Origin of the sequence: Shimia isoporae (assembly GCF_004346865.1) — a bacterium.
Lineage (GTDB): Bacteria > Pseudomonadota > Alphaproteobacteria > Rhodobacterales > Rhodobacteraceae > Shimia > Shimia isoporae.
Map to the genome: position 1 here is coordinate 228530 of NZ_SMGR01000003.1, position 114067 is coordinate 342596.

General features: G+C 56.9%; 112 protein-coding genes, 2 tRNA genes and 1 riboswitch (2 of these 115 cut by a window edge). Of the genes, 50 read left to right on the plus strand and 64 right to left on the minus strand.

Translation table 11 applies throughout. The features are described 5' to 3' along the window. Positions 1-2308, minus strand: partial view of a chromosome segregation protein SMC gene (smc, locus tag BXY66_RS15455; protein WP_132861290.1) — the 5' portion only. The gene continues 1148 nt to the left of window position 1, outside the view; the window shows 2308 of its 3456 coding nt (coding positions 1-2308); its start codon is at positions 2306-2308; its stop codon lies beyond the left edge, outside the window. A 237-nt stretch (positions 2309-2545) separates the two neighbouring features. Then, positions 2546-2744: riboswitch (cobalamin riboswitch) on the plus strand. A gap of 43 nt (positions 2745-2787) precedes the next feature. Between smc and BXY66_RS15460 the strand changes: the two genes are divergently transcribed. Further along, positions 2788-2958 carry a CbtB domain-containing protein gene (locus tag BXY66_RS15460; protein ID WP_132861291.1) on the plus strand — a complete coding sequence of 57 codons (171 nt, stop codon included), beginning with the start codon at positions 2788-2790 and terminating at the stop codon, positions 2956-2958. A gap of 19 nt (positions 2959-2977) precedes the next feature. Continuing rightward, entirely contained in the window at positions 2978-3667 is a 690-nt protein-coding gene (locus BXY66_RS15465; protein ID WP_132861292.1) for a CbtA family protein, read from the plus strand. A 76-nt stretch (positions 3668-3743) separates the two neighbouring features. On the opposite strand, the gene BXY66_RS15470 is transcribed toward BXY66_RS15465, so the two are convergent. Beyond that, positions 3744-4094 carry a DUF1636 family protein gene (locus tag BXY66_RS15470; protein ID WP_165929205.1) on the minus strand — a complete coding sequence of 117 codons (351 nt, stop codon included), beginning with the start codon at positions 4092-4094 and terminating at the stop codon, positions 3744-3746. A gap of 82 nt (positions 4095-4176) precedes the next feature. On the opposite strand from BXY66_RS15470, the gene BXY66_RS15475 reads away from it, so the two are divergent. Further along, positions 4177-4635 carry a GNAT family N-acetyltransferase gene (locus BXY66_RS15475; RefSeq protein ID WP_132861294.1) on the plus strand — a complete coding sequence of 153 codons (459 nt, stop codon included), beginning with the start codon at positions 4177-4179 and terminating at the stop codon, positions 4633-4635. Here BXY66_RS15475 and BXY66_RS15480 read toward each other — a convergent pair. Beyond that, the gene (locus BXY66_RS15480; RefSeq protein WP_207911338.1) at positions 4632-4985 is read right to left on the minus strand and encodes a hypothetical protein; all 354 of its coding nucleotides are present in this window, start codon (positions 4983-4985) and stop codon (positions 4632-4634) included. The genes BXY66_RS15475 and BXY66_RS15480 overlap by 4 nt on opposite strands. Before the next feature lie 155 nt (positions 4986-5140). On the opposite strand from BXY66_RS15480, the gene BXY66_RS15485 reads away from it, so the two are divergent. Beyond that, positions 5141-5908, plus strand: coding sequence for a FadR/GntR family transcriptional regulator (locus BXY66_RS15485; RefSeq protein ID WP_132861295.1), 768 nt, complete (start codon positions 5141-5143; stop codon positions 5906-5908). A gap of 57 nt (positions 5909-5965) precedes the next feature. Here BXY66_RS15485 and BXY66_RS15490 read toward each other — a convergent pair whose 3' ends face one another. Both BXY66_RS15490 and BXY66_RS15495 read right to left on the minus strand, forming a co-directional pair. Continuing rightward, positions 5966-6949, minus strand: a complete 984-nt coding sequence (locus tag BXY66_RS15490) for an NAD(P)H-quinone oxidoreductase (protein WP_132861296.1) — start codon at positions 6947-6949, stop codon at positions 5966-5968. Between the two features lie 100 nt (positions 6950-7049). Next, positions 7050-7742 carry a COQ9 family protein gene (locus BXY66_RS15495; protein ID WP_132861297.1) on the minus strand — a complete coding sequence of 231 codons (693 nt, stop codon included), beginning with the start codon at positions 7740-7742 and terminating at the stop codon, positions 7050-7052. 121 nt (positions 7743-7863) lie between these two features. Between BXY66_RS15495 and rpsU the strand changes: the two genes are divergently transcribed. From rpsU to yghU, 3 genes are all read left to right on the plus strand, one after another. Beyond that, positions 7864-8070, plus strand: coding sequence for a 30S ribosomal protein S21 (gene rpsU, locus BXY66_RS15500; protein ID WP_005614280.1), 207 nt, complete (start codon positions 7864-7866; stop codon positions 8068-8070). Between the two features lie 143 nt (positions 8071-8213). Then, entirely contained in the window at positions 8214-9299 is a 1086-nt protein-coding gene (locus BXY66_RS15505; RefSeq protein WP_132861298.1) for an adenylate/guanylate cyclase domain-containing protein, read from the plus strand. Between the two features lie 69 nt (positions 9300-9368). Next, positions 9369-10238 (plus strand): glutathione-dependent disulfide-bond oxidoreductase, encoded by an 870-nt coding sequence (gene yghU, locus BXY66_RS15510; protein WP_132861299.1) that lies wholly within the window; start codon positions 9369-9371, stop codon positions 10236-10238. Here the strand turns inward: yghU and BXY66_RS15515 are convergent. Further along, the gene (locus BXY66_RS15515; RefSeq protein ID WP_132861300.1) at positions 10235-11437 is read right to left on the minus strand and encodes an MFS transporter; all 1203 of its coding nucleotides are present in this window, start codon (positions 11435-11437) and stop codon (positions 10235-10237) included. The genes yghU and BXY66_RS15515 overlap by 4 nt on opposite strands. Positions 11438-11630: 193 nt before the next feature. Here BXY66_RS15515 and BXY66_RS15520 point away from each other — a divergent pair, with 193 nt between their 5' ends. Then, positions 11631-12536, plus strand: coding sequence for a haloalkane dehalogenase (locus BXY66_RS15520; protein WP_132861301.1), 906 nt, complete (start codon positions 11631-11633; stop codon positions 12534-12536). A gap of 86 nt (positions 12537-12622) precedes the next feature. Continuing rightward, positions 12623-13258, plus strand: a complete 636-nt coding sequence (locus BXY66_RS15525) for a LysE family translocator (RefSeq protein ID WP_132861302.1) — start codon at positions 12623-12625, stop codon at positions 13256-13258. 1 nt (position 13259) lies between these two features. On the opposite strand, the gene BXY66_RS15530 is transcribed toward BXY66_RS15525, so the two are convergent. From BXY66_RS15530 to BXY66_RS15555, 6 genes are all read right to left on the minus strand, one after another. Continuing rightward, entirely contained in the window at positions 13260-14111 is an 852-nt protein-coding gene (locus BXY66_RS15530) for an ornithine carbamoyltransferase (RefSeq protein WP_132861303.1), read from the minus strand. After that, entirely contained in the window at positions 14111-15694 is a 1584-nt protein-coding gene (locus BXY66_RS15535) for a GMC family oxidoreductase (protein WP_132861304.1), read from the minus strand. The genes BXY66_RS15530 and BXY66_RS15535 overlap by 1 nt, the downstream gene beginning before the upstream one ends. Positions 15695-15811: 117 nt before the next feature. Then, positions 15812-16684, minus strand: a complete 873-nt coding sequence (locus BXY66_RS15540; RefSeq protein WP_132861305.1) for a sigma-70 family RNA polymerase sigma factor — start codon at positions 16682-16684, stop codon at positions 15812-15814. After that, positions 16685-17218, minus strand: a complete 534-nt coding sequence (locus BXY66_RS15545) for a hypothetical protein (protein WP_165929206.1) — start codon at positions 17216-17218, stop codon at positions 16685-16687. Next, positions 17215-17604, minus strand: coding sequence for a hypothetical protein (locus tag BXY66_RS15550; protein WP_132861306.1), 390 nt, complete (start codon positions 17602-17604; stop codon positions 17215-17217). The genes BXY66_RS15545 and BXY66_RS15550 overlap by 4 nt, the downstream gene beginning before the upstream one ends. 56 nt (positions 17605-17660) lie before the next feature. Beyond that, positions 17661-18119, minus strand: coding sequence for an Lrp/AsnC family transcriptional regulator (locus tag BXY66_RS15555; RefSeq protein ID WP_132861307.1), 459 nt, complete (start codon positions 18117-18119; stop codon positions 17661-17663). A 136-nt stretch (positions 18120-18255) separates the two neighbouring features. Here BXY66_RS15555 and ald point away from each other — a divergent pair, with 136 nt between their 5' ends. Continuing rightward, positions 18256-19374, plus strand: coding sequence for an alanine dehydrogenase (gene ald / locus BXY66_RS15560; RefSeq protein WP_132861308.1), 1119 nt, complete (start codon positions 18256-18258; stop codon positions 19372-19374). A gap of 1 nt (position 19375) precedes the next feature. Here ald and BXY66_RS15565 read toward each other — a convergent pair whose 3' ends face one another. After that, entirely contained in the window at positions 19376-20287 is a 912-nt protein-coding gene (locus BXY66_RS15565; protein ID WP_132861558.1) for a LysR family transcriptional regulator, read from the minus strand. A gap of 118 nt (positions 20288-20405) precedes the next feature. Between BXY66_RS15565 and BXY66_RS15570 the strand changes: the two genes are divergently transcribed. Together BXY66_RS15570 and BXY66_RS15575 are read left to right on the plus strand one after the other, a co-directional pair. Continuing rightward, positions 20406-20708, plus strand: coding sequence for a DUF1330 domain-containing protein (locus tag BXY66_RS15570; RefSeq protein WP_132861309.1), 303 nt, complete (start codon positions 20406-20408; stop codon positions 20706-20708). 139 nt (positions 20709-20847) lie between these two features. Then, positions 20848-21447 carry a protein-methionine-sulfoxide reductase heme-binding subunit MsrQ gene (locus tag BXY66_RS15575; RefSeq protein ID WP_132861310.1) on the plus strand — a complete coding sequence of 200 codons (600 nt, stop codon included), beginning with the start codon at positions 20848-20850 and terminating at the stop codon, positions 21445-21447. A 197-nt stretch (positions 21448-21644) separates the two neighbouring features. Here the strand turns inward: BXY66_RS15575 and BXY66_RS15580 are convergent, their stop codons facing one another. Next, complete coding sequence (locus BXY66_RS15580; protein ID WP_425057077.1) at positions 21645-22439, minus strand: mechanosensitive ion channel family protein; 795 nt, start codon at positions 22437-22439, stop codon at positions 21645-21647. A 111-nt stretch (positions 22440-22550) separates the two neighbouring features. After that, complete coding sequence (gene mscL / locus BXY66_RS15585; protein WP_132861312.1) at positions 22551-22985, minus strand: large conductance mechanosensitive channel protein MscL; 435 nt, start codon at positions 22983-22985, stop codon at positions 22551-22553. A gap of 151 nt (positions 22986-23136) precedes the next feature. On the opposite strand from mscL, the gene BXY66_RS15590 reads away from it, so the two are divergent. Continuing rightward, positions 23137-23835 (plus strand): glutathione S-transferase family protein, encoded by a 699-nt coding sequence (locus tag BXY66_RS15590; protein WP_132861313.1) that lies wholly within the window; start codon positions 23137-23139, stop codon positions 23833-23835. Between the two features lie 39 nt (positions 23836-23874). Here the strand turns inward: BXY66_RS15590 and BXY66_RS15595 are convergent, their stop codons facing one another. Both BXY66_RS15595 and BXY66_RS15600 read right to left on the minus strand, forming a co-directional pair. After that, positions 23875-24324: a YtoQ family protein gene (locus BXY66_RS15595; protein WP_132861314.1), complete on the minus strand. Its 450-nt coding sequence runs from the start codon at positions 24322-24324 to the stop codon at positions 23875-23877. A gap of 81 nt (positions 24325-24405) precedes the next feature. Further along, entirely contained in the window at positions 24406-25038 is a 633-nt protein-coding gene (locus BXY66_RS15600) for a class I SAM-dependent methyltransferase (protein ID WP_132861315.1), read from the minus strand. Positions 25039-25132: 94 nt separating this feature from the next. Between BXY66_RS15600 and BXY66_RS15605 the strand changes: the two genes are divergently transcribed. Continuing rightward, positions 25133-26011, plus strand: a complete 879-nt coding sequence (locus tag BXY66_RS15605; protein ID WP_132861316.1) for a LysR family transcriptional regulator — start codon at positions 25133-25135, stop codon at positions 26009-26011. On the opposite strand, the gene BXY66_RS15610 is transcribed toward BXY66_RS15605, so the two are convergent. Both BXY66_RS15610 and pheT read right to left on the minus strand, forming a co-directional pair. Then, positions 26008-26433 (minus strand): GNAT family N-acetyltransferase, encoded by a 426-nt coding sequence (locus BXY66_RS15610; RefSeq protein WP_132861317.1) that lies wholly within the window; start codon positions 26431-26433, stop codon positions 26008-26010. The genes BXY66_RS15605 and BXY66_RS15610 overlap by 4 nt on opposite strands. Before the next feature lie 3 nt (positions 26434-26436). Beyond that, entirely contained in the window at positions 26437-28836 is a 2400-nt protein-coding gene (gene pheT, locus BXY66_RS15615; protein WP_132861318.1) for a phenylalanine--tRNA ligase subunit beta, read from the minus strand. A gap of 168 nt (positions 28837-29004) precedes the next feature. Between pheT and BXY66_RS15620 the strand changes: the two genes are divergently transcribed. Next, the gene (locus tag BXY66_RS15620; RefSeq protein WP_165929207.1) at positions 29005-30129 is read left to right on the plus strand and encodes a DUF2652 domain-containing protein; all 1125 of its coding nucleotides are present in this window, start codon (positions 29005-29007) and stop codon (positions 30127-30129) included. A gap of 35 nt (positions 30130-30164) precedes the next feature. On the opposite strand, the gene BXY66_RS15625 is transcribed toward BXY66_RS15620, so the two are convergent. Continuing rightward, positions 30165-31145, minus strand: coding sequence for a LacI family DNA-binding transcriptional regulator (locus tag BXY66_RS15625; RefSeq protein ID WP_165929208.1), 981 nt, complete (start codon positions 31143-31145; stop codon positions 30165-30167). A gap of 112 nt (positions 31146-31257) precedes the next feature. Between BXY66_RS15625 and BXY66_RS15630 the strand changes: the two genes are divergently transcribed. From BXY66_RS15630 to BXY66_RS15645, 4 genes are read left to right on the plus strand one after another with little or no spacing between them, the layout of a single operon-like run. Then, entirely contained in the window at positions 31258-32268 is a 1011-nt protein-coding gene (locus BXY66_RS15630) for a phosphotransferase family protein (RefSeq protein WP_132861321.1), read from the plus strand. Continuing rightward, positions 32265-33575, plus strand: a complete 1311-nt coding sequence (eno, locus tag BXY66_RS15635; protein ID WP_132861322.1) for a phosphopyruvate hydratase — start codon at positions 32265-32267, stop codon at positions 33573-33575. The genes BXY66_RS15630 and eno overlap by 4 nt, the downstream gene beginning before the upstream one ends. Then, positions 33572-34420 (plus strand): fumarylacetoacetate hydrolase family protein, encoded by an 849-nt coding sequence (locus BXY66_RS15640; protein ID WP_132861323.1) that lies wholly within the window; start codon positions 33572-33574, stop codon positions 34418-34420. Before eno ends, BXY66_RS15640 begins: the two co-directional genes overlap by 4 nt. Before the next feature lie 10 nt (positions 34421-34430). After that, a complete protein-coding gene (locus BXY66_RS15645; protein ID WP_132861324.1) occupies positions 34431-35183 on the plus strand; it encodes an SDR family NAD(P)-dependent oxidoreductase in 753 nt (250 codons plus the stop codon). Between the two features lie 49 nt (positions 35184-35232). On the opposite strand, the gene BXY66_RS15650 is transcribed toward BXY66_RS15645, so the two are convergent. Then, positions 35233-35979: a FadR/GntR family transcriptional regulator gene (locus BXY66_RS15650; protein WP_132861325.1), complete on the minus strand. Its 747-nt coding sequence runs from the start codon at positions 35977-35979 to the stop codon at positions 35233-35235. An 87-nt stretch (positions 35980-36066) separates the two neighbouring features. Next, complete coding sequence (locus BXY66_RS15655) at positions 36067-36849, minus strand: SDR family NAD(P)-dependent oxidoreductase (protein ID WP_243694403.1); 783 nt, start codon at positions 36847-36849, stop codon at positions 36067-36069. 238 nt (positions 36850-37087) lie between these two features. Here BXY66_RS15655 and BXY66_RS15660 point away from each other — a divergent pair, with 238 nt between their 5' ends. The 6 genes from BXY66_RS15660 to BXY66_RS15685 all read left to right on the plus strand — a co-directional run bounded on the left by BXY66_RS15660 (position 37088) and on the right by BXY66_RS15685 (position 43951). Continuing rightward, on the plus strand, positions 37088-38365 hold the full coding sequence (locus tag BXY66_RS15660) for an ABC transporter substrate-binding protein (protein WP_132861326.1): 1278 nt from the start codon (positions 37088-37090) through the stop codon (positions 38363-38365). Positions 38366-38505: 140 nt separating this feature from the next. Beyond that, positions 38506-39363: a carbohydrate ABC transporter permease gene (locus BXY66_RS15665; protein WP_132861327.1), complete on the plus strand. Its 858-nt coding sequence runs from the start codon at positions 38506-38508 to the stop codon at positions 39361-39363. Then, positions 39356-40264, plus strand: a complete 909-nt coding sequence (locus BXY66_RS15670; RefSeq protein ID WP_132861328.1) for a carbohydrate ABC transporter permease — start codon at positions 39356-39358, stop codon at positions 40262-40264. Before BXY66_RS15665 ends, BXY66_RS15670 begins: the two co-directional genes overlap by 8 nt. A gap of 9 nt (positions 40265-40273) precedes the next feature. Next, positions 40274-41371, plus strand: a complete 1098-nt coding sequence (locus tag BXY66_RS15675) for an ABC transporter ATP-binding protein (protein ID WP_132861329.1) — start codon at positions 40274-40276, stop codon at positions 41369-41371. 7 nt (positions 41372-41378) lie between these two features. Then, positions 41379-43157 (plus strand): IlvD/Edd family dehydratase, encoded by a 1779-nt coding sequence (locus BXY66_RS15680; RefSeq protein WP_132861330.1) that lies wholly within the window; start codon positions 41379-41381, stop codon positions 43155-43157. A 50-nt stretch (positions 43158-43207) separates the two neighbouring features. Continuing rightward, positions 43208-43951 (plus strand): SDR family oxidoreductase, encoded by a 744-nt coding sequence (locus BXY66_RS15685; protein WP_132861331.1) that lies wholly within the window; start codon positions 43208-43210, stop codon positions 43949-43951. Positions 43952-43986: 35 nt separating this feature from the next. On the opposite strand, the gene BXY66_RS15690 is transcribed toward BXY66_RS15685, so the two are convergent. Beyond that, on the minus strand, positions 43987-45390 hold the full coding sequence (locus BXY66_RS15690; RefSeq protein ID WP_132861332.1) for a DUF3179 domain-containing (seleno)protein: 1404 nt from the start codon (positions 45388-45390) through the stop codon (positions 43987-43989). Positions 45391-45662: 272 nt separating this feature from the next. On the opposite strand from BXY66_RS15690, the gene BXY66_RS15695 reads away from it, so the two are divergent. After that, the gene (locus tag BXY66_RS15695; protein WP_132861333.1) at positions 45663-49166 is read left to right on the plus strand and encodes an autotransporter outer membrane beta-barrel domain-containing protein; all 3504 of its coding nucleotides are present in this window, start codon (positions 45663-45665) and stop codon (positions 49164-49166) included. Positions 49167-49288: 122 nt separating this feature from the next. Beyond that, on the plus strand, positions 49289-49789 hold the full coding sequence (locus BXY66_RS15700; RefSeq protein WP_165929209.1) for a helix-turn-helix transcriptional regulator: 501 nt from the start codon (positions 49289-49291) through the stop codon (positions 49787-49789). Positions 49790-49807: 18 nt separating this feature from the next. Here the strand turns inward: BXY66_RS15700 and BXY66_RS15705 are convergent, their stop codons facing one another. The 8 genes from BXY66_RS15705 to pyk all read right to left on the minus strand — a co-directional run bounded on the left by BXY66_RS15705 (position 49808) and on the right by pyk (position 57202). After that, positions 49808-50587 (minus strand): type 1 glutamine amidotransferase, encoded by a 780-nt coding sequence (locus BXY66_RS15705; protein ID WP_132861335.1) that lies wholly within the window; start codon positions 50585-50587, stop codon positions 49808-49810. Positions 50588-50686: 99 nt separating this feature from the next. Next, positions 50687-51757 (minus strand): phenylalanine--tRNA ligase subunit alpha, encoded by a 1071-nt coding sequence (gene pheS, locus BXY66_RS15710; RefSeq protein WP_132861336.1) that lies wholly within the window; start codon positions 51755-51757, stop codon positions 50687-50689. 98 nt (positions 51758-51855) lie between these two features. After that, complete coding sequence (locus tag BXY66_RS15715; RefSeq protein WP_132861337.1) at positions 51856-53280, minus strand: alanine/glycine:cation symporter family protein; 1425 nt, start codon at positions 53278-53280, stop codon at positions 51856-51858. Between the two features lie 207 nt (positions 53281-53487). Beyond that, complete coding sequence (locus BXY66_RS15720) at positions 53488-54549, minus strand: Hint domain-containing protein (RefSeq protein WP_132861338.1); 1062 nt, start codon at positions 54547-54549, stop codon at positions 53488-53490. A 253-nt stretch (positions 54550-54802) separates the two neighbouring features. Then, the gene (rplT, locus tag BXY66_RS15725) at positions 54803-55168 is read right to left on the minus strand and encodes a 50S ribosomal protein L20 (protein WP_132861339.1); all 366 of its coding nucleotides are present in this window, start codon (positions 55166-55168) and stop codon (positions 54803-54805) included. 14 nt (positions 55169-55182) lie between these two features. Beyond that, positions 55183-55383: a 50S ribosomal protein L35 gene (gene rpmI / locus BXY66_RS15730; protein WP_055187494.1), complete on the minus strand. Its 201-nt coding sequence runs from the start codon at positions 55381-55383 to the stop codon at positions 55183-55185. Positions 55384-55493: 110 nt separating this feature from the next. Further along, complete coding sequence (locus BXY66_RS15735) at positions 55494-55718, minus strand: hypothetical protein (RefSeq protein ID WP_132861340.1); 225 nt, start codon at positions 55716-55718, stop codon at positions 55494-55496. Between the two features lie 38 nt (positions 55719-55756). Next, positions 55757-57202, minus strand: coding sequence for a pyruvate kinase (gene pyk / locus BXY66_RS15740; protein WP_132861341.1), 1446 nt, complete (start codon positions 57200-57202; stop codon positions 55757-55759). Positions 57203-57367: 165 nt separating this feature from the next. On the opposite strand from pyk, the gene BXY66_RS15745 reads away from it, so the two are divergent. From BXY66_RS15745 to BXY66_RS15765, 5 genes are all read left to right on the plus strand, one after another. After that, positions 57368-58105: an N-formylglutamate amidohydrolase gene (locus BXY66_RS15745; RefSeq protein WP_165929226.1), complete on the plus strand. Its 738-nt coding sequence runs from the start codon at positions 57368-57370 to the stop codon at positions 58103-58105. Between the two features lie 94 nt (positions 58106-58199). Further along, complete coding sequence (locus tag BXY66_RS15750) at positions 58200-58439, plus strand: DUF6868 family protein (protein ID WP_132861343.1); 240 nt, start codon at positions 58200-58202, stop codon at positions 58437-58439. Positions 58440-58501: 62 nt separating this feature from the next. Next, positions 58502-58816: a DUF1244 domain-containing protein gene (locus tag BXY66_RS15755; protein ID WP_132861344.1), complete on the plus strand. Its 315-nt coding sequence runs from the start codon at positions 58502-58504 to the stop codon at positions 58814-58816. Between the two features lie 111 nt (positions 58817-58927). Then, complete coding sequence (locus tag BXY66_RS15760; protein WP_132861345.1) at positions 58928-60613, plus strand: calcium-binding protein; 1686 nt, start codon at positions 58928-58930, stop codon at positions 60611-60613. A 251-nt stretch (positions 60614-60864) separates the two neighbouring features. After that, entirely contained in the window at positions 60865-62175 is a 1311-nt protein-coding gene (locus BXY66_RS15765) for a ferredoxin reductase family protein (protein ID WP_132861346.1), read from the plus strand. A gap of 71 nt (positions 62176-62246) precedes the next feature. On the opposite strand, the gene BXY66_RS15770 is transcribed toward BXY66_RS15765, so the two are convergent. The 3 genes from BXY66_RS15770 to dgcN form a co-directional block, all read right to left on the minus strand. Further along, entirely contained in the window at positions 62247-63107 is an 861-nt protein-coding gene (locus BXY66_RS15770; protein WP_132861347.1) for a D-amino-acid transaminase, read from the minus strand. Positions 63108-63117: 10 nt separating this feature from the next. Next, complete coding sequence (gene dgcA / locus BXY66_RS15775; RefSeq protein ID WP_132861348.1) at positions 63118-64083, minus strand: N-acetyl-D-Glu racemase DgcA; 966 nt, start codon at positions 64081-64083, stop codon at positions 63118-63120. A 154-nt stretch (positions 64084-64237) separates the two neighbouring features. Then, entirely contained in the window at positions 64238-65239 is a 1002-nt protein-coding gene (dgcN, locus tag BXY66_RS15780; RefSeq protein ID WP_132861349.1) for an N-acetyltransferase DgcN, read from the minus strand. A 295-nt stretch (positions 65240-65534) separates the two neighbouring features. Between dgcN and BXY66_RS15785 the strand changes: the two genes are divergently transcribed. Continuing rightward, the gene (locus BXY66_RS15785) at positions 65535-66494 is read left to right on the plus strand and encodes an L-malyl-CoA/beta-methylmalyl-CoA lyase (RefSeq protein ID WP_132861350.1); all 960 of its coding nucleotides are present in this window, start codon (positions 65535-65537) and stop codon (positions 66492-66494) included. 203 nt (positions 66495-66697) lie between these two features. Then, positions 66698-67516 carry a DUF2189 domain-containing protein gene (locus tag BXY66_RS15790; protein ID WP_132861351.1) on the plus strand — a complete coding sequence of 273 codons (819 nt, stop codon included), beginning with the start codon at positions 66698-66700 and terminating at the stop codon, positions 67514-67516. Between the two features lie 32 nt (positions 67517-67548). Here the strand turns inward: BXY66_RS15790 and BXY66_RS15795 are convergent, their stop codons facing one another. Both BXY66_RS15795 and BXY66_RS15800 read right to left on the minus strand, forming a co-directional pair. Further along, a complete protein-coding gene (locus tag BXY66_RS15795; protein WP_132861352.1) occupies positions 67549-67950 on the minus strand; it encodes a DUF2306 domain-containing protein in 402 nt (133 codons plus the stop codon). A gap of 57 nt (positions 67951-68007) precedes the next feature. Further along, complete coding sequence (locus BXY66_RS15800) at positions 68008-68460, minus strand: Lrp/AsnC family transcriptional regulator (RefSeq protein WP_132861353.1); 453 nt, start codon at positions 68458-68460, stop codon at positions 68008-68010. A 72-nt stretch (positions 68461-68532) separates the two neighbouring features. Between BXY66_RS15800 and BXY66_RS15805 the strand changes: the two genes are divergently transcribed. Continuing rightward, positions 68533-69132 carry a LysE family translocator gene (locus tag BXY66_RS15805; protein WP_132861560.1) on the plus strand — a complete coding sequence of 200 codons (600 nt, stop codon included), beginning with the start codon at positions 68533-68535 and terminating at the stop codon, positions 69130-69132. Between the two features lies 1 nt (position 69133). Here BXY66_RS15805 and BXY66_RS15810 read toward each other — a convergent pair whose 3' ends face one another. Together BXY66_RS15810 and BXY66_RS15815 are read right to left on the minus strand one after the other, a co-directional pair. Further along, a complete protein-coding gene (locus BXY66_RS15810; RefSeq protein WP_132861354.1) occupies positions 69134-69763 on the minus strand; it encodes a GyrI-like domain-containing protein in 630 nt (209 codons plus the stop codon). Beyond that, entirely contained in the window at positions 69760-70623 is an 864-nt protein-coding gene (locus BXY66_RS15815) for an AraC family transcriptional regulator (RefSeq protein WP_132861355.1), read from the minus strand. The genes BXY66_RS15810 and BXY66_RS15815 overlap by 4 nt, the downstream gene beginning before the upstream one ends. Positions 70624-70752: 129 nt before the next feature. Here BXY66_RS15815 and BXY66_RS15820 point away from each other — a divergent pair, with 129 nt between their 5' ends. Together BXY66_RS15820 and BXY66_RS15825 are read left to right on the plus strand one after the other, a co-directional pair. Continuing rightward, positions 70753-71715 (plus strand): acetyl-CoA carboxylase carboxyltransferase subunit alpha, encoded by a 963-nt coding sequence (locus BXY66_RS15820; RefSeq protein WP_132861356.1) that lies wholly within the window; start codon positions 70753-70755, stop codon positions 71713-71715. A gap of 170 nt (positions 71716-71885) precedes the next feature. After that, a complete protein-coding gene (locus tag BXY66_RS15825; protein ID WP_132861357.1) occupies positions 71886-73211 on the plus strand; it encodes an MFS transporter in 1326 nt (441 codons plus the stop codon). Between the two features lie 18 nt (positions 73212-73229). Here BXY66_RS15825 and BXY66_RS15830 read toward each other — a convergent pair whose 3' ends face one another. Further along, complete coding sequence (locus BXY66_RS15830) at positions 73230-73883, minus strand: GntR family transcriptional regulator (RefSeq protein ID WP_132861358.1); 654 nt, start codon at positions 73881-73883, stop codon at positions 73230-73232. A 42-nt stretch (positions 73884-73925) separates the two neighbouring features. Continuing rightward, entirely contained in the window at positions 73926-74615 is a 690-nt protein-coding gene (locus BXY66_RS15835) for a M48 family metallopeptidase (RefSeq protein WP_132861359.1), read from the minus strand. 109 nt (positions 74616-74724) lie between these two features. On the opposite strand from BXY66_RS15835, the gene BXY66_RS15840 reads away from it, so the two are divergent. Continuing rightward, on the plus strand, positions 74725-75048 hold the full coding sequence (locus tag BXY66_RS15840) for a TIGR02300 family protein (protein ID WP_132861360.1): 324 nt from the start codon (positions 74725-74727) through the stop codon (positions 75046-75048). A gap of 97 nt (positions 75049-75145) precedes the next feature. After that, positions 75146-75221: transfer RNA gene (locus BXY66_RS15845), tRNA-Ala, on the plus strand. 108 nt (positions 75222-75329) lie between these two features. Here BXY66_RS15845 and BXY66_RS15850 read toward each other — a convergent pair. Next, positions 75330-76373, minus strand: coding sequence for an AbrB family transcriptional regulator (locus BXY66_RS15850; protein WP_132861361.1), 1044 nt, complete (start codon positions 76371-76373; stop codon positions 75330-75332). An 84-nt stretch (positions 76374-76457) separates the two neighbouring features. Here BXY66_RS15850 and BXY66_RS15855 point away from each other — a divergent pair, with 84 nt between their 5' ends. Beyond that, positions 76458-77126 carry a GntR family transcriptional regulator gene (locus BXY66_RS15855; RefSeq protein ID WP_132861362.1) on the plus strand — a complete coding sequence of 223 codons (669 nt, stop codon included), beginning with the start codon at positions 76458-76460 and terminating at the stop codon, positions 77124-77126. A gap of 29 nt (positions 77127-77155) precedes the next feature. Here BXY66_RS15855 and BXY66_RS15860 read toward each other — a convergent pair whose 3' ends face one another. Continuing rightward, the gene (locus BXY66_RS15860) at positions 77156-77827 is read right to left on the minus strand and encodes a TetR/AcrR family transcriptional regulator (protein WP_132861363.1); all 672 of its coding nucleotides are present in this window, start codon (positions 77825-77827) and stop codon (positions 77156-77158) included. 534 nt (positions 77828-78361) lie between these two features. Between BXY66_RS15860 and BXY66_RS15865 the strand changes: the two genes are divergently transcribed. Then, positions 78362-79303 carry a Stf0 family sulfotransferase gene (locus BXY66_RS15865; RefSeq protein WP_132861364.1) on the plus strand — a complete coding sequence of 314 codons (942 nt, stop codon included), beginning with the start codon at positions 78362-78364 and terminating at the stop codon, positions 79301-79303. Between the two features lie 621 nt (positions 79304-79924). Here BXY66_RS15865 and BXY66_RS15870 read toward each other — a convergent pair. From BXY66_RS15870 to BXY66_RS15910, 8 genes are all read right to left on the minus strand, one after another. Then, positions 79925-81883, minus strand: a complete 1959-nt coding sequence (locus BXY66_RS15870; RefSeq protein WP_132861365.1) for a hypothetical protein — start codon at positions 81881-81883, stop codon at positions 79925-79927. Further along, positions 81883-83673 carry an FkbM family methyltransferase gene (locus BXY66_RS15875; protein WP_165929210.1) on the minus strand — a complete coding sequence of 597 codons (1791 nt, stop codon included), beginning with the start codon at positions 83671-83673 and terminating at the stop codon, positions 81883-81885. Before BXY66_RS15875 ends, BXY66_RS15870 begins: the two co-directional genes overlap by 1 nt. 1862 nt (positions 83674-85535) lie before the next feature. Then, complete coding sequence (locus tag BXY66_RS15885) at positions 85536-86207, minus strand: FkbM family methyltransferase (protein ID WP_165929211.1); 672 nt, start codon at positions 86205-86207, stop codon at positions 85536-85538. Positions 86208-86307: 100 nt separating this feature from the next. Then, positions 86308-87231 (minus strand): methyltransferase domain-containing protein, encoded by a 924-nt coding sequence (locus BXY66_RS15890; RefSeq protein WP_132861368.1) that lies wholly within the window; start codon positions 87229-87231, stop codon positions 86308-86310. Next, a complete protein-coding gene (locus BXY66_RS15895; RefSeq protein WP_132861369.1) occupies positions 87228-89381 on the minus strand; it encodes a glycosyltransferase in 2154 nt (717 codons plus the stop codon). The genes BXY66_RS15890 and BXY66_RS15895 overlap by 4 nt, the downstream gene beginning before the upstream one ends. 337 nt (positions 89382-89718) lie before the next feature. After that, positions 89719-91242: an FkbM family methyltransferase gene (locus BXY66_RS15900; RefSeq protein WP_165929212.1), complete on the minus strand. Its 1524-nt coding sequence runs from the start codon at positions 91240-91242 to the stop codon at positions 89719-89721. After that, a complete protein-coding gene (locus tag BXY66_RS20515; RefSeq protein ID WP_165929213.1) occupies positions 91239-91523 on the minus strand; it encodes a hypothetical protein in 285 nt (94 codons plus the stop codon). Before BXY66_RS20515 ends, BXY66_RS15900 begins: the two co-directional genes overlap by 4 nt. Positions 91524-92422: 899 nt before the next feature. Beyond that, a complete protein-coding gene (locus tag BXY66_RS15910) occupies positions 92423-92629 on the minus strand; it encodes a hypothetical protein (RefSeq protein WP_132861372.1) in 207 nt (68 codons plus the stop codon). Between the two features lie 807 nt (positions 92630-93436). Between BXY66_RS15910 and BXY66_RS15915 the strand changes: the two genes are divergently transcribed. Beyond that, positions 93437-93754 carry a hypothetical protein gene (locus tag BXY66_RS15915; RefSeq protein ID WP_132861373.1) on the plus strand — a complete coding sequence of 106 codons (318 nt, stop codon included), beginning with the start codon at positions 93437-93439 and terminating at the stop codon, positions 93752-93754. Between the two features lie 243 nt (positions 93755-93997). Here the strand turns inward: BXY66_RS15915 and BXY66_RS20715 are convergent, their stop codons facing one another. Next, complete coding sequence (locus BXY66_RS20715) at positions 93998-94120, minus strand: hypothetical protein (RefSeq protein ID WP_279432507.1); 123 nt, start codon at positions 94118-94120, stop codon at positions 93998-94000. Between the two features lie 161 nt (positions 94121-94281). Further along, positions 94282-94358, minus strand: a tRNA-Arg gene (locus tag BXY66_RS15920). A 206-nt stretch (positions 94359-94564) separates the two neighbouring features. Between BXY66_RS15920 and BXY66_RS15925 the strand changes: the two genes are divergently transcribed. The 4 genes from BXY66_RS15925 to BXY66_RS15940 are packed head-to-tail and all read left to right on the plus strand — an operon-like array spanning position 94565 to position 97770. Then, positions 94565-95332, plus strand: coding sequence for a glycosyltransferase family 2 protein (locus tag BXY66_RS15925; RefSeq protein ID WP_132861374.1), 768 nt, complete (start codon positions 94565-94567; stop codon positions 95330-95332). Next, positions 95332-95643, plus strand: coding sequence for a lipid-A-disaccharide synthase N-terminal domain-containing protein (locus BXY66_RS15930; RefSeq protein ID WP_132861375.1), 312 nt, complete (start codon positions 95332-95334; stop codon positions 95641-95643). Before BXY66_RS15925 ends, BXY66_RS15930 begins: the two co-directional genes overlap by 1 nt. Further along, a complete protein-coding gene (locus tag BXY66_RS15935; RefSeq protein WP_132861376.1) occupies positions 95630-97084 on the plus strand; it encodes an ArnT family glycosyltransferase in 1455 nt (484 codons plus the stop codon). The genes BXY66_RS15930 and BXY66_RS15935 overlap by 14 nt, the downstream gene beginning before the upstream one ends. Beyond that, on the plus strand, positions 97072-97770 hold the full coding sequence (locus BXY66_RS15940) for a phosphatase PAP2 family protein (protein ID WP_165929214.1): 699 nt from the start codon (positions 97072-97074) through the stop codon (positions 97768-97770). The genes BXY66_RS15935 and BXY66_RS15940 overlap by 13 nt, the downstream gene beginning before the upstream one ends. A gap of 3 nt (positions 97771-97773) precedes the next feature. Here the strand turns inward: BXY66_RS15940 and BXY66_RS15945 are convergent, their stop codons facing one another. From BXY66_RS15945 to BXY66_RS15980, 8 genes are all read right to left on the minus strand, one after another. Next, on the minus strand, positions 97774-98256 hold the full coding sequence (locus tag BXY66_RS15945; protein ID WP_132861378.1) for an RNA pyrophosphohydrolase: 483 nt from the start codon (positions 98254-98256) through the stop codon (positions 97774-97776). A gap of 147 nt (positions 98257-98403) precedes the next feature. Then, positions 98404-99738 carry a S41 family peptidase gene (locus BXY66_RS15950; protein WP_132861379.1) on the minus strand — a complete coding sequence of 445 codons (1335 nt, stop codon included), beginning with the start codon at positions 99736-99738 and terminating at the stop codon, positions 98404-98406. A 3-nt stretch (positions 99739-99741) separates the two neighbouring features. Beyond that, the gene (locus tag BXY66_RS15955; RefSeq protein WP_243694404.1) at positions 99742-100854 is read right to left on the minus strand and encodes a murein hydrolase activator EnvC family protein; all 1113 of its coding nucleotides are present in this window, start codon (positions 100852-100854) and stop codon (positions 99742-99744) included. A gap of 32 nt (positions 100855-100886) precedes the next feature. Next, positions 100887-102407 carry a 2,3-bisphosphoglycerate-independent phosphoglycerate mutase gene (gene gpmI, locus BXY66_RS15960; protein WP_132861381.1) on the minus strand — a complete coding sequence of 507 codons (1521 nt, stop codon included), beginning with the start codon at positions 102405-102407 and terminating at the stop codon, positions 100887-100889. A 94-nt stretch (positions 102408-102501) separates the two neighbouring features. Then, positions 102502-104547 carry a hypothetical protein gene (locus BXY66_RS15965; RefSeq protein ID WP_132861382.1) on the minus strand — a complete coding sequence of 682 codons (2046 nt, stop codon included), beginning with the start codon at positions 104545-104547 and terminating at the stop codon, positions 102502-102504. Further along, positions 104544-107297 carry a DUF4159 domain-containing protein gene (locus tag BXY66_RS15970; RefSeq protein ID WP_243694405.1) on the minus strand — a complete coding sequence of 918 codons (2754 nt, stop codon included), beginning with the start codon at positions 107295-107297 and terminating at the stop codon, positions 104544-104546. The genes BXY66_RS15965 and BXY66_RS15970 overlap by 4 nt, the downstream gene beginning before the upstream one ends. Then, entirely contained in the window at positions 107294-108166 is an 873-nt protein-coding gene (locus BXY66_RS15975; protein ID WP_132861384.1) for a DUF58 domain-containing protein, read from the minus strand. Before BXY66_RS15975 ends, BXY66_RS15970 begins: the two co-directional genes overlap by 4 nt. Further along, positions 108163-109170, minus strand: a complete 1008-nt coding sequence (locus BXY66_RS15980) for an AAA family ATPase (RefSeq protein ID WP_132861385.1) — start codon at positions 109168-109170, stop codon at positions 108163-108165. The genes BXY66_RS15975 and BXY66_RS15980 overlap by 4 nt, the downstream gene beginning before the upstream one ends. A 68-nt stretch (positions 109171-109238) precedes the next feature. Between BXY66_RS15980 and BXY66_RS15985 the strand changes: the two genes are divergently transcribed. Continuing rightward, positions 109239-109823: a DUF1285 domain-containing protein gene (locus BXY66_RS15985; RefSeq protein ID WP_481882986.1), complete on the plus strand. Its 585-nt coding sequence runs from the start codon at positions 109239-109241 to the stop codon at positions 109821-109823. Here the strand turns inward: BXY66_RS15985 and BXY66_RS15990 are convergent. Continuing rightward, positions 109820-110341 carry a cysteine dioxygenase family protein gene (locus tag BXY66_RS15990; protein ID WP_132861387.1) on the minus strand — a complete coding sequence of 174 codons (522 nt, stop codon included), beginning with the start codon at positions 110339-110341 and terminating at the stop codon, positions 109820-109822. The genes BXY66_RS15985 and BXY66_RS15990 overlap by 4 nt on opposite strands. Before the next feature lie 196 nt (positions 110342-110537). On the opposite strand from BXY66_RS15990, the gene BXY66_RS15995 reads away from it, so the two are divergent. Continuing rightward, positions 110538-111305, plus strand: coding sequence for a hydroxypyruvate isomerase family protein (locus tag BXY66_RS15995; RefSeq protein ID WP_132861388.1), 768 nt, complete (start codon positions 110538-110540; stop codon positions 111303-111305). Between the two features lie 65 nt (positions 111306-111370). Here the strand turns inward: BXY66_RS15995 and BXY66_RS16000 are convergent, their stop codons facing one another. Beyond that, positions 111371-111685, minus strand: a complete 315-nt coding sequence (locus BXY66_RS16000; protein WP_132861389.1) for a DnaJ family domain-containing protein — start codon at positions 111683-111685, stop codon at positions 111371-111373. Between the two features lie 216 nt (positions 111686-111901). Here BXY66_RS16000 and hemP point away from each other — a divergent pair, with 216 nt between their 5' ends. Beyond that, positions 111902-112060 (plus strand): hemin uptake protein HemP, encoded by a 159-nt coding sequence (gene hemP, locus BXY66_RS16005; protein ID WP_132861390.1) that lies wholly within the window; start codon positions 111902-111904, stop codon positions 112058-112060. Further along, the gene (locus tag BXY66_RS16010) at positions 112057-112533 is read left to right on the plus strand and encodes a hypothetical protein (RefSeq protein WP_165929215.1); all 477 of its coding nucleotides are present in this window, start codon (positions 112057-112059) and stop codon (positions 112531-112533) included. Before hemP ends, BXY66_RS16010 begins: the two co-directional genes overlap by 4 nt. 3 nt (positions 112534-112536) lie before the next feature. Here BXY66_RS16010 and BXY66_RS16015 read toward each other — a convergent pair whose 3' ends face one another. Together BXY66_RS16015 and BXY66_RS16020 are read right to left on the minus strand one after the other, a co-directional pair. Continuing rightward, the gene (locus BXY66_RS16015; RefSeq protein WP_132861392.1) at positions 112537-113139 is read right to left on the minus strand and encodes an MliC family protein; all 603 of its coding nucleotides are present in this window, start codon (positions 113137-113139) and stop codon (positions 112537-112539) included. Positions 113140-113270: 131 nt separating this feature from the next. Next, on the minus strand, positions 113271-114067 hold the 3' portion of the coding sequence (locus BXY66_RS16020) for an amino acid aminotransferase (RefSeq protein ID WP_132861393.1). Its footprint extends 388 nt past the window's final position; the window shows 797 of its 1185 coding nt (coding positions 389-1185); the start codon falls outside the window, past its right edge; its stop codon occupies positions 113271-113273.

A 114067-nucleotide genomic window follows, 5' to 3' on the forward strand; every position in this document is an offset into this window, starting at 1 on the left:
ACGACCGCCGCGACATCATCATGATCCGTGCCGCTTCGACGGTCATCTTGATGTCTTCTACCTCGGCTCGCGCGGCGTCAAGATCGCCCAAATCCGCCAAAGCGCGCTCCGCTTCCTGCAACTGGGCCCGCGCCGCCATGGCCTCTTCCTCGTGCCGCGTCACCGCAAGGCCCAGAGATTCAAGCCTGCCTTCCGCAAGGTTGCGGTCCGCTTCCGCGCGGCTCAAGGCACGGTTTGCGTCGGCCACAGCGCGATCCGCAGACCGGCGCGCCTCTCGTGCGGCCTGATCGACCTGCGCCAACTCCTGCAAACGCGATTGCAACGTTTCATGCGCTTGCACCGCGCCATCAGCCCGCGCCGTGGCTGCTGCCATGGCCTGTTTCAACTCCTCAAGGCGGTTCAACTGCTGCAGGCGCAGTGCCGCCGCGCTCGGTGCATCTTCGGCCCAGGCGCGGTATCCGTCCCACCGCCAAAGGTCACCCTCAAGCGACACAAGGCGCTGACCGGGCTTAAGCAAAGGCTGCAACTGGATGGCATCTTCGGTGGCCACCAAGCCGATCTGGCTCATACGACGTTCCAGAACCTCGGGCACAGACACATGCTCAACCAGCGACGTCACGCCAGCGGGCAAGGGCTGCACCTCATGATACTGTGGCAACACATACCAGCCCGAGGGCCCGTCTTCCTCGACTTCAGGCGCCCGAAGATCATCAGCCATAGCCGCGCCCAGCGCTTTCTCAAAGCCCTGTTGCACCTGAAGGCGATCCAGAATTTGGCCACCTTCGGCAGTGTCACGTTCGACCAGTTTCGCCAGCGCCGTTGTCTCTGCGCGCAGCGCATTCAGCTCGCCTTCGGCCTCCGAGCGTTCCGCGCGGGCGTCAGCCTCTCGCGCTTGTGTTTCCGCGCGCTCTTCCTCGACTTCGGCAAGACGTTCCTCGGCGTCCTGTGCGGCATCGATGGCTTCGGCTTCGCTTTCCCGCGCCTCTTCAAGCCCCTCAGCCGCCCGTTCCAGCGCTTCCTTTGACTCGCTCACGGCGTCACGCGCTTTGGCCGCTTCGGCCTCGTTCTTGGCCTGCGTTTTTTGTGTGTCCTCGAGCAAACGGTGCGCCGACTGGTGCCGCGCCGCAAGTCGCGCCACATCTTCTGTCATTTCAGCCAGTTCGCTCTCACGTTCCTGCAAAACCGATGCCGCCTCGCGGGCCTCGTCCTGGGCCGCCTCGAGTTTTTCGGCCTGCCCCTCGCTGGCCTTCGCCAGTTCTTTCTGTTCCCATTCGAGGCGCTCGATGGTTTCTCCTGCGTCGCGGTTCAGGCCCGCCTCGCGCTCCATGTCGCGCCCCAGTTGCAGAATGCGGTTCTTGAGCGTTTCGATGATTTGCAGCGCGTGGGCTTCCTGATCATTCAGGCTGTCACGCTGGACCTGCAGTCGCTGCAAAACAGCCGCTGCAATGGCTTCTTCCTCACGCAAAGGCGGCAGAGCATCATCTTTTGCCTGCCGCTCCTTTGCAGCCACGCGGCTCAGACCTTCGGCCTGCGCTGCCTGCGTGGTGCGGGTTTTGAGTTCGTCGTCAGCCGCCGCGCGGGCTTCATCAGCCTCGCGCCACCGGCGGTAAAGCAGCATGCCTTCGGATTGGCGCAATTCTTCGCCAATCGCCCGATAGCGAGCCGCCTGACGCGCTTGCCGCGCCAGTTGCCCCAACTGGTTGCCCAATTGTTCTATGACATCATCGACACGCGCCAGATTGGTTTCCGCACCCTTGAGTTTTAACTCAGCCTCGTGGCGACGCTGGTAAAGACCCGAGATACCCGCGGCCTCTTCAAGAATCCGTCGACGCGCCTTGGGCTTGGAGTTGATAAGTTCGGCGATTTGACCCTGCCGCACGAGTGCTGGTGAATGCGCACCTGTCGACGCGTCTGCAAACAGCATCTGCACATCGCGCGCCCGAACATCCTTGGTGTTCACCTTGTATGCGGATCCGACATCACGGGTGATGCGACGAATGATTTCCAACGCGTCGTCATCATTGAACCCGGCTGGCGCGAGCCGTTCGGAATTGTCGATTTGCAGGCTGACTTCCGCAAAATTGCGCGCAGGACGGGTCGCAGCACCGGCAAAAATCACATCTTCCATGCCGCCGCCGCGCATTGCTTTGGGGCGGTTTTCCCCCATAACCCAGCGCAGCGCTTCAAGCAGGTTGGACTTGCCGCATCCGTTCGGCCCAACCACACCCGTCAGACCATCCGCGATAATCAAATCGGTCGGATCGACAAAGCTTTTAAAGCCGGTCAGTCTGAGTTTCGAAAAGCGCAAAGCGGCGTTGGTCCCTGTCTGAGTGCCTTTGTTTTCTGGTCTGCCCGCGTGATTCCCGCAGTTTTCCAAGTCTGCAAAGGCCCAAGCGCTTGAGTCAACGCTTAACCACACGATGTGGCCGATGCGCCCGAGTTATCCACAAGATATTGGCTGAAAACCCAACGAAACGCCGCGGCACCCCGCCGCTTGTGCCCTCAACAATGTCGGAAACAGCCTTGACCCCACAGGCAAAAAGCCGCCAAACAGGGCGGGCACGGTATGTTGCTACGCTTGCGCAGTGACTCGGGAATGAGGAACGGACTTTTCCAAAGCCTCAGCCGCCCCCGCGACTGTAAGTGGCGAGCGCGCGTTCAAAACCACTGGAGGCCAACTCCGGGAAGGGAATGCACCGCGTTGACCCACGAGCCAGGAGACCGGCCGTGCAGACAGTGAAACCCTCTTGGACGCCCGTCGGGTGTGACGGGAAAGGAGAAAAGACTATGACAACCAAGACCGCGACTATCGCCGCAACAGGTTCCAACACGCTGGCATTTGCTTTCACTCTGGTGGTTGGCCTCGGCCTGCTGACCGTTTCGGGCATGGCACAGGCAACTGTCCTGCACGATGCAGCACACGACCAGCGTCACGCAATGGCATTCCCCTGCCACTAAGCGCACGCCGCACGGACCAATGACCAAAAATCTGTTGTCCAGCGCTGTGTTCGCTGGCCTGATAGCAGGGCTGATTGCCGCTCTGCTACAGTTCTTTTTTGTCATCCCGCTTCTGCTGGAAGGCGAGCTCTACGAATCCGGCGCGCGCCTGCATTTCCATGCTGACGGTACGCCAAGTTCCGACAGGGGCGCGCCCGGCCTTGGCGGAGAAACCGGTCGTCACCTCATGACCATCGGCTTCAACCTCGTGACCTACACTGGCTACGGCTTGCTAATGGTGGCGGCGATGGCCTTCGCTCGCGAACGCCGTGGCACGGAAATCACCGCTCAGAATGGCATCATCTGGGGACTTGCAGGCTTTATTGCTGTGCAGCTCGCCCCTGCAATCGGCTTACCGCCAGAGCTTCCCGGCACGCCAGCAGCAGAGCTGGGCCCGCGCCAGGTTTGGTGGATCAGCACCATCCTCGCGACCGCGGTCGGGCTGGCCCTGATCGCGTTCGGCCGCAGCCTACTGATGCACGCGGTGGGTCTCTTGGTTATTCTTGCGCCGCAGTTCGTCGGGGCACCGCATCTGGACACGTTCTGGGGCGTTGCGCCACCTGAACTTTCCGCGGAATTTGCCACCCAGAGCTTGGGATTTGCCGCCGTAGGCTGGGTAACTCTCGGCTATTTCTGCGCCTTCTTCCTCAAGCAAGGCGAAGCGGAATAAACCATCGTCAGGAGGTGGCAGGGCTTCCTCCTGACCCGCTCGATGTGGACGCAGAAGCCGCATCGGCATGACAAGGTCAAAGCGCGGGGACGCGCCCCTTTAGGCAAAACCGCAATCGTCCGGCCGGTCGTGCATCGGGTATGTCTCCATCCGCCGCTTCCACATAAAGCCCAATCAACGCCAGTGTATCGGCAAGATCGGAGTCCGGCTCGATTCCCGCAAACAGATAGGCCGTCTTCTCCGGAGCCCGAAGTGCTATCGCCACAGGCTCCGAACAAACGTTCAAACAACTTACGGTTCTGATAGCGACATCGCCGAGAGCCGGATTTGTCTGCGCCGCCTCGCGTAGCTTGGCGGCAAACGCGCCTCCGGAGGGATGCTCATTTTCTGAGCAACAGGTGTCGCAAACGAAAACTGTATGTGTCACGGCGCGGTCATTCCAATGGGCGATGCTGGACAGAGGCAAAGCGATGCCACAAATTGGCGCGCAAGACCAGAGGAGGAAATTCATGACTGACATTCGCGTCGTTCCCGGCAACCCGCGTGACCCGCAGGCGACCCGCCTTTTGCAGGCCAGCCATGCCTTGATGCAGTCGCTCTTCTCTGCCGAAGACAACCATTTCCTGTCGATCGACGAACTTTGTGTCGACACGATCCGCTTTTTTGTCGCCAAGGAAGGCGAAACAACTCTCGGCTGTGCGGCTTTGGCCAACAAGGGCGACTACGGCGAGATCAAATCCATGTTTGTCGATCCCAATGCACGGGGCAAAGGCATCGCTCACAAATTGATGCACACCCTAGACCAGGAGGCGCGAACGCAAGGGCTTACAGTGCTGAAGCTGGAAACCGGAGACACCCTGACACAGGCGCATAGCCTCTATCATGCACACGGTTTCACGGATTGCGGGCCCTTTGGAGACTACGAAGAAAGCGACGCTTCGATCTTCATGACGAAAACGCTGGCCTAGCTGCAATCCGGTTCAAGATAGGCCGTCGCGCCGCCTGACGGAACGAAGATGTCCACTACGTCACAGTCTTGTTCCTTCAGGTAACTCAATACCGGCGGCGGACCATCGTCCGCTGCACAATCCAATATGCCGGTGACTTTGGCCGCGTCGCCCCGAATTTCGATGACGTCGCAGCCAGTGATCACTTCCATCGCGAGTTCAGCACGCCGCGCCACCCTACCAAGGCGCGGCGCGTATTGGACGTTTACGCGGATCGCTTCGGCCAAACGCCCCTTTTGACGGACATCGAAGGTGCTGCCATCCACCGACACCCGAGTCACCTCGACACCGTGGTAGTGGGGACTCGGCATATTGCACGCCGACACAAAAACAAAAACAATCCACAAACGCATGGCTCGAGCGTGCCAATTCAAGGTTAACGAACTCTTACCGCCCGAGGATGCCTTGCGCCGCCACCCCGCCTGTGGTCAAATCTTTTGACCACTTTTTTTCACATGAGATGCCGATGCCGTTCCAGAAGGTCCAGCCTGAAAAACTCTCCACCTCAGTTGTCCGCCAGATCGAACTCCTGATCTTGCGCGGCATCCTGCGACCGGGCGAAAGGCTCCCTGCGGAACGCGAGCTCAGCGAACGGCTTGGTGTCTCCAGACCGAGCCTGCGTGAGGCTATTTCCACGCTTCAGGACAAAGGCTTGCTTGCTTCCAAAGCCGGTGCCGGCATCTTCGTCGCCGACGTTCTTGGCAGCGCGTTTTCAGATTCTTTGGTGCAGCTTTTCGCCGCCCATGACGAGGCCGTGTTCGACTACATCTCTTTCCGCCGTGATATGGAAGGACTCGCTGCCGAACGCGCGGCAAAGCTGGCTTCGGACACTGATCTGCAGGTAATTCAGGCCGTCTTTGACAAGATGGAAGCCGCTCATCCCAAACGCAATCCGGCTGACGAGGCGCGTCTTGATGCCGATTTTCACCTCGCCATTATCGAAGCCAGCCACAATGTGATCATGCTGCATATGATGCGGTCGATGTACCAGCTTCTGCGCGAGGGGGTTTTTTACAACCGCACGATTATGTTCCGTCAGCGCACAACTCGCCATGAACTTCTGGAGCAGCATCGCGCCATCAACGCTGCGCTTCAGTCCCGCGACCCCGAAGCCGCCCGGGCGGCCGTTGAGGCGCACCTGAATTTCGTGGAGGTCGCTCTCTCGGACCACCAGAAATTTCTCCACAACGAATCCATCGCCAAACAGCGTTTCGAACACGAAGCGACCCGTTGAGTTCGCCCAGCGGCCGCAGTTGGCATCCGGTTAGGGCGACAGTGACCGTCTGAGCCCTCAGCCCACTTTCATCACGATCTTGCCGATGTGGCCGCTGCTTTCCATCCGCTGATGTGCCTGCACGGCTTCATCAAGTGTAAATTCGCTGTCCATAACCGGGGCAACGCGCCCCGCATCCAGCAAGGGCCAGACATTCTCCGCCAGACTCTCGGCGATGCGGGCTTTGGCCAGATCACTTTGCGGGCGCAAGGTGCTGCCCGTAATCGTCAAACGGCGCATCATCACCTGCGCAAAATTGAGTTCGACCTGTGGCCCTTGCAAAAAGGCAATCTGAACCAACCGTCCATCATCGGCCAGAGCTTTGACATTGCGGCCAATGTAGTCGCCCCCCACCATATCAAGGATCAGGTTCGCCCCGCCCTCGGCGCGCATCGCGTCAACAAAGTCCTCGGTGCGATAGTTGATCGCTTTCTCTGCACCCAGCTTCACGCAAGCTGCACATTTCTCGTCTGAACCGGCGGTAGCAAACACCCGCGCGCCAAGAACGCTGGCCAGCTGGATCGCTGTTGTACCAATACCGCTTGAGCCGCCATGCACAAGGAAGCGCTCCCCGGCAATGAGCCCACCACGCTGGAACACATTGGACCAGACCGTAAAGAATGTTTCGGGCAGACAAGCGGCTTCACGCAGCGCCATCCCACGTGGGATGGGCAGGCAATGCGCGGCTGGCGTCAACGCGTAATCCGCGTACCCTCCACCGGGCAACAAGGCACATACCTCATCGCCTTCTGCCCAGTCCGAGACCCCGGCGCCCACGGCGGCGATGGTACCGGATGCCTCCAAGCCGGGCAGATCCGAGGCAGTCGGAGGAGGCGCATAAAGACCTGCGCGCTGCAACACATCCGGGCGGTTCACACCCGCATAGGCGATCTTGAGAAGAACCTCTCCGGGTCCGGGCTGTGGAATGGGGCGTTCGGTCATTTCCAGAACCTCCGCCGGTCCCGGTTTGGTGATCTCCACCGCACGCATCATAGAGCTCATGTCAGGTCCTCAGCCGTCGTTTCGTTGATCAAAGATGTAGCACCGCCTCCAGCACAGGGAACAGAGACTTTTGGCGAAGATCCAAAAACAGAGCGCTGCGTCAGGACCGAGGCGGCGTCCAGCTTCCGGGCATGCCTTTTGGCATCTGCGGCGCCTTTATCCGGCCAAGCATCTCAAGCGGACCTGCCATCATCTTGCCAAGCGGGCTGTTGTTGAACTGGGCCTTGGTTTTTTCAAACTGCATGACGTTTTCAATGCGCCGATCCAGAAACGCCCAGGTCGCGGCCTGCCCTTCGCTGTCGTCGCCGAGCCAATACAAAACTGTTGAGCCATAGACCGCGCTCAACGTTGCGCGCTTCGTATACCAGTTGAAGTCGCGGCTGGTGTCACCGATTGCGATCCAGATCGCATCGCAAGTGCCCCAAATCAGCTGCGCGCCTTGCGCGGCATGTTGCGGCAGCGAGAAAAGCGTCGTTCCGCGACGCACAACTTCGCGATCTGTGCACAGCTCCAACCGTTTTCGGACCGCAAACGTGATCTTCTCGCGGATTTTCATGGCGTCCAGATCGGCCTCCGCCATTGCTGCAACCATCTGCGAATCGCCGCGCAGGTGATATGCGACCGCCAGATCAACGGCTCCGCGCGGACAGATTGCCCGTGCCACCGTTGGATCAACGCCGCTTTCCGTCACCGCGGCGGCGTAGGTCGCTTCCGACCAACCGTCAAAGGGCACATGCATCTCCGCTGCCTCTAGAAGGCGGGTTTTCAGGTCAGTCTGGGGGGCGTCAGTCACGGGGCTTCTCCTGCACTATGCTGCACTGGGTACGATACTAGACAAACTTTGGACCCTTTGCTATACGGCGGCCTCCTGCAATTTCATTGCAACTCAAACTTAGAAAGGTGGTGAAAACCACATGCAGGTTAGTGTTCGTGACAACAACGTCGATCAGGCGCTCCGTGCCCTGAAGAAAAAGCTGCAGCGTGAAGGCGTCTTCCGTGAAATGAAGCTCAAGCAACATTTCGAAAAGCCGTCCGAGAAAAAAGCGCGCGAGAAGGCTGAAGCGATCCGCCGTGCCCGTAAACTGGCACGTAAGAAAGCACAGCGCGAAGGTTTGCTTTAAGCACATCTTTGTTCCAGCTTTGGACACAAGAATAGACAACCCCCGCAGCTCCGGCTCGCGGGGGTTTGTTTTTTCTGCGCCGGAAAACTAGATGTGGCGCGTAGAACGCTTGTGATGACAACCGCACACACCAAATTAGCACCATGCAGAAACCGCCCTTTATCGAGACCGTCAAACAGCATCTGCCGACGCTGGTTTTCATCATCATATTCGCCGGGCTTGTCGGCGCGTTCTACGGCTACATCATGACGCAAATTTTCGGGCGCGGCTTTCACTGGCTCTTGCTGGTTTACGGCGCCGTCCGAGGCATCTTCGTTGCCGTGGTTGTCACCGCGCTGGAACTTCTGGTGTATCGTCAAAAGGTTCAGAGACGCCTGCGGGCGATGGCCTTTGTTCCGGCTTTTCTGGTGCGCTCGCTGATCACCTGTTGGCATCTCGTCGTGGGGCTCACTCTCAGCCACATGGTCTTCAGTCCCGCTTGGGCAACACTGGACATCTGGATACAGCGCGGCCTCTTGCGGGACTTCATCTTTGCTGCGGGTGCGGCGCTGATGATTCAGCTCATCCTGCAAACCCGCAGCCTCGTGGGCGGACGCACACTGCGACATTTTCTGATGGGGCGGTACAACCGGCCGGTCAAGGAAACACGGATATTTATGCTCGCTGACATCGTCGGTTTCACCGCGATCGCCGACAAAATCGGGGATCAGCGCAGCCTCGAGCTGGTGACCAATTTCTTCCTCGACATCGACCCGGCGATTCACCGCAACGGTGGCATGATCCACAATTACGTCGGCGACGAAGTTGTCGCGAGTTGGAGCGATCACGGTAAGGAGCAGAACAAGCGTGTGCTGCACTGCATTCAAGACATATTCAAAAAAATCGACGACGTCCGTGCGCAATACATCGATGAATTCGGTGTCGCTCCAGCGCTGCGCATCGGCATGGCGCATGGTCCTGTCGCGGTGGGCGAATGTGGCGGCGAAAAAAGGCAGGTGATCTATATCGGCGACACCATCAACACCGCCAAGCGCTTGCAGGACGCCTGCAAACCTTATGGTGTCGGTGTCATGACCGATGCCGACACACTTGCGCGCATGGCCATCCCCGAAGGAATGCAAGCGACGGAAATGGGTCGCACAACCCTTAGAGGGCGCGAAACAGAGACCCTGATGATTGCCATAGGAACGGACAGCGGTCCTTATTCTCTACCTGCTTTGGGAAACTGATCCCGCCCCCCTGTCATTCTGCGCCGATGCCCTTAAGTTGTGAACAACCACATCAAACAGGGTATGCCAATGACCGATACTTATACGCCCCCCAAAGTCTGGACCTGGGACGCCGAAAGCGGCGGCAAATTTGCCAATATCAATCGCCCGATCGCGGGTGCGACCCACGACAAGGACCTGCCCCGCGGCGATCATCCGTTCCAGCTTTACTCACTGGCGACGCCGAATGGCGTCAAGGTGACCGTGATGTTCGAGGAATTGCTGGCGGCGGGGCACGCGGGTGCCGAATACGATGCCTATCTTATTAACATCGGAGAAGGCGACCAGTTCGGGTCGGGATTTGTCGATGTGAACCCCAACTCCAAAATCCCCGCTCTCATGGACTTGTCCGGCGACGGCGAAGTCCGAGTCTTTGAAAGCGGCGCAATCCTTCTGCATCTGGCGGAGAAATTCGATGCCTTCCTCGGCCCGAAAGAAAAGCGCGCCGAAATGATCAGCTGGCTTTTCTGGCAAATGGGCAGCGCCCCGTATCTGGGCGGCGGCTTTGGCCACTTCTACGCTTATGCGCCTGAAAAATGGGAATACCCGATCAACCGGTTTGCCATGGAAACCAAACGCCAGCTTGACGTGCTTGACCGGCAACTGGCCGAGAACCGCTATATCGCGGGTGACGAATACACCATCGCCGATATTGCGATCTGGTCTTGGTACGGTGCTCTGGCTCTGGGGCGCCTCTATGAAGCCGCCGAATTCCTGGACGTGGAAAGCTACGAACACGTTCAGCGTTGGGCCAAGGAAATCAACGACCGTCCGGCGGTGAAGCGCGGGGTTAAAGTGAACCGTGCGTGGGGTGAACCCGAGCAGCAATTGCACGAGCGCCACTCTGCTGAAGACTTCGATACCAAAACGCAGGACAAACTGGCACCCGAAGAGGGTTAAACGGCCCGCGGGCGCATCCGCCCGCCCTCCAGCAAATACAAAAGGGCGGCGGCACCCAGAGAGAGTGCCGCGCCCAAAACGGCAACACCGCTGTAGCCGATGATTTCCGCAAACCCTGCAAACAGTCCGGACGCCACCAGCGTTCCGCCAAAATGCGACATCGAGATGAGCGCGCTGCCCGCTCCCGGACGATGCTCCACCAACGACTGGATGTACCCGACCGGCACCGACAGAATGATACCCGCGCCGATGCCAAACGGCAGAACAAGCCACCACGCCGCTGCCATGTTTGGCACCACAGCCAGAGCGGCAAAACTCAGCGCGTAAATCGCCGCGCCGCCCAGAATAACCGCAACGCGCGAGAACCGTTTCAGCAACAACGCACCGCCCAGCATCACCGGCAGTTCCACCATTGCCACGCCGCCGGAAAACCATCCGATATCGCTCTCCTGGCCGCCCAGTTGTGTGACCACCAGAAGCCCGAGCAGGATGCTGTAAAGCCCGTTTGCCGAGGTAACCGCCGTGATCAGCCCCAACCGGATCAGCACCGCCCGAGCAACAACCTCTCCGACTGCTTCCCAGAAAGTAAGGCCCGAACCATCACCAGTGTCGCCCATGTCCTTGGGCCACATCAGATAGACCACCACCAACACCAACACGTTTGCCACTGCCAAGGTCCAATAGACCGCCAGCAAATCCGCTCCTCGCGCCAGCGCCAAAGCCCACAGCGGCGGCGTGATCGCAAATGTGCCGGCAAAGCCAGCGCGCACCAGCGACAAGCCGACGTCCTTGTCGATACGCGGGTTGCGGTCTGCCGCGACTGCGGCAAGGGCGAAATACTGCGTGAAGGTCGTTGCGGCGATTGGGAACAGCACCATGTGGACCAGCACAAACGCCGCCGCCGTGGGCCAGGCTGCCATCAAAAAGCCCGCTGCTATTCCGACGCAAATGCAGGCGAGCAGAATTGCACGATAACGCTGCGTTTGATCCACAATTATGCCGATCACCACCGAAGCGATCACGCTGAAGAATGCGCCTGCGGTGACCACAAACGCATAAACCGCGTTACCAAATCCCAACCGCTCAATCGCAATCACGGATTGGAACGGCGCGACCGAAGCCACTGCTGGGCCCATAAGAAGGATGCAAAGAAAGGCGACCCTCAAAAGCGGGTCGTTCAGTGCGCGTAAAAATATCAAGGCATGGTCCTAACAAGGCGCAACAATTGCGCTTGCCGAGGAAAACATGCTGACTTCAACATGGCAACTCTGTGATTCATGACGTGAAGCGGGCAAAGAAACCCCGCGTCGCGCGGCACTCATAACATTGGACAGGTCGACCCTTCTTCTCCAGACTTCTTGCAAAGATGCATGACAATCTCCGGAGGCTGATATGGACTTTCTGCGCACCCCTGACGACCGCTTCGACAACCTGCCGGACTACAACTTCGCACCTCACTATAAAACTGTGGACGACACAGAAGGCGGGCAATTGCGGGTGCATTATCTGGACGAAGGGCCTGATGATGCCGCACCGATCCTGGTGATGCACGGCGAGCCGTCTTGGTGTTACCTGTACAGGCACATGATCCCGCTTTTCTCAGCTGCCGGCCATCGTGTCGTTGCGCCTGATCTGGTGGGTTTCGGGCGCTCGGACAAACCGACCAAACGCACTGATTACACTTATCAGCGCCACGTCGACTGGATGACAGACTGGTTGCAACAGGTCGACCTCACCAACATCACGTTGGTCTGCCAGGACTGGGGCGGGCTCATTGGCCTTCGCCTTGTCGCCGCCATGCCAGAACGATTTGCACGCATTGTTGTGGCCAACACGGCCCTTCCGACAGGCGATCAACCAATGGGCAAGGCATTCGAAGGATGGCGGGAATTTTCGCAGACTACGCCTGTCTTCAACACCGGCAAGATCATCTACGGCGGCACCACTTCGAAATTGACCGAAGCCGAAATCGCCGCTTATGACGCGCCTTTCCCCGATGAAACGTACAAGGAAGGCGCGCGCCAATTCCCGATGCTGGTCCCCGCCAGCCCCGACGATCCCGCCGCGCAGCCCAACCGCGACGCGTGGAAAGTGCTGATGGGTCTCGACATCCCCGTCCTCACCGCCTTTGGCTCGGATGACAAGATCATGGCAGGCGTGGACAAGGTCTTCCAGAAGCTGATGCCCGGCGCCGCTGGCCAGCCTCACACCATCCTCGAAGGCGGCAATCACTTCCTTCAGGAAGACGTCGCCCCCGAATTGTCGAAGGCGACTTTGGACTTTATCGAACGGACCTGACCCCTGGAAGCAGTAGAAATACTGTCTTTCCCACCATCTTCTATTTCCTTATGTTGCAACCATCTGCAATCAAAGAGGTTTTTCCGATGGCGTGGTCCGAAATCCTGACGTTTTCCTTTGTCGCAGCGCTTCTGGTCATGTCGCCCGGCCCAAACAGCGTGCTGATCGCCAAGACCGTGCCAACATCCGGTCGCGCCGCAGGCTTCGCCAATGTCACCGGGTTCGTTGCTGCCTTCTACCTGCATGGCGCCATGTCGGTGCTCGGCATCTCGATAATCCTGACGCAATCGGCGCTGGCCTTCTCAATCGTGAAATATCTCGGTGCAGCGTATCTCTGCTGGATCGGCATCAAGGCCCTGTTGGCGGCCTATCGCGGTGCAACACCCGTCGCTGACACTGCCCCCGCAAGACGCAGGCGCACCCTCGCCAAAGCCTTCACAGAAGGCTTCCTGACCAATGCGCTTAACCCCAAAGTCTCGATGTTCTACCTCGCGGCCTTTCCGCAGTTCATAGCGCTCGGCGAAACCACCGCCGCAGCCTCGTTCCTGCTGGTTTTCATTCACTCGATGATCAACGCTTTATGGTTCGGCGCGATGGTGCTGCTTCTCGACCGCCTCAGACATGCTGCGCAGAACACTCATTTCCAGCGCTGGCTAAAAGGTGTGACCGGCGTTGTTTTCCTTGGATTCGGCGCCAAACTTGCCACCATGCGCGTGACATGACCTAGGTCAGGGCCTCCACCATCGCCGCGTTCTGAACATGCATCAGATACGCCTTCGCTTGAGTCGCGACGCAACTGGCATGCGCCATCGCCGCCGCGTCCACCTCTTCGCCGCGCGTCACAGGCGGGCAGGGAATGAAGTACACATCCGGTCGACAACGCTCCAATATCGCACCTGTCACCGAAAAACCTGCCACCTTCCGTCCCGCGGTCGATGACCAGCAGTCGGTGACGATCACATCCGCTTCCAACAGCGCCGCCTCACTTTGAGTGACATCACAGCCGGGTGGCAGAGCATCCGGCCCAACTCCCTGCTCGACGGGGCACCACTGGGTCACCGAAATTGGCACCACCCGCGCCGCCTCGAGCCAGGACTGAACAATGTTGCCATTCGGCGCAGCCACTACAACCTTGAGCCCGTCGAGATGCCCTTTGCGCGACAGGACAAACGCCAAGTCACCAAGTATCTCGCACGGATGGTTGTCATTGGTCCGCAGGTTCAGCACCGGAAACGCGGCCGCCTCCGCAAAGGCCGCCAATCGTGACAAGCGCGGAGTGCGAACGGCCATCAGGTCACACCAGTTGCCGAGATAACCAGCCAGATCACCGACTGCCTCACCGCCCTCCAGCATCACGCCGGTGTCGACACAGATCGCGCCCATCTCTGCCGCCCCCAGCTTCACCGCCGTCGGATTGCGCCACCCCGGCAATTCGGCAATCAACCCGATCCGCCGACCTTGCAAAACCCGCGGCATGGCCCGTGCTTCCCAGTCCTGAGCGATTTGCAACGACCGCTCGAGCAAAGCCTCAAGCGCTGCCCGATCCAGATCATCCACTCGCAACAAATGCCGCATCACCACGCCTGTGACAGCATCATTTCCGCCGCCTTTTCACCAATCATGATCGACGGCGCATTTGTGTTGCCTGATGTGATCGTTGGCATCACCGAGGCATCCACAACCCGCAAGCCGGCCAGCCCCCGCATCCGCAGCTCTCCATCCAGCGGCGCAGCTGCATCACTGCCCATGCGCACGGTTCCAACGGGATGGAAAATCGTTGTACCTATGTCGCCCGCCGCATGCGCCAGCTCTGCATCGTCTTGTGCGGTGACCCCGGGCTTCATCTCTTCGGGCGCATATTTTGCCATCGGCCCCTGTGCCATGATCTGACGTGCCTGCCGGATCGCCGCCACAGCCACCGCACGGTCGCCTTCTGTTGCCAAGTAGTTCGGCGCAATCTCCGGTGCCTGAAACGGGTCCGCTGACCGGATGCGCACATGCCCACGGCTCTCGGGGCGCAGGTTGCAGACGCTCGCAGTGATGGCTGGGAAGTCATGCAGTGGCTGTCCAAACGCCTCCAGTGACAGGGGCTGAACATGGTACTCAAGATCAGGGGTCGCCAGATCCGGGCGCGACTTGGTAAATGCGCCCAGCTGGCTCGGCGCCATCGACATGGGCCCGGTACGTTTTGCCAGATACTCCAGTCCAATCTTTGCCTTGCCCCACAGGGAATTCGCCATGGTATTGAGCGTCTTGGCCCCCTGAAGTTTCCACGCGCAGCGCAGTTGCAGGTGATCCTGTAGGTTGGAGCCGATACCTTCCACTTCGTGCTGCACAGCAATCCCGTGTTCCCGAAGAATGTCGCCCGGCCCCACTCCGGACAGCTGCAAAATCTGGGGGGAGTTCACCGCGCCCGCAGACAACACGACGTCGCCACCGCAACGCGCCTGCTTCAGGTCTCCGTTTTGCCGATACTCCACCCCAACCACGCGCCCGCGCTCTATCAGGAGGCGCAGGGTTTGCGCGTTCACCTCCACCTTCAAACGGTCCTTGCGAGGACGCAAAAAAGCCTTGGCTGTATTCCACCGCCAGCCGCTCTTCTGATTGACCTTGAAATACCCGACGCCTTCGTTGTCGCCAGTGTTGAAATCATCCGTTCGGGGCACTCCTGCCGCCTCTGCGGCCGCCATCCAGTCATCGAGCACATCCCAATGCAGACGCTGGTTGTTCACATGCCACTCGCCGCCAGCACCATGCAGGTCCGACGGCCCGTCCATATAGTCCTCGGACTTCTTGAATAGTGGCAAAACGTCATCCCACCCCCAGCCCGCCAATCCCATCTGACGCCAGCCGTCGTAGTCCGCAGCCTGCCCCCGCAGGTAAAGCATCCCGTTGATCGAACTGCACCCGCCCAAAACCTTGCCGCGCGGATAAATCAACTGCCTGCCGTTCAAACCAGCGTCCGGCGCCGTTTTGTACATCCAATCAGTGCGGGGATTGCCGATGCAATACAGATATCCCATCGGGATATGAATCCAGTGATACGTGTCGCGACCACCCGCCTCGAGCAACAGCACCTTGCGGCCGCCTTCGGCCAAGCGCGCAGCTACCACACAGCCGGCGCTGCCCGCGCCCACAACGATATGATCCCAGTCCAAGCTACCCCTCTCCCAAGCCGTCCCGTTACCAGACTAGGCACGCCGGAAAGTGTCAACCGGACCGAAGCCCTCCCGGGCTTAAAACACCAAGGGAGCGAGACCGAGCACCTGCGTGCCTTAGGCTTCAGCCGGTTCCATATTCAGCTTCTCCGGATTGCGCATGACATAGATCCACTGCACCTGCCCCGCTGCGTTCGGGACAACCACCGTCAGCGTGTCCAAAACACCCGCAACAAACCGTGCCATTGCGGGCAAACCATTGGCCTTCACCAGCTCGAACCGCACGTCGGGAAGGTCTCGGTCTTTGGCCATAACCGACGTAAGCACCAGCATGATCTCCTCGGGTCCTCGTAGAACCCTCCGCGCTGCACGCACCTTGGCACCGCCATCGGTCACCGCCATCGCATCTGCGGCCAGCATCTTGAGTGCCGCCGCATGGTCCTGTGTGGCCGCGATAAAAAATTTCTGAAGCGCCGCAGCGGCTTCCTCGCGCGAGACATCAAACCGTGGCCCTTCCGACTGCAACCGCTTGTGCGCGCGGCTTACCATCTGACGACACGCCGCCTCCGTCCGCTCAAGCGTGGCGGCAATCTCTGCATAATCGGCATCAAACGCCTCGCGTAAAACAAATGCGGCCCGCTCAGCCGGTGCCAGCCTCTCCATCGCCCAAAGCAACGCCAGTTCGCATTCCTCTGCCAACTCGAACCCTGCTTCAGCTCCGGCATCGGCCGCCCCGATCAATGGTTCGGGCAGCCAAGGCCCGACGTAGTGCTCACGCCTCACCTGCGCTGACCGCAGCGTATCGATCGCGACGTTGGTCGCCACCCGTCGCAGCCATGCCCGCGGGTTGTCGACACTTCGCGCGCCAGAAAATCGAAGCCAGACCTCCTGCACCACATCTTCCGCTGCGTGACGCTCCCCGAGCATGCGGTATGACATGGACAACAAAGCCGGTCTCTCGGCCTCGAAAAGGTCCACCATATCCTTCATTCAGGCCACCTCCCCAAGACGCCCGCCGACATCAATCCGCTGGCAGGCGTGGCCCTGCCCCAACCCGCGCTTGAACACCGGATAGAACCGACCGGTCGCCGCCGCGAAACTTGCTGCCACAAGAGCATGATCGCCAAACCGCGCGCGTATCGTGTCCGCAAATTCATTGGCGTCATAAGAACGCGCAATGGCTTGTTGGGCAAACTGAAAGCCCAGCCCCACGTCACCGGCGTCCGAAAAACGCGCCTCGATGGCCGCCAGAAGGTGATCTGCGGACACGCCTTGCTCCAACGCCATATCCACCACCAGCTGTCCGCACGGCCCGCAGTCTCCATCAAGCGTCGAAGCAAGCAGAGCCCCGAACCACACAGCGCGGGCAACCTGCGGTCCACGATGTTGAGACAGCATGGGAAACAGCGTCAATGCCAGTCCAGCCCCGACTGACGTATCGATCACCTCGTGCATATAATCGGTGTCATAGGCATATTTCCGTCCAAAGGCCCGCGCGCCCGCATGTAAAACCGCTCTGATCATGCCACCGCCTCCTCGCGACCAAAGCTGGCTGCAGCCCAAAGCGCCGCCCACGCCGGAGCTTGAATCCCAATCAGGTTAACCAGAGCAACAATATCGGCCGCGTATCCACGATGGACCGCCCAGATCCAGACGTGAAACACCGCGTGCAACACCGGAAACCCTGCGCCAAACAGCGCGACCTCACGGTTGCCTGCCTTTGCGCCTGCGATCAGGGCCATGCCCGACACCGCAAAGGCAATCGCCACATCCCGGATGAAATGATCATTGTAGCCGCCGGTCGCCGCCACACCGGGCACCGCTTCAAACCACTGATGCGGTGCCACCCACATCACCACCGCGTTGCCCAAAAAGAACAGGCCGCAGCCCCAAAGTACCGATTTTGTCATCTGCAAATCTCCAAGCTGTTTCCCTTAAGACGAAACAGCCTGTCGATTTGTGACACTCACACAGGCAAAGCCGTGGTTTTGAAAACGGTGCGGAGAGCAAAGCTTGATTGCATCTGGGCGACGCCCGGCAAACGCGCCAGATGCTGACGGTGAATGCGTGCGAAATCTTCGGTGTTCTCGGCAACCACCTTGAGGATGTAATCCGCTGTGCCTGCCATCAGGTGACACTCAAGCACATCCGGTATCCGCGCCACCGCTTTTTCGAAGGCATCCAGCACTTCATCCGCCTGCCCCGACAGGGTGATTTCAACAAAAACCGTGGTTGGTACGTCCATCTTGCGGGGATCAAGCAGCGCAACATAGTCGCGAATATAGCCGTCCGCCTCCAGCCGGTGCACACGTCTGTGGCAGGCGCTTGCAGAGAGATTCACCCGCTCTGACAGCTCCGCATTGGAAATCCGCCCCTGCTTTTGCAGCACCATCAGGATGCGACGATCCGTTGAATCAATTGACATGATACGGTGACTCCTTGCGTCTGGCTCTTAAGTATTCGAAGATTCTTCGAAAGCCAAGTTTTCAAACTGCCTAAATTTCAAGCAAATTCTCCTGCCGCATTCCTACCTTTACCTAAAGTCACATCAGGAGAGCGACATGAAGATCGGCTGCCCAACAGAAATCAAACCACAGGAATTTCGCGTCGGCATGACGCCGGATGCCGCCCGCGAGGCGGTCGCACACGGCCACGACGTGCTCATCCAGTCGGGCGCCGGCAACGGCGCAGGCTTCACCGACGAAGACTACATCGCAGCCGGTGCACAGATCATCGGCACCGCACCGGAGGTCTTCGAAAAAGCCGACATGATTGTAAAGGTTAAGGAACCACAGGCGGACGAGCGCAAGATGCTGCGCGAAGGCCAGCTTCTCTTTACTTACCTGCACCTCGCCCCCGATCCCGAACAGACCAAAGACCTCATGGAAAGCGGCTGTACTGCCATCGCCTATGAGACCGTGACCGACGCCAGCGGCGGCCTGCCGCTTCTGTCTCCCATGTCCGAAGTCGCTGGACGCCTTGCACCACAAGTCGGCTCTTGGACGCTGCAAAAGGCCAACGGTGGCCGCGGCGTCCTGATGGGCGGCGTGCCCGGTGTTGCACCTGCAAAAGTGGTGGTGATCGGCGGCGGCGTTGTTGGCACGCACGCTGCCAAGATCGCCGCAGGCATGGGCGCGGATGTGACCGTACTGGACCGCTCGCTCACCCGTCTGAAATATCTTGATGACGTTTTCGGCGGCACTTTCAAGAACCAGTATTCCACCGCAGGCGCCACCGCAGAGCTGGTGCGGGAGGCTGACATGGTGATCGGCGCGGTCCTGATCCCCGGTGCAGCAGCCCCAAAACTTGTCACCCGCGCGCAGCTGTCTGAAATGAAGCCGGGCGCGGCTCTGGTGGATGTCGCCATCGACCAGGGCGGCTGCTTCGAAACGTCCCGCGCTACCACACACGCGGACCCGATCTACGAAGTCGACGGCATCATGCACTACTGTGTAGCGAACATGCCCGGCGCAGTGGCACGGACCTCGACCCAAGCCCTTGGCAACGCAACTCTGCCTTTCCTGCTCAACCTTGCTGACAAAGGCTGGAAGCAGGCATGCGAGGACGATCCTCATCTGTTGAACGGACTGAACGTGCACGCAGGTCAGCTCACCTACTATGCCGTCGGCAAAGCGCTTGGCATCGATGTGATCTCGCCGGCGCTGGCTCTGAAAAACTAACTCATCCGGCAAGGCGCCACGGCGGCGCCTTGCCAATCCGCGCGATCAGAAAGTCGATCAATGCGCGTACTTTGGCCGACAGAACCGTGGTCTTGGGATAGACCAGCCACAATACGGATCGATCCGCCACTTCCCACTCCGGCAGCACCCGAACCAGCCGCCCGTCAGCCAGTTCGGTATGAACATTCCACAGCGAGTTGGCCGAGATGCCTGCCCCGGCTACGGTTGCGATCCGCTGGCTTGCGCCATCATCTACGATCAAAGGACATCTCCCGGCACTCGGATCAAACAGCCCAGTTGCTCCATCCGGACCGTGCAAGCTCCGCGCTGCCATGCCCTGAAACCCGATCAACGCATGTTCCGCCAAGTCAGCAGGGCGTTCAGGCATGCCGTACGCCTCAAGATATGCCGGTGACGCCACCAGAATACGCTCGTCATCCGCCAGTTTGCGTCCCTTTAGAGATGTGTCTTCCAGCGCCGTATTGCGCAACGCCAGATCAAAACTCCCCGCGATCAGATCCTGCGGATTGTCCGTCAGCCGCAAATCCAGCGTCAGTGCCGGGTGCTTGGCCAGAAACTCGGGCAAAACAGGCACCACAAAGGCCTGCGCAAAAGTGCTGGACGCCGCAAACCGAAGCGTGCCCGTCAAAACCGTCTGTCCGCGACCCAGCGCAGCCAGCGCGGCGTCTTCCTGTGCCAAGATCTCCCGCGCATAGGGCAGAAACTCTGCTCCTTGCACAGACAGGGACACCTTGCGTGTACTGCGATGCAAAAGATCCGCGCCCAGCGCGTTTTCAAGCTTTGCCAATCGCGCACTCGCAACTGCTGGTGCCAGTCCCAGCTCCCGCCCCGCGGCACTGATATTGAGCATGTCTGCCGCTCGCACGAACAATCGTACCGCCTCTGTATCCAATGCCATTATTTAGATTTCCCGAATTATGAAGCTCGAAGATCGCCATTCCCGTGGGATTTCGACCTCAGTATATCTCAATCATGAAAAATGAACGCCAGAAACGCAAGGGAATGCAACAATGACCTACTACTCTATACTCGCTGTAACCCCAACCAACGACGACTGGGTTGCCGACTATATCGGCCCCGCAAACAAACTTGTCGCGCACTACGGTGGCAAATACATCGCGCGCACCTCCAGCCACGAGCAAGTCGAAGGAGCGGACACTCCGGCGGCTCTGCGTATCCTGATTGCGTGGCCGTCGCGACAGGCTGCGCTCGACTTCATGGCCGACCCCGAATACGCCCCACATCTCGCGGCTCGCACGGCTGGGTCTGAAAGTTTCCACTGGCTCGTCGAAGGCAAAGACGATCTGGCCTGAAGCGTCCCGAAACAACAGTCAAAAAGGCGCCCCCCAAAGGGGCGTCTTTGTTCTTTTCACAGCGACGGAAGTCTTCGGGTGCAGCGTACCAACTATATCACCGGCATCTCCGGTCTCTCTAGCATCGTTGGACCAAACCATGACCTCCCGTTTCTCTCCCTATGGTCTCTGGACCCTCTTCGCCCTTCCACTCATCGCGTGGTCATGGATGGCCATGACCTCCACAAACCCGCGCATCGTGCATATGCTGGTGCACCCCACCGGCGAATGGTCTGCGCGACTGCTGATCATCACGATGATGATCACCCCGCTCGCCATGCTCTTCAAAGGAAAGGGGTGGACGCGCTGGCTTAAGAAAAACCGCCGCTACTTCGGTGTTGCGGCATTTGCCTACGCCGCGCTGCACACGGTCTTCTACCTGATCGACCGCGGCTCCCTGCCGCGCATCATCAACCATCTGGATCGCACATGGATCTGGACCGGTTGGGTGGCATTTGTGATCTTCATTCCGCTGGCAGTCACGTCAACGGACGCTTGGGTCCGCAAACTTGGCACCTGGTGGAAGCCGCTCCAGCGCTGGACGTATGTCGCAGCGCTTTTCACGCTGGTCCACTGGGCAGCCCTGCACGATTGGAAAGAACCTGCCGCCGCCATCGTCCACTTCGCCCCACTCGCTGCTCTGGAAGCCTATAGACTATGGTACTGGTACTTGCGTCCGCGACCTGCGCGCGCGGCGTAGGCGGCGACTGGCAAACACGAGATCGGTCGTTGCGTTTACAATTGCCTCCGCCACGACTCAGCGCCGACGCTTTGCAGACGTAATACCGACGTTTTGCAGACAGGCATTTTCGGAAGAACCCCGTTTTCTTAATAGCAAAAAGGCGGGAGCAGCGCATGCTCCCGCCTTTGTTGGTCTCATACCATCGCGCGGTGGCTTTACGCCTCGCGCTTGATCTCCACCGTATGCGGATAGGGGATGGAAATCCCGCCCGCATCAAAGGCTTCCTTGACCGCTTGGGTAAAGCCGAATTTCAACTCCCAGAAGTCATCCGCTTTGCACCAGATCCGCGCTGTAATATCTACTGAGCTGTCACCGAGGTTGGTCACACGCGCCCAGCTTTCAGGATCTTTCAGCACCCGCTCATCCTTTGCCGCTGTCGCCAAAATGATCTCGCGGGCCTTCTCAATGTCGTCGCCATAGTCGATGCCGAACACCACATCCACCCGCCGTGTATCGTGGTGCGAGAAGTTGGTAATGATCGCGCCCCAGGCTTGGCCGTTGGGTACGATGATCTGCACATTATCCGGTGTTTTCAACTCGGTAACAAAGAGATTCAGGTCCACAACCGTTCCTGCCGTGCCACCAATATCGACGTATTGACCCAGTTTGTAGGGACGGAAGAGGATCAACATGAAACCGGCTGCCAGATCGCTCAACGTGCCCTGAAGCGCCAGACCGATCGCCAACGTCGCCGCGCCCATCATCGCCACCAATGAAGTCGCTTCGATGCCGAAGATTCCCAGAATGGCCACCAGAACCATCAACAGGATCACCCAGCGAACAATGCTCGCTGCAAAATTGCCAAGCGTCTGATCGATTTCGGGAGTCTTGTTCACTCGCCGACGCACGATCCCACTCACCCAGCCGGCTACAATCCAACCGATAACAAGGACGATCAACGCCTTGCCCGCCGACACCACCAATGGTCCGAAACCCGCGACCTGTTCCATTACTGTCTCCACCTAAACTCTCCATTGGCAGCAAATCTATCTGCCTGTTCCAGAACGAAATTTGGCGGCCAGGTGCAAGACCCGACCGCCATGACCTAACGCAAATTAACGCTATTTGTTCAGCGCGTCACGGATCTCGAGCAGCACATCCAACTCGCTTGGTCCTGCTGGCGCTTCTTCGGCCGGCGCCTCTTCTTCTTTCTTGGCCGCCGCCTCCTTCACTTGGTTCACGTAGCGCACCAACATGAACACGACAAAAGCGATGATAAGGAAGTTGATCACGGCCATCACAAACGAACCCCAAGCAAACACAGCCGCTCCGGCTTCCCTCGCCGCTTCTAGGCTTGCGCCCTCGGCGACCTCACCGGCCAGCACCACATACATGTTGGTAAAATCGACTCCGCCCATGAATAAGCCCACAAACGGGTTGATCAGATCACCGACCATAGACTTCACAATCGCTGTGAATGCCGCACCGATGATAATACCAACGGCCATGTCCATCACATTGCCCTTGGCGATAAAGTCCTTGAACTCTTGCATCATTGTCTTCGTTTCCTTCCCTGCATTTCGCGCCTTTTGCTTTATGTTTGGCTGCGCGAGCGAACATTAACCTGTTCGGATTCGCACGCATGCGCTTATGGTTTCAGGGGAAAATGCACCTATCTTTTCCCCCATAACCGCGACAGGAGAGATCATGAGCACCGTAACAGACCACCCGATCAACGCCCGATGGCCCGCCGAAAACCCTGACGTGATCCAATTGTATTCCTTCCCCACTCCCAACGGTGTGAAGGCGTCGATCGCGCTGGAGGAACTCGGCCTTCCCTATGAGGCGCATCTGGTGACGCTCGCCGACGCAGACGTCAAAAGCCCGGAGTTTCTAGCACTGAATCCCAACAACAAAATCCCCGCCATAATTGACCCCAAGGGGCCTGATGGCGAATTGGTTACGCTTTTCGAAAGTGGTGCGATCCTGATTTATCTGGCTGAAAAAGCCGGAAAGCTTCTAGGCAAATCCGCCGCCGAAAAGGCGCACATCATTCAGTGGCTAATGTTCCAGATGGGCGGCGTCGGACCGATGTTTGGTCAGATGGGGTTCTTTGTGAAGTTTGCAGGCTCCGAAATCGAAGATCCGCGCCCACGCGAGCGCTATGTGACTGAAGCCCAGCGCTTACTGAGTGTCATAGAAAAGCAACTCGATGGTCAGGAGTGGATCGCTGGCGAGTTTTCTATCGCAGATATCGCCATTGCTCCTTGGCTAGGGGCGCTGGAATTCTACGGTGCTAAAGAACTGGTCGGCTGGGACAATTTCCCCAACACCATCGCTTATGTCGAACGCTTCATGGCACGTTCGGCCGTTCAAAAAGGCCGCAACATTCCGCCTCGCCCCTAAATCCAAAAGGGTGCGCGAACTTCGCGCACCTCTCTTTTCTTACGCCGGCAATGCGCTTGTCAGCACATAGCGCAGCATGTCCGCCACAGCTTTGGGATCATCTGTCACCGCCAGTGCCGCCGCATGTACTTCTTTTAGCGCATGTTGATGTTCCGCCTGCGAGACGACGATAATACTCTTTCCCAATGCGCTGGCGTAACCTGCGTCAAATGCAGCGTTCCACTGCTTGTATTTCTCTCCAAACCTAACAACGACAACGTCAGCCATTTCAATACCGCGACGGGTACGAATGGCGTTCAACTTCGCACCTTTGTGGTCGTGCCAAAACTTGTTTTCCTCGGCACCCATAATAGCCACCCCGCAGTCATCGCTTGCGGCGTGATCTGTCACTGGGCTGTTAAACGCGACGTCAAGTCCTTGGCAGGCCTCAACAATCTGCTCACGCCAGTCCGTATGAATTTCTCCGGACAGATAAACACTCAGGGTCATCGACATATTCTCCAATAGGGTCTGAACATGTCATACTCTCTCAGACCAGCCGCGCCAATTGCGAACAGGCCTGAAATAGTTTCATCGTTTGCGTGCCACAATATAACGGCTGGGTGGACGAACAGGAAAATTGCCAGTCTCGATAATGTCAAATCCGGCTTCCGCGATCAGGCCCTCAAGCTCCGCAACCTTCAGGTAACGAACGAAAGGCGCCTTGCCAAACAACTGCATCAGAGGAATCGCTGCCTTCAAAAGGCCGAATTTCAAACCCAGTCCCTGCTCCGCGATACACGGCGTTTTGCTGATGAACAGTCCGCCGGATTTAACGCGCCAGGCGATGTCGGCAAGATCAGCCTCCAGATCATCCACCAAGTGGAGCAGGTTGTGGGCCATGACGACATCAAATGGTCCTTCAGGCGCATTGGAAGCAACCGCTCGCACGAAGCTGACATTGCTCACCCCCGCCTCTGCGGCCCGTTCCTTCCCGATCTCAAGCATCTCCCCAGAAATATCGGTGACTGTTAAATGCTTTACGGCGTCTGACAACTTGATCGCGGTGCTGCCGGTTCCCGCTCCGATTTCCAGCGCATGATCGCTTGTTTTCAGATAGCTCCGCGTGCGTCCCAGCGTGTACTCGTAGGCTGGCATATCACCGATCGGGCTTTTGGCGTAACTACGCGCGTGTTTGTCCCAAAATGTGGCTGAACTCGTCATAACTCTCTCCGGTTTCTCCGTCTTGGGTCATAAGATAGTCATGCGTGAATACTTGTGAATTGCCGAAATTCGCAAATGCCTTATACAAAAATGCATGAAAGAGTTTGATTGGAACCACATCCGCGCATTTTTGGCAACCGCCGAGGAAGGCTCGCTTTCAGCGGCCGCAAGACACCTGAACCTGACCCAGCCAACCCTTGGTCGTCAGGTGTCCGCCCTCGAAGCCGACTTGGGCGTCTTGTTGTTCGAGCGCGTGGGAAGGTCCTTGCAATTAACGGACTCAGGTACCGAACTACTTGAGCATGTGCGGGCAATGGGAGAGGCCGCCGACAGGGTTGCGCTGGCAGCCTCCGGACAAAACCAGACCATTGAGGGACGCGTAGCCATTACCGCAAGCGACGTGTTTTCCGCATACTTGCTTCCACCGATCCTCGCGCGCCTTCGAAAACTCGCACCCAAGCTTGTCATCGACGTTGTTGCAGGAGACGACATCCGAGACATCCTCCGGCGTGAGGCAGATATAGCGATCCGACATGTTCGCCCTGACCAGCCCGACCTGATCGCGCGACTGATCCGCGACGCGGACGGATACTTCTACGCGGCTCCGGACTACCTCGACCGGCGTGGACGTCCACGTACTTTGCAAGACCTGAAAACTCACGATTTCATAGGCTTTTCGGACAATGACCGCATGCTGGAATACCTTCATCCGATGGGCTTCCCAATCACCCATGACAACTTCCGCGCTGGCTCCGCCAGCGGGTTGGTGGCTTGGGAGCTCTGCAGACAGGGGTTTGGCATTGCACCGATGGCCGAAGAAGTCGCGAACAAAACGTCCGGGGTTGAACGAGTGTTGCCGGATCTGAGCCCGATCACCTTCCCGATCTGGCTGACAACGCACCGCGAATTGCACACCAGCCGCAAAATCCGTCTGGTATTTGATGTGCTGGCCGAGGCTCTCGCAAAACCTTAAATCGTGCGGCTCATCATGACCCGATTGCCTTCGCGGCCGGTCTCCTGCCAGCCAAGATGGTGATAAAGTGCGATAATGCTCGCGAGATCTTCGTGTGTGGCAAGCGCGATCTCGCTGCATCCAGCGTCTTTTGCCAGCGCCACAGCGTGCCCGATCAACTTGCCCCCCAAACCCTTACCCCGCGCGTCTGGAGACACCGCAACGTTCATCAGATGCGCTTTCGGTGGGGCAATCGCGACCATCAATACACCCTGCACCTCGGCGCGCCCCGCCACCCAAACCTGACCCGCCGCGATAGCGCGATCAATCCCGCCGGACACATCCGGCAGGATCACACCCTGATCGCGGTAAGGTTGGTAGGCGGCATCGATCAACCGCGCGATGGCTTCTGCTTCATAGTCATGAGCCAGACGCGGTAACATCGTTTACCCCCGTAACTCGCCGCCGGTGGCCTTTGTGACCTTCTCGACGATTTTCGCAGCAACCGCTTCGATGTCCGCTTCCTTGAGAGTCTTTTCCGTGGGCTGCAAACGCACGGTAATGGCCAGAGACTTCTTACCCTCGCCAAGGCTGCCGCCGATGAACTCGTCAAAAACGCGCACGTCCTCAATCAGAGCCTTATCAGAACCAGCGGCGGCATTGACCAGTGTCAGCGCCTCGACGTCGGCATCAACGACAAAAGCAAAGTCACGCTCGACGGCCTGCAAGTCCGCCTTGGTGACAGCTCCCTTGGATGCCGATTTCTTGCGAGGCAAAGGAATTTCTTCGGGATAAAGCGTAAAGGCAACTGCCGGCCCTTTGACGTTTAGCGCATCCAGTACCTTGGGGTGGACTTCACCGAAAACGCCAAGAACTTTCTTGGGACCAAGGCAGATGCGGCCATGCCGGCCCGGGTGCCACCAAGCGTCGCCGCCACGCTGGATCATCACCTTTGCAGGTGCACCGATGGCGGCGAGAACAGCTTCGGCGTCAGCCTTTGCGTCGTAGAGATCGACGCCACGGCTTTCGCCATGAACGTCCTTGCCAACAGTCTTGCCCACCAAGAGGCCGCCAACCTGCATGTGCTGTTCGCCCGGTTCGCCGCCGTGAAAGGCCGCGCCACATTCAAACAACGCCATATCCATATATCCGCGCGCCTGATTGCGCGCTGCTGCCTGCAGCAAACCCGGCAACAGGTCAGGGCGCATATGGCTCATCTCGCTGGAAATCGGGTTTTCCAGCATAGTGGCGTCACTGCCACCGCCGAACAATTCTGCCGCCGCCTTATCGATAAAGCTATAGGTCACACACTCGTTGTAACCGAGAGAAGCAGTGGTGCGGCGCGCGATCTGTTCGCGTTTTTGCATCGGCGACAGGATTTGTGCCGGAACACCCGCAGAGCTACGCGGCATCGGCTTGCCTTCCAGTTTGGTCAAAGACGCAACACGGGCCACTTCTTCCACCAAATCCGCCTCGCCACGCACATCTGGACGCCAACTTGGAACCTGTGCCATGTCGCCATCGATCACAAAGCCGAGCGCCGTCAACGTTTCCCGTTGCGTCTCAGCAGGGATTTCCATTCCTACGAGAGACTGGACACGATCGGTGTCCAGCTTGTAGGCCCGCGATACATCCGGAACAGTGCCAGCAGTCACGATATCGGAAGCCTCGCCACCGCACAGATCTATAATCATCTGCGTCGCATCATCCATAGCCTGCATGTTGTAAGCCGGATCAATGCCACGCTCGTTGCGATAGCGAGCGTCCGAGTTGATCTTCAGACCCCGCCCTGTGTAGGCAATCTGAATGTGATCCCAAACGGCTGCTTCAAGGAAAACGTTTGTTGTTTCCGCAGTACATCCCGTCGCCAGACCACCCATAATGCCACCGATGGACTCGACACCTTCATCGTCACTGATGATAACCATTCCTTCGGAGAAAGAGTACTCTTTCTCGTCCAGACCAACGAGCGTCTCGCCACCTTTCGCGCGATGGATGCGCAGGTTACCTTTGACCTTGTCTGCATCAAACACGTGTAGCGGACGGTTGCGGTCAAAGGTGAAGAAGTTGGTAATATCCACCAGCGCAGAAATCGGACGCAATCCAATGGCGGTCAGGCGGTCTTGAAGCCACTGCGGAGACGGGCCGTTTTTGACACCCTTGATAAGGCGTCCGGCAAAAACCTCACACCCGTCACTAGCTGCATCCTCGTCAATCGTTACGGTAATAGAGCTTTCAAACTTACCGTCGATCGAAGCCGTTTTGGCAGGCTTCATCTTTCCCAGCCCGCGCGCTGCCAAGTCAAGCGCAATGCCCCGCACACCCAATGCGTCGGGCCGGTTCGGCGTGATCGCAATCTCGATCATCGTATCCACTTTGGCCGGGTCATTTTCTGCCAGCCAATCCACGAACCTGTCACCGACTTCGCCAGAAGGAAGCTCGATGATGCCGTCATGCTCGTCTGACAGTTCAAGCTCTTTCTCGGAGGCCATCATGCCGTGGCTTTCGACGCCGCGGATATTGCCGACCTTAATCGTCAGATCGAGCCCCGGAATGTACATACCTGGCTTGCAAACCACGACGGTGATGCCTTCACGGGCGTTCGGCGCACCGCAAATAATCTGCTTCTCGCCTTCATCGGTTGCCACCTGACAAACTCGCAGCTTGTCTGCGTCGGGATGTTTTTCCGCCTTGGTCACCTTACCCAGAGTAAAGTCCGCGAGACGATCTGCAGGGTTCACGACATCCTCAACCTCAAGGCCAAGGTCAGTCAGTGCCTCACAAATTTCGTCAACGCTTGCAGTGGTGTCCAGGTGGTCTTTCAGCCAGGAAAGAGTGAATTTCATCGCGCCGTTCCGCCAGTCAAAAAAGGGTCAGTGAGGGCAATAGCGGATTAGCGCCAAGGGGGAAAGAGCGCATTCTTCCCGTTGTCATCTATCTACCCGGTTCAATGCGTGTTTTGCGAATTCCGCAACTTGACGCATAGTAAGCTAGGGATGAAGGGGAGAATTGCCATGGCCGCCAAGGATAACGGTGTAAAAACCGCCTACTTCGTGATTGCCGATATTTCCGGATACACAAAATTCATGTCTCAGACGCCGATCGAACACGCAAAGGGCATCCTTGAATCGCTGTTCGGAAATCTTGTGCCCGCGATCCGCTCGCCGCTCGAGGTTTCCGGCCTTCAGGGCGACGCGGTCTTTGCTTATGCGTTCGAAAGCGACGTGATGACAAAGCAGTTCATCCTCGACTTTGCAGAACAACTCTACTGTGTGTTTGCACGCGCAAAAGAGAAAATGATGCTCAATACTACCTGCCCCTGCGATGCCTGCGCACACATCGAAGATCTCGAGCTCAAGATCGTAGTACATCATGGCGAATGCGTAATTCAGGAAACCGGCGATCGCAAAGAGCTTGCCGGTCAGGACGTGATCACCGCGTTTCGCCTTTTGAAAAATTCCGTCAAGGAACGCACTGGCATGAATGCCTACACGCTGATTTCCTGTGATGCGCTGCGATCTATGGGCATGAAAGATTATTTCGACGAAAGCGAGTTTCACTCAGAAGAAATCGAGCACATTGGTGAAATCGAATACGTGGTGCGTGACATGCGCAGTGCATGGCAGCGCCGACGTCACACCGAGCGCACATTCGTCACCAACAACGACGACCTGTTGATTGAAGAATGGCTGATCCCGCTACCGGTTAGCCCCGAAATCGCTTTCATGATCGCCACTCGCCCTGACCTACGAGCCGAATGGATCGGAGCCGACAAAGTCGACATTCTGAACGCTAACAAAGGTAAGATTGAGCCGGGTACGACATATCATTGCTATCATGGAGACGACCTATTCCCGTTCGAGATCCTCGACTGGAACCCCGGCGAATACGTTACCGGGCGCTTCAATATGCCAATGGGCTTGTCGATGCTCGAAACCGTTGAACTCAATGAAATGGGTGACGGCACCATGGTCAAGCTCCGCTATACAAAACCAAAGTCACCGAAGCTGATGGGTAAATTGATGGCCGGAATGGTCGCAAAGAAAGTGCGCGGCATCATCGACCCGGACAAGGAAAACCGCATCAAAAAAATGACGGCCTTGGGGAAGAAGCTTGCCAGTGAAACAGTGCCTGCCTAGGCATCAATCGTCATTATTTCGCGCTACCGTTCAAGTCAGCGGCAAACCAACGTAGCTGGAAAAGCAACGGTCCGAGAGGAATGGATGTCTCTTTTCTCCGACAGAAGCGCCGCAGCCTCTGACGCCAAAGCTTCTACCGGCAGGTCGATTGTTGTGACGCCCTTTCCGATCCACGCGTAGAGCAACGCATCCCCGTAGCCAACAAAAGCAACCGGATTGTCTACCTTGTGTCCGCCGCTCAAGATCGCTTGCAGGGCACCGTTTGAAATTTCCACGCCGCCACAGACGACTGCCGACGCTTTGCCGACCTCAAGCAGCGCCTCCATTTGCCGCTGCCCCATCTCCGCCGATGGGGGCGCTGTTCGGACAAGCTCGGCGCTTGCATCAAGTCCTGCCTCCACCAATCCAACCTTGAAAGCCGTCAACCGCGAGCGCCCGGAGGACAGCTCTTTGTCGGCCCCGATATATGCGATTTGCTTGTGCCCCAAATTGGCCAGATGCCTAACCGCAGCTGTAATGGCGGCAGAGTCATCGACCAAAATGGCATCGACTGGCTCTCCTAAATCTGCCTGTCGAATGAGTTGAATGACGCGCATCTCCTTAAGGCGAGCAAAGGAATATGGGCGATCGCCAGGCGCTGGCACCATGACCACGCCTTGCGCCTGAATTTCCTGAAGACGTTCGATCGCTTTTGCTTCGGCATGAATATCATCGCCGGTGAGGTGAATGATCAATTGAAGCGACTCTGCCTCACAGGCCAGCGCCAACGTATTGGCAAACCGGGCGTAAAACTCGTTTACAATATTAGGGAGCAGCAATCCGACAATGCGCGTACCATCTCCCCGCATTGCTTTGGCCGCGGCGCTTTTTACGTAGCCCATTTCACGAGCACGCTTCTGCACCATCTCCCTTGTTTCTTTCAAAACGTTGGGATGATTGGACAGCGCTCGGGACACAGTCATGTGCGAAATACCAAGGTCCTTGGCAATAGATTTTATGGTCACACGCTCGGCCAATGAGTCTCTTTCTTTTTGCGATGGTCTATCATTTCCCGCGGATCGAGTCTTGACAGTTTGTCGAGATAATCTATTCATGTTCACGTGAACATGGCAAGGAGGACCATCTCACATGGACGATCTGCACGCCCGCTGCGCGATGTTGATGGAAGACCTGAACCTGGCGGACCGACAGGACATCTCAAAGGTCACCGCCTTAACAGGCGGCGTGGCTTCAGACATCGCAAAAGTGGACGTAAATGGTCGCAGCTTTGTTGTGAAGTTTGCTCTGGCCAAACTCAAGGTGGCCGAAGATTGGCGCGCACCTGTTCATCGGAACGCAGCAGAATACGCCTGGCTCCAAGTTGCCGCCGACGTCAGCCCAAATTCAGCAGTACGCCTCTTTGGACGCTCGGAACAGGACCATGGATTTGCCATGGAATTCCTGACTGGAGACGACGTTTTCCTTTGGAAGGATGCACTTCTATCTCAGATTCCTACGCAAGAGGAAGCTAGGCTGGTCGGGGACTTGTTAGGCCGAATTCATTCTGCTTCCGCGATGCTGGGATTTGACGCCGCCGCCTTCCAAAACATCGATGATTTCCGGGCATTGCGCATCGAACCCTACCTATCTTTCACAGCAGGAAAACACACCAACATTGCGGCGCATCTCAATTCCCTCGCGGACATGCTTTACGACAGCAACCATGTTTTGGTGCATGGCGATGTCAGCCCAAAGAACATAGTTTTTCGCGCATCAGGCCCTGTTCTGCTCGACGCAGAATGCGCCACTATGGGCGATGCTTCGTTTGATCCGTCATTCTGCCTAAACCACCTTGTTCTGAAGGCAATCCACCTTCCGGATATGCGGTCATCCCTGCTTGATGAGGTTGCTGCGTTCTGGGCGGCCTATCGCCCGCATGTGACCTGGGAAACCCAGAATACGCTCGAGAGCCGCATTTGCCATCTTTTGCCTGCCCTCATGCTGGCTCGCGTGGATGGGAAATCCCCTGTCGAATACCTCACGGTTCCGGAGCAGGATCTTGTGCGTCAGATCGCAATTGAACTCATCACCAAGCCGTCTGACACACTGGACCGATTCACCTGGCGGCTGTCTCAAATGCTAAAGGAAAACAACGCGTGAGCATCATTTCATCTGTAAAAGGCCGTCGGGTATGGGATTCACGCGGCCACCCAACGGTCGAGGTCGACGTGATCCTGAACAACGGCGCGTTTGGTCGCGCCATTGCGCCGGCAGGAGCTTCACGCGGCACCCGCGAGGCAATCGATTTACGCGATGGCGGCAATGCTCTGCGTGGCAAAGATGTTTCTCAGGCACTGCAAAGCGTGAATGGCCCAATAGCCAAAGCACTTGTTGGCCGCGATGTTTCGGATCAGGCAGGGGCAGATGCTGCCATGCTTGCGCTCGACCCTTCTCCTCTCAAAGAAACACTGGGAGGAAACGCCACTGTGGCCACGTCACTCGCTGTATTGCACGCGGCGGCCTCTGACGTGCAAAAACCTCTATGGCAGCATGTTTCAGACCACTACAGCACCAAGCCTTCGCTACCATTGCCCGAGATCCAGATATTCGGCGGCGGTGCACACGCCGGGCGCCGTGTCGACATCCAGGATTTCATGATCATGGTTCCGGGCGCCTCCACATTTAACGAGGTCATGGAAATAACCAACGAAGTCTACTTCGCGGCAGGCGACATCATGGCACGCAAAGGCAAACTCGCTGGCGTCGCAGATGAAGGCGGATGGTGGCCGATGTTTGACAGCAACGAAGAGGCACTGGAAACTCTGGTCGCGGCCATTGAAAAAGCTGGCGAAAAGCCTGGAGAACGGGTGGTGATCTCACTCGATATAGCAGCGTCCGAATTCGGAAAAAACGGCACCTACCGCCTCGCGTTGGACGACCGTAGCATGGATAGCGCGGCTTTGATTGACATGTTGGGCGGATGGCTGGATGCCTACCCCATCGCCTCAATCGAAGATCCGGTTGGCGAAGATGATGTACAAGGCATGGTCGAATTTACCCGCCGATTTGGGGAACAGGTCCAGATCATCGGCGATGATTATCTCGTCACCAACGCTGACCTTGTCAAAGAGGCAGCGCATGTCGGCGCATGCAACGCCGTGCTGGTCAAGGTCAACCAAGCCGGAACTGTAAGCGAAAGCATTGACACCTTCAAAGCCGCAACCGCGCAGGGATGGGGAGCAGTCGTTTCAGCCCGCTCGGGAGAAACCGAAGACACCTCGATCAGCCACCTGTCAACTGGGCTTGGAGGCGGACAACTCAAGGTGGGCTCGTTCACCCGGTCCGAGCGCATGGTGAAATGGAACGAATGCCTACGAATTCAGGATGTTCTAGGGGAGCAGAGCTTTGTCGGCGGCGCACCTCTTGCAAACACCTGGTGGGGCAATACTCAAAAGGAAAAATCATGAAAATTATGCGTTATGGCGACCGTTACGGTTCCAAAATCCCCTGCGTGATTGATGCCGATGGTGTCGCACGAGATGTGTCATCCGTTGTTGCCGACTTCAATCCCAGAACGCTCGCCGATGGTGCGCTGGACAAAGTACGCGCCGTGGACACGGCCTCCCTGCCGGTTGCAGACGTAAAGGGCAAACGACTGGCGCCGCCGGTGGCGCAACCATTCAACATCTGGTGTGTTGGACTGAACTATTCCGACCACGCCGCTGAAGCGGGCATGGACATCCCCGAAGAGCCGATCCTGTTCAACAAAGCTACCGGCACCTACTGCGGGCCCAACGACGACATCCTTTACAGCCCGAAGATGACCAAACTCGACTGGGAAGTCGAGTTGGGCATCGTGATCGGCAAACCGGCTCTGAACATCGACAAGGCGGACGCGATGGATCACATTGCGGGATTTGTTTTGGTAAACGACATTTCCGAACGCGCGTGGCAATTGGAACGCTCTGGCCAGTGGGTTAAGGGCAAGAGCTTTCCCAATTTCTGCCCCACTGGCCCGGTGTTGGTGACACCCGACGAGATAGGAGACGTCAACAATCTCGGAATGTGGCTGGACGTGAACGGCGAACGTATGCAGACCGGCAACACCGGCACGATGATTTTCGACGTCGAAACCATCGTCTCATACATGTCCGAATTTACCAGACTGGAACCCGGCGATCTGATCTGCACCGGGACGCCTCCCGGTGTTGGCGCGGGAATGTCGCCCCAAGTCTGGCTGAAGCAGGGCGACAAGGTCACTCTTGGTATTGACGGGCTTGGCACGCAAACCCAGACCGTTGTCGATCTGTGAGGGCCAAGCAATGAACACTCTGGATCTGACCGGAAAACGTGCTGTGATAACAGGAGGCGCGCGCGGCATGGGATTTGCCTTTGCCCAGCGCTTTCTGGACAGCGGCGCGTCAGTCTCCCTGTGGGATATTTCTGCTGACACGTTGCACACGGCAAAATCTGCGCTTGCAACCAAGGGCACTGTCGATGCGCAGACTGTGAATGTTGCGGACTACGACAGCGTCGAGAAGGGCGCCGCAGCCACGGCCGAGGCACTTGGCGGCATAGATATCCTTGTGAACGCGGCGGGGATTGCGGGGATCAATACACCATTGACCGAATACCCACTCGACACCTGGAACGCGGTAATGGACGTGAACCTGAACGGCATCTTTCACACCTGCCGCGCCGTTGTGCCCTACATGCAAAGCAATGACTATGGTCGCGTCGTCAACATTGCCTCCATGGCGGGCAAAGATGGAAACCCGAATGCTTCGGCCTACTCCGTGTCCAAGGCGGGTGTCATTGGCCTCACCAAAAGCCTCGGCAAGGAACTCGCGACCACCGGCATCCGCGTTAACGTCATCTGTCCGGCTGTGATCAAGACCGAGATGCTGGCGGATGTGACCGAAGAGCAAATCGGCTACATGTTGTCCAAAATTCCAATGGGCCGCATGGGCACTGTCGAAGAAATCGCCGCCATGGTCGGCTGGATGTGCTCGGAAGAATGTTCGTACTCCACCGGTGCAGTGTTTGATCTCTCCGGTGGACGCGCAACTTACTAAAGACAATGCCCCGGCGAATATCAACGCCGGGGGTTTTCACCTGATGCGGTCAAACTTCCGGCAGATCCACGTCATCCATAGCGCGCTTCAACTCGTCTATGTCGCTCTCGTTTTTACTCAACAACGCCTGCGTGCGCTGCCGAGCCAAAGCAGGGTCGCGATCGCGGATCGCCTCGGCAATCCACAGATGATCGGGAATATTGCGGATGAAGCCTTCGTTTGCGTGCGTAAACAGGCTGAAGTTACTCAGCAGCAACCGCTCGATCGCCTGAGCAAGCGACCGCAGAAGCGGATTTCCGGATGCCGCCAACAGCACCTTGTGGAACTCAGTATCCCAATGCACGGAAAGTGCCGCATCGTGGGTGTTGGCCACCATCTGTTCGTAACACTCAAACAGGCGCAATATCTGTGTCGAACTTGCCCGCTTCGCGGCAAGAGCGGCCGCTTCGGGTTCGATGATCTGACGCAGCTCGGACAGCGCCTGAATCAGCCCTTCATTGGTCGATGTCTCCGCAATCATCCAATCGATTACTTGCGGATCCAACAAACTCCAGTCTTCAGGCGGCCGAACGCTGGTGCCTTTCTTGCGCGCGGACACAACAAGGTTTTTGCCGGCCAGCGTCTTGACGGCCTCGCGAACCGCATTGCGGCTTGCGCCGAACTCATCGATCAAATCTTGCTCAAACAATACCGACTCTACCGGCACCATCTGGCCAGACACAATCCGACGACCCAGCGTCTCAACGATCTGTTGGGTAATATTGGGTTTCTGCTTGGGGTGCGCGGGGTCTGTCATAGTCAAATCGTTACATGCTCCAAAATAAACTCTGGGTCGAGAGGCAACTCTCTAGGCCGCCAAAAACGAATGCCAGCGCCCTTGTCGTCAAATCCATCCACCGTTCACCGGAAAGACGCCCGATGTACACATACGGGAGTCGTCAGCCAGCAGGAAAGCCGCCAAATTGGCCACGTCTTCAGCCTCAATGAAATCCGGAAGGCACTGACTTTCGAATACCTGGGCTTCAAGTTCGGGCGTCAGCCACAGCTGCACTTGCCGCTCCGTTTTTACGAACCCAGGCGTAATACAGTTCACGCGAATCCGGCTTGGCCCGAGTTCGCGAGCCAATCCATTGGTCAACCCCTCAATCGCGGATTTGGCAGAGACATAAGCCGACAAGCGATCGATCCCGACTCGCCAGCTCATCGACCCCATATTTACAATACTGCCTCCGCCCGCGGTCTTCATCCCCTGTGCGACGGCTTGCGCAGCGAAAAACTGGTGGTCCAGGTTTACGCTCAAGGCCTTGCGCCAACTCTCCGGCGTAACTTCCGAGATTTCATGCCGGGTGTCATTCGCCGCGTTGTTCACAAGTCCGGTAAACGGACCCGTTTCGTCAACAATATCTGCTATCGCACTTTTGAAAGCATCGATGTCAGTGATGTCGCAGCGACCAAATACAGGCGTATGTCGGACACCTTGTTGGGACAGCGCCTTGACCAAGCCACAACCGGCATTTTCGTCAATGTCCACAAAGCCGACTTTGGCACCACAGGCGCTCAGCCGCGCGACGATACTGGCTCCGATACCGCTGCCGCCTCCGGTAACCAGAACCGCCCGATCCATCAGGCTAGGGTAATTCGCACCCGCGTGTTTGGTCGTAATCACTCTGGCCTCCTGTGGACAAGTCAGCCTCAGCAGTCGGCCAACCCATTCTCGCAAAGCTCACATTTCAAATCCCACTTGTCAATTCTTAAATACTACTTGAAAATACCACAAATCCTACTTAGCGTCATTCAAGATGGGATTCGCCTCAGGCCGATCCTGTCGGGACAACCGGCGCACTGGAGAGGAAGAGGAGCCTCACTGCCTTTGCGACCAGACATCGAAACGGGAGGAGAAATTCATGACCATCACACTTAAGACCGCGCTGCGCTCGACATGCGTTGCAGCCTCAATCGCCGGCCTTGGCGCGTTCGCGGCGCATGCCGAGCCTAAAACAAACATGATGCACCAGTGGGCTCAGGGCTCTGAAGCGGCGGCGATAGCTAAGCTGGGCGAGATGTTCGAAGCCGCCGGTGGCACTTGGGAGCAAACGGCAATCTCCGGTCACACTTCAAACACACTGGCCAAACTGCGCTCAGACGTCGTTGCAGGAAACGCGCCTGCCGCGGTTCAATTGAAAGGCCCCGAAATTGCAGAGTGGAACGCCACAGGCGCAACCGCAAATCTGGATGAAACCGCGGCAGCACAGGGCTGGGACGACGTCGTTGCCCCCGAACTGCTTACCGTGATGAAACCCACCGGTAGCTGGGTTGCGGCTCCGATGAACATCCACCGCGTCAACTGGCTCTATTCGTCGCGCACCATCCTCGACGAACTTGGCATCGATGTTCCGAAAACCTGGGACGAGTTCAACGCGGCATGCGACAAAATTCAGGCAGCTGGCAAAATCTGTATCGCCCACGGCGCCGCGGATTGGTCTGACACAACCACTTTTGACAGTGTCGTCTACGGCATGGATCAGGAGCTTTACCGCAAGGCCTTTCAGGAAGCTGACTTGGATGCACTTCGCTCGGACGGCATGATCGCGGCCTTTGCGCAATTGCGCAAAATGGTTGGCTATATGGATGACGGGATAAATGGGCGCTCCTGGGAACAGTCGATGACCATGACGATGACCGGCGAAGCTGCCTTCTTCCTGATGGGTGACTGGACGGTGGCCTCCGCAAACCTCGCAGGCTTCTCCGAAGACAAAGATTACTATTGCACCCAGACGCCCGTTGATTGGGGCGGCAACGGCTTTATCCTGAACTCGGACTCCGTCGTGTTCTTTAAGCAAAAAGACGCGGACTATGTTGAAGGCCAGAAGTTGTTGGCAGAGATCATCATGTCTCCGGACTTTCAGTCGACATTCAATGTCGCCAAGGGCTCTATCCCTGCGCGAACTGATGTGGACCTGTCGGTAGGCGGGTTCACCAAATGTCAGCAACAAGGTCTGGAAGACCTGAAAGCGTCCGTGTCAGAGGGAACTCTTGTGCGGTCCATGGCCCACAACATGACTGTTCTACAGAAGTACCGCGGCGCCATGATGGAAGTAATCACAGAGTTCGTGGCCGATGACAGCATCTCTGCTGAAGAGGCCGCAAACCAACTTGCTGACGCAGTCGAGCTGCAAATGTAACCTCCGTGCTGTCCCGACCTGCAAACGCGGGTCGGGGCGCATTTCAACGCCAGCAGGCAAGAGGTAACGCCGTGCCTTCCCCTTCGGATACATCGTCAAAACAGGGTTGGACCCGCAGGCTGTCTGATCTGACGCCCCAGATGGTCCTTATCCCCACGATCTTTGTGGCATTTGTCTACGTCGTCGGGTTTTCGCTTTGGACATTCTGGATTTCCCTGTCCAATTCCACGCTACTACCCGACCCCACCTTTCACGGGTTTGAGCACTACGCCAAATTGTGGGGCAGCAAACGCTGGACGGTGGCCTATCAGAACCTGTTTATCTTTGGCACACTCTACGTGCTCGGAACGCTTTTGATCGGTACGTTGCTTGCAGTGCTTATCGACCAGCGGGTCAAGTTTGAATCTGTCTGGCGCACGATCTACCTATATCCTCTCGCGATTTCATTCATCGTAACCGGCACGGTTTGGCGCTGGATCTTCCATCCGAACACAGGTGTTGAACTTGCACTTCACGATCTTGGCTGGCTGTCGGCAAAATTCGACTGGATCACAGACCGAGACCTGGCTCTCTACGTCGTCGTTATCACCGGAATTTGGCATGCGTCCGGTTTCGCCATGGCACTCATTCTGGCTGGCCTGCGCTCCGTTGACGGCGACTTGGTGAAGGCTGCACAGATCGACGGCGCTTCCATGCCGCGGATCTACCGCAAAGTGGTGTTGCCCACGATCTGGCCGATTTTCATCGCGGTTACGGTCGTGCTGCTGCAATTCGCTATCAAAACCTACGACCTCGTGGTCGCTCTGACCCAAGGCGGTCCGGGCGTCGCCACCACGGTTCCCGCAATTGTCGTCTATGATCTGATGTTCCAGCGGGGGCAGATTGCTCAAGGTGCAGCTGCAGCCGTCATGATCCTTGTCGCACTCGCAATGGTCCTTGTTCCCTATGGCGTCTGGACCGTCTGGCAAAAACGCAAGGAGGGCGCTCATCATGGGTAACGCCGCCACACATCAGGAATTCGACCCGCTTGCCACAGGCGGCACACGTCGTCGCATCACGTCAAAAGGCATCGTCTATGGCGCGCTCGGCGTGTTTGCCCTGATCTATATCGCGCCGCTTCTGATCATCTTACTGAATACCCTGCGCCCGCTCGAGGACATCGTCCGGACCGGCTTCATTTCACTCCCATCGGCGGACACGATGTCCCTGAAATACTGGGCCGAGGCGTGGGGTAGCTTTTGTATCGGCGGCACCTGCGAGGGCGTGTCCCGTTTTTACAAAAACTCGTTGATGATGACGATACCCGCGACCGTTCTCTCCACCATGTTCGGCCTTCTGAACGGCTACATCCTGTCCAAATGGCGTTTCAAATACGACGGGTTAATCTTTGGCCTCATCACTCTGGGCGTGTTCATGCCCCAACAGATGACCCTGCTTCCATGGGCTTTTGTGCTGGGCAAACTTGGACTTTCCAACACTATCGCCGGGCTGGTTTTTGTGCACACCGTGCAAGGCATCTCCTTCACGACGCTGTTTTGCCGCAACTACTTTGTTTCAATCCCCGATGACCTCATCAAGGCGGCCCGGATAGACGGCGCAGGCTTTTGGCGGATCTTCCGCCGGATCATCCTTCCGCTGTCCCCACCTATCGTGATTGTCACAGTCATCTGGCAATTTACCGGCATCTGGAACGAATTCCTGTTCGGCACGGTTTTTACATCCGGCAGCAACCAACCCATCACATCGGCCATCGTTGCATTCTCGGGCAGCGGCACAGGCGAACGGCATTACAACGTGGAAGCCGCCGCCGTGATCATGGCCGCCATCCCGCCGCTTCTGATCTATGTAGCGGGTGGAAAATACTTCGTGCGCGGTTTGACCCAAGGCGCGGTAAAATAGGAACGAAACATGTCGTCACTCACTATCAAAGACCTCCGCAAAAGCTACGGCAACGTCGAAGTCCTGACCGACATCAACCTCGAGGCTGAAAGCGGTGAATTCATCGCGCTGGTCGGCCCGTCCGGCTGCGGGAAATCCACGCTATTGAGCATCATTGCAGGGCTGGAAAGCGTCACCTCAGGCGAGGTCCGCATTGACGAACGAGTTGTCAATAACGACGCCCCTAAGGACCGCGATATTGCAATGGTGTTCCAGTCTTATGCGCTCTATCCGACCATGACCGTTCGAGAAAATATGACCTTCGGCATGGAATGCAGAAATGTCCCGAAATCCGAACAGAAAGAAACGGTCGAGCGCGTTGCTGATCTTTTACAGATCGGTCCGCTTCTAAATCGCAAACCCAGTCAGCTTTCTGGCGGCCAACGGCAGCGCGTTGCCATGGGGCGCGCCCTTGTCCGCGACCCCAAACTATTCCTGTTTGACGAACCACTGTCCAACCTGGATGCCAAGCTACGCATCGAGATGCGGTCCGAAATCAAAAAGCTGCATCAACGCGTTGGCAAGACCACAGTCTACGTGACGCATGACCAGGTGGAGGCGATGACCCTCGCGAGCCGCATCGCCGTGATGTTCAAGGGAGTCCTTCAGCAGTACGACACGCCAAAGGAAATCTACGAACGCCCTCGCAACAAATTCGTCGCCGGCTTCATGGGGTCTCCCACGATGAATTTTCTTGATGCCAAAGTGGTCAGCCACAACGGCGGTCTCGGCATCACAATTGACGGTGGAGACGGCAATACGCTGCCACTCCCCCAAGGCAAATTCGAAGTTCTGAAACCAGGGATGGCAGTCATCTTCGGCGTTCGCCCAGAGCACTTCAATCCGGTCCACGCCCATCGCGGAGACGCCTCCGCCCGCCTCAGGGTCTTGGTGGATATGGTTGAGCCGACGGGGTCTGAAACGATCCTTATGACTTCTGTAGCGGGCCAGGAAGTGGTCGCCAGCGTAGAGCCTGACGACGCCCCGCTGGAAGGTGAAGCCGTCGAGCTGGCCATCAACATGAGCAAAGTCTGCCTGTTCGATCCCACCACCGAATTGCGTCTGTGAGAAACCAATGAAACTCCGTTCTCAAAGCTGGTTCGACAACCCGGACAACCCGGACCTGACAGCAATCTATGTCGGTCACTACCTGAACTACGGTCTGACGCTGGACGAACTACAATCGGGCAAACCGATCATTGGTATCGCCCAAACAGGCAGCGATCTGGCGCCTTGCAACCGGCATCACATTGAACTCGCAAAACGGGTGCGTTCGGGCATCGAGGCCGCAGGCGGCGTTTGCATCGAATTTCCGGTGCATCCAATTCAGGAAAACGGCAAACGCCCCACCGCAGCGCTTGATCGTAATCTCAGCTATCTGAGCCTTGTTGAAAGCCTGTTCGGGTATCCTCTGGACGGAGTCGTGCTGACGATCGGCTGCGACAAGACGACCCCGGCCCTTCTAATGGGCGCTGCCACTGTCAACATCCCCGCAATTGCTCTATCCGTCGGACCCATGCTGAACGGCTGGCACAATGGCAAGCGGGCGGGAACCGGCGCAACGATTTGGGAAGCGCGAAAGCGGCTGGCCGCTGGCGAAATCGACTACCCCCAATTTATGGAGGCTTCCACCGCGTCCATCCCGTCTGTGGGATTTTGCAACACGATGGGTACAGCCAGCACCATGAATAGCCTCGCCGAAGCACTGGGCATGCAGCTTCCGGGCGCGGCCTCCATTCCGGCGCCGTATCGCGAACGCGGGCAAGTGGCTTATGAAACCGGGCGACGTATCGTCGAATTGGTCTGGGCCGATCTGAAACCCACCGATGTCATGACCAAGGGCGCTTTTGAAAACGCCATCGCGCTCAACTCAGCGATCGGGGGCAGCACAAATGCCCCAATTCACCTGAACGCCGTGGCAAAACATGTCGGAATCGAGTTGACCAATGACGACTGGCAACGCATCGGGCACGAGATCCCGCTTCTGGCAAACGTTCAACCCGCAGGGGACTATTTGGCGGAAGACTTCCACCGTGCAGGTGGCGTTCCGGCAATTATGAACCAACTTCTCGCAAACAGCAGCTTGCCCGATCCGAACGCCATAACGGTGACAGGTGAATCGGTTGGGGAGCTTTATGCGGACCGCGGGATATCCGACACAAATGTGATCCGAGACTTCGATGCCCCGTTGAAGCCCGCCGCAGGCTTCCTAAACCTGTCCGGAAATCTTTTCGACAGCGCGATTATGAAAACCTCGGTAATCAGCGCCGAATTCCGAAAGCGATATCTTTCAAATGCCAGTGACCCCGAAGCATTTGAGGCCCGGGCGATCGTCTTTGACGGCCCGGAGGACTATCATGCGCGCATCGACGATGATGCTCTGGCCATTGACGAGAACTGCATTCTGGTCATTCGCGGTGCGGGCCCTCTGGGCTATCCCGGCGGCGCCGAGGTGGTGAACATGCAACCGCCGGCGGCTCTGATCAAACGCGGCATTACCGAGTTGCCCACGCTTGGCGATGGTCGCCAATCCGGCACCTCTGGCAGCCCCTCGATACTGAACGCCAGTCCGGAAGCCGCGGCTGGAGGCAACCTAGCTATTCTGCAAACAGGTGACCTGATCCGCATCGATCTGCGCAACGCCCGCGTGAACGTGTTGATTGATGCAGCCGAAATTGCGGACCGCCGATCTTGCCTGGCGAAATCAGGCGGGTTCCCAACGCCGCCAAGTCAGACCCCTTGGCAGGAAATCCAACGCAGCCACGTGGAGCAATTTGCCCAAGGCATGACGTTGAAGCCTGCAGTCAAATACAAAAACGTGGCGCAAACCGCCCATCCGCGCGACAATCACTGACAGCCGGGTCAGTCAGTCGCCCAAAAACCGCAATTTGGAGAGGTGCCGGAATGTCATGTAACCGCCTTGAAGGAAAAATCGCCGTGGTAACGGCTGCCGCGCAGGGGATCGGTCGCGCCGTGGCCGAACGGCTCAAGTCCGAGGGCGCGTTTGTGCACGCATCAGATTTGAACGGCGCCTCGCTCAAAGAACTTTCGGGCATGGAAACCTCGGTGCTGGACGCGACTGATTTTGTGGCTGTTCAGGACTACTTCATGCGCTTTGACCGCGTCGACATCCTCGTGCACGCGGTCGGCTATGTGCATCAAGGGACGATTGAGGAATGCAGCCCGGACGACTGGCGGCGTTCCCAGTCCATAACTCTCGACAGCGCCTACAACGTGCTTGCCGCGGGCGTACCCAAAATGCGCTCCAATGGCGGCAGCATTATCACGATCGCTTCCGTCGCCAGTTCGCTAAAAGGTTTTCCCAAGCGTGTAGCTTATTGCGCGGCAAAAGGGGGGGTGATCGGCCTGACGAAGGCCGTCGCCGCTGACTACGTCGCCGAAGGCATCCGCTGCAACGCAGTGTGCCCGGGAACGGTGGACACGCCGAGCTTCAGAACCCGCATAGCGGAGCTTTCCCAAGAGTTCGGTAGCGAAGAAAAAGCATGGGAGTTCTTCAACCGCCGCCAGCCGTCGGGTCGATTGGGCACGGCAGACGAAGTCGCCGCCGCCGTGGCTTTCCTCGCTTCAGACGAGGCTTCGCTGTTCACAGGTCAGACTATCCACTCGGACGGTGGAATCACAATCTGACGACCGACAGCCGTCAGGGTCCTAAAACCGAAGCCTCAGTTTAACTCGGGCCACAGAACTGTTTCCGGATGGAACTGCGACCAGGCGAACCAGAAAGCTTCATGTGATCCAAGATCAGAACCGTCTGTGCCTGCTGCACGGATACCGCCGGCGTCCAACATCAGCTTGACGTTCTCGTAGGAGATTTCTTCGCCGGCACGAAGGGCGAGCAACGCAGCGCTGCGCTGAAATGCGACTGGAGTGCCGCTTTCGGTCAGAACTCCGATCACGTCCTCATGCACTGGCAACCGCGGGTCGACGTTGCCGACCGGAAAGATGGGTCCGTCTGCATCCCGGCCATTTCGGAAATCCGGATCACGCCCAAGCGCAAGGTACTCCGCCAAAACGGTTGTCTCCGGATGCGCGGCTTTCCAACTTCCCCAGTCCGAGGTCACCATGGTTGCCTGATCCAGTTGCACTCCGATTTCTGCAAGCGGTCCGGTAACGGCGTTTCCACGAAAAGTATCGAAGACCGAAGAGGTTACGAGGTCGTACATCACCTTGTTAGAGCGGATCAAAAGCCCTGATGTTCTCAGGATGGGCCGGTCGACTCCAGCAGGCATATTGTCGGTGAAATAGGCCTGGGCAGAACCGCAAAGCGTACAATAGGGAATTCCAAGTTGTCTGTCACCCAACGTGTCATTGACCATCTCGCGTACTTCCATGATGCGCCTTGGATACGCGCGAAACTCGCCATTCACTTCGACCCCAAAAATAATGTCATCGTCGTGCAACCAAGTTGCCTCTTCCGCCTTTGTCACGGCTGGATTATCCGCGGCGGGAATGCAGTTACACGCTTCGTCGGTTGTGTCATAGGCGCGATCGTCGATCAGGACGCCGCCCCAAGACACGAGCCGCCAATCGATGTCACCCTCGACAAAGATGTCGTCCCATCCGGGAATGATCCCGGTAAAAATGGCGCGCTTGGTCTTCAGATAGTCCGGCGGCGCCGGAATGTCCCATGCAATCAGCTGGTCCGTAACGCCGCCCCAATGCCCTTGCTCGCCCAAATCAACATCCAACAGGCGCTCGGATGCACCAACGAGTTGGGCGTTCAATTGGCCGTTGGTTATGAAACGCATCAGATCGCTTATGAGCCAAACCAGCCGCGGATCACCGGACTCCGCAACCTGTTGCAAGGCCGCCTGCTCCTCGGCCTCCCATCGTGCTTGCGAAACGCTCGTGACGAAGGCAGCTTCTACAGCGGCCCTCAACTCGGCCGGTAAATCGCCGTCCGGTATCGGTGGTGGTGTCCCGAATTGCTCAACGACATAGTCTGGCAACTCACGCGTCTGCGCTTCTGAAGGCATCGAAAGCAGCGAAACGAAAGCCACCGACAACACTGAAATGACTGTCAGAGTTATGACTTGAAAACACCCGTTGTTCTTTGCCTTACCCATGAAACCGGTCCCTTTGTTGTCCGGTACAAGACATCGCCTGAATCCGCCATCACATGCCAATCACAGTTGCATTAGAAAAATGACAGTCGGGAATGCCGCGAACCCGCCTTCACAAACCATCCAACTTTCCGGTCAAGTGCTGCGACGTCAGATGTAAACTTTGGTTATAAATCCGTTAATGCCCCTTTTCTTTTGGCTCTGAATGCTCACAACGGGGCGCAACGCCGCGACGACGGTGACATTCAAAAAACGGAAACACCACGGGACACCTCATGAAACGAAGCAATGATTTTGTGCGCCTTGCGGCGCGCGGCGGACGCTTGACCAAAGCAGGGGGCACAGTTGTCAGCATCGCGCCGTCGGTGATCGCAGGGGCGATGATAGCAAACGCCCCACAGGCGTCTGCCGACACGGTAACAACGACCCAAACAACGGCCTTTGTCACGTCGGATACAGGCGATCATACGATCGAGTCTGGTGGGTCCGTGCAAGTCGACCCTGTCGCAGGTGACGGTGCAGTGGTTCTGACTGCGCCGGACTATTCGGGCACACTCGCAAACCACGGGACGGTATCTGCCGCCAATGGCATTCTGGATGAGTATGCAGGCGTGGTCGTCGCAGGCGACCTGTCTGGTGCAATCAACAACGCGGGCTCGATCACGGCGGCGCAAGACGGAGGGGTTTTCCGCTACATTCGCGGCATCGAGGTACAACAGGACGTCTCTGGCACTATTCTGACCTCGGGATCGGTTCACGCAGAGCTTACAAACGCTGACTTCTACGGCGACGCGGTTGCGGTCGAGGTTCAAAACGTATCGGGCACCATCCGCAACGAAGGTAGCCTGAGCGTCTACGCGGAAGGCGAAGACATGATTGCGCGCGGGATCTACACTGAGGATGTTTCCGGCGAAATCGTGAACACCGGTACAATTTCGCTAACAGCCGAAGGAACTTTGGACGCAAGCGCTGACGGGATCGAAGCCGGTCACATCGGTGGGCAAGTGGTCAACTCCGGCGACATTCTGTTGACTGTCACGTCCGGGCATCGTGCTCAAGCCAATGACGGCATCGAGGTGCGCGACGTGTCCGGTCATCTGGAAAACAGTGGCACCATCACAGCTGTCATAGCGGCAGGTGTGGAAGGACGCGCAAGCGTGGACGGTATCGAAACGTCAACGATTACCGGTACATTTGTGAACTCAGGTCAGATTAGTTTGGACGTGACCGGCGGCTACACCGGCGCGGATGCAATCGACACCAGCGCCATCGAAGCAGGCGCCGAGTTCACCAACACTGCCGATCTGAGCTACACGAGTCAGGCGGGCTCTGAGTCACTTGGCAACGATAGCCTCGACCTCGGCGACATCCATGGCGACGCAATCAATCACGGAACCTTGTACGGGATGGCTACAGCCGAAGACCTGGCAAGCGCAGGGTCTATCGATTTTTATGACGTTACAGGGATGCTCACCAACACGGGCGACATCACTTTGATCGCACGCGCAGACTTCGGCGACGCCTTGGCTGAAGGTATTGCCGGTGATGATGTTGATGGCGTGTTGTCCAACAGCGGCACACTCGACATTCAATCCGAAGGGCTGGCCACAGCCGAGAGCTACGGCATCGCTGTGCGCGACATTAACGGAGTACTTTCCAATAGCGGGGATATGACCGTAGCAGCGACAGCTGGAGACTATGCCTTGGCTTCCGGACTGGACGTCTATGATATGAGCGGACATCTGGAAAATAGCGGCGCGATCACATCCCAGTCTACCGGTAGCTATGCTGATGCATTTGGGATAATTAGCGGCGCGCTACTAAGTGGCGGTACACTCGTCAACAGCGGCGACGTCACAGCGGTAGCGCATGCGACGAGCTCAGCTGTTATTCCCGAAATGCCCTTGCCGCCGGAAGTGGGCCTAGGAGCCTATGCTTCTGCTCTGGACTTGTGGGATATCGAGAGCGGTGCGCAGGCACTCAATACAGGCACCCTGTCCTCAAGCGCGACAGTGACCGGCAGCGGAATGGGTGAAGCTCTCGGCTTGTTTGCCGGTACTGTGGACGGAAACTTGAGGAACGAAGGCTCGGTTAACGTCAGCGTCTATGTGGATGCAGGTTTGGCGGGCAGCGCCGCAGTCGCAATTGACGGTGTGGGCGTCGCCGGATCTTTCGAAAACACAGGCAACCTGACTTCCAATGCGACCCTCGACACAGACGGATTTTTGAACGCAACTGGTATCAGCGTTACGGGAGCCTTCGGCCGTGTCTTGAACCACGGGAATATCTCGGCACTGTCAGGTTCGACCTCCGAGTCTGCTATCGGCGCCATTGCTTTGGGGATCGAAGCTTTTGATTTGGGCACGACTGGATACGTTGAAAATATGGGAGCGCTCAATGTCACCGCCAACAGCGGCGGCGGCTTCGCGACCGCCATCGGTATTGCCTCAAATCTCGCGGATGCGGGTAGCCAGATCATACACTCGGGAGCGATTTCCGTGACTGGCCAGGGTGCGAACTCACGCGCCTACGGTATTTTTGCCTCCCAAGCCAATGGCACGGTCACCGTGACCGGTGACATTTCGTCCGCCGCGGAGGATGAGGCTTATGCAGTCATGCTTCAAGACGGTGCGGGTCAACTCGAAATCGAGACAACAGCAACTCTGGATGGCCTGATCGGTGTCGGGCGGCACGACGTGACACTTACCCATGTGGGCGGCAACCAGATCTACTACTTTGAGGATACCGCGACTGCGGATGGAACTTTTGAAACTATTGTTGCTATTCCAAATGGGGCGTGGTTCTCAAAGGATACTGGTGGCGATGCGCCTGTTTACGCATCCTATGTCGCGCAGGGTCTGGCCCCAAACATGGACGAGAGCTTTGCCATTGCCGGGCTGACCGCGACTCTGGGGCGCCAATTGGATGGGCAGCAATCTCGACCCGAAGTCAGCCGCAATCAGACCAGCTTGTCCGCAGAGCGGCCGGTCTGGACCGGTCCCTCCCCCTATGCAGTGTTTACCACCAACCGCAGCAGAAACAGTGGCCTTCTCGACAGTCGGTTGCACAGCCTTTCAGTCGGTCTGACCGGAGAAACCGACACAGGGCTTCGGCTCGGTGCTGGGGTCAGTGTTCTGGAGAATGACGGCACCTATGATGGCAACGGCTTCGGAACGGATGGATATTTGCTGAGCGCCTTGGCCGCCAAGGATTTTGGCTGGGCTGACCTACATTTTGGCGTTGGCTTTGGTGGGTTCAATCACAACAGTTCGCGTCAGATCGGCAACTCGCCGGACGCAGTTTCCAATTACGACAGCACACTGTGGAACGTCCACTTGGGAATGCGACGCGACTACGATTTGCAGAATGGCATGATCTTTACGCCTGAGCTTTCATTGATTTACGGCGAACACGACCGCGAGGCCTACACCGAAACCGGAAGCCTCGCCAACGCCACCGTTGGCGCGCGTAACAGCAGCTTTGGCGAAGCCCGTTTGGGGACGGGTTTTGCATTGCCAACAAACAGCGGCTTCTGGCGCGCGTCCGTTTCGGCTGTGCATCGCGACGGCAATCGGCCCGGTGCGGTCAATGTGTCAATATTCGGTGATACCGTGACCTTCTCCACGCCCGGCTATGAATCAGAAACCTTTGGCGAGATTGCCTTGGGTTATGAAGCTGATTTTGGCAATGGCGGAACATTGCGCGTCGGGGCCATCAGCACCATTGGCGCTTCGACCGAAACCCAGGCGCTGGCAGCGTCCTACAAACTGGTTTTTTGAACACGTAGGCGCTGAAAGTGGCACATCGAGCACAACCCGTCGCAGGGCTGCCCAGGAGCCTTGAGCATACCGGGCGGGTTGTTGTTTATGCCGCCGCAATGGATGACATAAAGGACCGAGCCATGATCAACAAAAAACGCCTCAAGTGGGCATTTGTCGCCACACTTGTGTGTGCCATTGTGATGCTGATCGAAGACGGTGGCGAAGCGCTGGGGTGGGTGTGGGTCGAAGAATGGGACGAGCTGCACGTCTGGGAATTCATGATTGTTGGACTGCTGATTGTGGCTGTGGTGATCCTGGGTATCGAAGTCCGGAACATGCAGCGCTATCAGGAAACGCTTGAAGACAAAATATCTCGCGCATCCGGAGCCTTTGAGGACCTTTTGGAGGCCTATTTCAACCAGTGGTCTTTCAGCGCTGCGGAACGCGACATTACACGCCTCATTCTCAAAGGCTGTTCCACAGCGGAAATCGCGGAAATCCGCAACTCCAAGGAAGGCACGGTCAAAGCGCAGACCAACTCGATCTACAAGAAATCGGGCTACGCCGGGAAAACCCAACTGCTGAGTGCGTTTCTTGAAGACCTCACCGACGGCGGTTCAGTCGCTGCAGTGGCAAATTGATCATCGAAACTTAAAAGTTCAATTGGCTCGCGCACGCACATGCGCGAGCCAGTTGCTCAATTCCCTTGTTCGCACCTTCGGAATCAGGCTGTCGGCCTGCCCTCCAAGACGCAGAGCGGCCTCCGGATCGTTGTCCGCAACCATCAAATGCGGCGTGAGATCTTCTCCGTCCCCAAAGACACTTCGCCCACCAGTGGAACCAGCAACATCCAGCGCAGTCATCTCCGGGTGGTATTGCACTCCCCAGAAATCCACTCCGCCAGCTTCAAATGCCATCGCCTGCACAGGTGAATGGGCGTTGCCGGCCAACAGAACGGCGCCGTCTGGCAGGCGCTGAACCTCATCGCGGTGCACACAGGGCACGCAATACCCGTCATCACGCCCCGCCATCATTGGGTGAAGCTTTCCGGCAACCGTCGGCGCGATGTCTTTCGCGAGCCCAACTTCCATGCCGTTTGGCGAGGCTCCGACGGCACCACCCAGCACCACCGCCGCCAATTGCAGTCCGTTGCAAGACCCCCAAACGGGACGACCGGTGTCAAACACTTGTGCCATCGACGCGCGAAGTGGCGCGGCTTCGTCCGCGTCGGTTGCCCAAGCCACGCCTGAGCCCGAGAAAACAACGCCGTCAATGCCATCCAGAGCATCTTCCCGCAGGGGAGCTGCATAGGGACATTCCACAACAATCCGACTCTCCGGCGCCAACCCTTGAAAAGCCCGAACAAACGGGACAGCACCAGACTTCCCCTTGGCCAGCAACTCAGGAGTGTTGCTTTCAATAATGAGAATCGAGGTCATGACAGCTCTCCCTTTTGAAGGCAGCTTACCAACTCGAGGGCATGGCAGTGGTCCGTTCGCGACACCGGCATGAAAAAGGGCGCCTATGGCGCCCCAAAGTCAACGGTTCAAACCGCCGTGCAACGTTGGCTGATCGAGGCTGGCAAAGCCGTAGTGGCGCAGCCAACGCAAGTCGCTGTCAAAGAAATCCCGAAGATCAGGAATGCCGTATTTCAGCATCGCCAACCGGTCGATACCGATACCAAAGGCAAAGCCCTGATACTCCTGCGGATCTATGCCGCCAGCTTCAAGAACCTTGGGGTGCACCATTCCGGAGCCCAAAACCTCAAGCCAATCATCGCCTTCGCCAACTTTAACTGTGCCGCCTTCCCAGCTGCACTGAATGTCGACTTCGGCAGATGGTTCGGTGAACGGGAAGTGGCTCGCACGGAAACGGGTTTTCACCTCGGTACCGAAGAAGGCAGTGAAAAACTCTTCCAGCACCCACTTCAGATTGGCCATTGAAATGTCCTTGCCCAAAGCAAGTCCCTCGACCTGATGGAACATCGGCGTATGGGTCTGGTCGTAGTCCGCACGGTACACGCGCCCCGGGCAGATAATGCGGATTGGCGCCCCGGTTTTTTCCATCGAACGGATCTGAACAGGGCTGGTGTGCGTGCGCAGAACATGCGGCGGGCGGTTATCGCCTTCGGCGCGATGAGTGTAGAACGTGTCCATCTCCGCACGCGCTGGGTGGTGCCCGGGAATGTTCAGGGCATCAAAGTTGTACCAGTCGGTTTCGATCTGGGGTCCCTCGGCCACCGAGAAGCCCATGTCGGCGAAAATCGCTGTAACCTCTTCGGTCACCTGACTGATCGGGTGGATCGATCCCACCCGACGGTTGCGGGCCGGCAAGGTCACATCCAACCACTCAGTTGCCAGGCGCGCGTCCAAAGCCGCATCGGCCAGTGCGACCTTTTTGGCGGCCAACGCAGAGTTGATCTCGTTCTTCAACGCGTTCAGCGCCGGACCGGCAACCTGACGCTCTTCTGGCGTCATCTTGCCGAGCTCGCGCATCTTCAGGCTAACTTCGCCTTTTTTGCCCACAGCTTGCAAACGCAGCTCTTCGAGAGTGGCCTCATCCGCCGCCGCGGCAATCGCTTCGATATATTTGGTGCGCAGATCGTCCATCGGGGCCCGTCCCAGCTAAGAAAATTACCGCAGACCTCCTACCACACGACCTTGCGATTGCAAGCGTTGAGGGAGGTCTACGGCAAAACCCGAACGGCCTACTTCCAGATTTCAGCGTCCACACCCCGAGCGATCTCGGGGTGATCGGCAATGTGGAACTCTGGTGTTTTGCCTGCGGCACGCTGCGCGCGATAGTCGTTCACCAGCCGGATCACAATCGGACTGAGGATGGCAAGCGCAAAGAGGTTCATGACAGCCATGATCGCAATGGCCGCATCTGCAGCGTTGAACACGACCGCCACAGTCTGCACCGAGCCCCAAAGCACAACCGCCATGACGCCCACGCGCAATACGGACATACGCGCGTTGGTCCCAAGCTTCAGATAGACCATGCCGCTTTCAGCATATCCGTAACACGCGATGATGGTTGTGAAGGCAAAGAGAAGAACCGCAATTGCGATAAAGTAGGACCCAAACGGCCCGAGGAAGTATTCCGCAGCTTTCTGTGTCATCACGATCCCCTCAAGCAAATTGCCATTGGCATCGACCATCTGGTGGGCGCCCGACACGATGATCATCACCGCAGTCGCGGTACAGACAAGGATGGTATCGACGAACACGCCAAACGCCTGCACAAAACCCTGGCTGACCGGATGGTGCGGCACCGGAGTGGCCGCCGCTGCGATGTTGGGCGCAGAGCCCATGCCCGCCTCGTTGGAGAACAGGCCGCGCTTTACGCCATTGAGCAGTGCCACCATCATACCGCCTGCGGCGCCGCCGGCCACTTCCTGAAGGCCGAACGCGCTACGGAATATTGACGTGAACACTTCGGGCAATTGACCGAGGTTGGTGAGCAGAACCCAAACCGCGACCAGCATGTAGATACCGGCCATGAAAGGGACGAGGATTTCGGCCACGCGCGAGATCGAACGGATGCCGCCAAAGATGACCAAGCCGGTCAGTGCCGCGATAATTAGACCCGACGCGATTGGCGGGATGCCGACGGAGCTCTCCATGGCTTGCGCAATCGAGTTCGACTGCACTGCGTTGATGATTAAACCGAAAGCAAAAATCAAACAGACCGCGAAAATCGTGCCTAGCCACGGCAGGTTCATACCGCGGGCGATGTAGAACGCGGGACCGCCACGGTAATTCCCCTGCGGGCCTTTGACCTTGTATAGCTGCGCCAGCGCACTCTCTGCCATTGCAGTCGCCATGCCCAGCATGGCCACAATCCACATCCAGAATATCGCGCCCGGACCACCGACACCGATTGCGACAGCAACACCTGCAAGGTTGCCGGTTCCAATTCGTGACGCGAGGCTGATTGCCAAAGCTTGAAACGGAGAAATTCCCGCTTTGTCGGCTTCATCGGTGCTCACGGTCAAACGCACCATTTCACCGAAATTGCGGAACTGCAGAAATCCGAACCGAACGGTAAAATAGATGCCCAGCCCCGTGAGCACATAAATCAGAACATGGCCCCAAAGCAGACCGTTAATAAAATCAATAATCGCCGTCATATCATGTCCCATTCTAGGCTGGCCGCCAGACCTTGCAAAATGCGCAGGCCGACCTTCTGCCAACCGGATTCGAATGAGATATTAACGATTTACCAATCAAGGAGGTAGCGACCACCGCACGGAATCGTTGGCAACTCCCGCCGAAGTTTTGGGAAGTTCAGCCAAAATCGGCGAACCTTTGCAGACCTCGGGAAAAACCGGCAGGCTTTAGCCGACCGCCAGAGCAAGTCGTGTCGGACTTACCGGACGCGCGGTCCGGCCATAGAACGCCGTTTGTTCTTTCAACTCCGGAAACAGTGCCAAAATTTCTTCTTTGGCCGCGATCTCAAGCCCGTCCAGCGCCATGGCGCCGGGATAGAAACTCTCGCTCTCTACGCCGTCCGCCTCAACAATCTGATGACTGTCAAACATCATGTGAAAGTATGTCACTTCGGGCATCTGCCGAAGTGCGATCCGGTCTCCATCGACCAACGCCTTCGCAGGCACAAAGATCTCTTCCTCGCCAAAAAACAACTCAGCCCGCCAACCGGTCAAAAGCATCCGATGGTTTTGTGAAACATAGTGCGTCCGCGACGCCCCCAGTGTTCCACGCGCGAACCGCACTGGCGCGAAATTACCGAACCCTGTCACCGTCCGACGCCCGATCCAGCGCAGAGGCAAAGGCCCGCAATCACGGGTATGGACCAGATCACCAGCGTTCAGGCTTTCAATCGGGCGTAGCCCGGCAGGTGTCCTGACGCGCGCTCCTGCCACAAAACATGCTAGACCGGTGTCGCCCGGATCAACCGTCTCATAAGTCAAAGTCCCCGGATTTGGCTGGTTGAACTGCAATGTCGTTGTGGTCGCTGTCGGCCAAACAAGTACCGGCAGATTTTCGGATGTAGCCCCTGCCGCGGCACCGTCCAGTGCCAGAATATTCTGCGTGCCGCCGCCAATGTCGTAGAAGTCTACGACCGTACCTGTCTCGGTGTTTGTCAGGGCGTAAGCTTCGTAGTTTCCATCGCTGCCTCCGTCCGGATCTGTAAGCAGGATTGGAAAATCATCAGCAGAAATAACGTAAATCGTCTCTCCGTTGTCCGGATCAACAGAGACCTGAACGTCAGGATGTGTCAGCGGGATCTCGATCCCGACGGTGCCGTCAGCTTGATAGAAACTGACCACAAAATCGTCGGGATCGTCACCACTCGCAAGCGCGACTTCGAGAAATTCGTTGATGCCCGACGTCCGGGCATACGCATTCGAATAGTGTAGCTCGCTGATACGCGCCATACATTTCCCTCACTAGATACCGAACCAACTCGGAAACAAAAAACACTCGTCCTCACCGCCCAATGTTCCGGCAAAATGGTGAATTTTGAGGAAAGGAATGTGGCGAAGTGGTGAACAAAACCTTGATGCGGTTGTATTTTTCAACCCTCGAGAGATCTCTCCACCTGGCCAGCTCTTCTGAAAATTGTAGAGGCCAAATCAAAAAAAGGCCGCCCCGAAGGAGCGGCCTTTTCTATTCTGTAAAGCGTGTCGCTTAAGCGGCCAGCGCGGCTTTCGCCTGATCTACGATCGCTGTGAACGCTTCTGGTTCGTGCACGGCCAGGTCGGCAAGAACTTTGCGGTCCACTTCGATGCCGGCCAGGTTCAGACCATTGATGAAGCGGCTGTATGTCAGCGCTTCGTCGTGCGCGCGAACGGCAGCGTTGATACGCTGAATCCACAGCGCACGGAAATTGCGCTTACGATTCTTGCGGTCGCGAGTTGCATACTGGTTCGCCTTGTCGACGGCCTGACGTGCTACCTTGAAGGTATTTTTACGACGGCCGTAGTAGCCTTTCGCGGCCTTGACGACTTTCTTGTGACGGGCGTGGGTTACGGTACCACCTTTAACGCGGGACATATCTCAATCTCCTCTTAGCGGTCGTAGGGCATGTAGCCCTTGACGATCTTTGCGTCGGGGGCGGACAGGGTCGTGGTGCCACGGGCGTCACGAATGAATTTTTTGGTGCGTTTGATCATGCCGTGGCGCTTACCAGCTTGGCCAGCAAGTACTTTACCGGTGGCAGTGACCTTGAAGCGCTTTTTGGCGCTCGACTTAGTCTTCATCTTAGGCATTTCCGTCTCCTTTGTATTCGGTCGGTGACTAACGCGACTCGGCATGCCTTTCAGGCCGGTCGCGCGAATAGAGGCGCCGTATAGTCCGCCTTGAATGACTCTGCAAGCGATTAATGCAAGATATGTGCGATCACCCGCACGATCACATTTGGCAACTCTGCAAGGCTGTATCGGCCGGGGTCCAGAATCCAGCCAGTCGCCAAAATCGCAGCAGCCAAAATAAACGCCGCCATCGCCTTGGTCGGGCGGCGTTCGTCTGCATATCCCGAAATCATCGCAGGGATCGAAAACAGCCCGATCAAGGCACCGATCGTAATCAGATAGTCTGTGGTCATTTGTAGAGTGCTGTCCCCGGCATTATCCGGGGCGCACGCTACTCTGCTTCCATGTTGAAAATCAAACGCTCATCGCAGGGCGCCACACGCAGAATGTTGGTGGTGCCCGGTACGTTGAACGGCAGACCGGCTGTCACAACGATCTGATCTTCATTGGTGGCATAGCCCAGATCGCGCGCGGCCCGCGCAGAAGCAACGACGGCCATCTTGAAGCGCGATACCTCGGACACAATCACACAGTTTGTGCCCCAGCTCAGCGCCAACCGGCGCGAGGTGCCGCGCAAAGAAGTCATCGCAATGATCGGAACACGCGGGCGCTCACGAGCGATCAACAAAGCGGTGGTACCGGACTGGCTGAAGCAGCAGATCGCAGCCACCTGAGTGGTTTCAGCAATCTCGCGCGCCGCAGCAACAATTGCATCTGCAACCCCCGAACGCGGCTGCGTCCGGCTTGCCTCGATGATCTCGCGGTACGTCGGATCGTTTTCCACTTCGATCGCAACGTTGTTCATCGTGGTTACCGCTTCGATCGGATACGCGCCTGCAGCCGACTCCGCCGACAGCATGATGGCATCGGAACCCTCATAGATCGCAGTTGCCACATCGCTGACTTCCGCGCGGGTCGGCATCGGGCTTTCGATCATGCTCTCCAGCATCTGCGTCGCAACAATCACCGGCTTGGCCACAGCACGGCATTTGCGCACCAGACGTTTCTGGATCGGCGGCACGGCACTGACGGGCAATTCCACACCCAGATCGCCGCGCGCCACCATGATACCGTCACTGGCCTTCAGGATTTCGTCAAAACTTTCGACTGCAGCAGGCTTTTCAATCTTGGACAAGATCGCCGCGCGGCCCTGTGCAAGGCCACGCGCCTCTTCCACATCTTCCGGACGTTGCACAAACGACAACGCAAGCCAGTCGACGCCAAGACCACAGACGAACTCCAGATCATCTCTGTCTTTTTCCGAGAGGGCTGCCAAGGGCAACACCACGTCAGGCACGTTAACGCCTTTACGGTTGGAAATAGTGCCGCCCGTCGTGACGACACAATTGGCGAAATCATCTCCGCAGCTTTCGACTTTCAGGCGGATCTTGCCATCATTCACAAGGAGGTTCGCGCCTTCTTTCAGAGCAGCAAAAATCTCGGGATGCGGCAGACAAACCCTGTTGATGTCGCCTTCTGCCTGATCAAGATCCAGACGGAATTTGGCACCCTCAACCAACTCTTCCTCGCCATTGGCAAAAACACCCACGCGCAACTTCGGTCCCTGAAGGTCCGCCAGAATAGCAATTGGGCTCTGCAGGTCTTTTTCCACCTGCCGAATAATACGATGCTTTTCGCGAATTTCTTCGTGACTGCCGTGGCTCATGTTCAGGCGGAACACGTCCGCTCCGGCCTCATGCAGTGCGCGGATCATGTCATACGTTTCTGACGCCGGACCCAGCGTCGCCACGATCTTCACGTTTCTCAGTCGTCTCATAAGTCTGTCTATCCCCGAACCGGCATCATGCCCCAACGGCAGGCTGCAATATCTTTTGGCTCCCCGATACTTGTTAACGCTAACAAAAGCAACATTGCCCTGCCGGATTTCCTTTCCATTTGTTCTGGACTACATCTGGTTCAAAGCAGTGACAGGCACATGACAATGACCCCCTTCACCATCTATGGCGCAGACCGTCCCTCTCGTTTTCTGATCACGGTGGACCATGCGTCCAACCATGTTCCCGAAGACATCAATGGCGGGGACCTCGGGATTGGCGCCGACAATATGTCCCGCCACATCGCTTTTGATGTTGGCGCTAAGGAAACCTCGCTGCACCTTGGAGAGTTGCTGGACGCACCGGTGATTTGTTCCAATTTCTCGCGTCTCGTGATCGATCCCAACCGAGGCATGGATGACCCGACACTGGTCATGCGTCTTTATGACGGCACCATCATCCCTGCGAACCGCCACGTGGACGATGCGGAAGTGGCCCGCCGCGTCAAAACGCTCTACCAGCCCTATCACGATGCGCTCGAGAGCCTTGCAGCGGCGCGTGACAATGTCATCGTGCTGGCCATGCACAGCTTTTCTCCGAAATTGAACGGTCGTGCCCCACGCCCCTGGGAAGTCGCAGTGCTTTATTCCCGCACCTATCAGGACTACAGCCACGCACTGTTGAAACGTCTGAGGCGAGAAAGCGATCTGACCGTGGGCGAAAACGAGCCCTACGACGGCCACCTGCCGGGCGACAGCATAGACCAGCACGCCCTTCGACAGGGTCGGCTGAACACGCTGATCGAACTGCGCAACGACGAAATCGCGGATGCCAAAGGCCAGAAGGCTTGGGCTGAACGCCTCGCCCCGATCCTCACCGACGCACTGGCGGAAAGCGGCCAGTAAGTCGCGATATCGGCGCGGCATTTCTTGCGGCATCACCGCCCAATCCCCATATATTGAATGATCTTAATGAGCTACGCCAGAAAGGAGGCAGCCCATGACACTCGCAACCCTGACAGCCTTCTTCGGATGGATGACGGTGATCCATTTCGCCGCCCTGATCCTTGCCGCCATCGTGATCTACGGCCTTGGCGACTGGGCCACCGGCCTTCACGCGCGCATGTTTAATCTCAAACAGGACGCCGTGCGCCAGACCTACTACAACTGGCTTGGCACCTACAAACTGCTGATCTTCGTCTTTGCCCTGGTGCCCTGGCTGGCGCTCAAGATTATGTGACGCAGTTGTCCCTGACCGTTTGGGTTGCTACCTCTGTCGCAACTCATTCGCCGGAGGACACCATGGACAAGCAAACACAAATTGAACTCGAAGCCGCCGCTTTCCGCACCCTGCGTGAACACCTGATGGAAAAACGGACCGACGTGCAAAACATCGACATGATGAATCTCGCCGGTTTCTGCCGCAATTGCCTCAGCCGCTGGTATCAGGAAGCCGCGAATGAACGCGGCATTGAAATGGACAAGAACCAGGCCCGGGAAATTTTCTACGGCATGACCATGGACGAGTGGAAGGCGAATTATCAGACTGACGCCAGCCCTGAAAAACAGGCCGAATTCGAGATCGCATTCAAGGAAAACGTTGGCGATAAAGGCTGATCACCGAACACATTGCGGCCACAATTGCCGCAATTGTTTCCAATTTAGCTCCAATTGTCGGTAAATTTCGCGTTCATTTTCTGCCCAAACAGAAAGTTCTAGGGCAGTAACATGATTGGCTTTTTGGCACTTGCAACCGTGGTGGGCGGCAGCGTTCTTATTTCTTCGCTGCAGGCAGATGACGACTTCGAAGACTTTTCCGAAGACACCTCTCAAGAAGACAATGGCGAAAGCGAACAAGCCGCTTTTGGCGGTGGGGATGGCATGATGCCGCTGGATGGCGGCCCCTTTGACCTGCGCGAAGCGGACCCCGCAGGCCCCGGCGGCGGAGAAGCCCAGTTACTGACAGGTAACGACAGCGATGACATCCTTCTCAGCGGCAGCGGCGACGACACAGTGTCCGGAGGCGCAGGCGCCGACCGCATCGCAATGGGCAGCGGCAACGACTACTACGGCACTCAAGGCACTGATGAACTCGGCAACGACACTGTACGCGGTGGCGAGGGCAATGACGTTCTCGTGGATACGAAGGGGGCGGACACGCTCTACGGCGGCCTCGGACACGACACGCTGGTCGGCGCACAAAGCGGTGTTCTCGATGCCGAGGCCGATCTGCTCGGCGGCGGTTACGGCCATGATGTGATTTTCGGCGACAACGGCGACACCATCAACGGCGGCCATGGCAACGACACTTTTGGCATCGGCTTCACCTTTGGCGAAGGCTACGAGCCAGTAACCATCTCCGACTTTGATGCTGCGACCGAAGCGCTGACACTCGCCGTGTCTGGCGACATGATCCAGGACAGCCTTGAGTGGTCCGTCAACTTTGACGCCGCCACGGGCATTGCAACAGTGGATATCTGGGGCAATGAGGACACTGGAAGCGGCCCCGTTGGCGTAGCGCCCGAAACTGTGCTTGTCCTTGAAAACATGACCGCAGACAGCGTCGCGGCCATGAATGTCTTGTTTGCTGACAGCCTGACGTCGGTTTCGGCTGTACCTGCTGCACCGGCCGAGATTGGGCTGTCGGACGCCGCTGACAATTATGTTGGCACTGACGGCTCGGATACCATCAGCGGCAAAGGCGGCAACGACACAATCGATGGTTCAGCTGGCAACGACACCCTTTCCGGTGGCCAAGGCAACGACAGCTTGAGCGGTGGCGTAGATGCAGATCGCGTGGCGGGTGGTGACAACAACGACACCATCAGTGGCGGTGCGGGCGACGATACGATTGTGGCTGGCGAAGGCGACGATTTCTACGGATTTGACGGCTCGGCAACCACAGCCGAAAGCGGCAATGACATCGTGCGTGGCGGTGGCGGCAACGACTGGTTGCAGGATGCCGAAGGTGCCGACACGCTCTACGGCGGACTTGGAAACGATACGGTATCCGGTGCAGACGTTGACGTACTCGACACGGAAGCTGACATCGTCAGCGGCGGCTATGGCAACGACGTGGTTGTCGGTGACAACGGGGACACCCTGATCGGTGGCGAAGGCGAAGACAGCTTCGGCATCGGATTTGACTTTGGTGCCGGCTACGAAGCGGTCACGATCACCGATCTGGACCCTGCAAACGAGGCGCTGACCATCGCGATTGCGAGTGACGCGGCGGTCGACAACATGAACTGGTCCGCTGGCTTTGACGCCGCCACCGGCGTTGCCACGATTAGTATCTGGGGCACAGAAGACCACGGCGCAGGCCCTGTTGCCGTCGCTCCGGAAACGGCTCTGATTTTGGAGAACATGACCGCGGAAGGTGTCGCAGCCCTTTCCATCGCCTTTAGTTACTGACCCGGATTTCCGGACCTCTCCAAGTCCCGACGTGCGACAATTTACTGACCAGCAAACCTGCTGGTTCCCAAGCGGAAACGGCCAGGCCGACGCCGACCCAGCCATACCGCTTGTCAAGTTGCAACAACTCGAGGCTTTGTAGGTCCAAAGCGTCTCCTGTTCCCGCATCCGGTCCTCAAGCAAGACTGTTGGCATTTTCTCCCCGCTCCGGCTAGGAAAAGCGCAATCGGCGCAAAGACAGCCGAAACCACATGGGGGACATCATGAAAGTTCAGGGCCTGATACTGGTCGCCGCCGCCCTTCTGGCGCCATTTCTCTGGTGGACGTCCATTGCACAGGGGCGTGACGGCGTCGCTCTTTTTAGCCAATACCTCGGCCTGATGGCGCTGATTGCCATGGCGTTCAGTCATTTGATTGCCACGCGCTGGCCCGGCGTCGAAATGGTTTTTGGCCCAATGGACCAATCCTATCGCTTGCACAAATGGCTTGGCATTGGTGCGATGGTTGCCATTTTGCTGCACGATACGATCGATGCTGAAATGCGAGGTCTGGGGCGTGAAACCGCTTTGGTGGAGTTGGCAGAAACGCTCGGGGAAATAAGCCTTTATGGCCTCCTGATCCTGGTTGTGATCACGATTGCAACGTTCATTCCCTACCATCTTTGGAAATGGACCCACCGCTTCATCGGCATCTTCTTCCTGTTCGGGGCCTTTCACTACCTCTTCATCCTGAAGCCCTTCAAAAACGGCGATCCACTGGGCCTTTATATGTACGTGGTCTGCGGCATCGGCACGTTGGCTTACTTCTGGACCTCTGCGCCGCGCGGCTGGCGCCCGCGCCGCAAGTACGAGATCGCCAAGATTACATCCTATGGTGACGCCATCGCGGTCGACCTTGCCCCCAAAGGCCGTCCCCTGCGCCACCGCGCCGGCCAATTCGCCTTCTTCCGTTTCTCTGGCGCAAACCTGAACGAGCCGCACCCCTTCACCATCTCCAGCGCCCCTGAAATCACAGGCGCCCTCCGCCTCACCGTAGCGCCACTCGGTGACCTAACAGCGCGTGTATCCCGCGCACTGGCAGAGGGTCAGGCGGTAGAAGTAGATGGTCCCTACGGCCACTTCGGCCGCGCCAAAGGCCCGCAGGTCTGGATCGGTGCAGGCATCGGTATCACGCCGTTTGTCGCGCTTGCGCAAGCCCTTCCGAAGGACACGCCTCCGGTCACATTGATCTACTGTCTGCGCGACTCTGCTGACGCCCCGCACCTTGCCGAGTTGCAAGCCATCGCAGCCGACAACGCCGCTTTCGAATTGATCCTTTGGATCAGCCCGGAGCGGGGACGGCTCTCGGCAAAAGCCTTGTCCGAAACACTTCCTGATCTGGGCAACCGCAAGGTTTTGTTCTGCGGCCCAACCACAATGCAGCGCGCCCTATCAAGGGACCTGCCAGCAGAAGGCGTTCCCCAGAGAAACTTCCATTTCGAAGCCTTTGAAATCCGCACGGGTATCGGCATTCGCCGGTTTGCCGAATGGCTCTGGCAACGTCGCGAGGAGCGCAAAGCCTGAGCAAATAGTTTTCTCTACAAACAAAAAAGGCGGGGCTCGGACCCCGCCTTTTTTGTTTATCAAGTCTGAAGTCAGATCGCCGCCTTCAGGCTCTCTTCCAGATAAATCTCGCGCAGACGCGTGGCAATCGGCCCCGGTGTACCATTCCCCAGCGCCACGCCGTCGATCTCCACAACCGGCATCACAAAGGCACTGGCTGAAGTCGTAAACGCCTCATCCGCACCCTGCGCTTCCTCGATGGTGAACAAACGCTCTTCGACCTTAAGCTGCGCTTCAGCGGCCATCCGCAGCACCGCTTTGCGGGTGATCCCATGCAGGATGTCGTTGCTCAGCGGTCGCGTCACGATCACGCCGTCTTTCACAAAATAGGCGTTGTTGGATGTGCCTTCCGTGACGTGACCGTCTTCCACCAGCCACGCATCGTCACATCCGGCTTTCTTGGCCATCATCTTGCCCATGGACGGATAAAGCAGTTGCACGGTCTTGATGTCACGACGCCCCCAGCGAATATCCTCAATCGAGATAATTTTCGCGCCCTTCTTGGCGGCAGGGCTGTCCGCAAGGCCCGGCTTGTTCTGGGTGAAAAGCACAATCGACGGCGGGGTGTCCTCGGAGGGGAAAACGAAATCACGGTCCCCATCGGACCCGCGTGTGACCTGAAGGTACACAAGCCCTTCGACAATGCCGTTGACCTCAACCAGCTTGCGGTGGATTTCCAGCAGTTCTTCCTTGCTGCAAGGCTCCGCCATATCCAATTCATCAAGAGACCGTTTCAGACGCACCGCATGGCCTTCAAAATCGATCAACTTGCCATCAAGAACAGACGTCACCTCATAGACCGCGTCCGCCATCAGGAACCCACGGTCGAAAATCGAAATCTTGGCGTCTTCTTCCGGCAGGTACTCGCCATTGACGTAAACAGTACGGCTCATTCTAGTCTCCTCAACCCCAAAGCGCCGCGCTCGGCGGATGCACTCCGGCTTCATCAAAAATCAGTGGTTGGTCACGGTCTTCTGCCAACAAAAGCGGTCCGTCAAGGTCTGTTACCATCGCACCCTGTGCAACCAGCGTTGCCGGTGCCATGGCCAGTGAACTCCCGACCATACAGCCGACCATAATCTTATAGCCTTCCGCCAGTGCCGCTTCCCGCAGTTTCAAAGCTTCGGTAAGGCCCCCCGTCTTGTCGAGCTTGATATTCACCACATCGTATTTGCCCTTGAGCTTGGACAAGGTAGAGCAATCATGTGCACTTTCGTCCGCGCAGACAGGAACCGGGCGCTCCATGCCGATCAAGGCCTCGTCGTCCCCTGCGGGCAAAGGCTGTTCAACCAGTGCCACCCCGAGCCGAACAAGATGCGGCGCAAGGTCTGCATAAACTTCTGCAGACCAACCTTCGTTGGCATCAACTATGATTGTTGATTTCGGTGCACCAGCCCGTACGGCCTCGAGCCGGGGCATGTCATCAGGCGTGCCCAGTTTGATTTTCAGCAAGGGGCGATGCGCGTTTTTGGCCGCCTGCGCCTGCATTTCCGCCGGTTCTGCCAGCGACAGGGTGTAGGCCGTTATTTCCGGCCGCGGCGCCGGTAGACCCGCCAGATCCCACGCCCGTTTTCCAGCCTTTTTACACTCCAGATCCCAAAGCGCGCAGTCTACAGCATTTCGAGCAGCGCCAGCCGGCAACAGATCATAAAGCGCCGCACGATCAATTAACCCGCTCAATCCGTTGATCTCGGCTGTCACGCTTTCCAGCGTTTCTCCGTACCGCGCATAGGGTACGCATTCACCCCAGCCGACTTGCCCGCCGTCCTCGACTTGGACAGTCAGCACTTTTGCTTCGGTGCGGGACCCACGTGAAATGGTGAAAACCTGTGCCAGCTTGAACACATCGGGGGTGACGGTGATCTGCATGTCTGCCCTTTCTTACCGACTGGGGTGTCGGCGTTGCCCGCGACCCTGCGAGCGTCGTAAGCGCGAGAGAGTCGGGACGCGATTGCGTTTCTCACAAAGTTGGTGAGCGACGGGATGGTGCGAATGCGCCGGCACAGGCAGGCGCGTTCGACAATTACAACGCCTCGAGCGCATCCACCAGCTTGCCAGCGCCAAACCGGAACGGATCTGTGGTCGGCAGGCCCATCTCGGCCTCTACCTTGTCCAAGTACGCCTTGGCTTCTTCCTCACCCAGATGCTGCGTATTCACCGATACGCCAACCACCTGACAGTCAGGATTGGCCACTTTGGCCATTGGAAGAGCTGCATCACGCAACGCCTGAAGCGAAGGCAAGTCATACTCCGGCAGTCCACGCATGTGCGAGCGTGTCGGCTCATGTGCCAGAATAAGCGCGTCTGGCTGCCCCCCATGGATCAGAGCCATAGTCACACCGGAATAGGATACGTGAAACAACGAACCCTGCCCCTCGATGTGGTCCCAGTGATCTGCGTCATTGTCGGGCGTAAGATACTCTACGGAGCCAGCCATGAAATCCGCGATCACTGCATCCAGCGGCACACCGTCACCTGTCACCAAAATGCCGGTCTGCCCGGTCGCGCGGAACGTGGACTTCATTCCCCGTTTGCGCATCTCGGCATCCATGCAAAGCGCCGTATACATCTTGCCGACTGAACAGTCGGTCCCGACCGCAAGACAACGTTTGCCGGTGCGTTTCTTGCCATTGGCAATAGGGTAATCCACTTCCGGGATGCGCACGTCGTGCAACTCGCGGCCGGTCGCTTCGGCCACGGCCACCAGATCCGGCTCGTCGCGCAACAGGTTATGCAGGCCCGATGCCAGATCAAAACCTTCTTCCAGTGCCATCACCAGCACTTTCTTCCACTCTTGAGAAATAACGCCGCCTCTGTTGGCGACCCCGATCACCAGCGTTTTAGCGCCCGCTTCACGGGCTTCAACGAGGGTCATGTCAGTGAGACCCATGTCTGCCTTGCAGCCCTCCATTCGGAACTGCCCGACAGCATTGTCAGGACGCCAGTCCTTGATGCCTTGTGCCACTTTTGCGGCCAATTGATCCGGCGCATCGCCGAGAAACAAAAGATACGGAGTCTTGATCATCGCGCGTCCCTTCAAACATCCCCAAGTAAGCTTTGTTGACCTATATTTGCCCACGCATCGCGCAAATTCCTTGTGAAGCTCCCAAGAAAACCTCATGACTTCGAAGATTATTCCACATCTGTCCTTATTCACGGGAAATTCTTGCTTGCATCTCGGGATTCCTCCCGAATCTCCCAAAACCCCGCCGCAACGCAGCGTTTTATGCCGCAGGCGCGAAAAACGCCTTGCGATCCGCGGCGCAACTTCCTAACACTTCACGCAAGCCAGACGTAATTTCCTTACCGAGAGACCTGACATGAGCTTCCGCATCCAACCCGCCGCTCCGGCCCGCCCGAACCGTTGCCAACTCTTTGGCCCGGCATCCAACACCAAGCTGTTCGCCAAAATGGCTGCTTCGGCTGCGGATGTGATCAACATCGATCTTGAGGACTCAGTGGCGCCGTCCGACAAAGACATGGCGCGAGCCAATGCGATCGAGGCGATCAACACGATCGACTGGGGTAAAAAAACATTGTCCGTACGCATCAACGGCCTGGATACCCCCTACTGGTATCGCGACGTTGTTGACCTGATGGAGCAGGCAGGTGAACGCCTCGACCAGATCATGATCCCCAAAGTGGGTTGCGCCGAAGACATCTATGCTGTCGATGCTCTCGTCACGGCCATCGAAGCTGCAAAAGGCCGTTCCAAACGCATCGCGTTCGAAGTGATCATCGAATCCGCTGCCGGCATTGCCCATGTTGAGGCGATCGCAGCTGCCTCTCCCCGCCTGGAAGCCATGAGTCTCGGCGCTGCGGACTTTGCAGCCTCGATGGGAATGCAAACCACAGGCATCGGCGGAACTCAGGAAAACTACTACATGCTGCACGACGGCCAGAAACACTGGTCCGACCCGTGGCATTGGGCACAAGCCGCTATCGTTGCCGCCTGCCGCACCCATGGGGTTCTGCCAGTTGACGGCCCGTTCGGTGATTTCTCGGATGACGAAGGCTACATCGCCCAAGCCAAACGCTCCGCGACGCTGGGCATGGTAGGGAAATGGGCCATTCACCCGAAGCAAATCGCGCTGGCAAACGAAGTTTTCACTCCCTCCGAGGAAGCCGTCAGCGAGGCCCGTGAAATCCTTGCTGCGATGGAACAAGCCAAAGCCAACGGCGAAGGCGCCACTGTCTACAAAGGCCGCCTGGTCGACATCGCATCCATCAAACAGGCCGAAGTGATTGTTGCACAGGCTGAATTGATCGCCGCCGGATAACCTCGGCCTGTCGCCATGTACCCCAAGCTCCCGCAGTTCACGCGGGAGCTTTTTTTGTTTTTGAGCCCCAAGGACCAACGGCCTTCGCCACACTTGCCCGCGTCCCCTACCTGAGGCACTCTCGTAACTGGAGGAGATAGGCCCGTTTTGCACAGACAAATCTGGCCCGACCGGACCGCGCCATGCTTTGGGAGGAGAGTGCCATGACGTCCGAACGCACGGATGCTGCCAAACAGGACGAACTTGCCCCGCGAAAACCTGCCTTGATCCATGTGAACAAGGTGACGTCTGCCGATATCAAGGCATCGCTCAAGGCCGGATTTGCCGACTTTCTGGCGCGTCCCTTCATGAGCGGCTTTTTCGGATTGTTTTACGCGGTTTTCGGCATCCTGTTTGTCTGGAGCTTGGTCTGGCTCAACAAGATCTGGATGATCATCCCGGCCGTCGTCGGCTTTCCGCTGGTTGCGCCATTTGCTGCCGCCGGCCTTTATGAAATGTCGCGCCGTTTACAGAACGGCGAAAGTTTCGGCTGGGCACAAATCCTCACGGTCATGGCCGACCAGCGCAAACGTGAAATGGGCTGGATGGCCTTTGTCACTCTGTTCATTTTCTGGGTCTGGATTTATCAGGTCAGACTGTGGCTTGCGATCATCCTGCAGGACGCATCGTTCTCCGATTTCGACGGGTTCCTGAACACTGTTTTCTTTACACCAGAAGGCTGGATATTCCTCGCTATTGGCACCTGCGTCGGAATGTTCCTGTGTGCAGTCCTTTTTTCTGCAACCGTCGTCGCCATGCCGCTTCTGCTGGACCGCGAAATCGACTTTGTGACCGCGATGATCACGTCTCTAAGGGTGGTTACTGAAAACCCCATTGTCATGCTGTCTTGGGCCGCAATCATCGCTGTCACCATGCTCGTGTCGCTGATGCCTGCATTTCTTGGACTGATCTTCACCTTGCCTATTCTGGGTCACACGACTTGGCATCTTTACCAGCGGGCCGTGCCTCCGTCAGAGGAGTGAACCGTCTGGACCGATCTGTGCCATTCAAAGGATCAGCCACCAAAGAGCACCGCGTGCATTGCGCGCCCCGGCAAGAGCGTAAACCCGCCAGTAACGACCAACGCGAGGAGAAACAGCGATCGCATAATACTGCGATGCCGTCGCATGTCTCCCTGACGGGCCGCGCGAATCCCAAGATACAGGCTGGCTAATGTGACCGGTATCAACAAATGAATCGGCGAATACAGGCCCCAAAGGCGGATCTCGTGGATAAATACCGCGGTCAAGGACGTCCCGAGCATCAACACGGCCCAGATATAGCCCATGAAGCGATGGGCACGCGTGCCTTTGACGGCAATCAGTTGAACCACGCCAAGTGCCAGAGCAGCGAGCGCCATGACAGCATGATAGGGAATTGGGAGCGCTTCGGCCCAAAGGGTCGTGAAATCAGGCATACACAATACTCCCACGGTGACCGTTAAACCGGCACGAATGACTTTCAAATTGCCGCTTCACGCGCGTTCGTCTTTCGGAGACCCCATCACCACATAGCTTGTAATGGAATGCACGTTCTCGACGACACCCAAGACATCCGTGTGAAATCTTTTGTAGGCGTCAATGTCAGCGGCTTCGACCCGCAGCATATATTCCACGTTACCGGTCGTGTTGTGACACTCTCGCACTTCCGGCGCCGCCAGCATTGCCCGCTCGAAGCCCTCTCGCGCCGCTTTTGTGTGCCGGCCAAGCCCGACTGTCAGGTAAGCCACAAATCCGGTTCCCATTGCTGACCGGTTCAGAACCGCCCGATAGCCAGTGATGATGCCTGCCTTTTCAAGTGCGGCCACCCGCCGCAAACAGGCAGACGGCGACAATCCCACTCTGTCCGCGAGGGCCAAGTTGCTGATCCGCCCGTCGCGACTTAACTCACGCAATATATGTTCGTCAATTCGGTCAATATCCGCCATAAATTGCAATATTAAATCAACAACGCCGCAAAACGCAATTCCATGGCGCGAATTTTCGCGCACCGTTGCGTCATGACATACGACATCCTGCTCGCCCTAGCCTTTTTCGCCTTTGTCACGGTTTTTTCCCCTGGACCGAACAACCTTATGCTCATGGCATCGGGTGCGAACTTCGGTCTGAAACGCTCCGTGCCGCACCTCTTGGGTGTGGCAACCGGATTTCCAGCGATGATCGTTCTGGTTGGGTTGGGTGTGATGCAACTGTTTGACGCCTACCCTGTCAGCCACACCATTCTTAAGGTGGCTTCCGTCGCCTATATGCTCTGGCTGGCGTGGAAAATAGCCAATGCCGCTCCTCCGAAAGAAGCCCAGGCGGACTCGCGCCCGTTGACTTATTTACAAGCCGCCGCATTCCAGTGGGTCAATCCAAAAGCCTGGTCAATGGCACTTGGCGCGATCACGCTCTACGCCACCACCCGCGACCTGCTCGCAATTGTCATCGTTGCCGGAGTATATATGCTGATTGGATCTTGCAGCGCAACGAGCTGGACCGTGCTCGGAACAGGCATCCGCCGCTTGCTGGCAAAACCCGGTCGCCTGACCGTATTCAACTGGTGCATGGCCGCGCTTCTGTTGGCTTCGCTTGTGCCGACATTTCTCGCAACAACCTAGATCAGACGGCTGTAACCGGCTGCCGCAGGATCGTGCGAAGCTTTTCCGGCGGGACTCTTCGTGGATCGCCCAAGTAAATCTCGTGATGATGCCCGCCAAAGGTCAGGCCGGCTTCCGGCATCACAACGTCATGCAGCTCCGCCAGCACCGGTGCTTCGTCTGCATACGGCCCCACATGCAATGTCTGCAAACATGTGCCCTCCTCCAGAGACGTCAGCGTCACCTCCTGCAAGGCAAATACATCTTCCCCCTTCTTTGCCAGCTTTGCTTCGGCCTTGTCCCGCGCATTCTGTAGGTCGTCGTCCGTCACGGCATCAGGCATGCGTATCATCGCGGTCCATCGCCATTTGTCACGCTCGGACCGGACAAAGCTGCCGGGATCATCGGCCCACCAAAGGCTTTCTTGCGGTGGCACGACAAAGTCGGCTCCCAAAGCCTTTCGGGCAAACTTGATCCCGTAAGCCAAGGGATACAACGCCTTCAAAGCACGCCCGTAAACGGGTCCGCCGGGATCGCCTTGGCCTGTGATAGACAGAAACTGCAAGCGAGGCACCACGATCTGGTCCCAGCGCCCGACTTTACCGCTGTAATAAGGCTTGTCGGCCTTCTTGAAGTCAATCTTTCCGGTCATGCAGGTTTCTCCGCCAGTGGGAGACAAATCTCCGTCAGCAAATCCTCGGGCTTCGTATCCAACGGGCTGTTCAGGTAAATCTCGAAACATGGCGCATCACCAGGCATCTCGCCGCTTTCAGGCAACCACTTTCCAAACAGGGCATCGTATCCTTGGGGGATGAGGTCATAGGGCCCGCGTAACGTCAGAACGGCGTAACGTCCGCCAGATATGGTAAAACCCTCAAGGTCTTCAGGCACTTCGTTCAAACGCAATTCGGCTCCTGCCATTGAGCGAAGATCCGGTTCCGGCTTGGCCTCGGGGTTGTCGAAGTAAATGCCGACAGGATTTCCCAGCCTCGGCCACAGACCGTTAGCTTCACAAAGGCCAAAGAAGGCCTCGAATGCGGTTCCAATCCGGCTATACGCACCCTTGTGCACGACACCGGCAATCACCCGCGGTGGCTCTTCACGAACACTGACTGGAAACATCGGTCCTTCCCCCTCTTTACGTGTCATCAGAGGCGCCACATGCACGCCCTGTTTTCTGAATTTCGCGGGACTCGCGCCGTATTGTGACGCAAATGCCCGCCCGAAACTGCGCGGGTTGTCATACCCCACTGCGCGTGAAATCTCGTCCGGGGCGGCATCTTCCAGAAGCAACAAGCATGCGGCCTTGTGCAACCGCACCCTGCGCACGGCCTGCGCACAGGTTTCTCCCGTCATGGCGTGGAAAATCCGATGCCAGTGAAATCGGCTCATCGCGGCTTCATCAGCAAGCCGGTCCAGCGACATGTCACCGGCCGGATTGTCGTGAATGTACCTGAGCACCCGCATCAGCCGCTTGTCGTAGTTGGCCACACCCAGCCCTTTCTTCGTCATTGCAAACACCTTGCCACAGGGGCGCGGCACAAATCTTGCTGAATTCACCCAGCCGCCACAGCCGTTGCAATTCCCTCAGGTCAGCGTCATATAGCGAAGTCACAAGGCAAACCCGCCAAAGAGGATGCGATGACCAACTATCTCGACTTCGAAAAACCCCTCGCCGAAATTGAGGGCAAGGCCGAAGAGCTGCGCGCACTGGCGCGGACCAACGAAGAAATGGATGTCGCCGACGAAGCTGCCGCTCTGGACAAGAAAGCGGCAGACCTGCTTCAGGAGCTTTACAAAGACCTGACCCCTTGGCGCAAATGCCAGGTTGCGCGCCACCCCGAGCGTCCGCACACCAAAGATTACATCGAAGCGCTTTTCACTGAATTCACGCCGCTGGCTGGGGATCGCAATTTTGCCGACGACCTCGCCGTGACCGGCGGCCTGGCCCGTTTCAACGATCAACCGGTAATGGTGATCGGCCATGAAAAAGGCCACGACACCAAATCCCGCATCGCGCACAACTTCGGCATGGCCCGTCCCGAGGGCTACCGTAAGGCCGTGCGTCTCATGGAAATGGCCGACCGCTTCGGACTGCCGGTAATCGCACTGGTGGACACCACCGGCGCCTACCCGGGCAAAGGTGCCGAGGAGCGCGGTCAATCCGAAGCCATCGCGCGCTCGACCGAGGCCTGCCTGAACATCGGCGTGCCGCTGATCTCAGTGATCATTGGCGAGGGTGGCTCTGGCGGCGCCGTGGCCTTTGCGACTGCCAACCGTGTCGCAATGCTGGAACACTCAGTCTACTCGGTGATCTCGCCCGAAGGCTGCGCATCCATTCTCTGGAAAGATGCCGAAAAGATGCGCGAAGCGGCTGAAGCGCTGCGCCTGACCGCACAAGATCTGAAGAAACTGGGCGTGGCTGATCGCATCATCGAAGAACCGATGGGCGGCGCGCACCGCAACGCCAAAGCAACAATCGACAGTGTCCAAAAAGCGATTGCGGCAATGCTAAAGGAACTGAGCAAAAAAGACAGCAAGGCGCTGATCGCCGATCGTCGAAAAAAGTTTCTGGACGTGGGCAAAAAGGGTCTGGCTGCTTAAGCCATCATCCGGATCTCCCGCCAAAAAGAGCCGCCCCTTTCGGGGCGGTTTTTTGTTGGGCGTGGCTCAGCTTCGCTGAGCCTGTGGGTATTTTTGACCAGAAAGAAATAGTTCAGCAAAAGCGTGTTTTCGTCGCTTGAAGGCGGCGCGGTGTGCGCTAGGCTGGGCACATGTTGGCGATCCTCAGACATCCGACCTTTGCACGACTTTTTGCCGCACAGATCGTGGCGCTTGTGGGCACAGGTCTGTTAACAATCGCGCTTGGCCTCCTTGCCTATGATCTGGCTGGACCGCAGGCCGGCGCCGTGCTGGGCATGGCCTACACGATCAAAATGGTGGCCTATGTCGGGCTGTCCCCGGTGATGGGCGCGCTGGTGGCACGACTTCCGCGCCGCGCTGTATTGATCGCCGCGGACCTGATCCGGTTTGGTGTCGCGTTGTGCCTGCCGTTTGTCGACAGCGTTGCGCAGGTCTATGGCCTTATCTTTGTTTTGCAGGCCGCCTCCGCAACCTTCACCCCGACATTTCAGGCAACCATACCAGACATTTTGACGGATGAAGCCGAATATACTCGCGCACTTTCGCTCTCACGCCTTGCCTATGATCTGGAGAATTTGCTCTCACCCGCTCTCGCGGGGGCCCTGTTGTTGTTCGTGAGCTACTCGGGATTGTTTGTAGGCACCGCGCTAGGTTTTCTGCTGTCTACCCTGCTGATCTGGCAAACCAGTCTTCCCGGTCGAACAGACACGAAGGAGCGGCCATTTTTGCAACGGGTCACCCGAGGCGGCTGGATTTACCTCGCCACGCCACGCCTGCGGGGACTGCTGGCTTACAACACCGCAGCCGCTGCAGCCGGCGCCTTTGTTCTTGTCAACTCGGTGGTCATGGTACGCGAAACCTACGGCCTCGGCGAAACCGGCCTCGCCGTCGCAATGGGCGCTTTTGGGGCCGGCAGCATGCTTTCTGCATTGCTTCTGCCACGTCTGCTTGATCAAGTGCCGGACCGTCCCGTCATGGGCGCGGCCGCCTTGGCGCTTTCGGCGCTCACGCTTCTCCACGGTGCTGTCTTCTGGTTGGGTGGCGCGCTTTCATGGCCGCTGTTCCTCGGCGTATGGATGCTGACCGGGGTGCTGTATTCTGCGGTGTTGACGCCTTCAGGACGGCTCTTGCGACGCTCTGCCCGTTCCGAGGACCGCCCTGCGGTTTTCACAGCACACTTTGCGCTCAGCCACGCGTGCTGGCTGGTCACTTACCCACTGGCCGGATGGAGCGGTGTTAAATTCGGACTGGACGGGTCGTTGATTGTGATGGGCACTGTCGCGCTCGCGGCGACCTTGGTCGGGCGCTTTTTGTGGCAGGCGGCACCGGCGGAAATCGAACACGAACACACCAACTTACCCGACGACCACCCGCATCTCATCAAACATGGCGGCCGCCGTCACAGCCATGCCATTGTGATAGATGACGAACACCACGTTTGGCCAACTCAGGGGTAAGATTGGGTCGGTGCGGTCCTAGCTGGCCAGCAAACGCAGCCCCTGGGTCACGTCTGAGCGCACGGCGAGACGCAAGCCCGGCTCATCGCCTGCCTTCAGGGCCGCAATGATCAATCTATGTTGTGTTGGGGGTTCCGTGCGCCTCAAGCGACCATAGAGGGCCCGCATCGTCGGACCAAGTTGCAACCAGACGGTCTCTGCCATTGCCAGCATAGCCGGCGCCTGAGCCCGCAAATAAAGCGTGCGGTGAAATTCGAGATTGGCGCGGATGTACCCGACCGCATCCCGTCGCGCGACCGCTTCGGACACGGTGCCATTGATGCTCACCAAACGTTCGATCAACGCCATGTGCGCACGCGGCAAGGCCCGGCTGGCCAACTCAACCTCGATCAAGGCCCGCAAAGCGGCCAGTTCTTCGAGGCGCTCGCTCGACAGTTCCGGCGTCGACACGCGCCCTGATGTCGAAAGAAACAAGGCGCCCTCCGCAACAAGCCGCCGGACCGCCTCGCGCGCCGGCGTCATCGACACCTCATAGGTTTTGCCGATTCCCCGCAGCGTCAGCGCCGCTCCGGGTGCCAGCTCGCCATACATGATCCGCGCGCGCAACGCGCGGTAAACACGGTCATGCGCCGAAGTGGAAATATCTTGTTGCTGGCGGCTGGTCGGGATCATGGCGCGACTGTGATCACAAATCGAAAGAAGGTCAATGCAGCCTCAGGCAAAACGGTATCGGTGCAACTCCTGCCCCTGATCTCTTAGCCATTTTCGCTGCGCTTTGTAATCCCCGTGGATGCGCTCGACTTGGTCCCAGAATGCCTTGGAATGGTTCATTTCCTGCAGATGTGCGACCTCGTGCGCCGCAACATAGTCCAGCACATCTTCAGGCGCCATCACCAGCCGCCAGCTGAACATGAGGGCACCCGCTGAACTACAAGACCCCCAACGGGACCGAGTGTCCCTGAGCGTCATTCGGGTCGGCTTCCGCCCCAACTGCGCCGCATAGTGGTCCACTGCTTCAGCCAGCCGGTTGCGGGCCAACTCTCTTAAAAACCCCTGAACGCGAGCACCCGCTCGGCCAGCATCTCCAGGCACGGCGATTTCGTCCAGGCCCAGGACCACAGACCGTCCTTTGCCGGGTACGATCTGCCGCAACCTTCCCCCAACAGGCAGCATCGCTCCAGGGCTGACCTGAACAAGATCCGGCTGTTTGGAAAGCTGCGCGCGCAACCAGTCCGCCTTTTCGTGAGCGAATCCCAGCGCCTCTCGCTCGCGCACGCCTTTCGGCACCGTCAGGGTCACCTTCCCGTCCAACCGCGATACACGCAGGCTTATCCGCCGCGCGCGGCTTGAATGGCGCAAAACCACCGTTACCGGCGGGTTTCCCGGCAATATATGGTGCGACATTGACCCTCCTTGGCCCAGTTCGGGAGAAACCCCTTTGACACGGCCTCTTTGATATGGCAGTTGCCCCAAACCGTCGAGAGAGACTCAACCGATTCAAAGGGGATTTCCCATGCCCAAAGAAGAATGGGGCGTCAAGCGTGTGTGCCCGACTACTGGCAAGCGTTTTTATGACCTGAACAAAAACCCGATCGTCAGCCCATACACAGGCGACGTCGTAGAAGTAGATGCGGGCAAAAGCCGCATGATTGCAGCGGACGCCGAAGATGCAGCGACGCTGAAAGCCAAGAACATCGAGAACGCGGATGACGTGCTCGAGGATGATGACGCTGTTGACCTGGACCTCGAGGATGATGTCCTGGATGACGACGACGAGGATGACAACGTTTCGCTCGACGAGATCGCGGACGTGGCATCCGAAGACGACGACAGCTGATTATCGCACAATCTTCTCGGAGGCGGGATTTTTCACTTGAACCCGCCTCTGAATACGCCTAATCAGGCGCGCACAGGCTGAGAGGCCTGACAATGATGGGGCCTTAGCTCAGCTGGGAGAGCGCTACAATGGCATTGTAGAGGTCAGGAGTTCGATCCTCCTAGGCTCCACCATTACTCCAAAAAATCACAAATTGTTCGCGACTATACGTTCAGCCATCAGGCTGTTTCTACGTCCGTTTTGTCGTGGTGATATGACCGGCAGACGCGCCACGAGCGCACCTAGCCGGAGGGGTGATTCCGTTTCCGGAGCCAACGCGCGACGATTGGCGCTCCCAGAATGACCACCACGATCCGTGTTAAGTGATGGGCGATGACAAAGCCCAGATCGGCGCCGACAATGATCGACAGGACCGTCATCTCAGCCTGTCCGCCAGGGGCAAACGCCAAGAAGGCTTCCATAGGCGGAGCCAACCCCAAAAGGGTCACGCCTTCCGCAAAAATTGCCGCCAACAAGGCCAGCACCAACATGAAGGCCAGTCCAGCTGCCACGATCTGACGCAATTCGCGCAAGGTCACTCCGACATAGTGGACGCCAATGCCTGTCCCGATGAAGAACTGTGCGGTGAGAATAGCCTCTGCAGGCGGTCGGGAATGCAACAATCCCCCCATGGTGAGAGCCGCTGAGACGATCATTGGTCCAAGGATCGAAGCGCCGAAAAGGCCGATTCTTTCGCCGCCTTTCCAACCCACCAGGGCCGCCAAAACCATCAGAGCCATTTCACCAAGCGGAAGCTCCGCGGCAGGCTGGCCGATTGGATTACTCAAACTCGCGCCGTATAGGCCCGTAAGAATGAGCGGCGCCAGAGTCACGATCACCAGAACTCGTGTGGCGTGAATCAGAGACAGAACGCGGGCGCTGCCACCAGCCTCCTGCCCGAAAATGATCATGTCCTGCAAACCACCCGGCATCGCCGCATAATAGGACGTCACCGGATCAAAGCCCCCAACCCGGCGAAAAAATGGAACTCCTATGGCGCCGATGATGGCGACATAAATCGGCACCAGGGCGATCGATCCGGCCATTTGCGGCAAAGTTGCAACCACATCCGGGGTCAACGAAGTGCCAACGGCGACACCGAGGATCGTACGCGCCGCCACCGAAACCTGCCCGAACCCGGCCAGCTTCTGTCCTGACAGCGCCAACAAAAGGCAGGCGCTCATCGGACCAAAGAGAAAAGGCAATGGCAGGCCAAGCCACCAGAACAGCGCCGCACCGGAGCCGGCGGCAGCAAATGTTTTGGCTCTCAGAATGGGGTGGGTCATGACAGACGATTCCCAAGGGTACGCTTGACGCATTTGCATCCATTTGTATACATTCGGATACAAAGGCGCAAGGCGACCCCTCAAATGCAAGATGAAACCTCTCAACCCGACGGCCTGCACGGCAACGCAGCCTATGCAGCTTTGTTGAGTGAAATTCGAAATGGTGCCCTCTCCCCCGGCGACCGCCTGCGGGAAACCGACCTGGCCGCGCGATTGGGGATCAGCCGCACGCCTGTCCGCGAGGCGATCCGACAACTTGAAGCAGACGGCCTTGTGACTCACGTGCCACGTCAGGGAGCTTCTGTACGGTCATTGAACTATGCAGAGGTGATGGAATTGTATGAGATGCGAGCCGTTCTTGAGGGCACCGCGGCACGGCTTGCTGTACGCTCTGCCTCAGATGTCGAAATAGCCGAATTGCGAGCACTCAACGAGGAAATTCGCGCCGCCGGCGAAGGCACCCGCGCCTTCCACCTGAACCGCAGCTTTCATGCCCTTCTTCTGAACAGCGCCAAAAACCGTTTCCTCGCAAAGTCGGTGCAGGCCATGCAAAAGGCGATGATGATCCTCGGACCGACAACACTATCTCAATCGGAGCGCTTCGAGAACGCGGTTAAGGAGCACGGCGATGTGCTCGATGCACTTGAGGCGCGCGACGCCGACGCAGCAGAAGCCGCGATGCGGCGACACATCGAAGCCTCCCAGCGCACCCGCATCAAGGCGTTTCGTGAAACCGATGCTTTGCCGACGTAATACCGACGTTTTGCAGATGGTTCCTGATCTTAGGTGTCCCCGCCCGCCTCGGCACCGTCCGGCTGGCTTTCGCGGCGAGGCAGATACTCAGGAACATATAACCTGAGATAGGCCAGCGCCGCCCGCTTGGCCTCCTCAACACTCTCCTCGGAAACACGATCGGTTCTTAAATACTCACCGACCAGAACCGCTTCCGCTATGTCCAGCATAATCACCAGCGGGCGCTCCCCGCCAACGCAGGCCGGTAAAACGTAGGCTTCCGAAATCAAGTCTTGCAAACGCAGCGCAAAATCGGCCCCTCGCGGACGTTCGTCCGTGTAACGCACCTCGGGCATGACCTTGTTGGACAGCCGCAGCTGCTGCACGGTACGGGAAGACCGCAAGTAGTCGGCAATGCCGTCAATGACCTGCCCCACGATCATCTGCCAACTTTCGGATTTTGCGGGTTCAACGGGCGCTACTGCCGCATCGAACATCAGACCGGTATGCTTGACCAACAAGTTGGAAAAAAGGTCACTGACGTTGGTGTAGAACGAATACGCGGACGCCACCGGTATGCCCGCTTCCTTGGCGATATCTGCCAAAGAAATCTGATCAATATCTTTGCTCTCCAGCAACTTTTCAGCTGCATCTTCAAGTTGCTGCCTACGGACCAGTCCACGCGCCTGAGGTCCGCGACGGGTTTTCGGTTTGGTCGCCATAGCACCCTCCGTTTTGACTTAATAATGACCCACGCAATGGAGCTTCGCAAACAGATGCCTGCGGTCGACATAGCCAGCCACGGAACCCGGACTTCCCGATAATGGGCGGGTTTCGCATGGAATTTGCATGAATGTTCCGAAGAAAAACCCACAGAAAACGCGGCATCCATCGGCTTTCAGGACATAGATGCGGGCATCATTGCCCAACATCTGGTTACGTGATGCTGCGCCAGGATTTCGATTGGCTATGTCTCTACCTGAGCACATGTCTTTGACACCCCCATGTTGAATGTATATTGCGCTTTCAAGGCACGAAGCACATCTATGTTGAAAATTAGCTTTTGCCACTCCAACTGTCGGCCGAGGGGAAGGTTTAAGCAGCAACGCAAAGGAAAGAAACGCTAAGTTTGCATTGCGGTGTGAGTGGAGGCCAACACTAGCTCGGGCATCACAATTGCAGAAGTTGAAAACAAGTAGCGGTACTTCGTGCAATCTGTGGGCTATCGCAGTTAGCACACCGCTTAACAAAATCGAATGAAAAACGTGAAGACAACCATATCCAAGAACAATCTCCAAGGTTTCGGGGCTTGTGTAGTTCTGGCCACTCAACGAAGTGGAAGTACTCTCTTGTGTGAACACTTGAGAAATTCTGAACACTTTGGTCGACCTGCTGAACATTTTTGGGATCACTTAGTGTCTGGCAAGACACAGATGTCGGCATCCGATTTCAATAATGCAATGTCCGACTCGCGGCTAAACGATGTAGTTGGGCTAAAACTGATGTCGAACTACATCCCGACGATTGCGCGGCAGTATTCCCGCACGAACACGACTGGTTCGACAAGCGAGCATGAAATTTGCTCTCAATTCCTTAGCTCTTTTTCCGAGGCGGCTCACGGTACTCTGTTCATTACATTGAAACGGCGCGACGTAGTTTCACAGTCGATTTCGAGGCTGATGGCGAGAAAAACTGGCGACTGGCACAAGTGGAACAACAATGCTGACAATGGAGAACAAAAGATAGCAGGTGCAGTAGATCGAAAAGAAGCGATAAGTCGTATCTCGCCCATTGAAATAATTTCTAATGTTTCGCAAATCGATAGAGAAAACGATTTTATGCGATTAATCATAAAAAACCTAGATGAGCCGTTTCTACAGTTGGACTACGAAGATTTGGCCGAAACGCCTGAGTTAGTTTGCAAAAAAGTACATGACTTCGCTGGGTTGAGTGCGAAATCTGTTTGGAAGGCGCATCCGATGAAAAAAGTTACTTCGACTTCGGAGCGCGACCAAGTTGTTGCCAAGCTATCCAGTTTTTTGGGTTTGGATGAAAAACCCAATATTGAAGAATTGGTAGCTGCATGTCGGATTCAGATAAAGTCGGGTATTGAACGTGACACCGGACTTGTAAAGCCAGTTCAAAAGAAACGGTACCCTTGGAAGTACTTTTTCAACAATGAAAGTGCGCTTGAGTGAGCAGCCGTTGCGGGTGCCACATTCATTTTGAAGATCTTTGCGGTCTATGTCAGCCTGCAGCTTACAAAGAGACAGACTAGGGATCATAACGACTTCTCTTGTAAATGGTGTCCAAACCGGCATTCTAGGCATCGCTCTTCGGGAGCAATGCCGCGCTCTTGCCGGTTAGGCATCCTCAGCTCTAAGATTTGTCGGCTCTGATTGCGCTGTCCTCAATAGCTGGATCGGCAAACCACAATCTGACGCGCAAATTTTCCATGTTCGGCGCGTTAGAGTTCCAAACATCCAACCAATGTCCGGCGTTCACTAAATTTGCCTGATCAGATCGGTCGATAGGAACGGTCGGCTTATCTTGGATGACTGAAAATACTTGCAATTCAGAAAAATCTTCTTCGATCCAAAGTATGAATAGTCTTCCAGCGAGTAAGCGAAACCGAAACTAGTTGAAGTCCACACATAACCCCTTTTTCAGCAGCCGATCGGTGGAGGAACGAAGGGACGATCATTTCTAAAAATACCAATGAGTGACCGAACTCAAACCGAAGCGAAAAAATCGCGAATAGCTCACCTACTAAGCCGGAAAAACAGTACCCAATGGTCCTTAACTCTATGGCGCATAGCTTATTTGTCCGGCTTCGGATTGCGTTTGTCAAAAGCACTTTTCCAAAACGAACTCTCTCTTGCCGCCGCCCAACGCTTTATATCCGTAGCTTCCCTGCCAGACAACTTTGGGGCTAACTCAAGCCGCACGTCGTTTGTTCCTGGACCATCGGAGTGCGTGATACCCGCAAGGCAATGTAATGCTTCGTCGTCGGGGTCTTTTGCAAGGCTCAAAAACGCTTCTGCCCAAGCTGGATTAGCCAGTGTATCAGGCGAAAACCAATCAAGTAAAAAGGCATAGTCTTCCACGAATTTCATTACTCCCGATTGCGCTCGTTTAGCCGTCGCTTGATGCTCCAATTCCTCCTCTGTTTGAACTTCCAAAACCGGTTCTATCCCATGATTACTTGCCTTAAGATCAATTGTTGAACCATGCGGGGCCGTAAGGATGAATTCAAGTAGTTCGACCCCTCCTGTCAAAAGAGCATCGTTGAACTCATCGTACTTCTCGGAACTATTGAACCATCCCTGCATTTGCATGCCTAATTCGCTATTCAAACCCTTGCAGTCTCTATGTAATCCTAAATAGTACCCAAATACGCGTTGGGATGCCGTTGGATCAGACAATGAATGCAAAAAACAACGCTGAATGTTTCCGACCCACCCGATATCAACTAGCGCGACTCTTGAGTGCTCCGTGAGCGCATCGTCGTAGAATTTGGCAAATAGTTGTCGCATGCCTGCGTTTTTCTTCAGTACATCCATGTAAGCCGCGTTCAATGCTTTAGCGGCCTTGGGTTTCTGCGCTGGTGTAAGAGCAGTATTGATGTCCACAATACCAACTCGCTTCAAATCCTCCAAATAGTCTTCGGCTTTCAAACCCGCTGCCGAAAAGACACGATTTGCGGTGCTTTCATTCTTTCCCGAAAAATAAAACCAAACACGTTCAGGGTGCCAATCACGCACGCCTGTTTTAAACCCCGTTTTTCGCGACATATGGAAATAGTCATGTGTGAAGTTCACATCGGGAACCTTCTTGACACAGAGTTTAAAAAGCTTGGCCATCAACCAGCCATCCCTGGCAACAAATACCACGTGTTGGATACCAGTGTTCCGAAAATGCGCGATCAGCCAGCAGGTGAATCCGAACAGCATTGGCCCCCAGACCTGGTAAGCTATCCGTTCCAATGCGTCCTTTGGCATCCGCTCGATAGCATGTGGCTCACTTAGGGCCTCCATCAATGAATGAATGGCGTTGCCTGAGCCGCGAGCACGTCGATTTGTCGGAAGATTAACAATGTTTGCCCAAGTTGCATGGAATGCGGTTAGGCCAGCCTTGCGAGCATTGATGACGTCAGAATGTAAGTTATCTCCCACATGCAACCAATGCGTTCCTATTTCCAGGTTCTCGCGCCTGGCAATCTCACTAAACAATGTGCCATTGTGTTTTGAGAGTCGCACCTCTCCCGATATGTAAAGCGGATAAGAACTATCTTCATCAAAACCCGCTGAAACGAGGCGGTCTCGAACAAACTCAGGCGGCAAGTACATGTCGCTGACGAACAATATCTCGCACCCGGCTGCACGAGCGGCGTTGTAGAGAGATTTACCTTGCACTGAGGCATAAAGGAGCCGTGCCTCGCAGTCCAACTCAAGTCCCTTCAGCCAATTCGCGATGTCCGTTGGGGAACTGGTATCGCTAACCCATTGGTGGTAAATTTCAGCTAAGGTAACTTCACCTTCCCCGCCAAACTCTGCGATGCGCCTCTGCCGGGCATTTACCTCCGCTGTCCTGCGGGTCTCCGCAAAGTCGCTTAGGAGATTGTGACAAAGCAAACTTCGAGTGTCTTCGAATGCGCGGTACTGGACCAATTCGAAAACGTCGACGGGGGCCAAAACCTTTCGGTGTAATAGGGTATCGAAGATATCAAAACTGACAATCTTGAAATTTTCGAAATTTACATCAGTCTCTTTGGCCATCAAAATACGCGCTTACGTTTTCTGTTCAGTTCAGACAGAAAAGCTCCAAACTTCGTTTTCTGCTTTTTTGAGCCTCCGCGCGAAAGACTAGAAGCTAAAGTCCCACCGTTTAGGTCGAAATATGTGTGATTTAGTTTGTTTTCCAAGGACTGTGTCTGCAGACCCTGCTCGCGGAGCAATACCATAGTGGCTTCCAAAGGGGTGTGCGCTGCTCGTAGCAGCTTGTTACGAATATACCCGTTATAAAGATCATGTTTGGCTTTGCCCGCCACCACAGAATTCCCAAGATCTCCAGTCGCCTCGTTTCTATGGTGATAGAACGCAAGCAGCTCAGGGTGCACCCAAATATCCGCTTCCATGCAAAATCTAAGATTAAAATCCCAGTCGCCCAGAACTGGAAGGTTTTGATCAAAACCGCCTAATTTTCGAGCGAGAGTCAGATCAAAAACAAAGGCTATGGGAGGGAATAGATTTTGCATGGACATACGTGCCAAGCTAATCAAGCCTTCCGTCAAACGATCCGGAGACTGATCGTTCCATGGCGCGATTTTATCGATTTGTATTTGATTGGCAGTTACTGTCTCTAGAACCCAATTTACTCGTGTCACCACGCCACGAACACTTGGGATCTTGGCGTTCGCTTCCCTCAAGACGGCTGTCGCGACTGCCAGCATATCTGGAGCCCAACTATCATCGTCATCATGGATAATCCCAAGTTCAGTGTTCAGCCTTGAAAGACCTGAATTGCTCGCGGCCTCCATACCCACAGATTCAGGGTGATGAATGACGCTGACCCGCTTATCGTTACCAAACACCGAATTAACCAAAGCGTCCACGGGCTCCGGCTGTCCGCCATCGTTTACAATTACCAATTGCCAGTGCGGATAGGTTTGATCCTTTACGCTTTCCAGCGCACGTCGCAATAGCACGGCCCTATTCTTGGTGCGCGTAACAATTCCAACCGACACGGTTTCACTATATTCATACTTAGGCGAAACGAAAGGTGCGGAAGGTATCGGCAATTTTGAACCATTGGCGTCTGCTGAAATTAACGACGTCATTCCGAACAACTCTTCACGATCGACAAAGATCAGATTTATTTCTGTGCGAGCTGCGAGCACATAGCCTTTCGTGTGCATATACTGAATGATTGACGTGCTTTGACCTTCAACAAAATGATCCGACGGTTCTGCCTGCACCACAACAGGCCGCCAATGTACCCAGTCTACATCCTGCAGGATGTCTAAATCCATACCTTCTACGTCAACCGCCAAGAAAACAGGTGGGTTGTCCGAAAAGTGCGCTTCGAGCAAAGCGTTGACCCGCATCGCAGGCACCGTCCGCGCTTCTGCGAGACCAACTTTTCCGCCCTGCCACTCCTCAACAAAACTCCGGCTCAGAGAGCTTAGTTCGGACTGGTTTGAGATAAAAAACTCCACTTCGTTGACGTCTTCATTCGTAACGGCACAATACAAAATCTCGTCCTCAGGACGCGCAGCTTGTAGTGCATCGTGGAGGTCAAGATTTGCTTCGACCAAAACTCCTGTCATGCCATACAATCGCTGCAGCAAGTAGCTCGAGCTAGTGGCAATTGGATGATTCGCTCCGATTTCGAGGTAACGGTAATCAGATAGATTGGCACCGGTACGCTGGGCCCACGCCGACAGCAGCCCATCCACAATGATGTCTTCTGACAATTGGCCATATTGTTCGCGAAGAGCTACTTCTATGTCGGGATGCTGGATCTGAAACTTATTAATGTGCTCTTCTATGAAATTGTTTTTGGACATATTGAGGCTTTGCCGGTTTGTGGTTTCTCGTATGGCGGTCCTATGCATTTACGACGGAACTGTCAAAGAAAACACGCCTCCAAAATTTGGTGAACTACGTGGGTTTACTGGTCTTTGGCCTCTCGCTTGCCATTCATTGGTTCAGCGCTGTGGAGATCAAAGCTACGTTGGCCTAACATTGACATCCAAAATTCATTCTAGAATGCAAGTGGCTTGCAGGCTTTTTTGCGAGACAGCGGCCGTTTCAGCCTTAAGATTTTTTGATACCTTCTGAAGTCTTCTGCACAAAGCGATGCAAATGGGATCAGTTTGCGGAAACCTTGTGGCGGTCCGGCAGAATTCGAACCTGCAACCTGCCCATTCGGAGCGGGCTGCTCTATCCAGTTTAGCCACAGGACCGTTGTTTTGTGCACCGTGTGTAAGCACGTGTATCGTCCATCACCATCACGAACCACTCTGACGTGAACCCGCTTGGTTATCAGTGACTTGAGTGTCGCATGGCAGCAGACGACGTGCAACATGCATCGCACCGGAACTGCATCCCTGACTCGTAGTAACGTCAGCATACTGAGTGACAGCGGAGTGATAAGAGTGACACTGGAGTGACGAGGGTGCCACAACCGTTGTGATGATATGACCAAATACACGCCGACGCGACCGGGTGCAGACACGTGACAACACTTGTGCGACGGGGGTAGCCAAGTGAGCCATCCACCTCCCTCTGCGCAACATCCCCCGCCCAAAATCAAAACCCCGGTCTATGCCAAGTGGCCCTGCAGCGGTGATGTCGCGCGTCCCCCGGTACGCCACTTTTTTCATCCAACTAATCCAACGAATCCAAAATTTGTTTTGAGTTCAGTTAGAAGGGACTGTTCCAACTGAATTTCTAACAACCTACCACTTTAGAAAACATCCGAATTTGGTTGCCGAGGATGGATAGGTTGGATCAACCGGGTCCAGCGTCCGGTAAGCTTGCCATTACAGACACTCGATGGGATTGGTCTGATGCCTCCTTTGGGTCAAAATGACGAGTGCCTCGCTTGGCACCAATTTCCGTTATCTGGAAGGAGTAGGCAGAAACCGTTCCTTGTTCTCTCCTCTATCTGTTCGCAGCCCAGAGTGACGGATGCCTCGTCAGAACCTCAAGCTGCCGCAGCTTTGTGGCAATCCCTTCCGGCTTTGGTCGCTGGTTGGCCATGTTTTTCCTCCGTGTTCCTAAACATAGCGCAGAACCACTTCATCCGGGGAAGTCCATCCGGCATCGGCCAATCCCGAATGTGCTGCCATATCTTTGAACGACCGCAGATTCTCCAAACTTTTCCAGTATCGCTTGAGGAATATATTGCTTTCGTCGACGCTGCTTTGACCAATCTACGGAACAAACCGGATCATTGCCTAATGCCCCTAACGATGAATTCAGTTTATCGCCTAACAAGCTTTTATAGTCACTTTTACAACCTTTAGGATCTGGCGTTGTCCGCACAGTAAGTTCGTTTTTCGGAATGCGCTTTATAGCATCAAGGCTCCGTACTATTTGTGTTGAGTATTCAGACGCTAAGTTGTCTGGGTTTTGGCTTTCCACCCAAGGCATCTGAAAGTTAGACTGGAGAGATTCGAGTAGATCTCGCGAGCAATAATCAAAGTGTACTTCCACCCCGCAAGAATTGAGCTCTTCCCTTAGTACCGGGTACACTTCTTCAAGCGTAGGAAGCTTCAGCGCTAGCGCCTTCAATTCTCTAGGGTCTTAGCCGGTAAGTTTTTCTCATTGTAAATGAGGCAATACAGTACAAGAATGGATTGCGGCTAGCGTTCATGTAGTCTTCCTATGAAATCTGCCGCCAGTCGCGCCCAAAACTGTCAGTCTAAATATCACTCTGACCCTCTCCGTAACGCCGAACAAAAATCTCGTTTGGCGGAAATTTTTCAATGAGAACATAACCCAACGCCCCGATACGATCCCGGTATATGCTCGAATTACCAAAGTTTTCTAACACTATAACGCTCGGAGCCAATTTTTCGAAATCCAGACCGCCAAGGACTTCCATCTCCCAGCCCTCGACATCGATGCAAAGCAGGTCGATGTGGGCCACCTCGACCGCCGCGGTGGCGAGGATCGTATCCAGCCGCCTCTGCCGCACCTTAATCCGTTCCACAGACGCCTTGTCGGAAAGATCATCTAGCTGAACTTGGAACTCCGGTCTGATACCTAGGGACGAAATGCTCTCGTAGGTGATTTCACCACTCTGGTATTCAATGCCGTGCAGATTAACGAGGTAGAAATCCACCTCATCTGCGTCCGAATCGGAAGCGGCGAATTCATAGATCTCATGCCCCATCCGGCGATGCTGCTCCGCAAAAATTGGATTGGGTTCAACGGAAAGGACACGCCAGCCGGCCTTCCGGAATCCCGCTCCAATCGAGAGGTATTCCGGCGATGCGGCGCCAATTTCCACGAGAACGTGCGTACGCCCATTCGGTCGCTGAGCGAAGTAGTGATTGAGAAGATGTATATCGATATCGGACTCTGCGGCCAATCGACTGTCCCTCCTAGTGATTGCCAGGTTACCTAATTCGAAATAGCTAAGACAATTCGTGGCCGAATACTCTACAAAAGCGACCAATGCGTATGCGCTTTTAATTCACGAGCGCGGCCTGCTCCGCGCGCTTGCGTCGCCGCTGCACTCTATAAAGGTCCCACCAATAGGCGACTTTGAAAGGGTGCCGCAACATAACCCTTTTCCATGACTTGCTTTCTGAATACAGTCGTCTGATCCGACCGGGATCTTTGAACCTGCGCGGGAGCGACTGCAAGAGAAGTCTGTGCTCTTGCAGCAGCTCTTCATAGTCCGGGTCATGGGTAGCTTTGGACATGTGGGCGTTTTCGAGGGCGTCGCGATACTGGCGGAAGCAATTCGGATGCACGACGTCTACCACGGGCCTTGCCGAAGCCTTCGCGCGCACCTGCTCGAGAAGATCGGGTCTCTCCCGATTTACGAAGACCATTGTGTTCTGGGCATACCACCACATTACGCGAGAGTCGTACCAGGCACGGTTCTTCAAGGCATCGATGCCTGCGTATCCGCGTTCCTCGAAGCGGGACCACCAGTAGCTCTGCCATTGTTCATTGACGTGATACGTCCCACCTTGACCGGGGATCGCGGCCCCGAACACAATCACGTCGCTCAGAGACACAAGCGTATCCACGAATGCCTTTGAAGAACTCGCGGAAAGGTGTTCTGCAACTTCTAGCGACTGGGCGATGTCAAAGCGCCGTCCTAGGTCCAGCGGGTCCGCAAGATTTCGTTTTAGAGCGCGACACGCCGGAATCTTGAGAAGGTGCCCGTCAGGTAAGTGGCCATCTATCCCAAGATAGTCCTCAATCCCATTGCGTTCGTACTCGGCCAGCCATGCTCCCGTCCCGCATCCGACATCCACGACCGAACTCGCACCTGCACGCAGATCGAGGATCCAAGGCACCATGATGGACGCACTCAGGCTAGAACCATCAACCTGGTCCGAGAAAAACTTTGCATCGTAGGTTTCATTGCTCAATGTCACGACTGCTCGCTTTCGTAAGTTCTTGTCGTCTCCGCTTCAGCCAATCCAATCGGCCCGGTTTCCGCCCGTATCTCAAGCACAGACGCGATCCTCGTCGCAACGTTCTTAGGGTCAATTTGGCGCAGGTAATCCGTCATTGGAGAGCTTCGCTTGTCGAGAACTTCCGAAGAACGTACGACGCTGTCAAGAGCGCCAGCCAGTACCTTGGGTGTTTCGTTTGAGATCACATGCCCCGCACCTAGGTTTGCGATAAACTTGCCGACAACCGTATCCACGGCGGCAATCACCCCGACGCCAGCACTCAAATAATCCGAGATTGCACCGCTCATGACATTTTTTTGCGGTCCGTCGAACATCAGGCATCCATAGTCTGACGCCACGATCCGGGTCGCATAGTCCCAGGGGCTTACAACAGCATAATCACCGGGGATTCCGTTGTCGGCTAGGTCAATGCGATGCGCAACACCCGCGGCTGTCAGAGCCTCTTGCGCAGCTTTTATGATACGCGGCTGGGCCTTTCCGACCAGCAGCACGAACAGCTTTCGTTTCACGTCGTCGGATAGGTGCGGAATCGCTTCAAGCAAGTTTTCAAGCCCCTTGCCCGGACGCTGTTCCCCCATTTGGGCCAGCACGACGGCATCATCAGGAATGCCAAGACTGCGTCGTGCCTCTGTGCGAGACATGGTCATGTAAGGCGCGTGATGAGCAATGTGAGGAAGCGTGTAGACACGATCGAGACCGTACTGCTCTCGAAGGGTAAGTTCGATCTGCGGCGCGAAAACAAAGACTGCCTCTAGGCGCTGCCCGAACGTCTGCAGTGCACGTACATCGGCTTCATTGTCAGGTAGCCGGTGCAAAAAGCCGGAGATTTTCACCGCGTGCCTATCCATCAGACCTGTAAAATTTGCCCGGTTCAACCAGTACAAATGATTATCGAGGGTCGGGAGAAACAGTTTGCAGTTTCGCCCTGAGATGGCCTCGAAGATTCCGTCGTAGTCAGGGCAGGGCGAGTCAACCGGGACGGTCATCGCTATTTCCTGCATATGCGGAAGTAGACGCAGGGGCGCCACCAAGTAATTGTGTCCCCTGTTACCGGCGCCTTCCGCTACAAGCAGCCGTGTGTCCGGAGCAATCGAGGGCGCCCATCGATATGGAGGCGCGCTGCTCCCTTCGCCTGGCGCGAGATTGTCCGTCACATCGCTGCCGAAGCGCGACAGTCGTCTATCGTCGAGATCATTCAGCGCGAGGAATGCCGCCACCAGGCTTTTTATAGTGCTCAACTGATGCGAAAGATTCGGGTAGTCTGGGCCCTCGTCCTTAAAAAGGGCCTTGAATAAGTCAGCGACTTCACGGCCATATTGTCCGGATCTGAGCGCGTAGATTACGCTTTCCGCATCCGACCAGCTCACCCCTTCTACTCGGTCGCTTGCGGCCTGCCATGCGAACCTTGCCATAAGCCACGATCTTGAAAGCCGGTCTTCGTGCACGTGATGTTCGACAATTGCTTCGGCAGCGTAGCAACGGGTTTGCCCAGCCTCATACAATACCGTCTGCAAGTGCAGGTCTTCGCCGCTCATCAGGCTACGACCGTGGCGACCGAGGTTTTCCAGGAAGCCACCCGCGCGACGCGCGTGCTTGACCGAAAACGCGACGTTGGCGCCGAAACCATGTTCGTGTTCTCCCGCGACGCGACTATTGCGGCCGAGATCAAGGACTGTGAATGCGCTTTCAAAATCTGGCGTCACCCACGCCGGTCTGTGGCCGTTTGGCCAAATCGGTTGCACCGGCCCAAACACGACCGTCGGCTTTTCTGTAGAGTTGAAAGCACCCAATAGCGCTTGCAGCCAACCGGCACACGCCAATGCGTCATCATCGATGAACGCAATCAGTGGTGCGGCGGCTTCTTCCAAGGCAACGTTTCGCGCATTCGACAACCCACTTTTCTCAAGCTTGAGGAGGCGGACGTTCGTGGGCAGGCTTCGATCCGTCCAAAAAGCTTCTCGCGCGAATTGATCGTCGCTGTTGTCAAGGATCAGGACTTCGTAGTCCTCTGTAGCCAGTGTCTGCGACTCCAGCGACGCTAGACAGTCGGGCAGAACGCTGTACCTGTTGAATGTGCACACAGCCACGGAAATCTTGGGTTGTCTCATCCAGCTTGTTATCCGCTCTCAATATTTGTCACGAATGTCAAAGACTAAGGTCGGATAAAACCCACGCTCAGACAGACTTTATCCAAATAGCTGGATCGCCAATCTTTTGCAACCAGCTCAGTTTTTGACTGTTTCCCGTCGTCGCGCAGGCGTTGCTCACTACGACCGTGGACAGCTTCTGCGCGTGACTGTATCCCGTTGCACCTCGTCAGGCGAGCAGGAGCGGCAACCAAAAGTTTCCTTCTAACATCAATTGTAGAAACCCGATGAGACCGCCGCGTCTCCACATTCTTTCTTTGATCAGGCAACCGGCACGCCAGCAAAAAATAGCGCGCCGTCACGAATTTTCGGCAATGTAGGGCTGGTGAGCCCAATCCGGTAGGCTTCTTTCGTTGTCGATGCGACGATAAACTACGGATTTGCCAATATCCAGTACACGTTCGAAACTCGGTTGTTGATCCAGGAGCCGCATCAACTCCGCGATCGAATTGAGCTGGACATTACCGATCATGACACAGCCACGCTCTTTCAGAAGATAGTTCACGTAGAAGAAATCCACGAATACATTGGGCCAGCCGTGATGCCCGTCAATCAAGGCGAAGTCAAAGAGCGGGTTGGTCGCACCAAAGTTCGCCAGTTTCGGCAACTCCCATTCCGAAAAGCCGTCAATGAATTCGGCTGGGCCGAGACTGATCTTCTGATTGCGGCAGTAGTCTTCGATCCGGTCGAACAGGCTGGGCTCGGGACAAATTGACACGACGCGGTTCGGATAGAGATGCAGGAACGCGATCGTCGAGTTCCCTGCGCCCGTCTCAAGTATGGACGCGCCAGTGCCGACATCCCTTCGGATGAAGTCGTGAACCTGCCGCAAGTAATCAGCGGTGAAACTTCCGCTGTTCCAGGTTTCTCCGCCATCCCATGACTGCAGCAACGGCATGTCGGCCACGTACCTGTCGAAGCGCTCCCGTTCATAGACCGATCCCGCCTCTTCGGGAGTGGAGAGCATCATCGCCCTCGCCAAACGGCCATGGAATGGCGACTGTGCTTCGAACTTCGCCCCAAGTTTCCATGACCCGTCCAGTAGGCGATAGGCGTCCAGCATGTCCCCCGCTTCTTCGGCGAGAAATGCGCCCGCGTCTGCCTCCTGCGGAGCAAGCAGGATCACGTGGTGCCGATTGTCCGGTGCCGACAGTTCTTCGCCGAGAAGTGTGAAGACCCGGTAACCTGCCCGCCGCACGACGTCGGACAATCGGTTCCAGTTGGCGGTTTCGGTATCTGTCGCCCCGACCGAGTCGGGACTGAAACCCCAATCAACCTCTATGGTGATCCAGGGTCTGAGTCTGCGCAAAGTGTCTTGAGCCCCTTCGAGAAAGCGGAGCTCCGACCCTTCAATATCCACTTTCATCAGTCGGATGGACTCAAGGCCCATGGTTGGGAAAGCGCAGTCAAGTGTGGTTACCGGCACCTTTACAGTGGATGCAAATTCTACGTCATGCGTAGGTCGCGTCCACAGAGAGCCATAGCCCTGATCGCCAGCGGGAATGTTAAAATCCAGTTCTCCGTCTTGATTGGAAAGCGCGACGTCCAGAAGCATTAAATTCGGATGGATTTCGCACCATTTTTGGAGATTGGCGTTCAAGCCAGGGTTTGGCTCGATTGCAACGACGCACCCGCTTTCTCCGACCAACTGCAAGAAGGTCCAGGTGTGGCCCCCGACATTGGCGCCCACATCAATGACGGCATCCCCACTGCGGACGATCCGTTCGGCGATCCATTCCTGAAAGAACTCGAAACAGTGCAATTTTTCGGCTGGCGTGAACGTTGCAAACTTCGTGTTGATTTCATTCATTTGTTCGCTCATTCGATCGCCGCCAGAATTTCCTGCGATATCGCACATCTTGCCCGCATGTCATTCCGCAGCTCGTCCAGTTTCCCAATCAGCTGAGCTTCATACCGGATCGCTTCGATCAGCTGCCTTTTCATGATTGAGAAACACGCCTCCCGATCTGGCATTGCCTCGAACAGTTCGTCACGGCTCACCGAGAATTCGTTCTGTCGCAGCCGACTGAACCCTCGATCGTCCACCACGATATTCTCCTGAACGAAGCGGTAGAGTTGCGAGTCGTCGTCTTGTCGGTTCATTCTCATTCCATCAAGTTCTTCCACCATTCGACGCGCTGCGTCCACGGTGCCGCTTGGGGAAACATTTTCGCGAAGATCAAGATCTCTTTCGATACCAAGGTGTCTCAGGATCGGTTTTGCGTCAGAAAAAACGTTGTTTGAGTCGTAAACAATATCGAAGACAGAAAGAACAGACGCTGCTTTTTCAAACGGTGAAGTTCCACCACCAAGATTTGCCGCGGTCGGGAAGTTATGGATGAAACTTCTGCACGTGGCATTTAGATCCTCGCCTACAATTTGCTCCACCGTTGGGCATGGGGCCCCGTGTTGCTCCGCGACCTTCACGTACTGCCGAAAAAGGCTGAACCATCGATCTTTTGGCTCACGCAGTCCAGTGAACAAGAGCGTATTGTCACGCCAAAGAAAGCGCGCCGTCTCCTGGGACATTCGGTGACCAAAAATGAACCGTAGGTGGTCATGCGACCTGAGCTCGAAAAGCTCGGGTCGCCCGAAAACCCTGTTCTGATGGAAGCTCGCGAAGAGCGCGCTTTGGTGGCTCGGCAATTCAGAGCGCACAAGTGTTGCCAGCGATGTCCCGGCTGTCTTCGGGACGTGTAGCCCGATGGCGCGGCTTTCCAATTGAAGTGCTCCCTTTTGTCTTTAGATCGAGGCGGTTGACGCAGACAGAGACTTTTTACTTCCCCTGTGTGCACTTTGGCTGGACAGTTTTCTGCCTCAGCAACCCCGACACCCTTGTTGTAGCCGGAAACGATCATCAAACGCGATCCGTGTCAAGATTGTCACCGGGTAGAGGTGTAGGACCACTCGACTGTTATGGCTATTTGGGACCATCCAGTGTGTCGTCTGGCGACCGTAAACTCAACTCTGAACAGACATTGGATGATGTGTGCGGAATAGTCTCAACCTTCGACGGATTTTTTGTGACAACTGGCACAGATCCAGCGCAGCACATGTCGCGGCAAACGAGGCATCACGCAATCGCTTGGGACAATCGCATAGTCGCTGCCAGCACCAGCAGCGGCGTAGCAGCTTGTTTCGTCCTTGGTCGCACGCTTGCATAAGCCGCTGCCACTCGCCAGCCTGTAACCTGCGTTCGCGTCGATCATCAACGCGCGGTCGCCTCACGTTCTGCACCACGTTGACAGCATCAGCGTCGAGAGCGTGCCCGACTGCGCCTTGTAAAAGTGTCAACTAGCGCACCACCCTTGATGCCGCCACCTGCTTCAATCGTCTGTCTCGCCACTTCGACACATCCGCCACGGTCAGCCTATCCAACCGGAGACGGCATAGCGACTTGTGATGCTTCAACAACGCGTCGATACAACGTGCTTCACGATCACCACTGCGATACGTCGGCGTCACGTCGTCACGGAACACGATCATCGCGTCTCCGAGCGTCTATATTTGCGACGTGTCTGCTTCGGACTGCGCGCGCCTCGGTAGCGCACCACCAACGGAATCGGCTTGTGCCTCGGTCGCCGTACCCCACTTCACAGCATCGACGAGCTTGACGAACGACTTGCTTGCCGTTTTGCCATCACGTCTGACGATACACTGCCACTTGCTCCCACGCTTCCTGATTTTTGCCATCTCGCTTGCTCCTTGCGTCGTGCGAGTGACGGGAGAGTGACGAGATCGCAGCACGCGGTAGCACTTGTTGTTCCGTGCGCGCTGTAATCCGATGTTTTCGTTGATGATGTGTTGGCGACCCCGATAGGATTCGAACCTATAACCTGCCCCTTAGGAGGGGCAAGGATTTATCCATAAGTATATGTTTTCATTACGTTTCAACCGTTCAGAGGCGCAGGTTGTGCTAATTTTGTGTCAAATGTACCGGCGTTTGTGTCTGCGGGCTTGCCCACGTGCTGCTGACTGCGCATTTTGGACGCTGATTGATTTAGAAAGATTTCACAATGCGCAAATTGTTTTCCCTGACCCTGGCCGCCTCGGCCGTGACCGCCTGCACGCAAATGACCGATTACTATCCAGACGCCCAAACCACCGACATTGCCGGTCGCGCGTTCTTTGTGGTCGAGCGGCCGAGCCTTGGCCCAGGCGTCTACCTGGCCGGCCCGAATGATCCGAAAATGGGGGAAGTGCTGACGGGGCGCGATATGACATTGCCCCAGGCCAATGTGGCGGCCATTGAGGCGGTGACGGGCTGTAAGGTGGCGCGTGAAACTGTGCGCAATCAGGAAGCCACCACCTATGCCGCTGTGACGTGCCAATAGGAAAAGCCCCAGGTTATCTTGGGGCTTCAATTAAATTTTGTGCCATCCTGCACTGGCAGCGATTTCCGAGGCTGACTTTTTGGCTTCTCTCATTAGTCTGTGGGATTTCCAGACCAATCCGCCATCCTTTCGTTTTGCCTCCATAAGCCATTCGCCATTTGCTTTTCGTACTGTGAAGGTGGCTGCGCCGTTGTGCGCGCGATAAGCGCCGCTCTGGTTTCTGGTCCAGTGAAGTTTCATCTTTCATGCCCCAGATCCACCATCCGGACAATCGCTGTGCCGGTATCCGTCCAGATATGCATGGATCAGCCGCACCATCCGCGGCACGGGTTTGCGGTGGGTGTTGGCATCCTCGGGCATTCCCATGCGCCGCACGGATTGGCCATCTGTGTCAATTTTGTGCCAATTTGGTTTCGCGCCGCACAGCAAATTTGCGCATTGTTTCGCATTTCTGCGCATTGCACGGCAAATCGTGCATTTCACAAATCGATAAAATCGGGATTTTTTGCTAATTTTTCAAGGGATTATGGCGACCCCGATAGGATTCGAACCTATAACCTGCCCCTTAGGAGGGGGCTGCTCTATCCAGTTGAGCCACGGGGCCGTCGACCTCTTTCTAGCGATGCACAAAGCTGTTGTCATGCAGCTTTGTTGGAACCGCAGAAACGCTATGAAAACCTGCCGTTAACGGGTCTCGCGTCACAAAGCTGTCGCGTTCCCTGCCCTTGACGTACCGCACCGAAAAGGATTGAAGGAACGGAACCTCCGCTCGGGGTACAATATCCCGTCAATCCAGAACCTAGGTGCCGTATGTCCGATCCTGCGACTTCCCCCACCATCTCTGTTGTTGTTCCGGCCAAAAACGAGAAGGGCAACCTTCCCGAGTTGATCCGCGATATTCAAACCGCATTTGAGGGACATGCGGAAGCGATAGAGATCATCATCGTCGATGACGGGTCCGATGATGGCTCGCCCGAGGTTGTAAAAGCCATGACGACGGATATGCCAAACCTTCGACTGCTTAGCCACCCGACCTCCGGCGGGCAGAGCGCCGCAGTTCATTCCGGCACCCGTGCGGCCCGCGGCCGGATTGTTTGTACGCTTGATGGCGACGGCCAAAATCCGCCCCTCGAGCTCCCCAATCTTGTGGCCCCGTTACTGGCGCCTGATGCGTCTGATGATCTTGGCCTCGTAGCGGGACAACGCGTTAATCGTCAGGATACCCTGTCCAAAAAACTGGCTTCCAAAGCCGCAAACGCAATCCGTTCGTTTATCTTGAAAGACAAAACCCGAGACACCGGGTGTGGGTTGAAGGCATTTAAACGGGAGGCCTTTCTTGACCTTCCCTATTTCGACCACATGCACCGCTATTTGCCGGCCCTGTTTTCAATGAACGGATACAGCGTCGCCCATGTTGACGTAACCCATCGACAGCGCGGGGCGGGGCGGTCCAACTACTCCAATTTCCAGCGCGCGCTTGTTGGCCTTGTGGACCTCTTTGGCGTCGCCTGGCTTATCCGCCGCCGCAAAAAGGCCCGGGCTTTGGAAATTACCCCCGGAACAGAAAGCACCAAATAATGGACTCTCTCCTTTCCTTTCTCAAAGTGAACAACTGGGTGGAATTCTGGTGGGTGGCTTTCGGTCTCTTTGGCCAATTGATGTTCACCGGTCGCTTTCTGGTGCAGTGGATCGCATCCGAGCGCGCGCGCCGCTCCACCGTGCCTCTGGCGTTTTGGTACTTCTCAATCGCAGGTGCGCTGATCCTGTTTACCTATGCGGTTTATCGGCAAGATCCGGTTTTCATTCTTGGACAGTCATTCGGTATCGTGGTCTACACACGAAACCTTTGGCTGATTCACAAGGAAAAGCGCGAAGATGGTGCAGCCTGACACCCTCGGAAATTGGCGCCCTCTGCTAGTCGCAGTGGGAATCGTGACGTTGGCACGGGTGCTGCTCCTCTGGATCAGTCCGACCGATCTTTATGTAGATGAATCCCAGTACTGGGTCTGGGGGCAAAACCTCGATCTGGGATATTATTCCAAACCGCCCATGATCGGTTGGGTTTTGCGGTTGTTTGACGAACTGGCCGCCCACAGAAGCGCATTTTCAGTTCGTTTGCCGGCCCCTCTTTTTCATGGCGCAACCGCGCTACTGCTGGGCGTTTGGGCACAGTCCCTGATGCCTGAGAACCGACGCGCGGCACTGTGGGTGGCAATGGCTTACCTAAGCCTGCCTATCGTAACTGTTGGCAGCTTCCTCATGTCCACCGACACCATTATGGCGCCGTTCCTTGTCGGCGCGTTGGTGCTCTACTGGAGGGTTTGCGAAGGTGGCAAACCGATACACGCCTTGGCTGGCGGATTGCTCCTCGGCCTGGCCTTCATGTCAAAGTACGCGGCAATCTACTTCTTGCCCGGTGCGGCAATCGCCTATGCAATTCACCCCGCTATGCGCCCATCGGGCCGGCATTTGCTTTTGTTCCTTGCTGGCTTCCTGATCTCGGCAAGCCCGAATATCGTCTGGAACATCGCCAACGACCTCACAACGGTCTCCCACACAATGGACAACGTTGGCTGGATCAAGGAAGAAAGTGCGGGGCCAAGCCTGAACTTCGGCAGCCTTGCGGAATTCGCGGCCTCACAGTTTGCGGTCTTCGGACCGGTCTTTATGGTGTTCTGGCTCATCGCGCTGCGTGCACCCGCGCCCAGCCGGCGTCGTGCACTTTTGTGGTTCTCCATCCCTGTCTGGCTGATCGTCCTCACACAAGCTCTGCTCAGCCGCGCCTATGCCAACTGGGCATTTGCGGCCATTCCACCGGCAACCATCGTTGCCATTCTCTGGGCGTTGGAGCGTGACAGCAGTCGTTGGTTGAAAATCGGGTTCGGCATCAACATCGCCGTTGTGCTCGTTATCTCCTTTCTCGTTGCATTTCCGATGGCGATCAAAGGCGACGACGGTCAACCTTTTGCCAAACGCTATGTCAATATTGCCGGCCTAAGCCGTGACGCCTTTGAACTGGCAGAGCACAACGGTCTGAGCACAATTGTCGCCAACAATCGCGGCATTTTAGCCGATCTGTTTTTCACTGGGGCAGACCGAGACTTCGCACTCTATTCGCGCCCGCACAAAGGGGCGCCAAAGCACTACTACGCCCAAAAGAAAGCCCTGCCCAAGTCGCTTGAAGGTAAGGTGCTCTATGTCGGATATGCGGAAAAGCTAACGTGCAAAGGCACAGCCGTTGAACCTGTTGCAGACCTGGCTCAAGAAGTGGGAACATGGACCAATGTTCCCATCCCAGCCTACATTGTGGACGCCGCATGCCTGCGCTGAATGCAAACGCCCGAGCCCTGCAAAGCTGTGTGATCCTCACGGCCATTCTGGCTATGGTGTTCGCAATCTGGCCTGGCCTCGATCTCTGGTTCACCGGTCTGTTTTACGATCCTGAGTACGGCTTCTGGCTGGCCCACATCGAGTTTGTGAAACACCTGCGAGAGTTCATCTGGAAACTCATAATTCTCACGTTTCTGCTGGCTTTTGGTGCTCTGGTTTTCACCAAAACCTTCCGCTCGACAACGCCCGTTTTGAACAAGGTTTGGGAAGTTGCAACGCTAACCTATGTGCTCGGCCCAATGCTGCTGGTGGATGTGATCCTCAAAAGCCATTCCGGACGCGCGCGCCCTTCGACCGTCGAAGAGTTCGGAGGCAACCTGACGTTCTCTCGCGCCTTCGAAATCTCGGATCAATGCGAAAAAAACTGTTCGTTCGTATCCGGCGAAGGATCAGGTGTGACGGCTCTCCTGATCACCGTTCTGCTCGTCGTGCGCAACTCGGCGCCGGCACGATACACCCGCTTCGTCACACTTGCGGCCTTTGCGGTGACGGCCGCCGGTTTGAGCCTGCGTGTGGTGATGGGGCGACATTTCTTGTCAGACACGGTCTTTGCCGTTCTCTTTGTAACAATGATCGCTCTGGGACTGCTTCAGCTCAAACGCTACCGAACGCTCAAACTCTTCTGAGCGTTACAGCTTGTCGGCGAACTCCGACAGCACCTGCTCGTATACAGCCCGTTTGAACGGAACGATATTTGCCACCAGATCACCGGTTGGCAACCACCGCCATTCCGAAAACTCTTGATGGTCAACTTCGATGTTGATCTGGCTGTCGTCCCCGTGGAAACGGAACAAAAACCACTTCTGTTCCTGCCCGCGATAGCGACCTTTCCAGATACGCGGAACGATGTCATGTGGCAGATCATAAGCCACCCATCCTTCGCTTTCTGCTTCAACCGTCACCAAATCAGGAGAGACACCGGTCTCCTCTTCAAGCTCGCGGAGCGCCGCATCGCGTGGGGTTTCGCCCTTGTCGATGCCGCCTTGTGGCATTTGCCAGGCTGGCACCTCGCTATCAAGCCGCTGCCCAACAAAGGCATGGCCCTCGGAATTCACCAGCATCACACCGACATTGCGGCGATAAGGCAGCTTGGCGATCTCTTCTGGCGTCATGGCAGGTCTCCTTGTGGCGTAAGTTCGTCCTAGCCAATCACCGGGGCAGGTGCAATCGCACCTTGTCTGGGAAACCTCGCAAGTAGGCTCCCCAACAAAACAAAGGGCGCCCCGAACGGGACGCCCTCAAATAAAATTGTCAGAGCCTTATTCCGTGGGTCCAAGCGCGGAGAGGCCTTTGAGAATGTCCAGAGCATAGGCCAGCTGGTAATCCTCTTCGCGCAACTTGGCGGCTTCTTCGGCCTTGGTGCGATCCTCTTCGATTTGGCGGCGCTCGTCATCTGTCAGGCTGTCGTTGTTCAGGCTGCCGCGCAGATCCGCTTCACCATTGAAACGACGCGAAGTATCTTCTTCCTCTTCCGTCTCCGGAGCGCGGCGCGGTTGCTCCACCACGATATCAGGGCTCACGCCCAGCGCCTGAATAGAGCGGCCCGATGGCGTGTAGTAACGCGCGGTCGTCAGACGCATCGCACCGTCACCCCGAAGCGGCATCACGGTCTGAACGGAGCCTTTGCCGAAGCTCTTGGTACCTACAACAATGGCGCGGCGGTGATCCTGCAGCGCACCGGCCACAATCTCGGAAGCCGAGGCCGAACCGCCGTTGATCAGAACCACAATCGGCTTACCTTCGGCCAGATCACCCGGTTCCGCGTTGTAACGCTCACCGTCCTGCGGGTTGCGCCCGCGGGTCGAAACGATTTCGCCTTTTTCAAGGAAGCTGTCGGAGACCTTGATAGCTTGCGTCAACAAACCACCCGGATTGTTACGCAGATCGAGCACGATCCCGTTCACATTCTCCATGCCGCCTAGCTCTTCAACCTGTTTGGCAAAGCCCGCTTCAAGGTTCGGTGTGGTTTGATCGTTGAAAGTGGTCACACGCAACACGACGCTTTCGCCAACTGTCCGAGACCGCACCGCAGTCAGCTTGATGGTGTCGCGGACAATGGTCACATCAAACGGTTCGGCCTCACCTTCGCGCGCAACGGTGATCACGATCTCGCTGCCCACCGGGCCGCGCATCATTTCGACCGCCTGATCCAGCGTCAGGCCCAAAACGCTCTCGCCGTCCACGTGAGTGATAAAGTCTCCGGCCTCGATACCGGCCGCATCCGCAGGCGTGTCGTCGATCGGGGACACGACCTTCACAAAGCCTTCTTCCTGCGTGACCTCAATGCCAAGACCGCCGAACTCACCGCGTGTCTGAACACGCATGTCTTCTGCATCATCCGGCGAGAGGTACGAACTATGCGGGTCAAGTGACGTCAGCATACCATTGATGGCCGCTTCGATCAGATCGCCTTCGTCCACTTCTTCGACATATTGCACGCGGATGCGTTCGAAGATGTCGCCAAACAGATCAAGCTGTTCATAGACGCTCGCCTTGCGCTCGTTTTCTTCGGCTAGCAGCGGACCTGCCACCTGTGTCGTGACCAACAGGCCGGCAAGCGCGCCAGTCGCGGCCGCAGCGACAAACTTCTTCATGTGTCATCCATCCTTGTTCGTTTTGAACCACGTTTCCGGGTCCACGGGCGATTTGCCCTCTCTCACTTCTATATAGAGCGTTTCTGTGCGGTCCTGACCAGTGCCTTCACTCGACTGTGACAGGATGGCACCAACTTCAGGGTCATTTCCGCCCATCAAACCTACCGGAGTGCCTTCGGGCACCACCTCTCCCACGCTGCCATAGACCTGAGCGAGGCCCGCCAGCACGAAAAGGTAACCCGGCTGTGGCTCGAGAATCATAACATTGCCATAGTCCAGCAGCGGACCGCGGTATCGGATCGTGGCGGCCGTCGGCGCCGTCACAAGCGCATTTGGACGGGTAGCCAGGACCAGCCCGGGACGCACGATGCCTGCCGCATCAGCCTCACCTGCACGGCGCAGAATGCGCGCTTCGACCGGCAACGCCAGGGCTCCCTTGCGGCCGGTGACATCAGGCAGATCAATCTCTGACATGCCTTCAACCTGCAAATCCACGAGTGCGCTGGCAAAGCCCTCAAGAGTCTCCGTGGAGGCAATCAACAATGCTGTTTGCACGGGGTCTTCCGTAAAGCGCATCGGCAGGTCTGTACGGTCTGCCATCGCCTTTGACAGTTCCTGTCGCGCTCTTTGTGCTCCGGCAAGCCCCTCTTGCAGCGTCTCTGCCGCGCCTTCCTGCAGGCTGCGCAGAATTGTCACTTCCTCAAGGTCGCGACGCACTGACGCTGCCTTGGCTTCAAGAGCCGGTGTCACATCCGCCAAGATCATTCCGGCACGTGCGGTTCCTGCGGGTCCTTCAGGATGCAACAACATCACCGGCGACGGGTCCTGCCCCATCGTCTGAAGCACACCCAGAAGCCGCGCAATCTCTACCTCTTGGGACTTGAGCTGCTTGCTAAGCTGCGCCTCTCTGATCGCTGCTCGGCGCAACCCGGCCCGAAGCGCCGTCAACCCGGCTTCGTAAGCATGCACAACGCCCGTCAGAGATTTCACACGATCGCGACTGCCCTTGGCTTTAGACAACGCTACCGACGCGGCTTCCAACTGCTCCGCCGCAGCGCGGGCGGCTCCGGCCGGATCGGTTTCCGTCCGACCCGGTGCCGCCATCAACGCGGTCATGACCGCTAGCGTCAGCAAAAGCGCAGGGCATCTCATCGCGTGATCAGGCTTTCTCCGGTCATTTCGGCGGGCTGCTCCAAACCCATCAATTCAAGCAATGTCGGCGCAAGATCCGCCAGACGGCCCTGACGCAACCCTGCGCCATCTGGCCCGTTTACAAGAATGACTGGCACGGGATTCAGCGTGTGAGCAGTGTGCGGACCACCGGTGTCGGGATCAACCATGGTTTCGCAGTTACCGTGATCCGCGGTCACAATCATCGCACCACCTGCCGCGTCCAAAGCTGCCCGTACCTTGCCGAGCCCTTCGTCCACTGCAGCACAGGCCGCCATGGCAGCTTCAAGACTGCCAGTGTGCCCAACCATATCCGGGTTGGCATAGTTTGTGACGATCAGATCATAACCCTGCTCAATTGCAGCAACGAACTGCTCCGTCACTTCGACTGACGACATTTCGGGCTGCAAGTCATAGGTCGCCACTTTCGGCGATTTCGGCATGAACCTGTCCTCGCCTTCCGACGGGGTCTCTTCTCCACCGTTCAGAAAAAACGTCACATGCGGGTATTTTTCGGTCTCGGCCAGTCGGAACTGTGTCTTGCCTGCCTTTGCGACCCACTCACCCAAAGTATTGGAGATCTCCTGCTTCGGGTAAGCCGTTGTCATGTAGGTGTTATGCTTTTCGGAATAATCCACCATACCCAGAACCGCCGCCCATTCGGGTCGCGCAGTAACGTCGAATGCATCAAAACCAGGCTGCGCCAATGCGGCCAGTATCTCGCGCGCCCGATCCGCTCTGAAGTTCAGACAGAAAAACCCATCGCCGTCCTGCGCACCTGCGTAGTCACCGATCACAGTTGCCTCGACAAACTCGTCGCTCTCACCACGGTCATATCCTGCCTGAACAGCTTCCCCCGCAGAGCTGGCCGTGCGACCCTCGCCAGAAACCCAGGCATCAAACGCCTTGCTGACGCGCTCCCAGCGGTTGTCACGATCCATCGCAAAGTAACGACCTGTAAGCGTTGCGACCCGCGCACCGTCAGGCATGCCCGCATCAAGCGTCTCGATAAACTCCAAAGCTGACTTCGGTGCCACATCCCGCCCGTCGGTGATCGCATGCAGCGCCACAGGAACACCCGCATCCGTCGCTGCTCTGATGGCCGCCAGCACATGAGTCAAATGCCCGTGCACGCCACCATCGGAGATCACCCCCATGAGGTGCGCCGTGCCGCCTGTTTCCTTCATCTTTGCGATGAATGCCTGCAACGCGACGTTTTCAAAAAACGAGCCATCTTCAATTGCGAGATCAATCTGGCCAAGATCCATGGCGACAACCCGACCCGCGCCAATATTCGTGTGTCCGACTTCGGAGTTGCCCATCTGACCGCTTGGCAGACCAACGTCTGGACCATGGGTGATCAGGGTCGCATTCGGACACTCAGCCATCATCGCATCAAAGTTCGGGGTCGCGGCAAGAAACGGCGCGTTGGCAGTGGTGTCTTCGGAGACGCCCCACCCATCCAGAATGCACAAAACAACGGGTTTGGGCGGTGTCATCTTTGGCTCCAATTACTGCTCTGCGCCGTTCTACCGCGTGCATGCCGCAGGGGGAACAGGTTTTTAGAGCAAAGCCCAACGTACACGGCCCCGGCTATCGACGCCCTTCCCTAAGCCAACCCGCAACGATGAACAGAGATGCGACAAGCAACACCGCCCAAGCGGGTAGGAGCGGAGTGCGCGCTACATCCAGCGTCTCATAGGCACCGCGCGGTGTGATCCCGATCCAGCCGCGTCCCATTGCAGGTCGTCCTGCCCGAACCTCACGTACCGCAGGCACACCATCTTCCAGTGCGCGGGCACCACCATTCGTGGCCTCCAGAACCGGCTCCAGGGCATCGGCACTCGCAAGTGTCTTTTCGAACTCTTTCGGTGCCGAAGGACCAAGACCAATGACTGCCGACTTGTCTCCGTTCTCCAACCGATAAAGTCCGATTTCCGCGCCTTCAAAGGCAGCTTCAAACCGTCCGGGTGACACCTGCTCCAATGGCAATGAAACCACTTCACCTGTGGGCGCTGTAACCGACACTTCGCCCACATCCTCTTCCAGTGAGCGCCGCACAATGCGCATACTCTGCCCTGTCGCATCCGCCCACAGGGCCTCTTCCTCAAGCTCGGGCTCGCCCATCATCCAGTGCGCCAGCCGCCGCAACATCTCAAGTTGCGGGCCACCACCGTCATATCCGCGTGCCCAAAGCCAGGCATGATCAGACGCAAGCAAAGCGACCCGCCCTTCTTCCACACGGTTCAGAACCAGAAGAGGACTGTCCTCAGCGCCTGTCATCAGGACATCGCCACCCTCTACCGGCGTCACTTCGACTTGTCGCAACCAAGCGCCCCAATTGCCGGCATTGGGAAGCCCCGCCGTCACCGGATGTCGCGCGCCCACGTCTGATACAGTCGGAACAAATCTCTGATCCATCACGCGTGCGGTCGGTTCACCCGGCAGGATGCGCGCCAATGGGCCGCGATAAATGCTGTCGGCAGTTGCATAGTCAGGCCCTGCTGCGATCAGAACCGCGCCGCCTTTGTGAATGTACTCCCGCACATTGTCCAGATACAGCGCGGGCAATATGCCCCGCCGCTGGTACCGGTCAAAGATGATCAGATCGAAATCGTCGATCTTTTCCATGAACAATTCGCGTGTCGGGAACGCGATCAAAGACAACTCTGCAACCGGAACACCGTCCTGTTTCTCTGGTGGGCGCAGAATCGTGAAATGCACGAGATCCACTGACGCGTCGGACTTGAGAAGATTGCGCCATGTCCGCGCACCTTGATGGGGTTCGCCGGACACCAGCAGGACGCGCAAGCGATCACGTACACCGTTGATCTGCACCAGCGCCGCATTGTTGCGATCCGTTAATTCACCATCCTCGAAAGGCACCGAAAACTGGATAACATTGCGTCCGCCATGCGGCAGTGTGACAGGCAATTCGATATCGCGTCCGAGCGGAACCATGAATTCCTGCGGCGCTTCGCCATCAATGGAAATGCTCAATGGCGCGCGCGTGACACCCGAGGGCGCCGCTCCGGAATCCTCAACGCGGAGCGTCAAAGTCACGGGTTCTCCCAGGATCGCAAAAGCGGGAGCATTGCGCACGCTCAAGCGGCGGTCCCAATCGCTTTCACGGCCGGTGTGCAACAGATGAAACGGCGCCGGCAGGTCTGGCGCCAAATCCATGTCATGCACCACTCCGTCGCTGATCGCGATAACGCCGGCCACACGTCCGCGCGGCTCTTGCGCCAGTGCTTCGTTCAACGCGCTCATCATCTCGGTGCCGGCATCATTGACTCCGTCACCCACATCCACGCGCCGGACTTCGGTGTTTTCCCGCGCACCGAGCCTCGCCGCCATGGCGTCCGCCGCCGCCTCGGTCCGTGCGCTTCGGTCATCCAAACGCTGACTGGCGCTGCGGTCGACCAGCATCAACACGATGTCGCTCAACGGGGCACGGTTTTCAGTCTGCAAAACCGGACCAGCCAGCGCCGCAAGAATGACCAGTCCGGCCAGACCTCGGAACGCCCAGCCTGCCAACCCGCGCCACAAGGCAAACGACACCGCTCCCGCACAGATCACCGCCAGAGTGACGAGCAGCCAAACCGGCACAATCGGATCAAACAGCACATTCCCGGTCATTGGCCCAACCGATCCAGCAATGCAGGCACATGCACCTGATCACTTTTGTAGTTGCCGGTCAGCACATGCATCACGAGGTTCACTCCAAACCGGTACGCCAACTCGCGCTGCCGCTCGCCCGATCGTCCACGCCCAATGGGGTACATTGTGTTGCCCCGAGCATCACGCGCCCAGGCCGCAGCCCAATCATTGCCGCCGATCACAACAGGCGTCACGCCGTCGTTCAGATTTCGGAACGGCATCCCTTCGATCAGAACCGCATCCGCCGGAGCCGCCTCGACCCAGACATCATCACTCAGGTAACGACCGGGGAAATCCTGCAGCAGATAAAACGTGCGGGTCAGAACGTGATCAGATGGCAAGGGATCCAGCGGAGGAATATCCAGCCCCGTCGCTAGGCTTTGCAGCTTGCGTCCGTTCGGACTGCTCGCGCCGAAACCGGCGACATCACCGTCGCGCGTATCAAAAACAATCATGCCGCCTGACCGCAGATACGCGTTGAGTTTGACATAGGCGTCTCGGCTGGGCGTCGGCTGATCGGTTGTGATCGGCCAATAAAGCAGCGGGTAAAACGCCAACTCGTCGCGCTCGAGGTCGACGGACGCGGGCGGCCCCGGCTCCACCGATGTGCGGAAATTCAACACCTGCCCAAGCCCACGCAGTCCGGCCAGCGCAACATCGTCAACCTGCCGGTTGCCTGTCACAACGTGACCGAAGACCACCTCCTGCGCGTGATCCGACAATATGGCTTCCTGCGCACGAGCTTCGTACGCGCCCCCCAGAACAACCAGCGCTGCCAAACCCGCCGACGCGACCCGCGCGCCCCATAGCCGCCCTGACACTGCCAGCGAGGCCAACACATCAATGGCCAAAAGCACCAAGGCAGCGGCAAGAAAGTACCCGGACAGGTCAGTTGTCACCGCGCCTCGCAAGCCTTCGACCGGCACATCTGCTGGCCATCGCATCGGTTGCAGCGTGTCTTCGGCACGCAACACATTGAGCGCCATCAACCGGTCTCCGTCACGATACAGGCCCGGACGCATTTCCACGCCAAGCGGCTGATTTAGAATGTTCTCGCCGGAAACACCTGCGAGCGTCTGCCCGTCCTCGAGACGGCCAAACCCGTCAAGAACCTTTACCGGTTGCCAGGTTGTTCCTGCCATTCGGTCTTCTGCGTCTGCTGGGGTGGCGCTCAACACCGCAAGCCGGTCGAGCATCTGCACAAACAAGCCGGACAACGGCAGGCCGGACCACTGCGCATTGGCCGTTACATGCACCAGAACAATCTGTCCCTGCCCGACCTCTTTGCGCGTGACCAAGGGCGTTCCGTCGCTCAATTCAGCAATGACTCGGTCCGCCAGTGTCGGGTCAGGCTGCGCAACAACCTGTGCTGTGACCGTCACTTCTTCCGGCACCTGCAGGCCATAAAACGGGCTGTCCACGCGGAACGGTGCCAGCGTTTTCGGCTCACCCCAACTCATTGCGCCACCTACCGATCGCCCTCCAGCACGCAGCCTGACGGGCATCAAGGGGTCTTCCTCCGACCGGCTTACTTCGCTCGCAGCCAGCTTTGGCCCGGCAAAGCGCAACAACAGCCCCCCCTGATCAAGCCAATCCAGCATTGCTGTGGTTTCCCCATCGGACAGGACCGCAACGTCAGCCAGAACGATGACATCGGGGTTGGCAGGCAAAAGGTCGGAGAGCGCACCCTCAAGCACATCCGCTGTCGGATCCAAAGCCTGTCGCAAGTAGTGCAACGGTGACAAAAGCTGAAGCCCTTCGCGATCTTCCCGACCGGAAATCAAAGCCACTTCCCGCCGCCGCAAACTGTCATCAGACAAGCTCACTGCACCCGCAGACCGGTGGCCGGCAATTTCGAACCGCGATAACCGCGCACGTAATTCGCTTGGCAGGCTCAGGGCGTTCTCGGTGGCAGCATCTCCGGCCGCGAAACTCAATGGAATGGCCGCCAAAACCCGTTCCGTGCCCGCAGGATCAAGGCCTATGGCCTGAACAGTAATCTCCCGCTCCAGTGCCGTTTGGGTGCGTTGCGCAGTCAGAAGGACTTTACCGTCCTCATAGCGTGGCGGAGCAAGGGCCAAGGCCCCCCGCCCGGTTTGCACGATCCGCACGTCTCCACGTTCTTGCAATGCGGCAAGCACTGCGTCCCGTCCTTCTCGAGCCAGACCGTCAGACAACCAGATGGTGTCAAAGCTCTGCGAACCAAGCCCTTTGGCAAAAGCCAGATGCGCCTCTTCAGACCCTTCCCAAGGCGCCGGCAAAACTCCTGCCATTCGTGACTTCCAGACGTCCGCTTGCGCAAATCGCACCTCTTCAGATGCCGTCAAACGCTGAACCGCGACAACGCGTCCATCCCGTGCCGCCTCATCCAACAAAGCCTCGACCATTGTGCGGCGGGCATCCCAATCGCTTGCGGACGCCCAGCTGGCATCCATCAGAATGAGAAGCGGCCCGTTGCCATCTTCGCGCTCTTGCGGGTTGAGCAGCGGCCCGGCGAGACCGATGATCACGGCCGCAACAGCCAGCATTCGCAAAAGCAATAGCCACCAAGGCGTGCGGTCTGTGACCGTATCGTCATCATTCAGACCAAGCAGCAGCACAACACCGGGAAACAGGCGTTTAACAGGAGCGGGCGGAATGGCCCGCAGAACGAGCCACAAAACCGGCAAAATCACCAGTGCCGACAACAGCCAAGGTGTCACAAATCCGATGGACAATCCGCCAATCAAGAGCGACCCTCCAAAGCCTGATGAAGCCACAACAATGCTGCCTGTGCGCTTTCACCTGTGTGGTGAGTGCCATAGTGCCACCCCGTTACGCGGCACAAATCTTTAAGCTGTTCGCGCCGCTCGGCCAGTCGCTCGATATAGCGTGTCCGTAGGTCGTCGGCCTTTTTGGTTTCATGGGTCAATGACCCACCCATGCTTTCGAATACAGCCCGCCCACGGTATGGGAAATCTTCCTCCGCCGGATCCAGAACCTGATAGCACACACCGCGCACCCCACGATCCGCCGCCTTGGTCAAAGCCTGTGTGAAAGCCGCGAAGTCGCCCATGAAATCCGAAACAAACAGCGCCCGCGCGTGTGGCAGCATGGCCTTGGTTTCCGGGGTGCCGTAGTCGCCTTCGTCCTCGCGCAAAAACATTTCGGTTAGGCGCAAGATCTGCCCTTCACCTCGGCGTGGCGGCAACAACGTCCCGGTTAAGCCGACCCTCTCACCGCTTCGGATCAACAAGATCGCAACCGCGAGCGCAAGAACGCGAGCGCGTTCCCCCTTACTGATCCCGTCTTTCGCACTCGAAAACTGCATGGATGGCGCGGCATCCACCCATAGCATTACCGATTGTGCAACCTGCCATTCGCGCTGGCGCACAAACTGCGCATCCGATTTCGCGGAACGACGCCAGTCAATCATCCGCAGGCTGTCCCCGGGTTGCACGGGGCGGTACTGCCAGAAATCATCGCCCAATCCGGACCGCCGTCGCCCATGCTCCCCAAGCAAAACCGTGCCGGCAAGATGCTCTGCCTGCGCCAAAAGTGGCGGCAGGCGTGCGGCTTCAGCTTCCGCACGGGCACGAAGATGGGCGACTGAACTCACGCAGCTGCTCCCACGCCATCAAAACGACGTACGGTTTCCGCAATCAAATCGGGCAGCGACTCGCCACGCGCCCGCGCAGCAAACGTCAGCGCCATCCGGTGACTCAAGACCGGTCCGGCCATATCTATCACGTCCTGTGCGTTCGGAGCCAAGCGACCGTGCAGCAAAGCCTGCGAACGGACGGTCATCATGAGAGCCTGCGCAGCACGTGGCCCGGGTCCCCAACTGACGTGATCACGGACCGCCTCACTTGCACTTGGGTCATCCGGACGGCAGGCGCGGACGAGATCAAGAATCATCTCCATCACGCTTTCGCCAACCGGCATCCGGCGCAGCAGGGTTTGTGCTGCAATCAACTCTTCGGCGGTAAACACTTGGTGTGCTTCCCCCTCTTCGACTCCGGTCGTGGCCAGCAAAATCTCCCGCTCGGTGTCACGGTCCGGATACGGAACATCAATCTGCACAAGAAACCGGTCCAACTGGGCTTCGGGCAAAGGATAGGTGCCTTCCTGCTCGATCGGGTTCTGCGTGGCCAGCACATGAAACGGTGCATCCAACGGACGGTCTGCGCCGGCCACGGTCACCTGCTTCTCTTGCATTGCCTGCAATAGTGCCGACTGGGTCCGCGGGCTCGCGCGGTTGATCTCATCCGCCATCAAAAGCTGACAGAAAATCGGGCCCGGCACGAATCGGAATTCGCGGGTGCCGCCCTTGCCTTTTTCCAGCACTTCCGATCCCAAAATGTCTGCCGGCATCAGGTCGGGCGTAAACTGCACACGGTTTCCATGGAGCCCCATCACCGTGGACAACGTGTCTACCAATCGGGTCTTGCCAAGTCCCGGAAGCCCAATGAGCAAAGCGTGTCCGCCGCACAGCAGCGATGACAAAGTCAGGTCAACGACCCGTTCTTGTCCAACAAACCGCTTCGTGATCGCCTCCTTGGCTGCTGCAAGTTTCTCGCCCAGCGCTTCAATTTCGGCGACCAGATCGGTGTCTTCGCTCATGACATTTCTCCTGATGGGTCTATATGCTTATACGAACCTTATCTCGCGCAGATGAAATGGCAAAAACAATGAGCGCACAATTTCCCGTGAAACCGACAGTTAATGATCTGGCTGCCACAGCCACTGCCGCCATGAAGGAACGCGGGCCGGCGCCTGTGCACCTTTGGAATCCCCCGTTCTGCGGCAATATCGACATGCGTATCGCCAAGGATGGCACGTGGTTTCACGAGGGTGGGCCAATCACACGTCCCGCCATGGTCAAACTGTTTAGCTCAATTCTGCGCAAGGAAGGGGATGCCTATTTTCTGGTCACTCCGGTCGAGAAGGTGGGAATCACGGTCGAAGATGCGCCCTTTGTCGCCCAGAACATGGAAGTCGAAGGAAGCGGCGACACGCAGGTGTTGCGCTTTGAAACCCACATCGGTGAATCCGCGACGGCCGGTCCCGAGAACCCCATTCGGGTCGAAATCCGAAACGGGGAACCCGCGCCCTATGTTACGGTCCGCGCCGATCTGGAGGCTAAGATCGACCGAAAAACTTTCTATCGCATGGTGGATGTTGCCGAAGAGCAGGACATCGATGGCACCGCGTGGTTCGGCGTGCGATCATCCGGCGTTTTCTTCCCAATGATCCCTGCTGCAGATCTGGCTTAGTCCTCCGCCACAAGCTTGTAGTAGTTTTCATCCGTGAAAGGCATCGCGTTGCCGCTGCTCAGGTCAAACAGCGAGCGGTCCACCTTGGTCAGTTCACCAAGATAGACATGAATTCCGCAACACGGCTCCTCGCTGGCGCAACCCACTGCATGGATTGCACTCGGGCCGATCTGGAATACATCCCCCGCTCCCAACCGAACTTCGCTGCTTTTCCGGAGGCCTCCGTCAACGGAACGCTCGTAAAAATCGTTCCGTTCAGCGCCACGATAGACCGCAATTGTCGCAAGCATCTTGTGGTCGTGCGGTGGCACGGTTTTCCCGGGCTGAAATCGGCAATGCCAGACCGAAATCGTATCATCCTCAAACAGGACCACATCATCGTCTTCAAACTCCGGCAGAACCGCAGCAAAGGCTTCGGGATCGGACAACGCTCCCTGCATCAAAGACTTGATATCCGCCCGCGGGTTTTCCCCGACTGCCGCAGCCCTAAGCTGCGTGATCAGACTCTCCAACTGCATACCGAAAAAGCCTCCTTGGTGGTCACTTCTCCCGCACAAAACACTGGCAGGTCAATGAATGCGCGGCAAGTCACCCGGAACCGCCATTTCAATTTGACTCCCTGCTTTGCAAAAAATAGCAAATTTACCATTCGGCCCGTTTCAGTCTATGACACCGCCAAACTCTTTGCGTTACTCATTTCCTCAGGAGATCGCCTTGCCCAAGTTCGCCGCAAACCTGACCATGCTCTTCAAGGAGCTGCCCGAGCTAGAGCGTTTTGACGCCGCAGCCGAGGCCGGGTTTGAGGCGGTCGAGGTGCTGTTTCCCTATGATATGCAGGCAAGCGACATTCTGACCTCTCTGTCGCGCAATAAACTGTCCCTTGAATTGATCAATTGCCCGCCGCCGAACTACACGGGTGGCCCCCGCGGTTACGCTGCAATCCCGGGCGGAGAAGAACGGTTTCGCCACGACTTCAAGCGCACTTTAAGATACGCCAATGCCCTCGGCGCCCGGCTCGTACACATTATGGCGGGTCCCGCGCAGGGCCCGGAAGCCAGGGAAACATTTGTTGCCAATCTGCGGTGGGCCAGCGACATCGCTCAGAAACAGATGCTCACAATCGAGCCAATCAACGACAGCGATATGCCGGGCTACTTCTTGAACAATTTCGATCTTGCTGCGGACATTCTGGATGAGGTTGCTGCACCCAATCTGGCCCTGCAGTTTGACACCTACCACGCCTATCGCATCCACGGTGACGTGAAAGCATGCTGGGACAAGCACAACCATCTCGTAGGTCACATACAGATAGGCGGCATTCCGGACCGGCACGAACCCGCAGGCGGGCCTTTCGATTACCCCGCATTTTTTAAAATGCTGGATGAAACCGGCTATGACGGCGTTGTCAGCGCCGAGTATTTTCCGTCGGGGAAAACCACCCCTAGCGGCTTGGGTTGGATGGGGCTGCGTCCCGTAAAATAGACGACACCCCCGTACGTTTCCGTACGAGGGTGTCGCTGTCCCGTGATCTCTGAAATTTCAGAGGCTCACCCGTATTTCTGCATCGCTTCAAGTTCGAGACCCAAACGCGTCTGCAAATCCGCAATCAAACGCATTTGCTCTTTCCGCTCTCTGGCGTCCGACATGTTCTGAAGCTGCGCGCTGGCCTGCGTCAATTGCTGCTTGAGCCCGACGGCCAACGGCTTCGCCTGGTTTTCCTTCATGATGCGGTCAATCACTGCGTCACTTGGGCGGCTCAGGAATTCCAACGGCTGACCTGCCCCGGGCAAATTCTGGAATGCATCAGTGCGTGAAGCTTGCTCAAGGGCCATTTCAATCGCGGCGTTCATAACATGTGCCATTGTATCTATCCGTTTCCAAAGTCTTGTTCTGCTCTGCCCCACAGATAGGTGTCGCTGCGTTAACTTTTACCCAAACACTCTGTGAGTTGGCGGAATTTCGCCAAAACTTGTCCGGTATTAACTGCCTTGCCTTATCTGACTATTTCTGTCAGATTAAATACCATCAGCCACCCGCAACGCTGGGAAGCCAATAAATTAACGCAACTGGAGGCTTCCATGACGATTCAATTCAGCGATTCCACTCACTTGACGTCCACACCGGTGCATGACGCCGACATTCTGACCGGAACCAACGGTTTGGCCCACATTCGCTTGAATGATCAGCTTTACACCCTGCGCATCACCCGCGCCGGCAAGCTGATCCTGACAAAATGAACCGCCGCCCAAGTCCCGGAGCGCGTCGTGTTGGATGGTTGTCCGACCTCGCGCCAGCCGAACGGATGGCCGTCAGATGCCTGAGAGCCTGCGGAAGACCCGCCGGCGCAGACGACCAATTGAACGCGGATCTGGCCATGAGGCTTGGGCCCGCGCGCGGTCGCGTCACCCGCGAAGTCCTTGACGAACTCATGCATTGCGCCCGCGCCTATGGCCGCCGCCCACTCTGCCGTCACGCCTGCAACTGCGACTGCTTGGGCGCAGACGAAGCTGTATTTGCGGCATTAGTCGGTCACGCAGTCCACGGAGAACTGGAAGAAACTGCTCAGCTCTCCTCTCTGATCGTGCGCCCGGACATGGCGCGGAACTTCGCCGGTCTCATCACGGAGTTCGGATTTGCCATGGATGTGATGACGCGAAATGCGGCCGCGCAAATCCCGCAAACCCACGGTGTTCAAGCGGTGGTTCACTAGATCTCAGCCAATGTCATCCTGCATGCACTGAGACGCGGCGCCGTCTATTTCGACCGCCGCCTCTTTGCCTTTGGTGTGCAGCACCATATCAATACCTTCATAGCGTACGCCCGACCCGCTTGGACCCGCCACCAGCACCCGCGTTCCGTCCTGCATTCCGACAACTGCGCGTGGTGGTTCAGCGTTGATAAATGTCACACTCAAAGGGGCATCCATACCTTCGCAAACGTAGGGAAACGGACCTTCTGACGGGCCGTCTCCCTCACGGGCACCGGCATAGCCTTGTCGCAACTCGGCAATTCGAAAAGCGTACTCATTGCCGACGCAGGCCTCCAGTCCGAGGCTCGACTTCCAGCACTCATCGCGCCCCTTGATCCATCCTCGCTGCGTCGCCTTCAGTTCATTCAAACGCTCTGACGACAAATCACTCGTCGCTGCGAGGCCATACACACGCGCAAGTTCAAGATCGAGCGCCGCCAAAGCGTCCGAGGCGCACACAGCCTCCTCAGCCGAACTGCCCGCCTTGGCGCAATCAAAAGACGGATCGAGCGCAAACGCACGGGTGGAAAAAACGATCAAGGCGACGGAGAGGGAAAGAAAACGCATTACAAAACTCCAAAACTGATGTCCCGATGCTATCGCATTTCGTCCGGATCTCCCAAGCAAGGTCTTCAAAAAATGAAAACACCCCGCTCGATCAAGCGGGGTGCTCTAGAATGTATTGGTGAAGCGACTACTTAAACGCCTGCGTCAACGATCGCCTGCGCCAACATCGGAATCGTGTTCTCGTTCAGACCCGCAATGTTCATGCGACTATCGCCAACCATATAGATCGCGTTGTCGACACGCATCTTTTCAACCAGATCAGGTGTCGTACCCAACAGGCTGAACATACCGCGATGCTGTGCAAGGAAGCCGAACCGGTTGGACCCGCTCAAACGCTGCAACTCATCCGCCAACTGCTGACGCAGTTTCAACATGCCAAGACGTGTTTCTTCCAGTTCTGCCATCCAGTCAGCCTTGAGCTCGGGGTCGGTCAGAATAGTTGTCACCACTCGTGCACCGTGGTCGGGCGGGAAGGAAAAGTTTTGGCGGTTCAGATGGTTCAGATTGCCCTGTACCACCGGTGTATTTTCGGCATTTTCGCCAATCGCGATCAACAACCCGGTGCGCTCGCGGTAGATTCCGAAGTTCTTCGAGCAAGACGCTGCAATCAAAAGTTCCGGCACCTGCGACGCCACCAGACGGGTCGGCGCGGCATCCTCTTCAAGACCATCGCCAAAGCCCTGATAGGCGATGTCGATCATCGGCAGACATCCCTTTTCAAGGATCAGATCGATCACAGACTGCCATTCTGTCAGGTTCAGGTTTGCACCTGTCGGGTTGTGGCAGCAGCCGTGCAGCAGGATCACATCGTCCTTGGTCACACCAGCAAGGTCTTCCATCATGCCAGCGAAGTTCACACCGCGCGTTTCTGTGTCAAAGTAGCGGTACTTCACCACTTCGATGCCCAGATAGCCGAGAATGCTAACAT

Coding starts and splice junctions, on each gene's coding strand:
- BXY66_RS15530 (WP_132861303.1), bottom strand. CDS start 14,111: ATGCGGCATTTGTTGCGAGTGGATGATCTGGATCGGGCAGCGCTTGAG.
- BXY66_RS15860 (WP_132861363.1), bottom strand. CDS start 77,827: ATGGCGACCAAACCGAAAACCCGTCGCGGACCTCAGGCGCGTGGACTG.
- BXY66_RS15485 (WP_132861295.1), top strand. CDS start 5,141: ATGCCGTTCCAGAAGGTCCAGCCTGAAAAACTCTCCACCTCAGTTGTC.
- BXY66_RS15830 (WP_132861358.1), bottom strand. CDS start 73,883: ATGATCCCGACCAGCCGCCAGCAACAAGATATTTCCACTTCGGCGCAT.
- pheS (WP_132861336.1), bottom strand. CDS start 51,757: ATGGACGATCTGCGCACCAAATATATCGAAGCGATTGCCGCGGCGGCG.
- BXY66_RS15525 (WP_132861302.1), top strand. CDS start 12,623: ATGGCGTGGTCCGAAATCCTGACGTTTTCCTTTGTCGCAGCGCTTCTG.
- BXY66_RS15600 (WP_132861315.1), bottom strand. CDS start 25,038: ATGACGAGTTCAGCCACATTTTGGGACAAACACGCGCGTAGTTACGCC.
- BXY66_RS15630 (WP_132861321.1), top strand. CDS start 31,258: ATGGACGATCTGCACGCCCGCTGCGCGATGTTGATGGAAGACCTGAAC.
- BXY66_RS15840 (WP_132861360.1), top strand. CDS start 74,725: ATGCCCAAAGAAGAATGGGGCGTCAAGCGTGTGTGCCCGACTACTGGC.
- BXY66_RS15720 (WP_132861338.1), bottom strand. CDS start 54,549: ATGGCGCGTATCAGCGAGCTACACTATTCGAATGCGTATGCCCGGACG.
- BXY66_RS15705 (WP_132861335.1), bottom strand. CDS start 50,587: ATGACCTCGATTCTCATTATTGAAAGCAACACTCCTGAGTTGCTGGCC.
- gpmI (WP_132861381.1), bottom strand. CDS start 102,407: ATGACACCGCCCAAACCCGTTGTTTTGTGCATTCTGGATGGGTGGGGC.
- BXY66_RS15520 (WP_132861301.1), top strand. CDS start 11,631: ATGGACTTTCTGCGCACCCCTGACGACCGCTTCGACAACCTGCCGGAC.
- BXY66_RS15665 (WP_132861327.1), top strand. CDS start 38,506: ATGGTCCTTATCCCCACGATCTTTGTGGCATTTGTCTACGTCGTCGGG.
- BXY66_RS16015 (WP_132861392.1), bottom strand. CDS start 113,139: ATGCGTTTTCTTTCCCTCTCCGTCGCCTTGATCGTTTTTTCCACCCGT.
- BXY66_RS15640 (WP_132861323.1), top strand. CDS start 33,572: ATGAAAATTATGCGTTATGGCGACCGTTACGGTTCCAAAATCCCCTGC.
- BXY66_RS15850 (WP_132861361.1), bottom strand. CDS start 76,373: ATGACCCACCCCATTCTGAGAGCCAAAACATTTGCTGCCGCCGGCTCC.
- BXY66_RS15930 (WP_132861375.1), top strand. CDS start 95,332: ATGGACTCTCTCCTTTCCTTTCTCAAAGTGAACAACTGGGTGGAATTC.
- BXY66_RS15680 (WP_132861330.1), top strand. CDS start 41,379: ATGAAACTCCGTTCTCAAAGCTGGTTCGACAACCCGGACAACCCGGAC.
- BXY66_RS15590 (WP_132861313.1), top strand. CDS start 23,137: ATGAGCACCGTAACAGACCACCCGATCAACGCCCGATGGCCCGCCGAA.
- BXY66_RS15465 (WP_132861292.1), top strand. CDS start 2,978: ATGACCAAAAATCTGTTGTCCAGCGCTGTGTTCGCTGGCCTGATAGCA.
- BXY66_RS15925 (WP_132861374.1), top strand. CDS start 94,565: ATGTCCGATCCTGCGACTTCCCCCACCATCTCTGTTGTTGTTCCGGCC.
- yghU (WP_132861299.1), top strand. CDS start 9,369: ATGACCGATACTTATACGCCCCCCAAAGTCTGGACCTGGGACGCCGAA.
- BXY66_RS15595 (WP_132861314.1), bottom strand. CDS start 24,324: ATGACCCTGAGTGTTTATCTGTCCGGAGAAATTCATACGGACTGGCGT.
- BXY66_RS15955 (WP_243694404.1), bottom strand. CDS start 100,854: ATGACCGCGTTGATGGCGGCACCGGGTCGGACGGAAACCGATCCGGCC.
- BXY66_RS15555 (WP_132861307.1), bottom strand. CDS start 18,119: ATGTCAATTGATTCAACGGATCGTCGCATCCTGATGGTGCTGCAAAAG.
- BXY66_RS15965 (WP_132861382.1), bottom strand. CDS start 104,547: ATGACCGGGAATGTGCTGTTTGATCCGATTGTGCCGGTTTGGCTGCTC.
- BXY66_RS15750 (WP_132861343.1), top strand. CDS start 58,200: ATGACACTCGCAACCCTGACAGCCTTCTTCGGATGGATGACGGTGATC.
- BXY66_RS15610 (WP_132861317.1), bottom strand. CDS start 26,433: ATGTTACCGCGTCTGGCTCATGACTATGAAGCAGAAGCCATCGCGCGG.
- dgcA (WP_132861348.1), bottom strand. CDS start 64,083: ATGCAGATCACCGTCACCCCCGATGTGTTCAAGCTGGCACAGGTTTTC.
- BXY66_RS15690 (WP_132861332.1), bottom strand. CDS start 45,390: ATGGGTAAGGCAAAGAACAACGGGTGTTTTCAAGTCATAACTCTGACA.
- BXY66_RS15550 (WP_132861306.1), bottom strand. CDS start 17,604: ATGACAAAATCGGTACTTTGGGGCTGCGGCCTGTTCTTTTTGGGCAAC.
- BXY66_RS15990 (WP_132861387.1), bottom strand. CDS start 110,341: ATGCAGTTGGAGAGTCTGATCACGCAGCTTAGGGCTGCGGCAGTCGGG.
- BXY66_RS15910 (WP_132861372.1), bottom strand. CDS start 92,629: ATGATCGACGCGAACGCAGGTTACAGGCTGGCGAGTGGCAGCGGCTTA.
- dgcN (WP_132861349.1), bottom strand. CDS start 65,239: ATGATCAAGACTCCGTATCTTTTGTTTCTCGGCGATGCGCCGGATCAA.
- BXY66_RS15765 (WP_132861346.1), top strand. CDS start 60,865: ATGGGGGACATCATGAAAGTTCAGGGCCTGATACTGGTCGCCGCCGCC.
- BXY66_RS15815 (WP_132861355.1), bottom strand. CDS start 70,623: ATGACGAAGAAAGGGCTGGGTGTGGCCAACTACGACAAGCGGCTGATG.
- BXY66_RS15745 (WP_165929226.1), top strand. CDS start 57,368: ATGACCCCCTTCACCATCTATGGCGCAGACCGTCCCTCTCGTTTTCTG.
- rpsU (WP_005614280.1), top strand. CDS start 7,864: ATGCAGGTTAGTGTTCGTGACAACAACGTCGATCAGGCGCTCCGTGCC.
- BXY66_RS15940 (WP_165929214.1), top strand. CDS start 97,072: ATGCCTGCGCTGAATGCAAACGCCCGAGCCCTGCAAAGCTGTGTGATC.
- BXY66_RS15460 (WP_132861291.1), top strand. CDS start 2,788: ATGACAACCAAGACCGCGACTATCGCCGCAACAGGTTCCAACACGCTG.
- BXY66_RS15695 (WP_132861333.1), top strand. CDS start 45,663: ATGAAACGAAGCAATGATTTTGTGCGCCTTGCGGCGCGCGGCGGACGC.
- BXY66_RS15870 (WP_132861365.1), bottom strand. CDS start 81,883: ATGGCCAAAGAGACTGATGTAAATTTCGAAAATTTCAAGATTGTCAGT.
- BXY66_RS15540 (WP_132861305.1), bottom strand. CDS start 16,684: ATGAAGGATATGGTGGACCTTTTCGAGGCCGAGAGACCGGCTTTGTTG.
- BXY66_RS15825 (WP_132861357.1), top strand. CDS start 71,886: ATGTTGGCGATCCTCAGACATCCGACCTTTGCACGACTTTTTGCCGCA.
- BXY66_RS16010 (WP_165929215.1), top strand. CDS start 112,057: ATGAACCGCCGCCCAAGTCCCGGAGCGCGTCGTGTTGGATGGTTGTCC.
- BXY66_RS15915 (WP_132861373.1), top strand. CDS start 93,437: ATGCGCAAATTGTTTTCCCTGACCCTGGCCGCCTCGGCCGTGACCGCC.
- mscL (WP_132861312.1), bottom strand. CDS start 22,985: ATGATGCAAGAGTTCAAGGACTTTATCGCCAAGGGCAATGTGATGGAC.
- BXY66_RS15575 (WP_132861310.1), top strand. CDS start 20,848: ATGACCTCCCGTTTCTCTCCCTATGGTCTCTGGACCCTCTTCGCCCTT.
- BXY66_RS15685 (WP_132861331.1), top strand. CDS start 43,208: ATGTCATGTAACCGCCTTGAAGGAAAAATCGCCGTGGTAACGGCTGCC.
- BXY66_RS15950 (WP_132861379.1), bottom strand. CDS start 99,738: ATGAAGAAGTTTGTCGCTGCGGCCGCGACTGGCGCGCTTGCCGGCCTG.
- BXY66_RS15945 (WP_132861378.1), bottom strand. CDS start 98,256: ATGACGCCAGAAGAGATCGCCAAGCTGCCTTATCGCCGCAATGTCGGT.
- BXY66_RS15580 (WP_425057077.1), bottom strand. CDS start 22,439: ATGGAACAGGTCGCGGGTTTCGGACCATTGGTGGTGTCGGCGGGCAAG.
- BXY66_RS15805 (WP_132861560.1), top strand. CDS start 68,533: ATGACATACGACATCCTGCTCGCCCTAGCCTTTTTCGCCTTTGTCACG.
- BXY66_RS15570 (WP_132861309.1), top strand. CDS start 20,406: ATGACCTACTACTCTATACTCGCTGTAACCCCAACCAACGACGACTGG.
- BXY66_RS15545 (WP_165929206.1), bottom strand. CDS start 17,218: ATGATCAGAGCGGTTTTACATGCGGGCGCGCGGGCCTTTGGACGGAAA.
- BXY66_RS15700 (WP_165929209.1), top strand. CDS start 49,289: ATGATCAACAAAAAACGCCTCAAGTGGGCATTTGTCGCCACACTTGTG.
- BXY66_RS15985 (WP_481882986.1), top strand. CDS start 109,239: ATGAGCGCACAATTTCCCGTGAAACCGACAGTTAATGATCTGGCTGCC.
- pheT (WP_132861318.1), bottom strand. CDS start 28,836: ATGAAATTCACTCTTTCCTGGCTGAAAGACCACCTGGACACCACTGCA.
- BXY66_RS15810 (WP_132861354.1), bottom strand. CDS start 69,763: ATGACCGGAAAGATTGACTTCAAGAAGGCCGACAAGCCTTATTACAGC.
- pyk (WP_132861341.1), bottom strand. CDS start 57,202: ATGAGACGACTGAGAAACGTGAAGATCGTGGCGACGCTGGGTCCGGCG.
- BXY66_RS15735 (WP_132861340.1), bottom strand. CDS start 55,718: ATGACCACAGACTATCTGATTACGATCGGTGCCTTGATCGGGCTGTTT.
- BXY66_RS15760 (WP_132861345.1), top strand. CDS start 58,928: ATGATTGGCTTTTTGGCACTTGCAACCGTGGTGGGCGGCAGCGTTCTT.
- BXY66_RS20715 (WP_279432507.1), bottom strand. CDS start 94,120: ATGGGAATGCCCGAGGATGCCAACACCCACCGCAAACCCGTGCCGCGG.
- rpmI (WP_055187494.1), bottom strand. CDS start 55,383: ATGCCTAAGATGAAGACTAAGTCGAGCGCCAAAAAGCGCTTCAAGGTC.
- BXY66_RS15900 (WP_165929212.1), bottom strand. CDS start 91,242: ATGAGCGAACAAATGAATGAAATCAACACGAAGTTTGCAACGTTCACG.
- BXY66_RS15675 (WP_132861329.1), top strand. CDS start 40,274: ATGTCGTCACTCACTATCAAAGACCTCCGCAAAAGCTACGGCAACGTC.
- BXY66_RS15980 (WP_132861385.1), bottom strand. CDS start 109,170: ATGAGCGAAGACACCGATCTGGTCGCCGAAATTGAAGCGCTGGGCGAG.
- BXY66_RS15785 (WP_132861350.1), top strand. CDS start 65,535: ATGAGCTTCCGCATCCAACCCGCCGCTCCGGCCCGCCCGAACCGTTGC.
- BXY66_RS15790 (WP_132861351.1), top strand. CDS start 66,698: ATGACGTCCGAACGCACGGATGCTGCCAAACAGGACGAACTTGCCCCG.
- BXY66_RS15820 (WP_132861356.1), top strand. CDS start 70,753: ATGACCAACTATCTCGACTTCGAAAAACCCCTCGCCGAAATTGAGGGC.
- BXY66_RS15770 (WP_132861347.1), bottom strand. CDS start 63,107: ATGAGCCGTACTGTTTACGTCAATGGCGAGTACCTGCCGGAAGAAGAC.
- BXY66_RS15605 (WP_132861316.1), top strand. CDS start 25,133: ATGAAAGAGTTTGATTGGAACCACATCCGCGCATTTTTGGCAACCGCC.
- BXY66_RS15800 (WP_132861353.1), bottom strand. CDS start 68,460: ATGGCGGATATTGACCGAATTGACGAACATATATTGCGTGAGTTAAGT.
- BXY66_RS15855 (WP_132861362.1), top strand. CDS start 76,458: ATGCAAGATGAAACCTCTCAACCCGACGGCCTGCACGGCAACGCAGCC.
- BXY66_RS15475 (WP_132861294.1), top strand. CDS start 4,177: ATGACTGACATTCGCGTCGTTCCCGGCAACCCGCGTGACCCGCAGGCG.
- BXY66_RS16000 (WP_132861389.1), bottom strand. CDS start 111,685: ATGGCACATGTTATGAACGCCGCGATTGAAATGGCCCTTGAGCAAGCT.
- BXY66_RS15620 (WP_165929207.1), top strand. CDS start 29,005: ATGGCCGCCAAGGATAACGGTGTAAAAACCGCCTACTTCGTGATTGCC.
- BXY66_RS15865 (WP_132861364.1), top strand. CDS start 78,362: ATGAAAAACGTGAAGACAACCATATCCAAGAACAATCTCCAAGGTTTC.
- BXY66_RS15645 (WP_132861324.1), top strand. CDS start 34,431: ATGAACACTCTGGATCTGACCGGAAAACGTGCTGTGATAACAGGAGGC.
- BXY66_RS15650 (WP_132861325.1), bottom strand. CDS start 35,979: ATGACAGACCCCGCGCACCCCAAGCAGAAACCCAATATTACCCAACAG.
- BXY66_RS15795 (WP_132861352.1), bottom strand. CDS start 67,950: ATGCCTGATTTCACGACCCTTTGGGCCGAAGCGCTCCCAATTCCCTAT.
- BXY66_RS15715 (WP_132861337.1), bottom strand. CDS start 53,280: ATGACGGCGATTATTGATTTTATTAACGGTCTGCTTTGGGGCCATGTT.
- BXY66_RS15505 (WP_132861298.1), top strand. CDS start 8,214: ATGCAGAAACCGCCCTTTATCGAGACCGTCAAACAGCATCTGCCGACG.
- BXY66_RS15670 (WP_132861328.1), top strand. CDS start 39,356: ATGGGTAACGCCGCCACACATCAGGAATTCGACCCGCTTGCCACAGGC.
- BXY66_RS20515 (WP_165929213.1), bottom strand. CDS start 91,523: ATGAACCGACAAGACGACGACTCGCAACTCTACCGCTTCGTTCAGGAG.
- BXY66_RS15490 (WP_132861296.1), bottom strand. CDS start 6,949: ATGAGCTCTATGATGCGTGCGGTGGAGATCACCAAACCGGGACCGGCG.
- hemP (WP_132861390.1), top strand. CDS start 111,902: ATGACGATTCAATTCAGCGATTCCACTCACTTGACGTCCACACCGGTG.
- BXY66_RS15895 (WP_132861369.1), bottom strand. CDS start 89,381: ATGAGACAACCCAAGATTTCCGTGGCTGTGTGCACATTCAACAGGTAC.
- BXY66_RS15935 (WP_132861376.1), top strand. CDS start 95,630: ATGGTGCAGCCTGACACCCTCGGAAATTGGCGCCCTCTGCTAGTCGCA.
- BXY66_RS15480 (WP_207911338.1), bottom strand. CDS start 4,985: ATGCCGAGTCCCCACTACCACGGTGTCGAGGTGACTCGGGTGTCGGTG.
- ald (WP_132861308.1), top strand. CDS start 18,256: ATGAAGATCGGCTGCCCAACAGAAATCAAACCACAGGAATTTCGCGTC.
- BXY66_RS15875 (WP_165929210.1), bottom strand. CDS start 83,673: ATGTCCAAAAACAATTTCATAGAAGAGCACATTAATAAGTTTCAGATC.
- BXY66_RS15835 (WP_132861359.1), bottom strand. CDS start 74,615: ATGTCGCACCATATATTGCCGGGAAACCCGCCGGTAACGGTGGTTTTG.
- BXY66_RS15755 (WP_132861344.1), top strand. CDS start 58,502: ATGGACAAGCAAACACAAATTGAACTCGAAGCCGCCGCTTTCCGCACC.
- rplT (WP_132861339.1), bottom strand. CDS start 55,168: ATGTCCCGCGTTAAAGGTGGTACCGTAACCCACGCCCGTCACAAGAAA.
- BXY66_RS15660 (WP_132861326.1), top strand. CDS start 37,088: ATGACCATCACACTTAAGACCGCGCTGCGCTCGACATGCGTTGCAGCC.